Annotated in this window: 92 protein-coding genes and 2 pseudogenes (1 of these 94 only partly in view); 43 read left to right on the top strand and 51 right to left on the bottom strand. The window is 74.2% G+C overall.

The annotated features are described in order from the left end of the window. The coding region (locus tag ACH4PY_RS29500; RefSeq protein ID WP_398189545.1) for a transglycosylase SLT domain-containing protein at positions 1-441 on the top strand (441 nt) is incomplete at its 5' end. 78 nt (positions 442-519) lie between these two features. Here ACH4PY_RS29500 and ACH4PY_RS29505 read toward each other — a convergent pair. The 3 genes from ACH4PY_RS29505 to ACH4PY_RS29515 all read right to left on the bottom strand — a co-directional run bounded on the left by ACH4PY_RS29505 (position 520) and on the right by ACH4PY_RS29515 (position 7,168). Then, entirely contained in the window at positions 520-4,353 is a 3,834-nt protein-coding gene (locus tag ACH4PY_RS29505; protein ID WP_398189547.1) for a S8 family serine peptidase, read from the bottom strand. Between the two features lie 190 nt (positions 4,354-4,543). Continuing rightward, on the bottom strand, positions 4,544-5,563 hold the full coding sequence (locus tag ACH4PY_RS29510; RefSeq protein WP_398189550.1) for a hypothetical protein: 1,020 nt from the start codon (positions 5,561-5,563) through the stop codon (positions 4,544-4,546). Positions 5,564-5,656: 93 nt separating this feature from the next. Then, on the bottom strand, positions 5,657-7,168 hold the full coding sequence (locus ACH4PY_RS29515) for a cryptochrome/photolyase family protein (RefSeq protein WP_398189552.1): 1,512 nt from the start codon (positions 7,166-7,168) through the stop codon (positions 5,657-5,659). A gap of 266 nt (positions 7,169-7,434) precedes the next feature. Here ACH4PY_RS29515 and ACH4PY_RS29520 point away from each other — a divergent pair, with 266 nt between their 5' ends. After that, positions 7,435-9,474, top strand: coding sequence for a lamin tail domain-containing protein (locus tag ACH4PY_RS29520; RefSeq protein ID WP_398189555.1), 2,040 nt, complete (start codon positions 7,435-7,437; stop codon positions 9,472-9,474). Between the two features lie 103 nt (positions 9,475-9,577). Further along, the gene (locus ACH4PY_RS29525; RefSeq protein ID WP_398189557.1) at positions 9,578-10,231 is read left to right on the top strand and encodes a GntR family transcriptional regulator; all 654 of its coding nucleotides are present in this window, start codon (positions 9,578-9,580) and stop codon (positions 10,229-10,231) included. Between the two features lie 328 nt (positions 10,232-10,559). On the opposite strand, the gene ACH4PY_RS29530 is transcribed toward ACH4PY_RS29525, so the two are convergent. Further along, entirely contained in the window at positions 10,560-11,495 is a 936-nt protein-coding gene (locus ACH4PY_RS29530; RefSeq protein ID WP_398189559.1) for a carbamate kinase, read from the bottom strand. A gap of 125 nt (positions 11,496-11,620) precedes the next feature. On the opposite strand from ACH4PY_RS29530, the gene ACH4PY_RS29535 reads away from it, so the two are divergent. The 5 genes from ACH4PY_RS29535 (at position 11,621) to asnB (ending at position 18,964) form a co-directional block, all read left to right on the top strand. After that, positions 11,621-12,541, top strand: coding sequence for a DUF2877 domain-containing protein (locus ACH4PY_RS29535; protein WP_398189561.1), 921 nt, complete (start codon positions 11,621-11,623; stop codon positions 12,539-12,541). Beyond that, positions 12,538-14,088 (top strand): acyl-CoA synthetase FdrA, encoded by a 1,551-nt coding sequence (gene fdrA / locus ACH4PY_RS29540; protein ID WP_398189564.1) that lies wholly within the window; start codon positions 12,538-12,540, stop codon positions 14,086-14,088. The genes ACH4PY_RS29535 and fdrA overlap by 4 nt, the downstream gene beginning before the upstream one ends. Next, positions 14,085-15,587 (top strand): DUF1116 domain-containing protein, encoded by a 1,503-nt coding sequence (locus ACH4PY_RS29545; RefSeq protein WP_398189567.1) that lies wholly within the window; start codon positions 14,085-14,087, stop codon positions 15,585-15,587. The genes fdrA and ACH4PY_RS29545 overlap by 4 nt, the downstream gene beginning before the upstream one ends. A 32-nt stretch (positions 15,588-15,619) precedes the next feature. Further along, positions 15,620-17,008 (top strand): cytosine permease, encoded by a 1,389-nt coding sequence (locus ACH4PY_RS29550; RefSeq protein WP_398189569.1) that lies wholly within the window; start codon positions 15,620-15,622, stop codon positions 17,006-17,008. A gap of 126 nt (positions 17,009-17,134) precedes the next feature. Beyond that, positions 17,135-18,964, top strand: coding sequence for an asparagine synthase (glutamine-hydrolyzing) (gene asnB, locus ACH4PY_RS29555; RefSeq protein WP_398189572.1), 1,830 nt, complete (start codon positions 17,135-17,137; stop codon positions 18,962-18,964). A 9-nt stretch (positions 18,965-18,973) separates the two neighbouring features. Here the strand turns inward: asnB and ACH4PY_RS29560 are convergent, their stop codons facing one another. After that, entirely contained in the window at positions 18,974-20,023 is a 1,050-nt protein-coding gene (locus tag ACH4PY_RS29560) for an aldo/keto reductase (RefSeq protein ID WP_398189575.1), read from the bottom strand. Positions 20,024-20,137: 114 nt separating this feature from the next. Between ACH4PY_RS29560 and ACH4PY_RS29565 the strand changes: the two genes are divergently transcribed. After that, the gene (locus ACH4PY_RS29565; RefSeq protein WP_398189578.1) at positions 20,138-20,689 is read left to right on the top strand and encodes a TetR/AcrR family transcriptional regulator; all 552 of its coding nucleotides are present in this window, start codon (positions 20,138-20,140) and stop codon (positions 20,687-20,689) included. A gap of 29 nt (positions 20,690-20,718) precedes the next feature. Here ACH4PY_RS29565 and ACH4PY_RS29570 read toward each other — a convergent pair whose 3' ends face one another. Then, entirely contained in the window at positions 20,719-21,636 is a 918-nt protein-coding gene (locus tag ACH4PY_RS29570) for an NADP-dependent oxidoreductase (protein WP_398189966.1), read from the bottom strand. Positions 21,637-21,777: 141 nt separating this feature from the next. Here ACH4PY_RS29570 and ACH4PY_RS29575 point away from each other — a divergent pair, with 141 nt between their 5' ends. Then, positions 21,778-22,320: a hypothetical protein gene (locus ACH4PY_RS29575; protein ID WP_398189580.1), complete on the top strand. Its 543-nt coding sequence runs from the start codon at positions 21,778-21,780 to the stop codon at positions 22,318-22,320. A 96-nt stretch (positions 22,321-22,416) separates the two neighbouring features. Here ACH4PY_RS29575 and ACH4PY_RS29580 read toward each other — a convergent pair whose 3' ends face one another. From ACH4PY_RS29580 to ACH4PY_RS29590, 3 genes are all read right to left on the bottom strand, one after another. Further along, entirely contained in the window at positions 22,417-23,994 is a 1,578-nt protein-coding gene (locus ACH4PY_RS29580; protein WP_398189583.1) for a hypothetical protein, read from the bottom strand. 166 nt (positions 23,995-24,160) lie between these two features. Further along, positions 24,161-24,631, bottom strand: coding sequence for a hypothetical protein (locus tag ACH4PY_RS29585; RefSeq protein WP_398189586.1), 471 nt, complete (start codon positions 24,629-24,631; stop codon positions 24,161-24,163). 95 nt (positions 24,632-24,726) lie between these two features. Continuing rightward, entirely contained in the window at positions 24,727-25,650 is a 924-nt protein-coding gene (locus ACH4PY_RS29590) for an NmrA/HSCARG family protein (protein ID WP_398189588.1), read from the bottom strand. Positions 25,651-25,751: 101 nt separating this feature from the next. On the opposite strand from ACH4PY_RS29590, the gene ACH4PY_RS29595 reads away from it, so the two are divergent. After that, the gene (locus ACH4PY_RS29595; protein WP_398189591.1) at positions 25,752-26,312 is read left to right on the top strand and encodes a TetR/AcrR family transcriptional regulator; all 561 of its coding nucleotides are present in this window, start codon (positions 25,752-25,754) and stop codon (positions 26,310-26,312) included. Here the strand turns inward: ACH4PY_RS29595 and ACH4PY_RS29600 are convergent. Next, entirely contained in the window at positions 26,296-26,970 is a 675-nt protein-coding gene (locus tag ACH4PY_RS29600; protein ID WP_398189594.1) for a flavin reductase family protein, read from the bottom strand. The genes ACH4PY_RS29595 and ACH4PY_RS29600 overlap by 17 nt on opposite strands. Before the next feature lie 57 nt (positions 26,971-27,027). Here ACH4PY_RS29600 and ACH4PY_RS29605 point away from each other — a divergent pair, with 57 nt between their 5' ends. Beyond that, positions 27,028-27,783 carry an ArsR/SmtB family transcription factor gene (locus ACH4PY_RS29605; protein WP_398189597.1) on the top strand — a complete coding sequence of 252 codons (756 nt, stop codon included), beginning with the start codon at positions 27,028-27,030 and terminating at the stop codon, positions 27,781-27,783. A gap of 198 nt (positions 27,784-27,981) precedes the next feature. Continuing rightward, positions 27,982-29,634 (top strand): ricin-type beta-trefoil lectin domain protein, encoded by a 1,653-nt coding sequence (locus ACH4PY_RS29610; protein ID WP_398189599.1) that lies wholly within the window; start codon positions 27,982-27,984, stop codon positions 29,632-29,634. A 62-nt stretch (positions 29,635-29,696) separates the two neighbouring features. Here ACH4PY_RS29610 and ACH4PY_RS29615 read toward each other — a convergent pair whose 3' ends face one another. The 7 genes from ACH4PY_RS29615 to ACH4PY_RS29645 all read right to left on the bottom strand — a co-directional run bounded on the left by ACH4PY_RS29615 (position 29,697) and on the right by ACH4PY_RS29645 (position 37,916). Next, positions 29,697-31,523 (bottom strand): ABC transporter permease/substrate binding protein, encoded by a 1,827-nt coding sequence (locus ACH4PY_RS29615; protein WP_398189602.1) that lies wholly within the window; start codon positions 31,521-31,523, stop codon positions 29,697-29,699. Next, positions 31,516-32,814, bottom strand: coding sequence for a glycine betaine/L-proline ABC transporter ATP-binding protein (locus ACH4PY_RS29620; protein WP_398189604.1), 1,299 nt, complete (start codon positions 32,812-32,814; stop codon positions 31,516-31,518). Before ACH4PY_RS29620 ends, ACH4PY_RS29615 begins: the two co-directional genes overlap by 8 nt. A gap of 197 nt (positions 32,815-33,011) precedes the next feature. After that, the gene (locus ACH4PY_RS29625; RefSeq protein ID WP_398189607.1) at positions 33,012-33,767 is read right to left on the bottom strand and encodes a hypothetical protein; all 756 of its coding nucleotides are present in this window, start codon (positions 33,765-33,767) and stop codon (positions 33,012-33,014) included. Between the two features lie 5 nt (positions 33,768-33,772). Then, positions 33,773-34,225 (bottom strand): SigE family RNA polymerase sigma factor, encoded by a 453-nt coding sequence (locus ACH4PY_RS29630; RefSeq protein WP_398189970.1) that lies wholly within the window; start codon positions 34,223-34,225, stop codon positions 33,773-33,775. A gap of 127 nt (positions 34,226-34,352) precedes the next feature. After that, positions 34,353-34,928, bottom strand: coding sequence for a hypothetical protein (locus tag ACH4PY_RS29635; RefSeq protein WP_398189609.1), 576 nt, complete (start codon positions 34,926-34,928; stop codon positions 34,353-34,355). 122 nt (positions 34,929-35,050) lie between these two features. Continuing rightward, entirely contained in the window at positions 35,051-35,893 is an 843-nt protein-coding gene (gene secD / locus ACH4PY_RS29640) for a preprotein translocase subunit SecD (protein WP_398189612.1), read from the bottom strand. 76 nt (positions 35,894-35,969) lie between these two features. Continuing rightward, positions 35,970-37,916 (bottom strand): hypothetical protein, encoded by a 1,947-nt coding sequence (locus ACH4PY_RS29645; RefSeq protein WP_398189615.1) that lies wholly within the window; start codon positions 37,914-37,916, stop codon positions 35,970-35,972. A 304-nt stretch (positions 37,917-38,220) separates the two neighbouring features. Here ACH4PY_RS29645 and ACH4PY_RS29650 point away from each other — a divergent pair, with 304 nt between their 5' ends. Further along, complete coding sequence (locus ACH4PY_RS29650; protein ID WP_398189617.1) at positions 38,221-38,760, top strand: hypothetical protein; 540 nt, start codon at positions 38,221-38,223, stop codon at positions 38,758-38,760. A 10-nt stretch (positions 38,761-38,770) separates the two neighbouring features. Here the strand turns inward: ACH4PY_RS29650 and ACH4PY_RS29655 are convergent, their stop codons facing one another. Beyond that, positions 38,771-39,694 carry a glycoside hydrolase family 5 protein gene (locus ACH4PY_RS29655; RefSeq protein WP_398189620.1) on the bottom strand — a complete coding sequence of 308 codons (924 nt, stop codon included), beginning with the start codon at positions 39,692-39,694 and terminating at the stop codon, positions 38,771-38,773. A 40-nt stretch (positions 39,695-39,734) separates the two neighbouring features. After that, entirely contained in the window at positions 39,735-41,444 is a 1,710-nt protein-coding gene (locus ACH4PY_RS29660) for an MFS transporter (RefSeq protein WP_398189623.1), read from the bottom strand. On the opposite strand from ACH4PY_RS29660, the gene ACH4PY_RS29665 reads away from it, so the two are divergent. Both ACH4PY_RS29665 and ACH4PY_RS29670 read left to right on the top strand, forming a co-directional pair. Beyond that, a complete protein-coding gene (locus ACH4PY_RS29665) occupies positions 41,443-41,634 on the top strand; it encodes an ArsR/SmtB family transcription factor (RefSeq protein ID WP_398189626.1) in 192 nt (63 codons plus the stop codon). The two genes, ACH4PY_RS29660 and ACH4PY_RS29665, sit on opposite strands and share 2 nt — an antisense overlap. A gap of 232 nt (positions 41,635-41,866) precedes the next feature. Next, positions 41,867-42,106, top strand: a complete 240-nt coding sequence (locus tag ACH4PY_RS29670; RefSeq protein WP_398189629.1) for a hypothetical protein — start codon at positions 41,867-41,869, stop codon at positions 42,104-42,106. A gap of 36 nt (positions 42,107-42,142) precedes the next feature. On the opposite strand, the gene ACH4PY_RS29675 is transcribed toward ACH4PY_RS29670, so the two are convergent. Further along, positions 42,143-42,793 (bottom strand): TetR/AcrR family transcriptional regulator, encoded by a 651-nt coding sequence (locus ACH4PY_RS29675; RefSeq protein ID WP_398189631.1) that lies wholly within the window; start codon positions 42,791-42,793, stop codon positions 42,143-42,145. A 159-nt stretch (positions 42,794-42,952) separates the two neighbouring features. On the opposite strand from ACH4PY_RS29675, the gene ACH4PY_RS29680 reads away from it, so the two are divergent. The 4 genes from ACH4PY_RS29680 (at position 42,953) to ACH4PY_RS29695 (ending at position 48,214) form a co-directional block, all read left to right on the top strand. Then, positions 42,953-44,518, top strand: coding sequence for a bifunctional 3-(3-hydroxy-phenyl)propionate/3-hydroxycinnamic acid hydroxylase (locus ACH4PY_RS29680; RefSeq protein WP_398189633.1), 1,566 nt, complete (start codon positions 42,953-42,955; stop codon positions 44,516-44,518). 80 nt (positions 44,519-44,598) lie between these two features. Continuing rightward, a complete protein-coding gene (locus ACH4PY_RS29685; RefSeq protein WP_398189636.1) occupies positions 44,599-45,540 on the top strand; it encodes a VOC family protein in 942 nt (313 codons plus the stop codon). Then, positions 45,540-46,382, top strand: a complete 843-nt coding sequence (locus ACH4PY_RS29690) for an alpha/beta fold hydrolase (RefSeq protein ID WP_398189639.1) — start codon at positions 45,540-45,542, stop codon at positions 46,380-46,382. Before ACH4PY_RS29685 ends, ACH4PY_RS29690 begins: the two co-directional genes overlap by 1 nt. Before the next feature lie 68 nt (positions 46,383-46,450). Next, positions 46,451-48,214, top strand: coding sequence for an FAD-dependent oxidoreductase (locus ACH4PY_RS29695; protein ID WP_398189641.1), 1,764 nt, complete (start codon positions 46,451-46,453; stop codon positions 48,212-48,214). A gap of 66 nt (positions 48,215-48,280) precedes the next feature. Here ACH4PY_RS29695 and dmpG read toward each other — a convergent pair whose 3' ends face one another. Genes dmpG through ACH4PY_RS29710 form a run of 3 tightly spaced genes read right to left on the bottom strand, consistent with a single transcriptional unit; the run spans position 48,281 to position 51,044 of the window. Next, on the bottom strand, positions 48,281-49,288 hold the full coding sequence (gene dmpG / locus ACH4PY_RS29700; RefSeq protein WP_398189645.1) for a 4-hydroxy-2-oxovalerate aldolase: 1,008 nt from the start codon (positions 49,286-49,288) through the stop codon (positions 48,281-48,283). Beyond that, a complete protein-coding gene (locus tag ACH4PY_RS29705; protein ID WP_398189648.1) occupies positions 49,285-50,238 on the bottom strand; it encodes an acetaldehyde dehydrogenase (acetylating) in 954 nt (317 codons plus the stop codon). Before ACH4PY_RS29705 ends, dmpG begins: the two co-directional genes overlap by 4 nt. After that, positions 50,235-51,044: a 2-keto-4-pentenoate hydratase gene (locus ACH4PY_RS29710; protein WP_398189650.1), complete on the bottom strand. Its 810-nt coding sequence runs from the start codon at positions 51,042-51,044 to the stop codon at positions 50,235-50,237. The genes ACH4PY_RS29705 and ACH4PY_RS29710 overlap by 4 nt, the downstream gene beginning before the upstream one ends. Positions 51,045-51,113: 69 nt before the next feature. On the opposite strand from ACH4PY_RS29710, the gene ACH4PY_RS29715 reads away from it, so the two are divergent. Then, positions 51,114-51,884: an IclR family transcriptional regulator gene (locus tag ACH4PY_RS29715; RefSeq protein ID WP_398189653.1), complete on the top strand. Its 771-nt coding sequence runs from the start codon at positions 51,114-51,116 to the stop codon at positions 51,882-51,884. Positions 51,885-51,932: 48 nt separating this feature from the next. Here the strand turns inward: ACH4PY_RS29715 and ACH4PY_RS29720 are convergent, their stop codons facing one another. Further along, positions 51,933-53,795: an arabinofuranosidase catalytic domain-containing protein gene (locus tag ACH4PY_RS29720; RefSeq protein ID WP_398189656.1), complete on the bottom strand. Its 1,863-nt coding sequence runs from the start codon at positions 53,793-53,795 to the stop codon at positions 51,933-51,935. 279 nt (positions 53,796-54,074) lie between these two features. On the opposite strand from ACH4PY_RS29720, the gene ACH4PY_RS29725 reads away from it, so the two are divergent. Further along, entirely contained in the window at positions 54,075-54,986 is a 912-nt protein-coding gene (locus ACH4PY_RS29725; RefSeq protein ID WP_398189659.1) for an EamA family transporter, read from the top strand. A 55-nt stretch (positions 54,987-55,041) separates the two neighbouring features. Here the strand turns inward: ACH4PY_RS29725 and ACH4PY_RS29730 are convergent, their stop codons facing one another. Then, positions 55,042-56,982: a discoidin domain-containing protein gene (locus ACH4PY_RS29730; RefSeq protein ID WP_398189662.1), complete on the bottom strand. Its 1,941-nt coding sequence runs from the start codon at positions 56,980-56,982 to the stop codon at positions 55,042-55,044. A 250-nt stretch (positions 56,983-57,232) separates the two neighbouring features. Beyond that, the gene (locus tag ACH4PY_RS29735; RefSeq protein WP_398189664.1) at positions 57,233-58,195 is read right to left on the bottom strand and encodes a slipin family protein; all 963 of its coding nucleotides are present in this window, start codon (positions 58,193-58,195) and stop codon (positions 57,233-57,235) included. A gap of 179 nt (positions 58,196-58,374) precedes the next feature. On the opposite strand from ACH4PY_RS29735, the gene ACH4PY_RS29740 reads away from it, so the two are divergent. From ACH4PY_RS29740 to ACH4PY_RS29780, 9 genes are all read left to right on the top strand, one after another. Further along, positions 58,375-58,995, top strand: a complete 621-nt coding sequence (locus ACH4PY_RS29740) for an L-threonylcarbamoyladenylate synthase (protein WP_398189667.1) — start codon at positions 58,375-58,377, stop codon at positions 58,993-58,995. A gap of 499 nt (positions 58,996-59,494) precedes the next feature. Continuing rightward, positions 59,495-60,157 (top strand): nitroreductase family protein, encoded by a 663-nt coding sequence (locus ACH4PY_RS29745; protein ID WP_398189671.1) that lies wholly within the window; start codon positions 59,495-59,497, stop codon positions 60,155-60,157. 74 nt (positions 60,158-60,231) lie between these two features. Further along, the gene (locus ACH4PY_RS29750; protein WP_398189673.1) at positions 60,232-61,821 is read left to right on the top strand and encodes a metallophosphoesterase family protein; all 1,590 of its coding nucleotides are present in this window, start codon (positions 60,232-60,234) and stop codon (positions 61,819-61,821) included. Then, on the top strand, positions 61,815-62,363 hold the full coding sequence (locus ACH4PY_RS29755) for an AAA family ATPase (protein WP_398189676.1): 549 nt from the start codon (positions 61,815-61,817) through the stop codon (positions 62,361-62,363). The genes ACH4PY_RS29750 and ACH4PY_RS29755 overlap by 7 nt, the downstream gene beginning before the upstream one ends. A 231-nt stretch (positions 62,364-62,594) precedes the next feature. Further along, on the top strand, positions 62,595-63,089 hold the full coding sequence (locus ACH4PY_RS29760; protein WP_398189678.1) for a MarR family winged helix-turn-helix transcriptional regulator: 495 nt from the start codon (positions 62,595-62,597) through the stop codon (positions 63,087-63,089). A 94-nt stretch (positions 63,090-63,183) separates the two neighbouring features. Next, positions 63,184-63,564 carry a methyltransferase domain-containing protein gene (locus ACH4PY_RS29765; RefSeq protein ID WP_398189681.1) on the top strand — a complete coding sequence of 127 codons (381 nt, stop codon included), beginning with the start codon at positions 63,184-63,186 and terminating at the stop codon, positions 63,562-63,564. A 272-nt stretch (positions 63,565-63,836) separates the two neighbouring features. Then, positions 63,837-64,085 (top strand): hypothetical protein, encoded by a 249-nt coding sequence (locus ACH4PY_RS29770; protein WP_398189684.1) that lies wholly within the window; start codon positions 63,837-63,839, stop codon positions 64,083-64,085. 847 nt (positions 64,086-64,932) lie between these two features. Then, positions 64,933-66,669: a fatty acyl-AMP ligase gene (locus ACH4PY_RS29775; protein ID WP_398189687.1), complete on the top strand. Its 1,737-nt coding sequence runs from the start codon at positions 64,933-64,935 to the stop codon at positions 66,667-66,669. A gap of 3 nt (positions 66,670-66,672) precedes the next feature. Then, complete coding sequence (locus ACH4PY_RS29780) at positions 66,673-68,547, top strand: acyl-CoA dehydrogenase family protein (protein ID WP_398189690.1); 1,875 nt, start codon at positions 66,673-66,675, stop codon at positions 68,545-68,547. A 92-nt stretch (positions 68,548-68,639) separates the two neighbouring features. Here the strand turns inward: ACH4PY_RS29780 and ACH4PY_RS29785 are convergent. Together ACH4PY_RS29785 and ACH4PY_RS29790 are read right to left on the bottom strand one after the other, a co-directional pair. Then, positions 68,640-69,446, bottom strand: a pseudogene (locus ACH4PY_RS29785) (MDR family NADP-dependent oxidoreductase); the annotation flags it as partial. 86 nt (positions 69,447-69,532) lie between these two features. After that, complete coding sequence (locus ACH4PY_RS29790) at positions 69,533-70,555, bottom strand: LacI family DNA-binding transcriptional regulator (protein ID WP_398189694.1); 1,023 nt, start codon at positions 70,553-70,555, stop codon at positions 69,533-69,535. Positions 70,556-70,902: 347 nt separating this feature from the next. Between ACH4PY_RS29790 and ACH4PY_RS29795 the strand changes: the two genes are divergently transcribed. The 6 genes from ACH4PY_RS29795 to ACH4PY_RS29820 all read left to right on the top strand — a co-directional run bounded on the left by ACH4PY_RS29795 (position 70,903) and on the right by ACH4PY_RS29820 (position 79,761). Continuing rightward, positions 70,903-72,906: a glycoside hydrolase family 127 protein gene (locus ACH4PY_RS29795; protein WP_398189697.1), complete on the top strand. Its 2,004-nt coding sequence runs from the start codon at positions 70,903-70,905 to the stop codon at positions 72,904-72,906. A 122-nt stretch (positions 72,907-73,028) separates the two neighbouring features. Next, positions 73,029-74,276, top strand: a complete 1,248-nt coding sequence (locus ACH4PY_RS29800) for an extracellular solute-binding protein (protein ID WP_398189699.1) — start codon at positions 73,029-73,031, stop codon at positions 74,274-74,276. 30 nt (positions 74,277-74,306) lie between these two features. Then, entirely contained in the window at positions 74,307-75,290 is a 984-nt protein-coding gene (locus ACH4PY_RS29805; protein ID WP_398189702.1) for a carbohydrate ABC transporter permease, read from the top strand. 59 nt (positions 75,291-75,349) lie between these two features. After that, positions 75,350-76,111, top strand: a complete 762-nt coding sequence (locus ACH4PY_RS29810) for a carbohydrate ABC transporter permease (protein ID WP_398189973.1) — start codon at positions 75,350-75,352, stop codon at positions 76,109-76,111. 281 nt (positions 76,112-76,392) lie between these two features. Then, the gene (locus tag ACH4PY_RS29815) at positions 76,393-77,865 is read left to right on the top strand and encodes an RICIN domain-containing protein (RefSeq protein ID WP_398189705.1); all 1,473 of its coding nucleotides are present in this window, start codon (positions 76,393-76,395) and stop codon (positions 77,863-77,865) included. A gap of 114 nt (positions 77,866-77,979) precedes the next feature. Next, the gene (locus ACH4PY_RS29820; RefSeq protein WP_398189708.1) at positions 77,980-79,761 is read left to right on the top strand and encodes a hypothetical protein; all 1,782 of its coding nucleotides are present in this window, start codon (positions 77,980-77,982) and stop codon (positions 79,759-79,761) included. Positions 79,762-79,841: 80 nt separating this feature from the next. Here ACH4PY_RS29820 and ACH4PY_RS29825 read toward each other — a convergent pair whose 3' ends face one another. From ACH4PY_RS29825 to ACH4PY_RS29865, 9 genes are all read right to left on the bottom strand, one after another. Beyond that, positions 79,842-81,611, bottom strand: a complete 1,770-nt coding sequence (locus tag ACH4PY_RS29825; RefSeq protein WP_398189710.1) for a beta-galactosidase — start codon at positions 81,609-81,611, stop codon at positions 79,842-79,844. Positions 81,612-81,718: 107 nt separating this feature from the next. Beyond that, positions 81,719-82,714, bottom strand: a complete 996-nt coding sequence (locus ACH4PY_RS29830) for a LacI family DNA-binding transcriptional regulator (RefSeq protein WP_398189976.1) — start codon at positions 82,712-82,714, stop codon at positions 81,719-81,721. 237 nt (positions 82,715-82,951) lie between these two features. Then, positions 82,952-84,304, bottom strand: coding sequence for an ABC transporter substrate-binding protein (locus tag ACH4PY_RS29835; protein WP_398189712.1), 1,353 nt, complete (start codon positions 84,302-84,304; stop codon positions 82,952-82,954). Between the two features lie 103 nt (positions 84,305-84,407). Continuing rightward, on the bottom strand, positions 84,408-85,343 hold the full coding sequence (locus ACH4PY_RS29840; RefSeq protein ID WP_398189715.1) for a carbohydrate ABC transporter permease: 936 nt from the start codon (positions 85,341-85,343) through the stop codon (positions 84,408-84,410). Beyond that, positions 85,340-86,299 carry a carbohydrate ABC transporter permease gene (locus ACH4PY_RS29845; RefSeq protein WP_398189718.1) on the bottom strand — a complete coding sequence of 320 codons (960 nt, stop codon included), beginning with the start codon at positions 86,297-86,299 and terminating at the stop codon, positions 85,340-85,342. Before ACH4PY_RS29845 ends, ACH4PY_RS29840 begins: the two co-directional genes overlap by 4 nt. Before the next feature lie 445 nt (positions 86,300-86,744). Continuing rightward, on the bottom strand, positions 86,745-87,662 hold the full coding sequence (locus tag ACH4PY_RS29850; RefSeq protein WP_398189720.1) for an aminoglycoside phosphotransferase family protein: 918 nt from the start codon (positions 87,660-87,662) through the stop codon (positions 86,745-86,747). 127 nt (positions 87,663-87,789) lie between these two features. After that, the gene (locus tag ACH4PY_RS29855; RefSeq protein WP_398189723.1) at positions 87,790-89,427 is read right to left on the bottom strand and encodes a DEAD/DEAH box helicase; all 1,638 of its coding nucleotides are present in this window, start codon (positions 89,425-89,427) and stop codon (positions 87,790-87,792) included. A gap of 88 nt (positions 89,428-89,515) precedes the next feature. Beyond that, a complete protein-coding gene (locus tag ACH4PY_RS29860; protein WP_031512004.1) occupies positions 89,516-89,719 on the bottom strand; it encodes a cold-shock protein in 204 nt (67 codons plus the stop codon). Between the two features lie 177 nt (positions 89,720-89,896). Then, entirely contained in the window at positions 89,897-90,391 is a 495-nt protein-coding gene (locus ACH4PY_RS29865; RefSeq protein WP_398189727.1) for a MarR family winged helix-turn-helix transcriptional regulator, read from the bottom strand. Between the two features lie 116 nt (positions 90,392-90,507). Between ACH4PY_RS29865 and ACH4PY_RS29870 the strand changes: the two genes are divergently transcribed. Beyond that, complete coding sequence (locus ACH4PY_RS29870; RefSeq protein ID WP_398189730.1) at positions 90,508-91,872, top strand: MFS transporter; 1,365 nt, start codon at positions 90,508-90,510, stop codon at positions 91,870-91,872. Between the two features lie 23 nt (positions 91,873-91,895). Here the strand turns inward: ACH4PY_RS29870 and ACH4PY_RS29875 are convergent, their stop codons facing one another. Further along, positions 91,896-92,315 (bottom strand): MarR family winged helix-turn-helix transcriptional regulator, encoded by a 420-nt coding sequence (locus ACH4PY_RS29875; protein ID WP_398189733.1) that lies wholly within the window; start codon positions 92,313-92,315, stop codon positions 91,896-91,898. Positions 92,316-92,376: 61 nt separating this feature from the next. Between ACH4PY_RS29875 and ACH4PY_RS29880 the strand changes: the two genes are divergently transcribed. Next, a complete protein-coding gene (locus tag ACH4PY_RS29880) occupies positions 92,377-93,171 on the top strand; it encodes an alpha/beta fold hydrolase (RefSeq protein WP_398189736.1) in 795 nt (264 codons plus the stop codon). 20 nt (positions 93,172-93,191) lie between these two features. Here the strand turns inward: ACH4PY_RS29880 and ACH4PY_RS29885 are convergent, their stop codons facing one another. The 4 genes from ACH4PY_RS29885 to ACH4PY_RS29900 form a co-directional block, all read right to left on the bottom strand. Then, entirely contained in the window at positions 93,192-94,334 is a 1,143-nt protein-coding gene (locus ACH4PY_RS29885) for a patatin-like phospholipase family protein (protein WP_398189739.1), read from the bottom strand. Continuing rightward, a complete protein-coding gene (locus ACH4PY_RS29890) occupies positions 94,334-95,572 on the bottom strand; it encodes a hypothetical protein (RefSeq protein WP_398189742.1) in 1,239 nt (412 codons plus the stop codon). The genes ACH4PY_RS29885 and ACH4PY_RS29890 overlap by 1 nt, the downstream gene beginning before the upstream one ends. After that, the gene (locus tag ACH4PY_RS29895; RefSeq protein ID WP_398189745.1) at positions 95,569-96,492 is read right to left on the bottom strand and encodes a hypothetical protein; all 924 of its coding nucleotides are present in this window, start codon (positions 96,490-96,492) and stop codon (positions 95,569-95,571) included. Before ACH4PY_RS29895 ends, ACH4PY_RS29890 begins: the two co-directional genes overlap by 4 nt. A gap of 117 nt (positions 96,493-96,609) precedes the next feature. Further along, a complete protein-coding gene (locus tag ACH4PY_RS29900) occupies positions 96,610-98,439 on the bottom strand; it encodes an Hsp70 family protein (RefSeq protein ID WP_398189748.1) in 1,830 nt (609 codons plus the stop codon). A gap of 145 nt (positions 98,440-98,584) precedes the next feature. Here ACH4PY_RS29900 and ACH4PY_RS29905 point away from each other — a divergent pair, with 145 nt between their 5' ends. Then, positions 98,585-99,907: a hypothetical protein gene (locus ACH4PY_RS29905; protein ID WP_398189751.1), complete on the top strand. Its 1,323-nt coding sequence runs from the start codon at positions 98,585-98,587 to the stop codon at positions 99,905-99,907. 18 nt (positions 99,908-99,925) lie between these two features. On the opposite strand, the gene ACH4PY_RS29910 is transcribed toward ACH4PY_RS29905, so the two are convergent. The 3 genes and pseudogenes from ACH4PY_RS29910 to ACH4PY_RS29920 form a co-directional block, all read right to left on the bottom strand. Continuing rightward, positions 99,926-100,303 (bottom strand): HIT family protein, encoded by a 378-nt coding sequence (locus tag ACH4PY_RS29910; RefSeq protein ID WP_398189754.1) that lies wholly within the window; start codon positions 100,301-100,303, stop codon positions 99,926-99,928. Between the two features lie 190 nt (positions 100,304-100,493). After that, a pseudogene (locus ACH4PY_RS29915) lies at positions 100,494-100,592 on the bottom strand (DNA starvation/stationary phase protection protein); the annotation flags it as partial. Between the two features lie 153 nt (positions 100,593-100,745). Beyond that, on the bottom strand, positions 100,746-101,723 hold the full coding sequence (locus ACH4PY_RS29920) for an alpha/beta hydrolase (RefSeq protein WP_398189756.1): 978 nt from the start codon (positions 101,721-101,723) through the stop codon (positions 100,746-100,748). A 306-nt stretch (positions 101,724-102,029) separates the two neighbouring features. Between ACH4PY_RS29920 and ACH4PY_RS29925 the strand changes: the two genes are divergently transcribed. Next, the gene (locus ACH4PY_RS29925; protein ID WP_398189759.1) at positions 102,030-104,789 is read left to right on the top strand and encodes an AAA family ATPase; all 2,760 of its coding nucleotides are present in this window, start codon (positions 102,030-102,032) and stop codon (positions 104,787-104,789) included. 155 nt (positions 104,790-104,944) lie between these two features. Here ACH4PY_RS29925 and ACH4PY_RS29930 read toward each other — a convergent pair whose 3' ends face one another. After that, entirely contained in the window at positions 104,945-106,237 is a 1,293-nt protein-coding gene (locus tag ACH4PY_RS29930; RefSeq protein ID WP_398189761.1) for a helix-turn-helix domain-containing protein, read from the bottom strand. A gap of 207 nt (positions 106,238-106,444) precedes the next feature. On the opposite strand from ACH4PY_RS29930, the gene ACH4PY_RS29935 reads away from it, so the two are divergent. Further along, complete coding sequence (locus ACH4PY_RS29935; RefSeq protein WP_398189764.1) at positions 106,445-106,822, top strand: hypothetical protein; 378 nt, start codon at positions 106,445-106,447, stop codon at positions 106,820-106,822. Positions 106,823-106,847: 25 nt separating this feature from the next. Here the strand turns inward: ACH4PY_RS29935 and ACH4PY_RS29940 are convergent, their stop codons facing one another. Beyond that, on the bottom strand, positions 106,848-109,382 hold the full coding sequence (locus ACH4PY_RS29940; protein WP_398189767.1) for a BTAD domain-containing putative transcriptional regulator: 2,535 nt from the start codon (positions 109,380-109,382) through the stop codon (positions 106,848-106,850). Between the two features lie 112 nt (positions 109,383-109,494). Between ACH4PY_RS29940 and ACH4PY_RS29945 the strand changes: the two genes are divergently transcribed. Beyond that, on the top strand, positions 109,495-110,382 hold the full coding sequence (locus ACH4PY_RS29945) for an alpha/beta fold hydrolase (protein ID WP_398189770.1): 888 nt from the start codon (positions 109,495-109,497) through the stop codon (positions 110,380-110,382). On the opposite strand, the gene ACH4PY_RS29950 is transcribed toward ACH4PY_RS29945, so the two are convergent. The 4 genes from ACH4PY_RS29950 to ACH4PY_RS29965 form a co-directional block, all read right to left on the bottom strand. Then, positions 110,348-112,021, bottom strand: a complete 1,674-nt coding sequence (locus ACH4PY_RS29950; RefSeq protein WP_398189772.1) for a hypothetical protein — start codon at positions 112,019-112,021, stop codon at positions 110,348-110,350. The two genes, ACH4PY_RS29945 and ACH4PY_RS29950, sit on opposite strands and share 35 nt — an antisense overlap. Next, positions 112,018-112,899: an ABC transporter ATP-binding protein gene (locus tag ACH4PY_RS29955; protein WP_398189774.1), complete on the bottom strand. Its 882-nt coding sequence runs from the start codon at positions 112,897-112,899 to the stop codon at positions 112,018-112,020. The genes ACH4PY_RS29950 and ACH4PY_RS29955 overlap by 4 nt, the downstream gene beginning before the upstream one ends. Then, positions 112,899-113,291 (bottom strand): hypothetical protein, encoded by a 393-nt coding sequence (locus ACH4PY_RS29960; RefSeq protein ID WP_398189776.1) that lies wholly within the window; start codon positions 113,289-113,291, stop codon positions 112,899-112,901. The genes ACH4PY_RS29955 and ACH4PY_RS29960 overlap by 1 nt, the downstream gene beginning before the upstream one ends. A 134-nt stretch (positions 113,292-113,425) precedes the next feature. After that, positions 113,426-113,577: the 3' portion of a sensor histidine kinase gene (locus tag ACH4PY_RS29965; RefSeq protein ID WP_398189779.1), read on the bottom strand. Its footprint extends 1,069 nt past the window's final position; only the last 152 of its 1,221 coding nucleotides appear in the window; the start codon falls outside the window, past its right edge — the gene reads right to left on this strand; its stop codon occupies positions 113,426-113,428.

The following is a 113,577-nucleotide window of genomic DNA, read 5'->3' on the forward strand; positions in this document are numbered from 1 at the left end:
GAGGCGAACGAGCGTGCGAAGGTCAAGGCCGCCGCGGACCGCTCGGCGCACCGCGCCGCCGTGGCGAAGAAGAGCGCCACCGCGTCCAAGCCCGCTGCCAAGCCGGTCGCGAAGCACTACACGAACAACCTGGACGGCTGGATCCGCCAGTCGCTCGACATCATGCACAAGAAGGGGATCCCCGGCACGTACGAGGGAATCCACCGCAACATCATCCGCGAGTCCAGCGGTGACCCGAAGGCGATCAACCTGTGGGACATCAACGCCCGCAACGGCATTCCCTCGAAGGGTCTGCTCCAGGTGATCGACCCGACGTTCAACCGTTTCCACGTGGCCGGTACGTCGCACAACATCTACGACCCGGTCGCCAACATCACCGCCGCCTGCAATTACGCGGCCGACCGTTACGGCACGATGGACAACGTGGACTCCGCGTACTGATCCGGCGCCGGAGAAAAGCGATACGGAGGGCGGCGGGGCCGATACGGCCCCGCCGCCCTCCGGCGTGTCCGGATACGCCTACTTCAGCGCGTACGCCCCGAGCACGGTCTGGCTGACGGTGTTGCCCGCGTCGTCCTTCGCGGTGGCGCGCAGCGAGACCCGTGCGGCCGAGCGCGGAGCCTTGACCGTGGTGCTCCAGGTGGCGCCGTGCCCGCGCTCGAGGTGGAGGGCGGTCCAGGTGGCGCCGTCGTCGTAGGAGACCTGGAGGGTGGCCCCGGTGACCGTTCCGGCGCCGGTGACGCCGGGCAGGTGGGAGGCGGTCAGCGTGAGCGGCGCGGTCCGTTGCGCCCGGCCCGCCAGGTCGGTGTTGACGCCGTAGTCGAGCTGCAGCAGCGGCAGGTCGGCGTAGCCGTTGCCCGAGGTGAAGCCCCATTCGGTGCGGGTGCTCGGCGAGCTGGGCAGGACGCCGTCCTGGCTGGTCTCGGCGACCAGCCGGTAGGGCAGCGGATCGCTGCTGGGCGCGTCGACGGCGAGCTGCTGGTAGACGGTGGACCCGAGGTCCTTGCCGCCCTGGTAGAGGGTGACGGTCTCGTGCAGGTTGTCCTCCTCGCCCCACAGGTTGAGGTCGAAGCCGTTGTGGCCGGAGCCGGAGTCGCCCCAGCCGGGGACGTTGAGGACGAAGAAGTCGCCCTGCCGGTTCGGCAGCGACTGGCTGTCGTTCATCCGGGGGTGGTAGACGGGCAGGAACCAGTCGCTCCGCGTGGTGGAGCCCTTCGCCGGGTGGGTGATCAGCGAGCGCTCCTGGACCACCGGGTTGTCCGACTCCTCGTACCAGCCGAAGCGGTCGCCACCCGGGGTGACCCAGTCGGTACGGGACGTGCCCAGCGTCTGGACGCTCTGCAGGCCGACCCCGAACCGGTCGAAGTCCTGCATGTCGTAGCGGCCGTTGTCACCGGGGTCGGCGGCGCTGCCCGCGAAGCGCGAGTCGATCCGCGCCAGGTCGCGCTCCCTGGGCGCGTAGGTCAGGTCGGCGGCCGGTATCGCCCCGTCGTGCCGCTCGACCAGGTCGTAGACGTACGGCGAGGTCGGCGTCGAGGTCACGTCCAGCGTCAGCTTGCCGCGTGCGGCGGCGGCGAGCGCGGCGCCCTGCGTGCTCGGCAGGGACGCCACCTCGACCGGTGAGCGCGAGGTGTAGTCGTCCGCGCCGTACCAGGCCGAGAGCCTGCCGGGGGTGTCGCCCACGACCAGCAGCAGCCGGGCGCCCGCGGCGACGGCGGCCGCGGCCTGCGCGGTGTCGGCGGCGGCCTGCGCGGCCGGGTCGGCCTGCCGGTCGTAGCGGACGACCACGGCCTTGCCCCGGGCGTCCAGGCCCGCGTAGTCGGCGGTGCGGCCGAGGCCTGCGGAGATGACGGGGAGCTTGCTGCGGCCGGCCGGCAGCAGTGTGGAGCCCGCCTGCACCAGCAGGCCCGACAGGTCCGCGGCCGCCCCGTGCGGGCCCTTGGCGGCGGCGGTCAGCAGCGGCGCGCCCTTGCGCCAGCGGGTGTCGAAGGCGAAGCTGCCGCTGCTCACCTCGGCCGTGGACTGCGCCCACACGCTGGTGTACGAGACGGGCAGCAGGTAGTTCTCGTTGAGGGTGAAGTCCCCGGCGACCCGGTTCCACTCCACCCGCGTCAGCTGGTCCTCCGACCGCTGCGGGGTGACCGCCGAGACGCGGTGCGCCTTGCGGGCGTCCAGCGCGGCGGTGCGGTCGCCGTCCAGCTGGAGCTGGGGGACGGACAGCACGCCGAGGCCGAGGTCGTCAGGGCCCGCCGCGCCCGGCAGGTCGGCGTACATCAGCACCGAGTACTCGCCCTTGGGCAGCCGCATCACCAGCTTGCCGCTGTCCGGGACCTCCACCTGGTAAGGCGTCGTCTCGCCGGTACGGTAGACCACCGCGTAGCCCGCGACGGGCGCGCCGGACCGGTCGGCCGTGGTGATCGTCAGGTTGTAGCGCTCCTCCTCGCGGTCGATGCCGATGAGGGTGTGCGCCACCACCGAGCCGTCCGCCGCCGAGGCCTCCAGCTGCCCGTCGCTCACCCCGTACGGCGCTTTCGCCGGGTCGGCGGTCACCTCGACCGAGGCGCTGCCGCCCGCGGGGACGGTGACCGTGGACGCGGAGAGGGCGAAGGCGGCCGACGCGTCCGCGCCGTCGGGGCCGGTGGCGGCGGCCTTCAGGGCGAGGGTGACGTCGGTGGTGCCGGAGTTGGTGTACGTGACCGTCCTGGTCGCCGGGGCGTCCGCGGTGTGCGGCCACGGGTAGAAGCCCGCCCAGGCGGTCGCCGTGGCGCGCACGTCGCCGAGCGCCGCCGCCTGCACGTCGAGCCGTCCGCCGCCGCCCTGCGTGACGGGGATGTCCGGGGTCTCGTGCGCGGTGCTGACCAGGGCGTCCTTGATCTGCTGCCCGCTCCAGCCGGGGTGCTCCTGCGCGACCAGCGCCGCGGCGCCCGCGACGTGCGGGGTCGCCATGGACGTCCCGCTCATCGTGATGTACGGGCCGGAGCCCTCGGCCGAGTACTGCGAGCGGGCGGCGAGGACGTCCACGCCGGGCGCGGTGATCTCGGGCTTGAGACCGCCGTCCCCGGAGCGCGGGCCCCAGCTGGAGAAGTACGCGAGCTGGTCGGCGGAGTCGACCGCGCCGACGGTGAGCGCGGAGGTGGCGGCGCCGGGCGAACCGATGCCGCCCGCCCCGGTGTTGCCCGCGGCGATGACGAACAGCGCGCCGGTGGAGTCGCTGAGGTCGTTCACGGCCTGGCTCATCGGGTCGGTGCCGTCGCTGACCTCGGTGGAGCCCAGGCTCATGCTGATGACCTTGGCGTGCTGGGTCTGCGCCGCCCACTGCATGCCCGCGATGATCCAGGACTCGTCGCCGAAACCGTCGTCGCCCAGCACCTTGCCGACCAGCAGCCGGGAGCCGGGCGCGACGCCCTTCTCCTTGCCGTCCGAGGCGGCGCCGGTGCCCGCGATCGTGGAGGCGGTGTGGGTGCCGTGGCCGAGGCGGTCGGTGGTGTCCTGGCCGGGGACGAAGCTCTCCGAGGCGGCCACCTGGCCCGCCAGGTCCGGGTGCCCGGCGTCGATGCCGCTGTCGAGGACGGCGACGTCCACGCCCTTGCCGTCGGCGCCCGCCTGCCACACGGCGGGGGCGCCGATCTGCGCGGTGCTGTCCGCGAGCGTCGCCCTGACCTTGCCGTCCAGCCAGATGTGGCTGATGTTCGCGCCGAAGACGGCCGCGCCGTCCGCGGACCGGGCCTTCGCGCCCGCCGCGCCGCCGTCCGTGCCCTGCCGCTGCGCGGCCCTGGCCTGTGCGCGGGTCAGTGCCGCGGCCGGGGTGACGGCCTGCCAGAAGGCGGCCGCGTCCGACCGGTTCTGGTTCACCGCCCTGCCGTGCACGGCGGGCAGGTCGAGCCGGGCGGACAGGCCGCGCGGCACGGCGGGGGCGGTGCGCGCCGAGGTGCCGCCGTACTGCACGATCAGCGGCAGCGACGAGGCGTGGGCGTCGTCGTAGCCGTCGGCGATCAGGGCGGTGACGTCGAACAGCCGCTGGTCCAGGACGCCCGCGGCGACGTAGGGGAGGACTTCCGACGGATAGACGTACAGGTCCTTGCCGACGGTCCTGGTCTGCACACCGCCGGTCAGGTTCGCCGGGCGGGTGACGGTGGCCGCCGCACGCCCGTCGGCGAGCGTGGTCACGGTCACCCGGTCGCCGGTCACCAGGGTGACGGTGCTCGCGGTGGCGGCGGGGGCGGCGGCCCGGGGGCCGGGCTGCGGGACGGTCCGGGACGGTGTGGCCTGCGCGATCGACGGGGTCGCCGCCACCGCCGCCAGGACGGCGCCGACGGCGGTCAGCAGCCGCCCGCGCCTGGTCGGGGATCTCACGTGGTGCCCTCCATACGGTGCGTGGAACGCGGAACGCGGAACGCAGCACATTCTTCGGGCGCGGATGAGCAGGCAGAACACTTCGGCGTGACGGTTCGCCGCCATGACGGAAGCCTGCCGTCGCTGACGGTGCGTCAGGTCGCCGGATGCGCGACGGTAAGGGCGGATACGCCTGAGCCCCGCGCGCGGCTCAGCGGCGCAGCCAGCCGCGGGCGACGGCCTCGGCGCCGAGCTGGAAGCGCGAGCCGACCGAGGCCAGGTCCATCAGGGCGCGGATCTTGCGCTCGACCGTCCGCAGGGACAGGTCGAGCTGGGCGGCGATGGTCCGGTCGGTGACGTCGAGGGCGAGCAGCGCGAGGATCTGCCGGTCCAGGTCGCCGGGCTGGGCCCCCGCGGGCTCGGGGCCGGCGGGCGCGCCGGGCACCGGAAGCGGCCGGGCACGCTGCCAGTACTCCTCGAAGAGCAGCACCAGCGCGGCCACCAGGCCCGTACCGTGCACGACCACCGTGTCCGCGTGTCCGGGCTCCTCGCCGAGCGACAGCGGCACCATGGCGTTGGCGCGGTCGGAGATGATCAGCCGCATCGGGATGTCCGGCGTCACCCGCATCTTCATGCCGAGGCCGGTGACCTCGCGCACGTCGTCCCACATGCCGGGGACCTCCAGATGGCTGCGGGTGATCATCGCGCGGAAGTCCACCCCGCGCAGCAGCGCGTCGCGCTCCATCGGGTGGACGCTGTCGCGCTCCACCGCGACGACCGACTCCGCGAGGAAGATCAGCACCTCGCGCCGGGCGCCGCCGATGAGCTGCCCGAGCCGGTGGCGTATCGGGACCGGCCCCGACACCACCTCCACCACCCCGCCCGCCGCGCGCGAGGAGGCGCTGCGGAACTGCTCCCCGAGCGCCGCGACGGCCGCGCCCGCCTCGTCGAGCGAGGTGCGGCGGCGGACCAGCAGCGGGGCGAGCGCGACCGAGGGCGACGCGGCCCGGTAGGTGCGGGCACCGGCCTCGCGCGGCCCGGCGTCGCCGAAGGGCGGCGGCTCCTCGCCGACGACGAGCCCGCCCGCCGCCATCTCGTCGAGCCGGGCGACCGCCTCCGCCACGCCGATCCCCGCCCGTTCGGCCACCTCGGCGGCCGAACTGCCCGGCCGGGCGATGAGCAGCACGTACAACCGCTCCTGCTCCGGCGGGATCCCGAGCGGAGCCAGCATCGGCACCCCCCTGAGCTCGAACAATCCGTGCGGGGAGTCTTCATGTCCCGTACAACCGCTGTCAACACCCGCCGCCCGCCCGCCGGGTGGGGGTCACGGCGGCGTGTCGCCGCGCCGCCGCTCCTCGCGCAGCAGCGCGTCGAGGTCGGTGAGGCGGTCCAGGCCGGAGACGGCGCGCGCGGTGCGCGGGTTCGCGCCGAGCCGGTCACGATGGCGGTGCAGGAAGGACCAGTAGCCGCGCGTGAACGGGCACGCCCGCTCGCCGCTGCGCTCCCCGGGGCGGTAGGCGCAGGAGCCGCACAGGTCGCTCATCCTGTCGATGTAGGCGCCGCCGGAGGTGTACGGCTTGGTCGTCATGCGCCCGCCGTCCGCGTACTGCGACATGCCGACGACGTTGGGCAGCATCACCCAGTCGTAGCCGTCGACGAAGTTGCGGTGGAACCAGTCCGTCAGCTCCGCGGGATCCCAGCCCTGCTGGAGGGCGTGGCTGCCCAGCACCATCAGGCGCGGGATGTGGTGCGTCCAGCCGGTGTCGCGGACCTGCGCCAGCACGGTGGACAGGCACCGCGCGGTGACCGCGTCCGCGTCCAGTGCGGTGAACCACTCCGGCAGCCGCCCGTGGTGCCCGAGCGCGTTGCGCCCCCGGTAGTCCTCGCCGAAGTGCCAGTACAGCTGCCAGACGTACTCGCGCCACCCGGCGACCTGCCGTACGAAGCCCTCCACGCTGCTGAGCGGCGCCCGGCCCGCCCGCCACGCCTCCTCCGCCCGTTCCACGCATTCGGCCGGGTCGAGCAGCCCGAGGTTGAGCGAGGACGACAGCAGGCTGTGGCTCATGACCGGGTCCCCGGCGAGCATCGCGTCCTCGTGCGGGCCGAACCCGGCGAGCCGGGTGTCGACGAAGCGGCGCAGCGCCGCCAGGGCCTCGCGGCGCGTGGCGGGGAACATCCGCGGCCCGTCGCGCCCGGCGAAGCTCACGTCACCGGCCCGCTCCCACGCGTCCAGGTCGCGCCGGACCTCGTCGTCGACCGCGTCCTCGCGCGGGCGGTAGGGCGCGGGCGCGCCGAGCGAGGCGGCACCGGGGGGCGGCGGCTCGCGGTTGTCCCGGTCGAGGTTCCACACCCCGCCGGCCGGCTCGGCGCCGTCCATCAGCAGGCCGTGCGTGCGCCTGACCCAGCGGTAGAAGTCCTCCTGCCGCAGCCGGTGCCCCTCGCGCCCGTCCGCCCAGGACGCGAAGGCGTCGTGCGGGACGAGGAAGCCCCGGGCGGGCAGCACCCGGACCTGCTCCAGGCGCCCGACCAGCGCCAGCGCGGCGCGTGAGGTGGGGTGGTGCACCGTGACGGGCCCGCTGGGCACCGCCGCGCGCAGCCCCTCCCGGTAGGTGTCGGCCTTGACGTAGCGGACGCGGTCGCCGAGTTCGGCCGCCCGGTGCCGCATGGCCGACAGCAGCAGATGGGCCTTCGCCCGGTGGAAGCGGCGGCGGCGGAAGACCGAGCGGGCCTCGATCATCACGACGGGGCCGTCGCGGCCCGGACCCCCGCGGTGCGCGTCCGGGCGCAGGAAGCCGGGGCCGAGCTGGTCGCCGAACAGCCAGTGCGGATCAGCCATCTCCACCTCTCCGGTCGTGCGCGCCGCCCGGCGGTACGCAGGTTCCGTCCGCCGGTCCGCGCGCGGTTCGGTACGCGTGCCGTCCCCGGCATGATCGGCGACGCGGGGCCCGCGCGCCCGCAGGCTCACTCCGACGGGCGAGGCGCCATGTCGTCAGGCGGCCCCGGACGGAAGCCGGAAGCGGCGTCCGGCGTTCCGGTCGGCAGCAGGCGGCGTTCAGGCGGCGTACACGCGGTCTCCACGTTCCGTCTCCAGAGTTCGGCCTCGTGCCTACAACTCACTCGCGTGCCGGCGCCGCCTCCCTGTGCGCCGCGGCTCTGACGTTTTCCGGTCTCGCCGTCGCCGGGGTGCTCGCCGCGCAGCCCGCGGCGGCCGCCGACCCGGCCGGCTACCAGAACATCCGGATCAACGAGGTCACCTCCTCGGGCAACGACACCGTGGAGCTGTACAACACCGGCTCGACCGCGGTGAGCATCAGCGGCTGGAAGATGTCGGACGACAGCTTCTCCGCGCAGTCCTTCAGCCCGTCCTCCGGCACGGTCCCGGCGGGCGGCTTCGTCACCTTCAACTCCCCCAAGGGGCTGGGGGACTCCGACAAGCTGGTGATCTACACCTCCGGCGGTACGGTCGTCGACCGGGTCGACTGGGCCACGGACAAGGCCAAGCCCGCGATGGCGCGGTGCGGCGGCGACGGGACCGGGGCATGGGTCACGACCGCCGCCGCGGCCACCTTCGGCTCCGCGAACGCCCTCGGCTGCCCGTCCTCCCTACCGGCCGCGAGCCGGGTACGGGTCAACGAGGTCACCTCCGACGGCTCGGACACCGTGGAGCTGTACAACGGCGGCACGAGCGCGGTCGGCATCAGCGCGTGGAAGTACACCGACGGCGACACCGGCCACTCCGCGGCGACGATCTCGTCCTCCTCGCCGAGCGCGACCAGCATCCCCGCGGGCGGCTACGTCACCTTCGACTCCACCATCGGCCTCGGCGACAACGACTCGCTCTTCCTTCTCGACGGCAGCGGCGACACCGTCGACTCGGTGAGCTGGGCGACCGACGGCGCCACGCCCTCGGACGAGCGCTGCGCCGACGGCACCGGCTGGTTCCGGACCGCCGCGACCGCGACCCTCGGCAGCGCCAACTCCTGCTCGGGCGGCGGCGGCACCACGAGCGGCGGCGCCACCGGCGGTACGACGACCGGCGGGAGCACCACGGGCGGGACCACCGGCGGGACCGGCGGCGGTCAGCCCGGCCAACTGCTCGGCGGCGGCGGTTCGCTCACCAGCGGTTGCACCCCCGAGGCGCCCAGCGGCTCGCACTCCGCCCCCTCCGGCACCCTGGCCTGGCCCGGCGGGGCCGACGTCACGATCGCCGACCGCGTCTGCGCCTTCACCACGTCCACCGGGCCCGAGGGCCGTGACGTGAGCGGCCTGGCCTTCGACCCGGCGAACCCGTCGGTGCTGTGGGCCGTCAAGAACAAGAACTGGCTGTTCAAGCTGGTCAAGAGCGGCAGCACCTGGGTCCCGGACTCCTCGTGGAGCGCGACCGGCAAGCAGATCCGCTTCTCCGGCGGCTCCGGCGAGCCCGACTCCGAGGGCGTGACGGTCGGCGGCAACGGCCACCTCTACGTGACCTCCGAGCGCGACAACACCAAGAACACCCTCCCGAAGGACACGGTCCTGGAGTACGACCCGGCCGCGACCGGCTCGACCCTCTCCCCGCTGCACCAGTGGGACATGACCTCGCAGTTCCCGCAGCTCGACACCGGCGACAAGGACGACGCCAACCTGGGCTTCGAGGGCGTCGGCTACGTGCCCGACAGCTGGCTGACCGCGGGCGGCTGGACCGACCCGCGCACCGGCGCCGCCTACGACCCGGCGGACTACCCGCTGCACGGCGCGGGCCTGTACTTCGCGGGCCTGGAGTGGGACGGCTCGCTGCACGTGTACGGCCTCAACTCCGACGGCACGTTCACGACCTTCGGCACGATCGCGACGGGCAAGACGTCCGTCATGGACGTGGAGTTCGACGCGGCGACCCAGCGCGTCGTCGCCACCTGCGACAACACCTGCGGTGAGACCCACACCTTCATGAAGGTCTCCGGAGGCGCGATCGTCCCCGACGTGACCTACACCAACCCCGCCGTCATGCCCGCGGACAACCTGGAGGGCTTCGCCCTCGCGCCCGGCTCGACCTGCGTCGGCGGCTCGCGCGAGGCGGTCTGGTCCGACGACGGCATCTACGGCTTCGGCTCCAAGACGTCCTCCAGCGGGCACGCCCTCTACAGCGGCACCTTCCCCTGCTGAACGTCTGCCGACCCGCCCCCGGGCACGACGCCCCCGGCCGCACCGCGCGGCCGGGGGCGCCGCCGTGCCGGGGCCCGGCGGGGGCCGGTGCGAAAATGAGCGCATGACAGGCGCTGAGGAATTCACACCCGAGTCGGAGCGGGTCATGCGCGTCCTGCGCGACCAGATCACCGACGGCACCCGGGCGCCCGGCAGCCGGCTGGTCGAGCGGGAGATCGCCGCCGAGCTGGGGGTGAGCCGGCTGCCCGTGCGGGACGCGCTGCGCGGGCTGGTCGGCGAGGGGCTGGTGACCCCGCGGCCGCGGACCTGGGCGGTGGTGCGGGAATTCAGCCCCACCGACGTCTCGGACCTCAACGAGGTGCGGTCCGCGCTGGAGACGCTCGGCTTCCGGCTGGCCGCGCAGCGCCGTACCCGGGCCGGGCTGGCGAAGCTGCGCGCCCGGCTGGACGAGGAACTGTCGGCCGCCGCCCGGGGCGACGGGGCCGCGGCCCGGCGGGCGGCCGCCGCCTTCCACGAGACGGTCACCGAGCTGGCCGACAACGCGCTGCTGAACGAGCTGGACCTGACGCTGCGCAGCAGGCTGCGCTGGCTGCTCGGGCAGCACGACGACTTCACCGCCGTCGCCGAGGAGCACGAGGCCCTCTACCGGGCGATCGAGGCGCGCGACGTCCCCGGCGTCGAGGAGCTGGCCGCCCGCCACCTGGAGGCCAGCGGCAGCCGCGCCGCCGCCCGGCGCGCGGTGACCGCCGCGGAGTAGCCGCCGCGGGCCGCGCCGGGCGCCTCCCTGCGCCGCCCCCCCGGCCGCCGCGGTCCGGCCCCCGGAGCCCGGCGCCTTCTCGCGCCCCGGCGCTCCGCGGATCACACGGGCCCCGGCGTTCCCGGCTGCCGTGAAGGGCCCGGTCACGGACCCTGGCTGCCCCGGGTGTTCCCGCTCGCGGCGGAAGAGCCCAGCGCGGGCCCCGGGCGCCCGCGCCCCCGGCGTCCTCGCCCGCCGTGGAGGGACCGGTGACGGGTCCCGGGTGCCCTCCGGGCGTCCCCGCTCGCCGCGGAGGAGCCGGGCGCGGGCTCCGGAAACCCGCGGCGCGTCACGCGCTCGTGAAGACGATGCCCTCCGGCAGGTCCGGGCGGATCTCGGTGCCGACCTTGCGTGCCAGCAGGTCGTCCAGCCGCTCCAGGGGGCCGATGAGCGCGCGGCCGCCCGCCTTGGCGACGCGTACCGCCGCGTCCACCTTGGGCTGCATCGAGCCCTCGGCGAAGGCGAGCTGGGACAGGCCCTCGGGGGAGGCGGTGAGGATGTCGCGCTGCTCGGGGGTGCCCCAGTTCTCGCTGACGAAGTCGCCGTCGGTGAGCATGATCAGCATGTCCGCGCCCAGGTCGGCGGCGAGCGCCGCGCTGGCGAGGTCCTTGTCGACCACGGCCTGCATGCCGACCTGGCGGCCGCGCGAGTCGGTGCGCACCGGCACCCCGCCGCCGCCGACGCACACCACGAGGGTGCCGCCGTCCAGCAGCCGGCTCACCAGCGGCGCCTGCATGATGCGCAGCGGGTTCGGGGACGGGACGACGCGGCGGAAGGCGCCGCCGTCGCGGGCGATCGTCCACCGGTACTCGGCGGCGGCCTCGGCGGCGTCCTGCGCCGAGTACTGCGGGCCGATCAGCTTGGTGGGGCGCTCGAACGCGGGGTCCGCCTCGTCCACCTCCGTCGTGGTGACGATCGCGGCGACCTCGCGCTCCCCGGCCAGCGCGTTGGACAGCTCCTGCTGGATGACGTAGCCGATCATGCCCTGCGTCTCGGCGCCGAGGATGTCCAGCGGGTAGGCGGCCACGTCCTGGTAGGCGAGGTTCTGCAGTGCCAGCAGGCCGACCTGGGGCCCGTTGCCGTGCGTGATGACCACCTCGTGCTCGCGGGCGAGCCCGGCGAGCGCCTGGCAGGCCCCGCGCACGTTGGCGCGCAGGTGCCCGGCCGTCATCGGCTCCCCGCGCCTGGCCAGTGCATTGCCTCCGAGGGCGACGACGATGCGCATGTGGTTGTCCCTGCCTTACGTGTGTTCGCTTGTCGAACAAGAATGGTATACCAATATGGAGGAGTTGCCGGGAGTCCGCGCGGGTGCGCGGGCGTGCCCGGCCGGAACGGCGGAAGGAGGGCGCGATGGCAGGCCATGAGGCGGCGGCCGCGGTGCGGGTGGAGTCCGGCGACGCGGAGCTGCTGCGGCAGCTGGGTGCCGGGAGCGGCACCGGCCGCGTCCACTCCGTCTTCGCTCGCGTCGTCAACGTGCTGACCCCGCAGGACGCGCTCATCGCGCTGGCCGCGCGCGGCTCGGGCGACGCCCCGCGGACGCTCACCGCCGATGTCGGCGGCTGGGCGGGGCGCGGTCTCGCCGCCGGGCAGCCGGTCGCGTTCGCGCCCGGCTGCCTCACCCTCGCGGTGCCGGGGCGCCCCTTGTGCCTCACCGTCGAGGGGGCGAGGCATTGGTATACCATCCGGCCGACGCTGGCCGGTCTTCCGGCGGGTGCGCGCGCCGCGGCGGCCGCCCGGATCGACCGCCTCAACCACACGTACGGCCCCCGTGGCGGCATGCTCGGCGCGGCCCCGGGCGCGGGCCCGATGGACGACGCCGTCGTCCGGGCCCTGCACGCCGGGCGGGCGGAGCTGACCGCGGGCATCCGCGCCCGCGACAGCGCGGCGACCCGCCGCGGGGTGCTCGCCCTGCTGGGCCTCGGCCCCGGGCTGACCCCGGCCGGGGACGACTTCCTGACCGGGCTGGTGCTCGTCGCCGCCCTGCCGGGCAGCGCCCTGGCCGGTTTCGTCCCCGTGCTGCGCGAGGTGCTGGACGCGCACCCGGGCCGTACCACCGACGTCGCCCTCGCGACCCTGCGCGAGGCCGCCCGCGGCCGGGCCCGCGCCGAACTCCTGGACCTGCTGCGGCTGCTGGAAGGTGCGGCGGGCCCGCTCGACCTGCACGCTCCGGTCCGCGCGGTGCTGGCCGTCGGCCACACCTCGGGCAGCGACACCCTGTCCGGCCTGGCGGCCGGGCTCCACCTGGAAGAAGAACTGCGAGGTCCGCTGTGAGCACCACAGCAGTCGTACGGAAGAACACCTACTTCGACTCCGTGTCCCTGATGTCCGTCTCCACCAAGGCCAACGGCCTGGACGGCGTCGAGCAGGCGTTCACCGCCATGGGCACCGAGATGAACAAGCAGGTCCTGGACAACCTGGGCCTGCTGACCGACGAACTGCGGGACGCGGGCAACGGCGACCTGATGATCGTCCTGGTCACCGCGCCGGAGGCCGACACCGACGCCCTGCTCGCGCAGGTCGGCGAGCTGCTCCAGCGCAAGGCCCCCGCCGCCGCGGCCCCCGGGGCGGTCGCCCACCGCACCCTGCCGGCCGCCGCCGCGGCGACCCCGGGCGCCAATCTCGCGGTCATCGCCGTCAACGGCGCCTACGCCGCGCGCGAGGCGCGGAAGGCCCTGCTGAGCGGCCTGCACGTGATGCTCTTCAGCGACAACGTGTCCGTCGCGGACGAGGTCGCCCTCAAGCAGCTCGCGCACGAGCGCGGCCTGTTCATGATGGGCCCGGACTGCGGCACCGCCGTCATCGGCAACGTCGCGCTGTGCTTCGGCAACACGGTGCGCCCCGGCCGTGTCGGCCTCGTCGCCGCCTCCGGCACCGGCTCGCAGGAGGTCAGCGTCCGCGTGCACGCCCTCGGCGGCGGCATCTCGCAGCTCATCGGCACCGGCGGCCGCGACCTCAGCGAGGAGGTCGGCGGCATCATGATGACCGACGGCATCCGCGCGCTCGCCGCCGACCCCGGCACCGACGTGATCGTGCTGGTCTCCAAGCCCCCGGCCCCCTCGGTCGAGAAGAAGGTGCTCGCCGAGGTCGCCGCCGCGGGCAAGCCCGTCGTCGTCTACTTCATCGGCGGTTCGCAGGAGGCGGTCGCCGCGGCCGGCGGGCACTTCGCCGCCGACAGCCACGACGCCGCCCGCCAGGCGGTGCGGCTGACCGGCATCGAGCCCGCGGCCACCGAGGAGCTGGACGTCACGGCCGCCGCGGACGCGGTCGCCGCCCGGCTCACCGCGGGGCAGACCTACGTCCGCGGCCTGTTCTGCGGCGGCACCCTGTGCGACGAGACGATGTACGCGGTGCGGGACGCGGGCTTCGACGTCTGGAGCAACATCCAGAAGGACCCGGCCCGCCGGCTGGCCGCCACCGCGCCCAGCACCGGCCACACCTTCCTCGACTTCGGGGACGACGACTTCACCAACGGCCGCCCGCACCCCATGATCGACCCCTCGGTGCGCCTGGAGCGCCTGGTCGCGGAGGCCGCCGACCCCGAGGTCGCCGTCGTCGTCATGGACTTCGTGCTCGGCTTCGGCGCGCACGAGGACCCGGTCGGCAGCACGCTGCCCGCCATCGCGCAGGCCCAGGCCGTCGCCCGCGCGGCCGGCCGCCACCTGGAGATCGTCGGCTACGTCCTCGGCACCGACCTGGACACCCCGTCGGTCGCCGCCCAGACCGAGGCCCTGCGGGCCGCCGGCGTCACCGTCACCACCAGCAGCACCGAGACGGGCCGGTTCGCCCGTGAGATCGCACGGAAGGCCCAGCAGGCATGACCGACACCACCGCAGCCGCCCCGCAGACCACCCCCGCCGCCGCGCTGTTCGCGGGCCCGCCCGTCGTCGTCAACGTCGGCCTGGCCATGTTCGAGCAGGACATCGCGGCCCAGGGCGCGCAGGTCACGACGGTCGACTGGACCCCGCCCGGCGGCGGCAGCCCCGAGGCCGCCCGCGCCCTCGACGTCCTCGACGAGCCGCAGACGGCCGCGCGCATCGCGGCGGCCAACGAGGAGGCGGTCGCGCGGATCACCGCCGCCCGTCCGATGCTCGTCGGCTTCGGCCGCGCCCTGGACGTCGTCCCGGGCATGACGCCCACCACGATCCTGCACTCCGGCCCGCCCATCACCTGGGAGAAGATGGCCGGTGCGATGAAGGGCGCGGTCACCGGCGCGCTCGTCTTCGAGGGCCTGGCCGAGGACCTGGACGCCGCCGCGGAACTGGCCGCGTCCGGCGCGATCACCTTCGCGCCGTGCCACGAGCACGACTGCGTCGGCTCGATGGCCGGTGTCACGTCGGCGTCGATGTACATGCACGTCGTGCGCAACGAGACGCACGGCAACACCGCGTACACCAACCTGTCCGAGCAGATGGCGAAGATCCTGCGGATGGGCGCCAACGACCGCAGCGTCATCGACCGGCTGGTGTGGATGCGGGACGTCCTGGGGCCGATGCTCAAGGAGGCCGTCGAGATCGGCGGGCCGATCGACCTGCGCCTGATGCTCTCGCAGGCCGTCCACATGGGCGACGAGTGCCACAACCGCAACAACGCGGGCACCCTGCTGCTCGCCCAGGCGCTCAGCTCCGCGCTGATCCGGACGTCCTTCGGCACCGAGCAGAAGAAGGAGGTCTTCGACTTCATCGCCAGCTCGGACTACTTCTCCGGGCCGACGTGGATGGCGATGGCCAAGGCCGCCCTCGACGCCGCGCACGGCATCCCCGACTCCACGATCGTCACCACCATGGCGCGCAACGGCGTCGAGTTCGGCATCCGCGTCAGCGGGCTGCCGGGCCGCTGGTTCACCGGCCCGGCGCAGCGGGTCGTCGGCCCGATGTTCGCCGGCTACAAGCCGGAGGACTCCGGCCTGGACATCGGCGACAGCGCGATCACCGAGACGTACGGCTTCGGCGGCTTCGCGATGTCGGCCGCGCCCGCGATCGTCGCGCTGGTCGGCGGCACGGTGCAGGAGGCCATGGGCTACACGCGGGACATGGGCGAGATCACCACCGCGCAGAACCCCAACGTCACCATCCCGGCCCTGGACTTCCAGGGGCTGCCCACCGGCATCGACGTCCGCAAGGTCCTCGACACGGGCATCCTCCCGGTCATCAACACGGCCATCGCCCACAAGGAGGCCGGTATCGGCATGATCGGCGCGGGCATCACGCACCCGCCGGCCGAGGCCTTCACCGCGGCGGCCACCGCACTGGCCGGCCTCTTCTCCGGCCCGGCCGCGGCCGCAGATTCCGCAGCATCCCCCGCCGACGCCCTCTCCTGACGTAACGAGAGCCCGACCGGAAGCCACATGCCATGAACACGCACGACGCCGCGGCGGACCCGGCCCTGTCCGGATCCCCGGAGCCGGACGCCGAGTTCGAGCACAGCCCCGTCCCCGCGGACAGCCGCAAGTCGCTCTGGACGGTCTCGGCCGTCTGGTTCGGCTTCCCGATGATCCTCACCAACGCGGTGCCCGGCGGCGTGGTCGTCGCCATGCTGGGCTTCTGGCGCGGACTGGCCGCGATCGCCGCGGCCAACCTCGTCATGCTGCTGTACGTGGGGATCCTCAGCCACCGCGCCGGCTCCACCGGCGAGAGCTTCTCCCTCCAGGCGACCCGCACCTTCGGCCGGGCCGGCTACGTGATCGCCTCGGCGTTCCTGGCCACCGTGGTGGTGGGGTGGTTCGCCTTCAACACCGGCGCCACCGGCGCCACGCTGCACCAGGCCTTCGGCTGGCACGAGCGGCTCGTCGCCGTCCTGGCCGGGCTCGGCTTCATCGCGCTGACCTACCTCGGCATCAGGGCGCTGTCCTGGCTGGGCGCGGTCGCCGCCCCGCTGTTCCTGCTGGCCGGCGGTATCGCCCTGGTGATCGTCGCCCGCAACCAGGGCCTGGGCGACGTGCTGTCGTACGACGGGGTGGGCGGCGACGCGAGCCTGACCTTCGGCGCCGCGGTGTCGATGATGATGGCGACCTTCGCCGACTCCGGGACGATGACGGCGGACTTCACCCGCTGGTCGCGCAACGGGCGGCAGGCGGTCCTCGCGACCGTCAGCGCCTTCCCGGTGGCCAGCGTGGTCGCCCAGGTGACGGGCGGCCTGGTGGTCGCGGCGGGCGCGGTCGCCGCCCCCGCCACCGGGGGCGGGGACTTCCTGCCGATCCTCACCGGCGAGCACACCGGGATCCTCAACGTGCTCGCGGCCGTCTTCGTCTTCGTCAACCTCGGTTCGGTGTGCAGCCACTGCCTCTACAACGGCGCCCTGGGCTGGTCGCACCTGACCGGCCGCAGGATGCGCACCACGACGGTCGTCCTCGGGGTGATCGGCACCCTGGCCGCGCTCGCCGGGGTGTGGAACCACTTCCTGGACTGGCTGGTCATCCTCAGCGTGTTCGTGCCGCCGCTGGGCGGTGTGCTCATCGCCGACCAGTTCCTGGCCCGCGGCGGCCGCGGCGCCATGGACAGCAGGCCGACCGCGGCCGTGCGCCCCACGGCCTTCGGCGCGTGGGCGGTCGGCGCGGGCGCGGCGGCGATCGCCCACTGGTGGGCCCCGCAGCTGTCCGACGCGGTGACCGGCCTGGTCGTCGCGGTGGTCGCCTACGCCGTGCTGGAGCGGGTGCTGCCGCAGCCGGGGGGCGTATACGGTCCGCAGCTCCAGGGGAAGGGCCCTGGCGGGAATGTCCTGGACACGCCGCTCTCGAAATAACATGTACATAACAAGATTTTACGTGTGAGAAACCAGACACCCGCGGGAACGCCGCGCACCGTGTCCATCCCGTCACATACGGGTGCATGGTAAATGCACCCAATCCCCTGACGCGGAGGCACGCACATGTGCGGAATCACCGGCTGGGTCGGCTACCGGCGCGACCTGACCGCCCACGGACACGTCCTGGAGGCGATGACCGAGACGATGGCCTGCCGGGGCCCGGACGCGCGCGGCGCGTGGACGGCCCGGCACGCCGCCCTCGGGCACCGCAGGCTCGCGGTCATCGACCTGCCGGGCGGCGCGCAGCCCATGCACGTCGACACCGACGACGGCCAGGTCGCGATGGTCTACTCCGGCGAGGCCTACAACTACACCGAGCTGCGGGCCGAGCTGCGCTCGCGCGGCCACCGCTTCACCACCGAGTCGGACACCGAGGTCGTCCTGCACGGCTACCTGGAATGGGGCGAGGCGGTCGCCGAGCGCCTCAACGGCATGTACGCGCTGGCCGTCTGGGACGCCCGCACCGACCGCCTCGTCATGATCCGCGACCGGATGGGCATCAAGCCCTTCTACTTCGCCGAGACCGACGACGGTGTCGTCTTCGGCTCCGAGCCCAAGGCGATCCTCGCCAACCCGCTGTGCCGCCCGGTCGTCGACCTGGACGGCTTACGCGAGCTGTTCACCTTCGCCAAGACCCCCGGCCTGGCGGTGTGGAAGGACATCCGCGAGCTGCGTCCCGGCCACCTCGCGGTCGTGGACGCGGGCGGTGTGCGCGAGCGCGCCTACTGGCGGCTGGAGGCCACCGAGCACACCGACGACCGCGAGGCCACCGTGCGCCGGGTGCGCGAACTGCTGGAGGACGTCGTCGCCCGCCAGCTCGTCGCGGACGTCCCGCGCTGCATGCTGCTGTCCGGCGGACTCGACTCGTCCGCGATGACCGCGCTGGCCGCGCGCGACCTCGCCGCGGGCGGCGAGACCGTACGCAGCTTCGCCGTCGACTTCCCCGACCAGGAGCGGCACTTCCGGCCGGTCGACATCAGCCCCACCCAGGACACCCCGTACGTGCACGCCGTCGCCGAGCACGTACGGTGCGACCACCAGGACGTGGTGCTCGCCGGCGCCGACCTCGCCGCGCCGGAGGTCCGCCGGGCCGCGGTGGGCGCGCGCGACCTGCCGGTCGGCATCGGCGACCGCGACAACTCGCTCTACCTGCTCTTCCGCGCGATACGCGAGCGGTCGACGGTCGCGCTGTCCGGCGAGTCGGCGGACGAGGTCTTCGGCGGCTACCCGTGGTTCCACGACGAGCGGCGCGACGTCGAGACCTTCCCGTGGCTCGTGGGCGGCGGCGTCTTCGACTCCGCCGAAGTCCTCGAACCCGGCCTGCGTACGGCCCTCGACCTGCCCGGCTACCTCGCCGACCAGTACCGCACCGCCGTCGCCGGGACGCCCCGGCTGGACGGCGAGGAGGGCCTGGAACGGCGGATGCGCGAGGTCTGCCACCTCCATCTGACCCGCATGGTCCAGTCGCTGCTGGACCGCAAGGACCGGATGAGCATGGCCGTCGGCCTGGAGGTGCGGGTGCCCTTCTGCGACCACCGGCTCGTGGAGTACGTCTTCAACACGCCCTGGTCGCTCAAGACCTTCGACGGCCGGGAGAAGAGCCTGCTGCGCGCCGCGACCCGCGACCTGCTGCCCGCCTCGGTCGCCGACCGCAAGAAGAGCGGCTACCCCGGCACCTTCGACCCGGCGTACGTGACGGCCGTCCAGGAGCAGGCCCTCGACCTGCTCGCCTCCGACCACCCCGGGCTCGCGCTGTGCGACCGCGGAGCCGTCCGGTCCGCCGCGCTCGCCGCGCCCGCGGAGATCACCCAGCAGGAGCGCTCCGCCCTGGAGCGCACGCTCGACCTCGCCGCCTGGTTCGACCTGCGCCACCCGGTCGTCGAGGCGGCGTGACCCGGCAGGTCAGGTGTTCGCGTAGCCGGGGATGCGGGCCTTGATCCGCTCCATCTCGGCGGTGTCCGAGACGCCCTGGACGTCGTACCGCGGGGTGTACGGGGCCTCCAGGCGGCGGGCCTCCTCGTCGGTGAGGACGAGGTCGAGGGAGGCCACGGCCTCGTCGATCTGACCGGTCGTCCGCGCGCCGACCAGCGGCGCGGCCACCACGGGATTGCGGCGCAGCCACGCCAGGGCGACCTGCGCGCGGCTGACGCCGCGGTCCCTCGCCACGGCGCCGACCTCGTCGGTGATCCGGCGGTCGCTGTCGGCGTCCGCCGCGTAGAGCAGGTCGGCGAAGCCGCCGTCGGTGGCGGCCCGCTCGCCCGCGTTCGCCCGGTCGAAGGGACGGGCGAGGCGGCCGCGGGCGAGCGGGCTCCAGACGGTGGTCGCCACGCCCTCGTCGGCGCACAGCGGGAGCATCTCGCGCTCCTCCTCGCGGGCCAGCAGGTTGTAGTGGTCCTGCATGGTGACGAAGCGGGCCCAGCCGTGCCGCTCCTGGAGGTGCAGGGCCTTGGCGAACTGCCAGGCGTGCATCGAGGAGGCGCCGAGGTAGCGCGCCTTGCCGGCCCGCACCACGTCGTCGAGGGCCTCCAGGGTCTCCTCGAGCGGGGTGTCGGTGTCGAGGCGGTGGACCATGTAGACGTCGACGTGGTCGGTGCCGAGGCGGCGCAGGCTCGCGTCGATCTCGGCCATGACCGCCTTGCGGGACAGGCCGCCGCCGTTGGGACGGCCCGGACGCATGGTGTGGCGGACCTTGGTGGTGACGACGACGTCGTCGCGGTCGGCGTAGTCCTTCAGGGCGCGGCCGAGGATCTCCTCGCTGGATCCGTAGGAGTACATGTTGGCGGTGTCGAAGAAGTTGATCCCGGCCTCCAGCGCGTGCCGGATCAGCGGGCGGGCGGCGGCCTCGTCCAGGGACCAGACCGGGTGGCCGCGGCCGGGCTCGCCGTACGTCATGGCGCCGATCGCGATTGGGGACACGTCCAGGCCGGTGCGGCCCAGTTTGAGGTAACGCATGGCGGAGCTCCTATGATGGAAGAGAACGGAGACATCTCCGGTTCGCTTCCGACGTTAACGGAGAACTCTCCGTTCAGCAATCGCGGCGAACCGCCGACCCGACGGGAGGGGACCGTGGCCGACACGCCGCCGCGGCGCTCCGACGCGCTCAAGAACCGGGAGGCGATCCTCCAGGTCGCCCACGACGCGCTCGCCGAGGCCCCCGACGCCTCGCTCAACTCCATCGCCAAACGGGCGGGCGTCGGCCCCGGCACCCTCTACCGGCACTTCCCGACCCGCGAGGCGCTGATCCTGGAGGTCTACCGGCACGACGTCGCCCGGCTGGCCGCGTCCGTGCCGGAGCTGCTGGCCGCCGTGGACCCGCTGGACGCGCTGCGCCGCTGGTTCACCGACCTCACCGGCTACGTCCGCATCAAGCACGGGCTGGGGGAGGCGCTGCACTCCGCCGCGGCGCAGGAGGTGGTCAGCGCCACCTGGCCGCCCGTCAGCGCCGCCGTCGCCGAGCTGCTACACGCGTGCGAGCGGGCCGGCGAGATCCGCGCCGGTATCGATCCGGTCGACGTCGTCATGCTGCTGAGCTGCCTGTGGCGCACCCCGGACACGCCCGAGGGCGCCGTCCAGGTCCGGCGCCTGCTGGACCTGGCGATCCGCGGCTTCCGCCCCTGACACGCCGAAGCCCCCGGGGCCCCGGGCGCTCAGACCTCCACGACGATCTTCCCGGCGGTGTGCCCCTCCTGGCTGCGGGCGAACGCCGCCGCGAGGTCGCCCAGCGCGAAGGTCTCCGCGACGTCCACCGTGAGGCCGCCCGCGTCGGCGAGCCGCCCCAGCGCGGCGAGGTCCGCCGCGACCGGCCGCACCCACATCCACTGGCCGCCCGCGCCGAGCACGGCCGGGTCGGCGATCGACGCGTGCCGCCCGTCCGCGGCCAGCACCGCGAGCGTGCTGTCGAGCACCCCGCCGACGAAGTCCGCGACCACGTCGACCCCGTCCGGGGCCAGCGCGCGGACCCGCTCGGCGAGCCCGTCCCCGTACGCGACCGGCTCGCAGCCCAGCGCGCGCAGCCGCTCGTGGTTGCGGGGGGAGGCCGTGCCGATGACGCGGGCGCCGAGCGAGCGGGCGATCTGCACCGCGAGCGAGCCGACACCGCCGCCCGCGTTGTGCACCAGCACGGTGTCGCCCTCGCCGGTGCGCAGCCGCGTCAGCACCTGGTAGGCGGTGAGCCCGGCCAGCGGCAGCCCGGCGGCCTGCGCCCAGTCCAGCGCGGCGGGCTTGGGCGCGAGGGTGCGCACGGGCGCGCTGACGTACTCGGCGAAGGTGCCGCCGTGCACGTAGTCCTTGCGGGCGTACCCCATCACCTCGTCGCCGACGGCGAACTCGGGCACGTCGATGCCGACCTCCGCGACGGTGCCGGAGACGTCCCAGCCGGGGATCGCCGGGAACACCACGTCCATCATGCTGTCCAGCCCGCCCGCCATGACCTTCCAGTCCACCGGGTTGACCCCCGCGCAGCGCACCTTGACCAGCACCTCGCCAGGGGCGACCTTCGGCAGCGGCACCCGCTCCTCGCGCAGCACCTCCGTGCCGCCGTACTCCCCGTAGACGATCGCCCGCATGGTCCCGTCGGCCATCTTCCGACCTCTCCGCACGCCGTTGCCCCCGACATCCCTCATCCCACCACGGGCGCCGCCGCCGATCCGGAAGGCGGTGCGGCGCGTCTCGGTGTCCGACTCCGCCCCCGGTGACATCGTGGCGGCATGACGCTTCCGTCCGGCGGCGGCGCCGTCCCGGAGGGCGCGCGGCCCGGCACGCCCGCGCCCCTGGGGGTGCCGCTCCAGCGGCTGCTGTTCGGCGGCGTGTACGGGACCGTGCTCGCCAGCGCACTCGCCTCCGCCCTTGACGAGGGCGAGGGCAGGCCCAACGCGGGCTACGACGCGCTGTGGATCCTGGTCGCGGCGCTGGCCGCCGCCGCGGCCCACGGCTACGCACACGCCGTCGCCCACTGGGCGCCCGGCGGAAGGCGCGCCACCGCGCAGAGCGTCCGCTCGGTGCTGGCCGAGTGGCCCCTGGTCGCCGCGGTCCTCCCGACGGTGGCCGCGCTGCTGGGTGCCGCCGCCGGATGGTGGGGCGAGGGGAGCGCCGTCGACGTGATCCTCACCGTCAACACCGTCGCGCTCTTCGGCTGGGGGCTGCTGGCGGCCCGGGCGGCGGGCCAGGGCTGGGGACCGGCCTGCCGCGTCGGCCTGGTGGACGTCCTGCTCGGCCTGTTCATCGTGAGCGCGAACGCCCTGACGCACTGAGTCCGCGGCCGGGGGCGGGGCCGTCCGCAGGGCGCGCCCGCTGCCGCCCAGGACACCGGCCGCCCGGACGGCGGCCGGGGGCCGCCCGCGTCGCGGTCAGGCCGAGGACAGCTGCTCGGCGATCTCCTTGACCCAGGCGGCGGTCCTCGCCGGGTCGTTGAGGGAGTCCGACCACTCCTCGGGGGTCAGGCGCTGGTTGGCCGGGCCCGCCTTGAGGGCGACGAGCAGCGCCCTGGCCGACTCCCGCATCTCGGCGGAGGTGTCGCCGCTGCCCCTGACGTCCGGCCCCGCGGCCAGCGCGTAGATCTTGCGGGCCATCGCCTGGCGTTCGCCGTTCTCCACCTTCTTCCAGAACTTCAGGGCCTCCTTCAGCGCGTCCCCGCGGGAGGCGGGCTCCGCGGCGGCCGCGCCGTCGTCGGCCCAGCGGCCGGGATGGCGGGCACCGTCGTAGCGCTTCGTGCCCGCGCGGCCCGCCTTGTAGGCGGTGACGCCGAGGATGAGCCCGGCCGCGCCCGCCGCCAGGCCCCACCCGACGGGGTTGCCGGCCAGCGCGGCCCCGCCCGCGGTCGCGGCGATCGCCGTCACGATGCCGCCCGCGGCCTTGGTGGACTCGCCGACCGCGGTGAGCGCCTGCTTGCCCATCTTGTTGCGCTGCTTGCCGAGCGCGTAGGTGAGGACGGTGTCCATCGTGTTCACGTCCTCGGCGCGCCGGACGTCCCGGGCCGCGTCCCGGGCGCCGCCCATCGCCTCCCAGGCCGCGTCGATCGCGTCGGACACCCGGTCCAGCCGGTCGTCGCCGTCGTGGTCCCACTGGCTGTCCAGCGCGACATACGCCTCGGCCGCGGCCCACTCCGCGTCGTCGCGCGCCTGCCGGAGCTGGTCCAGTGCTCCGTCAGCGGTACGGCCGGGCTTCTCGATGCCTTTCAGGGCGCGGTACTTGCGGGCCGTCAGGCCGAAGCGGCGGGCGGCCCGCGCCCCCTTCACGGCGCCGACGACGCTGGAGCCGATACCGCTCACCTCCGCCGCCTGCGCGGCGTGCAGCGCCTTCTCGGCCTTCGTCAGCTCCTTGGCGACGCCGAGGGCGTTGTTCCCCGCGCTCGCCGCGCCGACGACCGCCTCGGTCGCCTTGGACGTGAACTTCTTGTTCGCCCCGTGGAAGGCCGCCCCCGCCTTGTGTTTGGCGGCGTCCTTGCGCGCCTTGGCCGCCTCCATGCCGCCGAGCGCCGCGCCCACGGCCTCCGCGACGAGGCTCTCCGACCCGGCGGCGCCGCCCGAGGCCGCGGCGGAGTGCTTCAGGCCGTCGTCGACGGTGGCGGCGGCGTGCTGCGCGAAACCGGCGTTGGCGGGCACCTGGACGTTCTTGACGAAGGTGTCGATCACCTCGAAGTTCTTCTTGAGCCGGTCCAGGATCGCCGCGATCCGGTCCCGGTACCCCGGTGACGGCGCCGCCGCGCCCGCGCCCTGCGGCGCCTTCCCCTTGCCCTTCCCGCCGTCCGCGCCTCTGGCGCGCTGCACCATCGCGGCCGCGGCCCGGTTGCCCGCCCCGGCCTGCACGCCGAGCAGCCCGTGCTCGGGCGCCCCGGCGGACGGCCGCCGCTCCTGCCGCCCACGGCCCGCCGTCGTGACGGCCGCCCCGGACTGCCGTTCCGGCGTGCGGTGGACCGGGGTGCTCATGGACGTGCCTCTCCGCAGCGGGACCGGGCGTGTGGACAGTAGCCGCGCAAGGCGAACGGCCGCGGACGTGCGGGCAAAGCTTTGACCGCACGTCACCACAGGTGTCCTGAGGGCCCGGTCGTCCTGCCGCTGCGCGCCGGGAAGGCCGCTCCGGCCGGACTTTTCCTCAGGCCGCGGCCGCGCCCCGGCGGGCGCGCCGTTCCCCCTCCACCGCCGCGGCGCACGCGCAGCCGACGCCCGCCACCGCGAACCCTGCGGCGACCGGGGTGATCCAGCCGGGGACCGCGTCCGCGGAGTAGTCGTCCCCGTCCGTGGTGTCGCAGACGAACCGCAGCGGCACGTACTCCACGCGGTAGCCGGTCACGTTCGCCGCCCGCTCCGGATGCCCCGCCACCCGGCAGGGCCGTAGGGGCGAGCTGTCGGCCCCGTTGTCCTGCGCGTCCAGGATCGTGAGGGTGAGGGCGAGCAGGCCCACGGTGTAGACCGCCGCCGCCACGGCCCCCGCGAGCGCCGCCAGGGAGCGCAGCCGCGCCTGCCGGTCCGCCTGCCGCAGGCGGTGGCGGCCGAGGCCGTAACCGGCCAGGGCGAGGGCGGTGATCGGACAGCCGGGCAGCAGGAGGAACAGCGCGTACGCCATCGGGCGAGTCCAGCAGGACGGGAGCGCGGCGGCTGTGACGGAGGCCACACTTCCTGCCACAGGACTGTCACCGTTCGCCCCGGCTGCCCCGCGGGTCAATACACCTGGTGGGACACGGGCGCCGGCTGCCCGTTCGCCCACTCGGCGAAGGTGGTGGGCGTGATGCCCAGCTCGCGGGCGAACTCGGGCCGGGCGGGCTGGAGGACCGCGTTGTTCCACTCGTGTCCGGCTCCCCACGCCGGCATGCCCGCGTCGAGGGCCTCCTCCAGGCTCATGGACGGCGCGGTCATCGGCACGCCCCAGGCGGCGGACAGGGTCTGCGCGATCTGCTCCATCGTGAGCAGGTCACCGGCGAGTTCCAGCTCCACCCGGTGGAAGCGGTCGGGGTCCTGGAGGGCGTGTGCCGCGGCCGCGCCGATGTCCCGTACGGCCACCAGGGCCAGTTCGGTGTCCGGCCGGAGGACCGTCAGCAGTCCGCCGCGGGGCCCCCGGGGGGCCAGCAGGGGCAGGTTCTCCATGAAGAAGGCGGGCTTGATCACCGTCCAGCGGGCGAAACCCGCGCTGCGCACCGCCTCCAGGATCGCCTGCTTGGTGCGGAAGTAGTCGGCTATCGCCGCCCAGCGGCCCTCGGCCCAGCCGGGGGCCCGGGTGTGCGCACCGACCCCGCTGGTCGAGGACTGCACGAACTGCCGTACTCCCGCCGCCTTCGCCGCCTCGACCAGGTGGGCCGCCTGGGCGAGTTCGCCCGCGAAATCCACGTGGTGGCCGGTCATCGGCGGCATCTGCACCGAGAACACCGCGCGGACCCCCGCGACCGCCGGGCCGAGGGAGGCCCGGTCGGACAGATCCGCCCGCACCAGTTCGGCGCCCAGCGCTTCGATCGCCAGGGCGCGCTCCGACCGCGGATCGCGCACGAGCGCGCGGACGGGCACCCCGGCGGCCAGGAGTGCGCGGGCCGTGGCCCCGCCCTGCTGTCCGGTGGCCCCGGTGACCAGGACCGTTTCCCTGCTGATGGGCATGGCTGCTGCTCCCCGTGGACCGCGGGACAAAAACGGCGGGGCCCGCCGTTTCTCTTGCCGCTACGATATGGCGGGGCCCGCCGTTTAGCAACGAGGAGATCATGACCGGTCAGCGTTCGGACGCCCGGCGCAACTACCAGCGCATCCTGGCCGTCGCCGAGGCCGAGGTGGCCGCGCACGGCGCCGAGGCCTCCCAGGAGCACATCGCCCGCACCGCGGGCGTCGGTTCGGCCACCGTGCGCCGTCACTTCCCCACCCGCCGGGCCCTCCTCGAAGCCGTCTTCCAGGGCCGCATCGAGGGCCTGTGCGAGCGTGCCCGCGAGCTGGCCGCGACCGAGGACGCCCGCACCGCCCTCCTGGAATGGCTCCACGCCCTCGTCGCCTACGCCGTCTCGGCCCGCGGGTTCGCCGACACCCTCAGCTACGAGCCCCCCACCGAGGAGCCCTCCGCGCACTCCTGCGGCGGCAGGCTCGCCGCGGCCGGAACCCCCCTGCTGCAACGGGCCGTGCGCGACAAGGCGGTCGCGCCGCACGTCACCTGCCACGACCTGCTGACCCTCGCCACCGGCATCGCCCTGGCCACCGAGCACCACGAGGACCCGGGGACCCAGGCCGACCGGCTCTTCCGCCTCGCGGTGGAGGGGCTCAGCCCCGGACGGTGAACGGGCCCCCGGTGACGTCGGGGGCGGCCGGCGGGGGTGTCTGCGTGCGGTAGGAGTGGCCGAGTTCGGGGCCCAGGCCGAAGTAGTGGCGGAAGCTGTAGATCAGGGGGCGCCAGGCGGTCGGGGAGATGTGGTCGGTGCCGGGGACGACGACGGCGGGGTCGGCGTGGACGCTGCGGACGGCGGCCTCGACGACGACGAAGCCGCCCGTGGCACCGGGCCGTACGGCCGCGGCCCGGGCCTCCAGGCGGAGGGGGCACCCGGCGACGCCGGGCGGGCGGACGTGGCGCGAGGGCTCGGGGACGAGGCCCGCCGCGGCGAACTTGTCGGGTTCAAAGCGGCAGCCCTCGGGCTTGGACGGTGGCACGGGGAAGCGGCCGGTCAGGGGTGCCAGCCGTTCCACGGCCCGCCACTGCGCTGCGGACGGCAGGCTGATCACCAGGTCGGGGCGGCGGGCGAGGTTGTGCGCGGTCTGGCCGTCGCGTCCCAGACCGAGGACGACCGTGCGGCCGAGGGCCCAGGCGGAGGAGATGGGCGCGAGGTTGAAGGAGCCGTCCTCGTTCTCCGTCGACAGCAGCACCACCGGCGTGCCGAAGTAGAGGATGGCGGGCTCGATCTCGACGGAGGCGGCCGGGGCGTCCGGCGGTGCGGTGTCCATGGCGGGGGAGCGTAGGAGCCGGTCGGTTCGGCGGCGGCCGAAGCGTCGCCGGGGACAATGGGGCGTATGGACGAACGGCGCGAGCGCGGGACCGGCCCCGACCTGGCATCCGTGGCGGCCCTGCTGGCCGACGGCACCCGGGCGGGCTTCTGCGTGGCGCTGCTCGACGGCCGGGCCTGGACGGCGACGGAGCTGGCCCGGCACATGGGGGTGGCCCGGTCGACCGCGACCGAGCACCTGCACGCGCTGGTCCGCGGGAATCTGCTGGCCGAGGAGCGGCAGGGCCGCCACCGCTACGTACGGCTGGCGGGTCCGCAGGTCGCCGAGCTGATCGAGAGCCTCGCGGCGCTCGCCCCCGCGCGGAGCGCGGCTCCCCGCACGCTGTCGGCGGACGGCCGCCGCCGGGCCCTGGCGCACGCCCGTACCTGCTACGACCACCTCGCCGGGGCCCTCGGGGTCGCCGTCACCGACGCGATGATCGAGCGGCGGCTGCTGGACCTGGATCACGGGCTCGGGCTCACCGCGGCGGGAGCGGCCTGGCTCGCGGATCTCGGCGTCGCCGTCCCGGCCGGGACGCGGCGGCCGTCGGTGCGGCCGTGCCTGGACTGGACGGAGCGCCGCCCGCACCTGGCCGGGGCCGTCGGCGGCGCCCTGTGCCGGCACGCGCTCGACACGGGCTGGATCGCCCGGGTCGGCACCACGCGCGCGGTCACCGTCACGTCCCTCGGGCGACGGGAGCTGCGTCGGCATCTCGGCCTGGACGACAGTCTCTTCAGCGAAACGGGTCGCGCGTCTTGCCGGACGTCCCGCTGATCTCCAAGCTGTGTACATGACACACCGTGCGGCGGCACCCCGTGCGGCGGTCCGACGTACCCCCGCGCACCCCGCGCGGTGACCCTGCGGACATCACGCCTTCTCCCTGGAGTTGGACCTATGCGCTGGACATTCGTACGAGGACGACGCGGTGCGTGGAAGAGAGCGCTCTCATTCCTGCCCGTCGTCATCGCCACGGTGGCGGCCACCGCCATCGCGTCACCGGCCGCCGAGGCGGCGCCCGCGCCGCCGTCGGGCTTCTCGCTCACCTGGAGCGACGACTTCAACGGCGCCGCCGGCACCGGCATCGACCAGGGCCTGTGGAAGTACGACACCGGGCCCGGCAGCAGCTTCGGCACCGGCGAGATCGAGACCATGACCAGCAGCACGTCCAACGTCTACTACGACGGTCAGGGCCATCTGGTGCTGCAGGCCCAGCACTCCGGCTCCGACCCGCGCAGCGGCTGGACGTCCGGACGGGTGGAGACCCAGGCCGCGACCTTCGGCGCCCCGGCGGGCGGCGTCGTGCGCATCGAGTCCGTCCTCCAGCAGCCGAACGTCAGCACCGCCAACGGCGCCGGGTACTGGCCCGCGTTCTGGATGCTCGGCGCGCCGCTGCGCTCCGGGGTGACCTGGCCGAAGTCCGGCGAGGTCGACATCATGGAGGACATCAACGGCCGCAGCTCCGACTTCAGCACCCTGCACTGCGGGGTCAACCCGGGCGGGCCGTGCAACGAGTCGACCGGCATCGGCTCGGGCGAGCGGGCCTGCTCCGGCTGCCAGACCGGCTTCCACGACTACGCGGCGGAGATCGACCGCTCGGTGTCGCCCGAGCAGATCCGCTTCTACCTCGACGGCAACAACTTCTTCACCGTCAGCGCCAACCAGGTGGACGCGACGACCTGGGCCGACGCGGTCGACCACCCCTTCTTCATCATCTACGACCTGGCGATCGGCGGCGGCTTCCCCGACGCCTTCGGCGGCGGCCCCAACGCGGCCACGGTCTCCGGCGGCAAACTGGTCGTCGACTCGGTGGCCGTCTACAACAAGGGCCCCGGCTCCGGGGGCGGGGGCGGCGGCGGTTCGGTGAGCGGCCAGACGATCACCGGACCGGGCGGCAAGTGCGTGGACGTGGCCGGTGACGACACCGGCGGCGACGGTACCGCCGTGCAGCTGTGGGACTGCCAGTCCGGGGCGAAGGACCAGCACTGGACGTGGAACGGCCAGACCCTCCAGACCCTCGGCAAGTGCCTGGACATCGCGGGCGGCAACAGCGCCGCGGGCACCAAGCTGCAACTGGCCACGTGCAACACCAGCGGCTACCAGAACTGGGTGCGGCAGACCGACGGGACGCTCCGCAACCCCACCAGCGGCCGCTGCATCGACTCCCCGTCGGGCGCGACCGCCAACGGCACCCGCCTCCAGATCTGGGACTGCAACGGCTCGGGCGCCCAGCAGTTCGCCATCGGCACCCCGGTCTACGGCCCCGGTGGCAAGTGCGTGGACGTCGCCGGTGACGACATCGGCGGCGACGGCACCGCCGTGCAGCTGTGGGACTGCCAGCAGGCCACCTCCCTGGACCAGAAGTGGACCTGGAGCGGCCAGACCCTGCGCACCCTCGGCAGGTGCCTGGACATCGCGGGCGGCGCCAACGCCAACGGCACCCCGCTGCAACTGGCCACCTGCAACGGCGGCGGCTACCAGAACTGGGTCGTGAACGGGGACGGTTCGCTGTCCAACCCGACGACCGGCCGCTGCGTCGACTCGCCCTCGGGCGCGACCGCCAACGGCACCCGCCTGCAGATCTGGGACTGCAACGGCTCCGGCGCCCAGAAGTTCGCCCTGGCCTGAGAACGGCCCGGCGCCGGCCGCGCGATCCGCGGCCGGCACCGGGACACCCGGGCGGCGGCGGCTCAGCCGGCGGAGACCGGCGCCATCTTCTCCTCGACGCCCGGGTTCTGCTGCAGCCAGGCGCGCACGCCTCGCATCGTGTTGCCCTGCCCGGCCTGCTGGATGTCGGCCTCCAGCGAGCCCAGCTGGGCGTCGGTGAGGTGGAAGTCCCGCATCCACGCGGACACCTGGGGGAGCTTCGCCGCGCTCGCCTTGTTGGCGAGGGTGTGGATCGCGTCGCCCTTGCCCCACAGACCCTTCGGGTCGGACAGCTTCGTCAGCTGGTACGTGCTGTACGCCCAGTGCGGCGACCACAGCACGACGGCGACCGGCTTGTGCGCCGCGTAGTCGCGCTTCAGCTCCGCGAGCATCGCCGCGGTCGAGCTGTTGACGAGCTTGTACTCCTTGTCCAGGCCGTAGCCCGGCAGCACCTTCGACGCCAGCAGCTTCGTCTCGCCCGCGCCGGGCTCGATGCCGATGATCCGGCCGCCGAACTCCTTGCCCCGGCCCTTGAGGTCGGCCATCGACGTGACGCCCTTGACGTAGGAGGGGACGGCGATCTCCAGCGACGTCTCGTCGTACCAGGCGCCGAGGTCCGTGTAGTCCTTCCCGTACTGCTGCAGGTAGGACGCGTGGGTCGTGGGCAGCCAGGCGTCGGTGACGTAGTCCAGCACGCCCCGGGACAGGCCGGTGAACGCGGCGCCCGGGTCGTACGTCCTGACGTCGGCCTGGTACCCGCGGTCGTCGAGCACCGCGTCCCACAGGTTGGCCGTGGCCACCGACTCGTCCCAGTTGAAGGCGCCGATGTGCACGGCCCGGCCCTTGCCCACGGCGGCGGTCGCCGGGGACCCCGAGCCGGAACCGGAGCCGGAGCCGGAGCCGGAACCGGAGAAGACGCCGGTGCCGGCCGCCACCAGGGCGAGGACGACGACACAGGACAGGCCCACCGCCGGACGCGGCCGGTAGCGCAGCACCGCCGCGCCGTGCAGCCCCGCGCGCAGCCGGGCCAGCGCCCGGCGGCCGAGCGGGGAGACCTGGTCGCCGAGGGCGCCGGTCACCCGGTCGAGGTAGATGGCCAGCACGACGACGGCGACGCCGCCCTCGAAGCCGAGACCGATGTCCACCTGGCTGATCGCGCCGAACACGGTGGAGCCCAGGCCCTCGGCGCCCACCATGCCGCCGATGACGACCATGGACAGCGCGAGCATGATCACCTGGTTGACGCCGGCCATGATGGTGGGCAGCGCCAGCGGCAGCTGCACCCGCAGCAGTGTCCGCCCCGGCGGGGTGCCGAACGCTTCGGCGGCCTCGACCAGCTCGGGATCGACCTGGCGGATGCCCAGCTCGGTCATGCGCACGCCGACCGGCATGGCGAAGACGATGGTGGCGATCACGGCGGGCACGGTGCCCAGGCTGAAGAAGATGATCGCCGGGATCAGGTAGACGAAGGCCGGGAGCGTCTGCATGACGTCCAGCACCGGGCGCACCACCGCGCCCGCCGCCCGGCTGCGGGCCGCCCACACCCCGAGCGGCACGGCCAGCAGGAGCGCGATCACCGCGGAGACGAGCACCAGCGACAGCGACTGCATAGCCTCGTCCCACAGTGCGAGCGAGTCCACCAGCGCGAAACCGGCGAAGGACAGCACGCCCGCGGTCACCCCGCGCAGCCAGAAGGCGAGGGCCGCGAGAACGGCCGCCATCAGCAGCGGCGACGGCCCGCCGAGCACCCACTCGACGGCGTCGTAGAGGTGGTTCACGACGGCGGAGACGGCGTCGAAGAGCCAGGCGAGGTGGCGGGTCAGCCAGTCGACGACGTCCTCCGCCCAGTTGCCGAGACGGATCCTAGGCACGGGCCGCCTCCTTCCCGAACGGTACGGCCCCCGGCACGGCGGCTCCCGGGCCGTCCCCGGCGGCAACGGCGTCCCCGGCGTCCCTGTCGGCGACGTCGGCAGCGGCGGCGCACTCGGGTTGGTCGCCGAGCGCGGCGAGCAGCGTGCCGCGCGGGATCACACCGGTCAGCCGCCCCTGCTCGTCGACCACCGCGAGCGGCACCTCGGAGCGGGCGGCGGGCGACAGCAGCTCGGCCAGCGGGGTGTCGGCCTGCGCCACGGCGCAGTCGGTGTGCATCACGTCGCGCACCCGGCCGTGGTCCGCGCCGAGCCCTTCGGCGGCGTCCTCCTCGGTGACATGGCCGACCAGCCGCTGGTCGGGCGCCACGACGAAGGCGGCGGCCGCGTGGTCGTCGCGCAGCGCGCGGATCGCGGCCCGCGCGTCGTCGCCGGGCTCCACGGTCACGGCCGGCTCCTCCATGATCGAGGCGGCGGTGAGCACCCGGGAGCGGTCGACGTCCTGGACGAAGCTCGCCACGTAGTCGTCGGCGGGCCCGACGAGGATGTCCTCGGCGGTGCCGACCTGCACGATCTCGCCGTCGCGCATCACGGCGACACGGTCGCCGAGCCGCATGGCCTCGTTGAGGTCGTGGGTGATGAAGACGATGGTCTTGTGCAGCCGGCGCTGGAGTTCCAGCAGCTGGTCCTGCATGTCGCGGCGGATCAGCGGGTCCAGCGCGGAGAAGGACTCGTCCATCAGCAGCAGGTCGGCGTCGGTGGCCAGTGCGCGGGCCAGGCCGACGCGCTGCTGCATGCCGCCGGACAGCTCGTCCGGCCAGGACTTCTCCCAGCCCGCCAGGCCCACCAGCTCCAGCGCCTCGGCGGCCCGTGCCTCGCGCTCCTCGCGGGGCAGGCCCTGGACCTCCAGGCCGTAGGCGGCGTTCTCCAGCACGCTGCGGTGCGGGAAGAGCGCGAAGTGCTGGAAGACCATGCTGATCCGGCGGGCGCGCAGGGCCCGCAGCGCCTTGCCGGGCAGGGCCGCGAGGTCCTGGCCGTCGAAGAGCACCCGGCCGGAGGTGGGCGCGCTCAGCCCGTTGAGGGTCCGCAGCAGGGTCGACTTGCCCGAGCCGGACAGGCCCATCACCACGAAGATCTCGCCCGCCGCCACCTCGAACGAGGCGTCGATCACGGCCGCCGTGGTGCCGTCGGCGCGCAAACGGGCCCGGTCGGCGCCCTGCCGCAAGCGGCGGACGCCTTCACCGGGTCTGCGTCCGAAGACCTTGTACACGTTCTCGACTGCAAGTTTCGGCACGGCTGCCTTCCTGCCCGGCCACCCCCGGTGTCCGGCGGGCGACCGCGCCGTTTCAGGGACGGAGTGGTCGCGGCGCGCGTACCCGAGTCCGTGTATCAGGCAAACATTTTGCCCGCCTCCCTGTGGGGCGGCTCACATCCCGTCCCCGCATGGGGATGAACCGGCAGGTCCGGCGGCCGGGTCGCCCCGGCCGCCGATCACAGCTCCGCCATCGACGCGATCACCCGGCCCGCGGCGTCCCACACCGTGACCCCGGAGGCGCCGGGCGGATCCTGCGCCGCCACCGACGACGGGACGTCGAGGTAGCCGCCCGCCCACCCCGGGTGCACCGCGAGCGTCACGACGGTCGCGGGCCGGACCCGGCCGCCGAAGGTGACACCCATCCGCGCGGGCACGTGCGTCCCCCGGTAGACCAGCAGATAGCGCGTGCCGCCGGTATAGCCGTACGACTGGACGTTCACCGACTCCGGCGGCTGGTTCCCGTCCGCGTTGGACTCGTCCCGGCAGTCCCAGCCGGCGCCGTCGTTCCAGTCGACACAGCGCTCGCCCGCGGTGACGCGCATCCGGGTCCCGCCGCCGAGGCCGAAGGCCTTGCCCGGCGCGACCACCCGCACCGCGGGCCAGACGACCGAGGGGGACGCGGACGTGGCGGGATGCGTGCGGGACGCGGGGGCGGCCGGCACCGGTCCCGGCGGCCCGTCCGGGCCGCCCGCCGTTCCCGCCAGCACCGCGGCGACGGCCACGGCGGCGGCGGCGCCCAGCGCCGGCACGTACACCGCGGCCCGCCGGACGCGCCGCCGCCGCGCGGCCCGCCCCAGCACCCGCCCGGCGGGCCAGGGGCCCGGCGCGATCGTGCCCGCGGCGTCGGACAGGGCGCGGCGCAGCCGCTCCTCCAGCCCGCGCGCCTCCTCGGCGGCCGGGTCGCCGGCGCCCTCCTGCTGCTCGCTGCTCACTCCCCTCACCTCTCCCCGCTCTCCGTCGCGGCCAGCGCCGGATGGTCCCGTAACTTGCGCAAGGCCCGGCTCGCCTGGCTCTTGACGTTGCCGACCGAGCAGCCGAGCGCGTCGGCGACCTGCTGCTCGCTCAGGTCCTCCCAGTAGCGCAGCACCACCACGGCGCGCATCCGCGGCGGGAGTGCGGCGAGGGCGGTGACCAGCGACGCCCGGGTCTCGACCCGCCCGGTGCTCTCCGGCCTGCTGCGCTCCGGCAGCCGGGAGGTGAGCAGGTGGACGACGCGGCGGCGGCGGAACCTGCTGAGGTTGTTGTTCGCCAGCGCGCGGTGGACGTACGCGTCGGGTTCGTCGAGCCGGCTGATCCGCGACCAGCCGGGGTAGAGCTTGGCGAGGGTGGTCTGGACCAGGTCCTCCGCCTCGTGGTGGTCGCCGGTCAGCAGATACGCGGTCCGCACCAGCCGCGACCAGCGCGCCGCCGCCCAGGACTCGAAGTCCGGGGCCGGCTCCGTGGCGGCGGCGCCGCCCCGGGACGTACCGGGTCCCGGGGCGGCGCCGTCACGTGCGGTGAGGTCGAGCAAGGGGCTGTCAGAAGTGCGCAAGGACCGTGCCCGAGGCGTCGTACACGGTGACCTCGGTGTCACCGGGGAAGCCGCTGACGGGGGCGCCCCAGACGTAGCCGGTCGCGTATCCCGGGTGGCCGCCGAGCGTGACCACCTGGACCTGGTACGTGACCCCGTCGGCCGTCACCGTCATGCGGGCCGCCCGGCCGTCGCCGATGTAGAGCGGGGAGTACAGGGTGCCCGAGGCGTCACCGGAGCTCTGCAGGCTCACCGAGCCCGCGGGCTGGTTGCCGTCGGTCACGCTCTTGCAGGTGGACCAGTCCTCGGGCGGCGTGCCGACGCAGCGCTCGGTGCGGGTGAGCTTCAGGTACTGCCCGTGCCCGGCGTTCACCAGCTGCCCCGGACGCACGACGAGCACGCCGTGCGCCTTGGCGGCAGCGGCCTTCGCCGGGGCGGCCTTGACGGGCGCGGCCTCCGCCGGGGCCTTCGCGTGGGACGTGACGGCGGCGGGAGCCGGGGCGGCGGACGCGTGGGCGGTGGTGACGGCGACGGTGGCCGCCGTGGCGACGGCCGCGGCCGACGCGAGGTGACGCAGTTTCATCAAGATCCTCCGTGACGGTGTTCGGGGTCGGACGGAGGAGCACCCCCGCGGCTCCTCCGTCCTCCTTCACTCCCGTACCGCCCGTGGGGTTGCACGCCGCCCGCGACTTCCGGGCACCGGCCCTACCGCCCGGTGCCGTTCGCCACGAGCTGCACGGGCAGGGCCCCGCTGGAGATCGCCGCCGCGAGGTTCTCCGCGGCCTCCCGGGTGAAGCTGCCGCTGATCTGGGCCTGGCCGCCGGTGATGGCGGAGTTGACGGCGGGGGCGGAGAGCACCTCGCCGTCCACCACGACGGCGAACTGGTTGGCCGGCTGGAGGTTCTGCGCCAGCTTCGCGGTGACCTGGGCGAACTCGGTGGAACCGGACGGGGTGAAGGCGAGGTTGATGATCCATCCGCTGCCGTTGGACGTGTCGAGCGCCGCGGTGGCGCTCTCGACGTCCGTACCGGGCAGGGCGGTCGGCCCCAGCAGGTACTTCTCCTTCATCCGGCTGTCGCAGGCCACGGCCGGTCCGTCGGGCAGCGAGGTGATCGCCCGTGTCGTGCCGTCGCAGGCCAGGGCGGAGTAGGCCTGCCCCAGGCCCTGCTGCGCGGCGGTCGCCGGATCGAGGACGGGGCGGAACTCCAGCAGGGCCGTCGCCGTCATCTGCGCCACCCGGTCGCTGTCGGCGCGGGGTGCCACGATGGTGACGACGGTACCGGCGGCCGTCACGTCCGTGTTCTTCAGGCCGAGGGACTTCGCGCGCTCACGCAGCCGGTCGGCGGTCGTCCGCATGTCCTCGGCGGTCGGGGCGCCGGAGTCGGCGCGGCTCGCGGTGTACGTCGTGGTCGTGCGCGCCTGCGGGGCGCCGGACGGCGGCGCCGGCATCGGGCTGCCGCCGGAGTCCGAGCAGCCGGAGACGGCGGGCCCGAGGACGAGCACGACGGCGGCGAGCGCGGCGGCGTACGCCTTGCGGTGAGGGAGCATGATCCCAGTGTGGCGTGTCGCCTCCCGCCGGGTGCCGGTCTTCGGCAAGCCCGGCGGGGGAGCGGCTGACGGGCGGTCAGCGCGGGCAGTGCCCGTGGTACGGGGGCGCGCAGGGGTCCGGCGGGACGGGCAGCGGGTGCCCGTCGAGCTGGACGAGGGCGAGCAGGGTGACGGCGCCGGTCCAGGCGAGCGGGACCACGGACGCGGGGTTGCCCGCCGTGTCGACCTGCTCGGGCAGCTCGCCGAGCGTGTTGCGGTGGTCCAGCAGCCAGTCCACCACCTGGCGGGCCTGGCCGGACCTGCCGGTGCCGGACCACGCGAGGGCGAAGAAGGCGGTCTCGGGACCCCAGCTGGTCGCCCAGGGGTGCGCGGGGTCGTCGCCGGGCACGACACCGCCGTTCGGGCGCAGCAGCGCCCGGTAGGTGTCGTCGATCGCGCCGGCCAGTCCGTCCGGCGGGCGGTTGAAGGGCGGCGCCATGAACGTCACCGCCGAGTCCCGGCCGTGCAGCCCGTCGGCGGTGCGCGGGTAGCCCCGTGGCGCGAAGTCCCGCGCGATCCCCGCGGCCAGCCGGTCCGCCGCGCCGGTCCAGGCCCGGGTGTCGGAGGGGTGCCCGGTGACGCGGGCGAGGCCGGCGGCGGCCCGCAGGCCGGACAGCAACGCGGCGGCGGTGCCGATGTTCGGCGTGTCGGTGCCGATCTCCCAGTAGTCCGGTGAGGCGGGCGGCAGCCCCTGGCCGTCCAGCGAGCCGGTGACGTAGTCCTCGGACTTCCGCACCATCGGGTAGAGCGCGCGCAGCATCCCGTCGCGGTGCGCCCGGGGCGCGGCCTCGTACCACTCCCAGACCGCCCACGGCACCCAGCCGTTGGCGTCGAGCTGCCAGTGCCGGGAGTCGGGCGGGCCGGAGCCGTCGAGCCGGGTGCGCGCGTCCCAGGTGCCGTCGGGGAGCTGGGTGCGCGCGTTGTAGGCGAGTATCCGGTAGGCCTCGTCCGGGTGGCCGGTGGCGGCGAACGCGGCGGCGGCGAAGCTGCTGTCGCGCGGCCACGAGTACGTCCAGGCGCCGTACCACGCGGCGGCGACCGCCCCGTCCGGCTGCGTGAGCAGACGCAGTGTCAACAGGGCGCGGGCCGCCGCGTCGCGCTCCGCCGGGGTGCGGCCGGGCACGGTGCCGGAGGCGAGCCAGGCCCGCGAGGCGGCGATCTGCGCCGCGGCGCCGCGGTCGCCGGCCGGTACGGTCACGGGCCGCGCCGCCCCGTCCGGCAGGTAGCGCCAGTCGCCGTCGGGCAGCCGCAGGACGTTGCTGCCGGACACGTAGGAGGCGCCGTAGGCCTCGAAGGGGGTCAGCGAGACCGTCGTCGTCCCGTTGCCGAGCAGCCCGGCGGTGGTCGCGGCGAGGATCCCGGCCGGGACCGGCCGGTAGCAGGTGTTGGCCGCGGCGCAGGCGTCCGCGCCGGTGAGGCCGATGCCGAAGGCGGCGTGGGTGGTCGCCAGGGTGCCGGAGTCGTACGCGTGCCAGCCGCCCCAGTAGGCGGGGTCGTAGTTCCAGGACGGCAGCGCGCCGGACAGCGTGGACCTGGTGCCGTTCCACACCACGTCGCCGGACGTGCCGCTCGCCTGCACGACGAGGTAGTAGTCCTGCCCGGCGGCCGGCGTGGCGTCGACGGGGAAGTCGACCCAGCCCTCGCCGGAGCCGCCGAGGTCCGCGAGGTCCACCCGGCTGTCCGCGACCGCGGTGGCCGGGTCGGTGACGTCGGTGCGGATCTGCGCGTCCAGCGTGCCGACCGGCGAACTACTCACCAGGAACGCGCTGACGCCGCCGACGTGCGTCGCGGCCGTGCTGAACTGCTGCGCCGCGGCATGGTCGGGGCCGTTGACCAGGAACAGCCCGGTCGTCGCCGTGAGCTGGCGGTCCCAGACCGCCGCCGCGCGGGCCGGGCCCGTACCGGCCGCGCCCGCGCCGACGGCGAGCGCGAGCACGCCCGCGACGGCCACGAGCCGGTGTCTGCCGTGCGTCGTCCCCAGCATGGAGATCATCTCCCTCGGAAGTCGGACGGACGTTCGCCGGTCCTTCCCGCCGCCGGGCCGCGGCGTACGGTCCCGAACGACCGTCAGACGGTCGCCGGACGGGCCGGGATGAGCAGCGCCGATCAGGAAAGTGCACGCGCGTTTCACGGTAGTGAAGGACGGGCTGGGAGGCGAGATGCCTCGCGGGGCCGAAGAGATCCGAGGGGCCCGGGGGGCGCCGCGCAGGCGCGGTGCGCGGGACCGGTCACAGCGCCGGGCGGCGAAAGCGGAGACCGGCGGGGGCCGGGGCCGTTACGCTGCCGCCGTGCCCGCATCCACCGCGCCCGCGCCCGCGCTGCTGCCCGACCCCAAGGGGCCGGGGATCACCGCCGTCGCCGTTGTCTTCGGCGCGCTCCTGGCCGCGGCCGGGTGCGCCGGCGCCGTGGTGTGCGTGGTCCTCGCCGTGACGGGGGCGGGCGGGACGCACGGCGGCCTGGTGTGGGGTGCCTGGGCGCTCGCGGCGCTCGGGGTGCTCGTCCTCCTCGTCGGCTACTCCACCGTCGCCAACGCCCGGGAGGAGCGGCGGCTGACGCTCCGGCTCGCCGCCGCCGGACTGGAGGCGACCGCGCTGGTGCTCGCCGTCGCCTCGGCCCCGCCCACCCACGACGACCACCCGCAGGTGCGGCTCCGGCTGCGGGTCGGCGGCGCGGGCGTCGAGCCGTTCGAGGTCGAGGTGGAGGTCTTCAGCTACCGCTTCGGCGACGCCGCCCAGGGCACCGTGCTGCCCGCCCGCGTCGATCCGGTGAGCCTCGTCTTCACGCTCGGCCGCCCCACCCCGCCGCCCGCACCCGCACCCGGCGGCTGAGAGCCGCGCCTCACCCGGCGGGGCCGCCGAGGAGGGCCCGCCGCAGGGGCTCGCGCCAGGCGCCGCGCACGGGGTCGAAGGCCCCGAAGTCGGTGCCGAACTCCCAGTAGGCCCAGCTCATGCCGAGCCGCTCGGCCTCGGCGCGGACGAAGGCCGTCCACCGCTCCCGGGAGGCCATGGGCGCCGCCGAGAAGGCGCCGAACTCGCCGACCAGCAGCGGAAGTCCGTGCTCGCGCCCCCATGCCGCGGCCCGGGCCAGGTCGGAGCGTACGGCGTCCTCGTCCGCGGCCGAGCCCCAGGTGCGGCCGAGCCAGCGGTCGGCGCCGCGCACCCATCCGGCGCCCTGGTGGGTGAAGCCGAAGGGGGCGTAGTAGTGGACGCAGGCCAGCAGGTGGTCGTCGTCGGGGAGGACGAGCGCGGGCAGCGCGCGCAGGTCGTTGTGCTCGCCGGGGCCGACGATCACGGTGCGCCCGGGGTCACGGGCGCGGACGGCGGCGAGCACCTGCGCCAGCACGGTGTTCCAGCGCTCCGGGGTGAGCCGGTCGCCGGGTTCGTTGAGCAGCTCGAGGACCAGTTCGTCGGGGTGCCCGGCGTAGCGGGCCGCGATCTGCCGCCACAGGGCGAGGAGCCGGGGCAGGTGGGCGTCGGGGTCGGCGTTCATCTCGCGGTAGTGGTGGACGTTCACGACGGCGTTCAGACCGCGGTCGAGCGCGGCGCGCACACCCGCGTCCACCCGCGCGAAGAAGGCCGGGTCGATCGCATACGGCGGGGCGCTCCCCGCGTGCGCCGACCACCGGACGGGCAGCCGGACGGTGTCGAAGCCCGCCCGCGCGATCTCGTCGAAGTACCGCTCGTCCAGCGGCAGTTCGGGACCGCCGGGCAACGCGTCCAGCGCGTTGCCGACATTGATCCCGCGTCCGAGCCCCCGCCGCATCCGCGCCTCCCGGGGGCACCCTACCCGTGCGGGAGGGGCGTCAGAAGGGGTCGGTGGCTCGCCAGGCCACCGGCAGGGCGACGTCCACCCCGTCGGCGTCGCCCCGGCGGAGCAGGAAGTCCATGCTGACGGCGAGGTCGTCCGCGACCCGGGGGAGCGGCACCGGCGGGCGGTCCAGCGGCCGGGTGAAGTCGTCCCAGTGCACGGGCACGACGCGGCGCGCGCCGGTGGCGGCCACGACCTCGTCCCAGTAGGCCGCCCGGAACCGTGCACTTTGCCGCCCGAGCCCCCCGACTCCCAGGTAGACGGTTTCGGCCCGCACCCCGGCCAGCGCGCCCGCACGGTAGTTGGCGCTTGCATGGACGAGCAGGGGCCGCCCGCGGTGGCGTACGTGGACGGTGTACGACGTGCCGGTCGCCCAGGCGCGCGGCCGCGCCGGAGGCACCAGCGGACGGTCGACGGTGCCCGGGAAGCGGTCGCCCGGGCTGTGCGGGGAGGCCAGCAGCGTCACCGTGAAGGCGCCGAACTCCAGTGGCTCGCCCTCCTCCGGCACCACGAGCCGGTCCTCCGGGAGCCCGCCGCCGCGGCCGACGTTGGCGGTCGAGGCGGAGCCGACCAGCCGGGCGCCGGTGAGGCGGCAGACCAGGGGGGCGTCGAGCGCGTGATCGTAGTGCGTGTGGGCGCAGACCACGGCGGCGAGCCGGGTGACCCCGAGCCGCGCCAGGCAGTCCCGCACCACGCGCTCGTCCGGTGCGATCCGGGTGAGGCAGCGCAGCAGGCCGGGGCGGGAGAAGAAGCCGTCGGTCATCAGCGCCGTCCGGCCGTCGTCCAGCAGCAGCGTGGAGACCTCCAGCCACGTCACCCGCAGCCCGCCGCCCCGCGCGGCAGCGGGGGGCTGGAGCCGGTCGCGGTAGGGACCGAGCGCGGGACGGCTGAGGGGCCAGGGCATGCGCGGAGCATAGGGCCGCGCCCGCCGGGACCGCGCGGCGCGGGCACCCCCTCGGGCGTGTCCGCGAAGTCCCGCCTGGCGGATGGCGCTTGACGCGCACGCTCGCTGCGTTACACCGTCCGCCCCGCCCTCCGGGCGGAACGCGCTGGTCGGCGCGGTCGTTGCGGGCCAGGGCGACGAGGAGGAGCAGGCACAGCGCGGCGACCGCGAGGGCGAAGCACTGGACGGCGGCGTGGGGGCCGACCGCGGTGGCACGGTGCGGGTGAGGGCGAGCAGCACGAGTCCCGCGGCCAGCAGCACCAGGCCGGTGACCGCGGACCGGCGCGCCGGACGGGCGTAGCCGGCGAGTTGTGCGGCGGCGGGGACCAGCAGCGCGATCTCCACCGCGAAGGGCAGGACCCGTGGCGCGGGGGCGTACTGCGCGAGCAGCCCGCCGACGACGGGCCCGAGGCCGAGGCCGCCCACGGACGCCACGGTGGAGACGAGGGCGGCCCGGCGCCGGTCGCCCGCGGGTTCGAGGTCGGTCGGCGCGGCGGTCAGCGGGCCCGAGGCCGCGCCTTGCAGGACGCCGGCGGCGAACAGCCACCCGGTGCCGGAGGCGAGGGCGAACAGCAGCGACCCGAGCGCGGCGGCGCCCCTCGCGGGCAGCGGCACCCGGCGGTGGCCGACCGCGTCCGCCGCGGGGCCCGCCGGCAGCAGGGCGGGGATCAGCGCGGCGACGTACGCGGCGAAGATCAGCGTGACGACCAGCGGCGAGAAGCCGAACCTGGCCGCGTAGCCGCGGTGGAGCGGGGTCGGCATGTTCGTGCCGGTCAGCAGGTCCACCCGGAGCGGTCACTTCAAGGTCCTGCGCGAGGCCGGGGTGATCAGCCGGCGTGACGAGGGCACCCGCCGCATGAACCGGCTCCGCCGCGAGGACCTCGACGCCCGCCTCCCCGGGCTGCTCGACCTCGCCGTCCGGCAGGGCCGCGAGGCGTCGTCCGGTTCCTGAGCCGCCCGCCCGTGCCGCCGGGTGTCCCGGCCGGTGTCGGCGGCGTGCGGTGCGGGCGCGGGAGCCTCACTCACCCCACCCTCACCAATTGGTCTGGACCTATTGAATTCTCCCCTCCGCACCGGCCAAGCTTCGTGCTGCGCGCGCACGAGTGTCCACGCACTACGCACCACCTCCACCTGCCGGTTCAGCCGCAGGCGCATCCGCCTGCCTGGAAGGAGTTGAGAGCGACATGCGCACCAAGATCCTCGCCCGCGCGGCCGCCGTCGCCGCCACCGCGGTACTGGGGCTCGGCCTCGCGACCACGGCGGCGCAGGCCTCGCCGCCGCCCGGAAGCGGGTTCATGTTCCTCGGGTACTTCCCGACGAACGAGAGCTGCGTCGCCCAGGCGCAGGCGTACGCGCCCGTGCACGGGCCGGTCTACATCTGCGAGTACGGCACCAACGGCCTGTACCTGCTCTGGATGCACTGAGCCGGAGCGGCGCCCCGGGCCGTCCGGCCCGGGGCGTCACCCCCGCAGGCGCGCCGCCGCCGCGTCGCCGAGGGCGACCATCGCGTCGGTGAGATGGGACATCTGGCGGGCGATGGTGCGCTCGGGGTCGGTCTGGGAATTGACGAAGGCCCCGTCGAAGCCCGCTATGGCGAAGTGGTCCAGCTCCTCGGCGACCGCTCCGGCGATCTGCGGGCCCTCGTCGGCGAAGGCCGAGGAGATCATGACGCGCATGTAGGCGCGGCCCTCCTCGCGTACCTGCCGGTTGATCTCGGCGACCTCCGCCTCGGCGGCCTCGTCGCTCATCATCAGCAGCATGTGGAGCCGCAGGAAGTCCGGCTTGGCCGTGAAGACGGCGGCCGTGCGGTCCAGGTACCAGGCCATCCGCTCGCGGTGGGTGCCGCCCGTGGGCGGATCGGCGTGCGCGGCGCGCATCGCGTCGAAGAAGTCCCGGGCGCCGCGCGCCATGACCGCCGAGAGCAGCCCGCCCTTGGAGCGGAAGTGGTGGTAGATCGCGCTCTTCGGCAGCCCGGTCTCGGTCGTGATCGACGAGATCGTGGTGCCCGCGTAGCCGCGTACCGCCATGACGCGCGCGGCCGCGTCGAGGATCTCCCCGCGTGAGCGCTGCCCGCGCCGGTTGCCGTTCGGCGCCTTCGATCCTCGCTCCATTCCGTTGATCATACGGGCCCCCACCTGCGGCCGTGTCCGGAGGCGTGCCCGAAAAAGGTTGCCCCAGGCCTCTTGACGAGAAGCCGCTCTCGTATGACCGTGTTCACTATTGGACGGAACGGTCGGTCCAATAGTGATAGAGCGATCACTGGAGCTCGCATGACGCACACCCCCCACGCGGGATACGACACGGACGTGGCGATCATCGGCTACGGCCCGACGGGCCTGGTCGGAGCGCTGACGCTGGCCCGCCGGGGGGTCCGCGCCACCGCCTTCGAGCGTGACCAGGACATCCACGCCCGGGCCCGTGCCGTGACCGTGAACGACTGGACGATGCGGATCTTCCAGGACCTCGGCATCGACGAGCGGATCGAGAAGGTCGTCGAGCCGCAGCGGGCCCTGCGCTGGGCGACCTACGACGGCCAGGAGGTCATGCGCGTCGAGCACCCGCCCTCCACCCTCGGCACCCGCAACACCAAGCCGCGCTTCTACAACATCTACCAGCCGGCCATGGAGGCCGAGCTGCGCCGCTGCGGCGAGGAACTGGACGGCCTGGAGGTCCGCTACGGCGCCGAGGTGGTCGCCGTCGAGCAGGACGCGGACGGCGTGACCGTCACCGCGCGCGACCGCGCGACCGGCGCCGGGACCCGCACCCGCGCCCGCTGGGCGATAGCGGCCGACGGCGGCTCCAGCCCCACCCGCAAGATGCTCGGCATACCGATGCTCGGCGACACCGTCGACACGCTGTGGGTCGTCATCGACTGCCGCGTCAAACGCTGGTGGCCGGACCGGGACTTCCTCACCTTCTGGACCGACAGCGAACGCCCGGTCGTCGACATCGCGCTCTCGGCCGGGAACCACCGCTGGGAGATCCCGCTCAAGCCCGGTGAGACCGAGGCCGACTTCCCGACGGCCGCCGAGGTGTGGCCGCTGCTGGAGGCCCTCGGGGTGACCGGGGACGATGTCGAGATCCACCAGCACGCGTTCTACCGCCACCATGTGCGCGCCGCCGAGACCTGGCGCCGCGGCCGGGTCTTCCTGGCCGGCGACGCCTGCCACCTGATGCCCCCGTGGGCCGGCGCCGGCATGCAGACCGGCATGCGCGACGCCCACAACCTGGGCTGGAAGCTCGCGGGCGTGCTGCGCGGCCAGCTGCCCGAGGAGTGGCTCGGCACCTACGAGGCCGAGCGCCGCCCCAGCGCCGACTTCTACACGGGCCTGGCCGTCGGCCTCGGCCGCGTCATCAAGCAGGAGGCGTCGCCGGAGGAGGTCGCGGCGATGAACGCGGTCCCGGAGAACACCGTGACCCCGTGGGAGCCGCCGCTGACCGCCCCGCCGGTGCTCACCGGCGGCTGGCTGCGCGGCGAGCAGGGCGACGCCAGCGTGATCGGCCGCATGGTGCCGCAGCCGGTGTGCGGCGACGTCACCGGCGTCATGGCCCGCCTCGACGACCTGCTGCCCCGCGGCTTCGTGCTGCTCGGCGCGGACACCGACCCGGCAGCGCTGCTCACCGGGCAGGAGCGGGCGGACTGGGACGCCCTCGGTGCCTCCTACGTCGCCGTGCGCCCGCGCACCGCGTACACGCGAGGCCCCGGCGACCTGGTCGACCTCGACGACGTGCTGCTGCCGTGGCTCGCCCGCTACGGCGTCCGGGCCGTGGCCGTGCGCCCGGACCGCTTCGTCGCCGCCGCCGACCCGGGCGGCCTGGCCGTCCCCGCTCTCTGAACCCTCCGCCCCTACGCCCCCACTGACCTGGGCGGCGCCGCGCGTCCGCGCGCCCGCCCGCGGATCGAAAGGACACCGTCATGACCGGAGTGAAAGAGCTCGCGTACGTCGTGTACGAGGTCGGCGACCTCGCCGACTGGGAGCACTTCGGCACCACCCTGCTCGGCATGCAGCTGGGCGAGAGGACCGAGCGCGGCTTCACGCTGCGCACCGACGAGAAGGCGCACCGCTGGATCGTTACCGAGGGCCCGGCCGACGACCTCGCGGTCAGCGGCTACGAGGTCGCCTCCGACGAGGACCTCGACGCGCTCGTGACCCGGCTCGCCGAGGCCGGCGTCGAGATCGCCGAGGGCGGCGCCGAGCTGGCCGCGGCCCGCCGCGTGGACCGCGTCGTGCGGCTCGCCGACCCGATGGGCAACCGCATCGAGCTGGTCACCGGCCTCGCCGACGCCGCCACCCCGTTCCACTCCGACGTCCTGCTCGGGGACTTCGTCACCGGCAGCGGCGGCGCCGGCCACCAGGTACTGCTGTCCAAGGGCGTCGCACGCGCCGACTACATGGCCTTCTACGAGGGCCTGCTCGGCTTCCGGATCAGCGACATCATCCGTGAGGAACTCGCCCCCGGCATCGTCGCGGACCTGATCTTCCTGCACTGCAACCCGCGCCACCACAGCGTCGCGTTCGGCGACATGCCGCACCCCAAGCGGACCCACCACTTCATGGTCGAGGTCACCGACATCCGCGACGTCGGCATGGCCTACGACCGGTGCATGGACGCGAAGCAGCCGTTCGAGATGACGCTCGGCATGCACCCCAACGACCACATGTTCAGCTTCTACGTCCGCACCCCGTCCGGCTTCTCCGTCGAATACGGCTGGGGCGGGCTGCTCATCGACGACGACACCTGGCAGGTCCGGACCCTCGACCGGCTGCACAGCTGGGGCCACCGCCCGCCGGAGGCCGTGCACGCCCTGCTCGGCCAGGCACCCTTCACCAACCAGATCCCCGGAGGAGCCCACTGATGGCCCTGCAGCAGAGCGACATCTCCCGTTACGTCCAGACCCGGGACTGGCGGATCCACTACAACGAGGCCGGCGAGGGCCACCCGGTGGTGCTGCTGCACGGCGGCGGCCCCGGCGCGACCGGCTGGAGCAACTACTCCCCGAACATCGAGGCACTCTCGCGGCACTTCCGCGTCATCGCGCCCGACATGCCGGGCTGGGGCGACTCCGACGAGGTGGACTTCGGCACCCTCGACCACGTCGAGGCGGCCTGCCAGCTGCTCGACGCGCTGGGCATCGAGAAGGCGGCCTTCGTCGGCAACTCGATGGGCGGCCACACCTCGCTGCGGCTCGCCGCCGAGCGCCCCGAGCGGGTCTCGCACCTGATCACCATGGGCCCGCCGATCCAGATGAGGCCCTTCCTCTTCGGCGCGGGCGGCGGCCCGACCGAGGGCCTGAAGATCATGTACGAGACGTACACGAACGCCACCCCCGAGGGCATGCGGCGGCTCGTCGAGATCATGGTCTACGACAAGGCCCGCTTCGCCACCCCCGAACTGTGCGAGCTGCGCTCCAAGGCCGCGCTCCGGCGCCCCGAGCACCTGGCCAACATCGCGGCGGCGGCCCCCCGGGCGCCGATCCCGATCTGGCTCGACCTGGCCAAGGCCGCGGGCATCACCGCGCCCTCGCTGCTCATCCACGGCCGCGACGACCGGGTGGTCTCCTTCGAGTCCACGCTCTTCCTCGCCGCGAACATCCCCGACTCCCGCGCGCACCTCATCAACCGCTGCGGCCACTGGGCCCAGCTGGAGCACGCCGACGAGTTCAACCGCCTGGTGACGGACTTCGTCACGCACCACTGATGCTCCCGCGCCGCCGGGTGCGCCCACGCGCCCGGCGGCGCGGTCCCACGGTTCCTTCAGGAGTACCCATGAGCAATCCCCGTACCGTCGAGACCGACGTCCTCGTCTCGGGCGCCGGTCCGGCGGGCGCCGCCGCCGGCGCCCTTCTGGGGGCGTACGGAATCCGCGCGATCGTGCTGAACAAGCACGGCTCGGTGGCGAACACGCCGCGAGCCCACATCACCAACCAGCGCACCATGGAGGTGCTGCGCGACCTCGGCGTCGAGGACGACGCCAAGCGCGCCTCGATGCCCCAGCACCTCATGGGCGAGCACGTGTGGGCGACCAGCCTGACCGGCACCGAGCTCGGGCGGCTGCGGACCTGGTACACGCACCCGACCTTCAAGGCCGAGCACGACCTCGCCAGCCCGACCGCGGTGTGCGACCTGCCGCAGGACCGGATGGAGCCGATCCTGCTGGGTGCCGCGACCCGCCGCGGCACCACCCTGCGGACCGGCACCGAGCTGCTGTCCTTCACCCAGGACGACGACGGTGTCACCAGCACCGTGCTCGACCGGGTGACCGGCGAGGAGTACCTGATCCGGTCGAAGTACCTGATCGGCGCCGACGGCGGCAACTCGCGGATCATGTCGCAGCTCGGCATCCCGCTGGAGGGCGAGATGGGCCTCGGCGGCTCCATCAACATCGTCTTCGAGGCCGACCTGACGCACCTGGTCGCGCACCGGCCCGGCGACATGTACTGGTTCGTCCAGCCCGGTGTCGGCCACGACGGCAACGGCGTCGGGGTGCTGCGCGCCGTCCGCCCCTGGACGACGTGGATGGCGGTCTGGGGCTACGACGTCGAGCAGGGCGCCCCCGAGCTGACCGACGACTTCGGCCGGGCGATCGTGCACCAGCTCATCGGCGACGACACCGTCCCGGTGCGGATCGAGTCGATCTCCACCTGGGCGGTCAACCACGTCCACGCCACCGACAACACCGCCGGGCGGGTCTTCTGCGCGGGCGACGCCGTCCACCGGCACTCGCCGATGAACGGCCTGGGCTCCAACACCTCCATCCAGGACGCCTTCAACCTGTGCTGGAAGCTCGCCCTGGTGCTGCGCGGGCAGGCCGGCTCCGGGCTGCTGGAGACCTACCGCGACGAACGGCTGCCGGTCGCCCGGCAGATCGTCGAGCGGGCCACCGCCAGCAACGGGCTGATCCCGCCGCTGTTCATGGCGCTGCGGGTGCCGCCCGCCGCGGGCCCCGAGGCGCTCGGCGCGGCGCTGGAGACGCTGCGGGCCCCGACCGCCGAGGGCGCGCAGGTGCGCGCCGCCTTCGACACGGCGGTGCGCGACACCCTGCTGTGCTTCAACTCGCACGGCGTGGAGACCAACCAGAACTACCGCTCCGCGGCCCTGGTGACGGACGGGGAACCCGCTCCGGCGGCGCCGCGGGACGAGGAGATCCACTACTTCGCGACCACCTACCCCGGCCGGCACCTGCCGCACGCGTGGCTGCTCGACGGGCAGCGCAAGGTGCCCGTGATCGACCTGTGCGGCCACGGCCGCTTCACCCTCCTGACCGGGGTGCGCGGCGCGGACTGGCGGGAGGCCGCGGCCAGGGCCGAGGCGGAGACGGGCGTCGCCGTCGACGTCGTCGCCGTCGGACGCGGCTGCGCCTACGAGGACCGCTACGGCGACTGGGCCGACGTGTGCGGCATCGGCGAGGACGGCGCGGTGCTGGTCCGCCCCGACCACATCGTCGGCTGGCGCAGCACGGGGCGCGGCGACGACCCGTCCGGCGCGCTGCTCGGCGTCATGCGGTCGATCCTCCAGACCCCGGCCGGCTGACCGGCCGGTGACGGGAACGGCCCCCTCGGAGATCTCCGAGGGGGCCGTTCCCGTGCGCGGGTCCGCTCAGCCGGCGGCCAGCGTGAGGGCGATGTCGATGATCATGTCCTCCTGGCCGCCCACGAGCCGGCGCCGCCCGCACTCCATGAGGATGTCGCGGACGTCCACGCCGTAGGTCGCCGAGGCGTTCTCGGCATGCCGCAGGAAGGACGAGTAGACACCGGCGTAACCGAGCGTCAGGGTGTCCCGGTCGACCCGGACGGGCCGGTCCTGGAGCGGGCGGACGAGGTCGTCGGCGGCGTCCTGGAGCTTGAACAGGTCGCAGCCGTGGGTGAATCCCGACAGATCCGCGACCGCGACGAACGCCTCGATGGGGCAGTTGCCCGCCCCGGCGCCGTGCCCGGCGAGCGAGGCGTCGACCCGGGTGACGCCGTTCTCGACGGCGACCACGGAATTGGCCACCGACAGCGACAGGTTCTCGTGCGCGTGGATGCCGATCTCCGTCTGCGGGCCGAGCACGTCGCGGTAGGCGCGCACCCGCGCGGCCACGTCGTTCATCGTCAGCCGGCCGCCGGAGTCGGTGACGTACACGCAGTGCGCGCCGTAGGACTCCATGAGCCTCGCCTGCGCGGCCAGCTCCTGCGGCGGGGCCATGTGGGAGAGCATCAGGAAGCCGGAGACGTCCATGCCCAGCTCACGGGCCGCCGCGATGTGCTGGGCGGAGACGTCGGCCTCGGTGCAGTGCGTGGCCACCCGGACCGAGCGCACCCCGAGGTCGTAGGCGCGCTTCAGCTCGTGCACGGTGCCGACGCCCGGCAGCAGCAGGGTGGTCAGCCGGGCCCTGCGGAGCACCGAGGCGGCCGCCTCGATCCACTCCCAGTCGGTGTGCGAGCCGGGGCCGTAGTTGACCGAGCCGCCCGCGAGGCCGTCGCCGTGCGCGACCTCGATCGCGTCCACGCCCGCGTCGTCCAGCGCCGCGACGATGCGGGCCACGTCGTCCGGGGTGGTCCGGTGGCGTACGGCGTGCATGCCGTCGCGCAGGGTGACGTCCTGGATGAAGATCGGAGTGCTCACGGCTGCACCTTCCCGGCGGCGAGGCGCTCGGCCACCCGCAGGGCGGCAGAGGTCATGATGTCGAGGTTCCCCGCGTAGGCCGGGAGGTAGTGGGCGGCGCCCTCGACCTCCAGGAACACCGACACCTGGTGGGTGGGGCGGGACACGCCGCCGGGGAGCAGCGTGTGCACGGGCTGGTCCGCGGCGATCGCGGTGATCTGGACCTGCTGCTTGAGGCGGTAGCCGGGGACGTACCCGGCGACCTCGGCGACCATCGCGCCGACGCTCTCCCGGATCCGCTCGTGCAGCTGCGCGGTCGGGGCCTCGACGAGCGCGAAGACGGTGTCGCGCATGATGAGCGGCGGCTCCGCCGGGTTGAGGATGATGATCGCCTTGCCGCGGCGGGCGCCGCCGACCTCGACGATCGCGGCCGAGGTGGTCTCGGTGAACTCGTCGATGTTGGCGCGGGTGCCCGGTCCCGCGGACCGACTGGCGATCGAGGCGACGATCTCCGCGTAGTGCACCGGGGCGACCCGGGAGATCGCGGCGACCACGGGTATGGTCGCCTGCCCGCCGCACGTGACCATGTTGACGTCCCCGGCGTCCAGGTGCGCGTCCAGATTCACCGCCGGGACGACGTACGGGCCGATCGCGGCCGGGGTCAGGTCGATCAGCCGCTTGCCCAGCGGCCGCAGCCGGGCGGCGTTGGCCACGTGCGCCTTCGCCGAGGTGGCGTCGAAGACGATCCCGATCTCGTCGAAACCGGGCAGGGCGACCAGGCCCTCCACGCCCTCCGCGGTGGTCGCCACGCCGAACCGGCGGGCCCGCGCGAGACCGTCGGACGCGGGGTCGATACCGACCATCGCGCCCATCTCCAGATGCTGCGAGGTGCGCATCACCTTGATCATCAGGTCCGTGCCGATGTTGCCGGAACCGATGATCGCGACCTTCGTGCGCGGCGCGGCCGTCATCGCTGCTCCTCTGCGAGGGTGAAGGAGGCCGTGCCGAGCGGCGCGACCGTGGCCCGTACCGTGCTCCCGGGCGCGACCGGCACCATCGGGCCGAGCGCGCCGGACAGGATCACCTGGCCCGCCCGCAGCGGGTCGCCGAGCGCGCGCGCCTGCCGGGCCAGCCACCGCACGGCCCGCAGCGGGTCGCCCAGGCAGGCCGTGCCGGTGCCGGCGGAGACCTGCTCGCCGTCCACCTCCAGCGTCATCACCGCGTCCCGCGGCTCGAAGTCGGCGAGGTCCAGGCGGTCCGGGCCCAGCACGAAGGCGCCGCCCGAGGCGTTGTCGGCGACCGTGTCGGCGAAGCTGATGTCCCAGCCCGCGATCCGGCTGCCGCAGATCTCGATGGCGGCCACGGCGTGATCGACCGCGGCGCGGACCTGATCCACGGACAGCTCGCCGTCGGCGAGGTCCGCGCCCAGCACGAAGGCGATCTCCGCCTCCGCGCGCGGCTGGAGCACCGCGGCGGCCGGGACGGCGGCGCCGTCCTCGTACCTCATGGTGTCGAAGAGCACGCCGAAGTCGGGCTGGTCCACGCCGAGCTGGGCCTGCACCGCCGGCGAGGTGAGGCCGATCTTGCGGCCCACCACGTGCTCGCCCGCGGCCAGCCGGGCCCGGGTGAGAAACTGCTGGACGGCGTAGGCGGCCGTCACGTCGTCGCGGCCGATCAGGTCCCGCACGGGCGGGCACGGCGTGCCGCCGGCCTGAGCGCGAAGGAGCCGGTCGGCCGCCTCGGCCACGGCATCCGTGGCCACAGGGTTGTCGGTCATGCCGCTCAGGCTCGCATCGCCGCAGGTCCGCGGCCACGACGGCGTTCCGCTCAGCGGTACGCTGTTCGTGTGGAACCGGAGCTGAACACGGTGCTCGGCAAGGCCGTGGCCATCCTGCGGTCGTTCACGGGCGACGACCGGGTCCTCGGCCTGGCCGAGCTGGTGCGCCGCACCGGGCTTCCCAAGGCCACCGTGCACCGCCTCGCCGCCGAGCTGGTCGAGCACCGGCTGCTGGACCGCGACCGCTACGGCTACCGGCTCTCCGGCGGGCTGTTCGAGCTGGGCCTGCGCGCCTCCGCCGAGCGGACCCTGCTGGAGGTGGCCATGCCCTTCCTCCAGGACCTCTACGAGCGCACCCACGAGACCGTCCACCTGGGCGTGCGCGATGGCGCCGAGGTCGTCTACATCGCCAAGATCGGCGGCCACCGGCAGGCCGCCAGCCCCTCCCGCACCGGTGGGCGCATGCCGCTGCACTGCACCGCGATCGGCAAGGTGCTGCTCGCCCACGCCGGGCCCGACCTGCGCCGGGAGGTGCTGGCCGGGCCCCTGGAGCGGCGCACCCCGCACACCGTCGTGGCCCCGGGCGCGCTGGAGCGCCAGCTCAAGGGCGTCCTGGAGGCGGGCGTCGGCTACGAGCACGAGGAGTCGGCGGCCGGGCTGCTGTGCGTGGCCGCCCCGGTGCCGGACGCGGAGGGCCGTACCTCGCTCGCGATCAGCGTGTCGGGGCCGGTCGGCAGATTCCGCCCGGAGAGCCACGCCGACGCCGTGCGGGCCGCCGCCACCGGCCTCGGCAACCAGCTCGCCCGCCGCCGCGTCCCCCCGCACACCGCCACGCTGTGACCCGGGTGGTGGTGCGGGGGAGGAGGCCCCCGCACCACCCCCGGCGGGTCAGTTCAGGCCGAACCGCTGTGCCTCGGTCCCGTTGCACTGGTGGATCCGCAGCGGTGTGCCGTTGGCGGTGGAGCCGTCCTTGGCGTCCAGGCACAGCCCGGACTGCGGGTTGAGCAGCGAGCCGTCGGTCTGCAGCCGCCAGACCTGGCCGCCGTTGCCGTCGCAGTCCCACAGCTCGACCGGGGTGTCCGCAGCCGTCGAGTCGCCCGTGACGTCCAGGCAGCGGCCGAGCGTCGTCAGCGAGCCGTCGGCGCGGTGGTACCAGTGCTGGTCGACGGCGTACGACTGGCAGTCGTAGAGCTGCGCCGCGGCGCCGTCCCCGCCGTTGTCGTCGCCGTAGACGTCCAGGCACTTGCCCGCGGGGCCCGCGACCGCGCCGCCGCCGTTGACCGCGAACTTCTGCGCCGCGGTGCCGTTGCAGTCGTGGATGCGCAGCCGGCTGCCGTTGGCGGTGGAGCCGCTCGGCGTGTCGAGGCAGCGGCCGGACTGCGGGTTGTACAGCGAGCCGTCCACCTGCTGTGTCCACTTCTGGCCGCCGACGCCGTTGCAGTCCCACAGTTCGACCTGGGTGTCCTGGGCGGTGCCGTTGCCGTTGACGTCCAGGCACCGGCCGAGGGTGCGCAGCGAGCCGTCCGACTCGTGCGTCCAGCGCTGGTCGACGGCCCCGCTCTGGCAGTCCCACATCTGGACGGCGGCCCCGTCGCCGCCGACGTCGTTGCCGGTGACGTCCACGCACTTGCCGCCGGGCGCGCCGACCGTGGCCGGGGCGGTGCCCGCGGTGTCACCCGCGTAGCCGGCCGCGACGACGTTCGCCTGCACGGCGTTCTCGGCCGCGTCGGAGGGGTAGCCCGCGGTCATGGCGCCCTCGAAGAAGGAGCCCCCGGCCCGGTTGCTGTTGTCCCCGCCGGTGCCCAGGACGATCGAGCCCTCCTTCTTCATGGGCGCGTAGCCGGGCGGCAGGGCGCCGTTCCACCACGTGGTCAGGCCGCCGGAGCGGGAGTCGCCGCCCTTGAGGGCGAAGGTGTCCTTGCCGTTGTTCTTCAGCACCGCGGTGACGAACGGCGTGGCGTTGCCGCCGTTGCGGCTGTGCGCGTTGGTGTCGGCCTGGAAGATGCCGTTCTCCAGGTCGGCCTGCACCCACGGGCCGTTGCCGGTGCAGGGGTCGCAGGCGCGGGCGGGGGAGATGTTGAGGGCGTCCATGTGCCCGGCGCCGGTGTCCTCCTCCTTGGCCTCGACGTTGCCGAAGTCGAAGCAGCAGTCGTGGATGGTGTGGGTGCCGCTGGTGACCATGTACATGCCCTCGGGCTGGTCCTTCGTCGCGACACCCGAGCCGACCGCGTGCCGGTAGCCGACGCCCGGCTGCACGTACACCCCGTAGACCGAGTGCCCGGCGAGCGTGACGTGCAGCGCGCTGGCGAGCGCCCCCGCGTTGGCGGCGCCCGCGGTGCCCGCGCCCGCGATCGTCAGGTCGTTGTGCTGCGGCGACTGGTCGTAGATCCGGCTGATGCGGCAGGCGGTGCCGGTGCAGAAGGCGTTCTGCGCGCCCGCGTCCGCCCAGCCGCCCGTGGCGACCGGGCCGATGTCGCGGGTGGCGCCGTCGGTGACCCGGGTGACCTGGTAGAGGCTGCCGCCGTAGCCGGAGTAGAGGGCGCGCACCGTGCTGAAGGCGCCGACGCACGGGGTGCCGGTGTCGCCGTAGATGTCGCAGGGGAGGGATCCGGCCGCGTGTGCGGGTCCCGTGGCGCCGAGGAGGAGGCCCGCGGCGAGGACGAGCGTGCCGCCGAGCGCGAGGAGGGCGCTGCGGCAGCGGCGCAGGGCGAGGCGCAGCCGGCCGTGGCTGCGCGGAGGGTGTGCGGTCATCGTCGACCCTTTCTCCGTCGAGTGTCCGTCGAGGTGATGCGGGGTCGTGCGGGTTGCGCGGATCGTGCGGGTGCCTGCCGCGCGGCGGCCGGGCGCTGTGGTGCCGTGGCCGCCGCACGCAGCCGTGCGGTCCTACGACGGAGAAGCATGCCCCACCCAGCGATGTGACGAACGGTCACCCCCGGTGCGGAAGAGGCGGATGCGCCCACGTCCGCGCGGCGGCGGTCCGGGACGCGGAAAGGGGGTGCCCGCGGGCGCCGGATCGCGCAGAATCCCCGGATGGCTGTCATGAACGTCGACGGGGCCGGCGGCGCCCCGCTCCCGCGCTCCTCGCCGACCGCGCTCGCCGGACGCGCCTTCGGCGCCGTGCCCCCGCCCGCCCTGGTGCTGGTCGGCATCGTGAGCGTCCAGGTCGGATCCGCCCTGGCCAAGCACCTCTTCGACGAGGTCGGCAGCTTCGGCACGGTCGCGCTGCGGCTGCTCTTCGCCGCCGCGGTGCTGATGGCGGTCTGGCGGCCGCCGCTGCGTATGGGCCGCCGCGCGTGGACGGTGGTGCTCGGCTACGGCGTCGTGCTGGGCGTGATGAACCTCTGCTTCTACCTGGCGCTCGCCCGGCTCCCGCTGGGCATCGCGGTGACCACCGAGTTCCTCGGCCCGCTCGCCGTGGCCCTGGGCGGATCGCGGCGGTGGCTGGACGCCTTCTGGGCGCTGCTCGCGGGCGGCGGTGTGCTGCTGCTGATGGAGGGCCGCGGCGACATCGACCTCGTCGGCCTGCTGTTCGCCCTGGCGGCCGGGGCCTGCTGGGGCCTCTACATCCTGCTCGGCGCGGCGCTCGGCCGGCACACCACGGAGGGCAACGGGCTGGCCCTGGCCATGGCGGTGGCCGCGCTGGTCGCCGTGCCCTTCGGTGTGGCGGACAGCGGGACGGCCCTGGTCTCGCCGTGGGTGATGCTCGCCGGGCTCGGCGTGGCGCTGCTGTCGTCGGTGGTCCCGTACTCGCTGGAACTGGAGGCGCTGCGCCGGATCCCGCCGCATGTCTTCGGCATCCTGATGAGCCTGGAACCGGCGACCGCGGCGCTCGTCGGCCTCGTCGTGCTCGGCGAGTCCCTGCACTGGTCGCAGTGGGTCGCGGTGCTGTGCGTGATGGCCGCGTCGGCGGGCGCCACGCGCGGCGCCCGGCCGGAGGCGTGAGCCCCCGCCGCCCCGGGCCCGCACCGCAGCGGGCATGGGGCGGCGGGCGGTTCGGTCAGCGGTAGAGGCGGACGTCCGCCAGGCTCCACCAGTTGGCGGCCGCACCGGTCTGGGTGACGCGCAGGTAGCGGGCGGTGGTGGTGCGGGGCAGCCGGACGGTGGTCAGCTGGCCCGTGCCGGAGCCCTGTGCGGCGGTACGCCAGTGGGCGCCGTCGTCGCTGACCGAGAGCTGCCAGCCGCGGGCGAAGTCGCCCGGGTTGTCGCCCGTGTCGAGCGCGACGGTGCCGAAGGCGGTGCGGCGGCCGAGGTCGAGCTGCACGTACTGGCCGGGGGCCTGCGCGGCGCCGCTGGACCAGCGGGTGCTGCCGTCGTCGTCCAGTACGGCCGCGGCCGCGCCGTCACCCGCGGGGGCGGCGGCGGTGGCGCCGGACAGGTCGAGCTGGTGCAGCGTGGTGTGCAGGCGGCCGGACGCGGGCCAGGTGAAGGTCGCGAGCGCCCCGCCGGGCAGCGTGTAGTCGAAGGACCGGTCGCCGACGGCCACGGTGAACGAGCGCGGCGCGTCGTTCTCGTTGTGGACGACGAGCGCGGTCGAGCCGTCGGGGTTGGTGAACGCCACATCGGTGAGCTGGCCGTTCCAGCCCGTCGTGCCGTAACTGGTGCTGGCGATGCGGAACGCGCCGGGCTTCACGAACTTCGACAGGTGCCCGATGGTGCTGTACTCGGCGTTGGCGCTCACCGTGCCGTCCGGCTGCACGGTGAGCAGCGCGGTGCAGGTGTCGCAGCCGCCGTTGTGCGGGCCGCCGTCGGCGTCCAGGGCGAGGTTCCAGTCGGCCACCGACTTCGCCCAGTTGCGGGTGGTGCCGACAGTGATGGTGCGGGCGTGCCAGGTCAGGGTGCCGCGGAAGATCTCCGCCGGGGTGTCGGTCGCCCCGTGCGAGCCGGAGCACTCGGTGAACCAGATGCCCTTGTCCGGGTGGGCGTCGTGCAGGGCGCTCTGCGCGCTCGGGTCACCGGAGTAGCAGTGATAGGCGGTGCCGGCCACCCACGTGGCGGCGGGGCCGTCGAGGATCTCGTACGGGTAGTCCGTCTGCGGGTCCTCGCCGAGCTTCTCCGCGGTGGCGATGTCGCCGGGGTGCGTCGTCCAGTTGTGGTCGTAGGCCAGGATCTTCGTGCGCAGCCCGGCGGCCCGCAGCATCGGGCCGAGCGCCTCGATGACCTTCGCCTCCTGCTCGACCGGCAGGTCGGTGCCGGGGTACGCGCTGGGCGTGCGGTTCTGCGGCTCGTTCTGCACCGTCAGGTAGTCGACGGGGACCCCGGCCGCCCGGTAGGCCTGCACGAACTTCACCAGGTAGCGGGCGTACGCCTGGTAGACGGCCGGGTCGTCCTTGAGGTGGCCGCCGACCAGGGAGTCCGAGTCCTTCATCCACGCGGGCGGACTCCACGGCGTGGCCAGCACGGTGAGCTGCGGGTTCAGCTGCTCGGCCTGCCGCAGCAGGGGCAGGATCTGCTTCTGGTCGTGCGCGATGCTGAAGTGGCGCAGCGCGAAGTCGGTCTGCCCGGCCGGCATGTCGTCGTACGTGTAGTGCTCGGCCTCGGCGGTGAAGTCGGAGGAGCCGACCGGCTGGCGCAGGAAGCTCACACCGATGCCGGACGCCGGGTCGAACAGCCGCTTCATCGCGGCGTCCCGCGCCGGGCGGGGGAGCGCGCCGAGCACCGCGGCGGAGGAGTCGGTGAGGGCCCCGCCGAAGCCGTCCATCTGCTGGAAGCGCCGCGTGGGGTCGACGGTGATCGTGGTCAGGTCCGACGCCCCCTGGTGGAAGGCGACGGGCGCCTGCCGCTGGAGCTGCGCGGAGTCGTCGGCGGTCGTGAGCCACACCTGGGCCTGCGGCTCGTCCGGCCCGTGGGCCGGGTGCGCAGCCGCGGTGGCGGTGGACGGCAGGCAGGCCAGACACAGCGCGGCGGCCATGAGGGCCGAGGCGCCGAAGGCGCGTTTCATGGACGTCTCCTTGCTGACGGGACCCGGCCGCCGGTCTCTGACCTCGTCCGGGTGAAACAGAATGAAACACAATGTGCGGGCGGTGCGGCGTGCATCAGCAAAGACGGCACGCCTCTCGGGTGTCAAGAGGCGTGCTGCAAGGGGTTGTTGCATGACGTGATGAAACAAGCTGATGTAACAGGAACGGGCAACGGGGAGCGGCGCGCGGCCCGCTCCGGACGGCCCCGCGCGGCTCCCTGTGCGGCGGCCGCTACACCTCGCCGGGCGGTTGGGCGGACCGTTCGGCGGACTTCGGCGACGCGGCCCCGGGCAGCTCCGCCCGCTCCCCGGCCGCCGTCAGCTCACCCGCCTCCTCGGCGGGCTCCACCGGCTCGACCCGCTCGGCCTGCTCCACCGGCTGCATGGGCTCGACCGGCTCGGTGGGGGAGGCGGACGGGGCGGGCCGCGGGGCCGCGCCGGACGACGCGCGGTCGAAGAAGCGCAACAGCTCGACGGGGAAGGGCAGCACGAGCGTCGAGTTCTTCTCCGCCGCGACCTCGACGACGGTCTGCAGCATGCGCAGTTGCAGCGCGGCGGGGTTGGCGTCCATCGTGCGGGCCGCCTCCGACAGCTTCTGCGACGCCTGCAGCTCACCGTCCGCGGTGATGATCCTGGCCCGCCGCTCCCGGTCGGCCTCCGCCTGCCGGGCCATCGACCGCTTCATCGACTCCGGCAGCGCCACGTCCTTGATCTCCACCCGGTCGATGTGCACGCCCCAGCCGGTCGCCGGGGTGGCCAGCATCAGCTCCAGGCCCTCGTGCAGCCGCTCCCGGCCGGACAGCAGGTCGTCCAGCTCGCTCTTGCCGATGATCGACCGCAGCGAGGTCTGGGCCACCTGGAGCATCGCGAACTGGTAGTTCTGCACGTCGACCGTCGCCCGGATCGGGTCGACGACGCGGAAGTACAGCACCGCGTCCACCCGCACCGAGACGTTGTCGCGGGTGATGCCCTCCTGCGAGGGCACCGGCATGGTGACGACCTGCATGTTGACCTTGGTCATCCGGTCGACGAAGGGCAGCACCAGCCGCGGGCCGGGCTGCTTCGGCAACGGGCTGACCCGGCCGAAGCGGTAGATCACCCCGCGCTCGTACTGCTTGACGACCCGCATGCTGCTCGGCAGCACGATCAGGCCGACCACGGCCAGGACGATCAGCAGTACAACGACGATCTCCATGTCCCACTCCCCAGTCCGGTGCGTGAGGGTACGGCCTGCCGACCGGCCGCCGCCCGCACAACGGCCCTTCCTTGGCGAGGGTTTGACGCTCGGTCGGCGCCCGCCGGTTCCGGCGGGCACCCCCGACCGCGGCGGCCCGGCGCACACGGTCACCGGGCGGGCCGCCCTAGGCTGGGCCGATGGCACGCTACTTCGATGTACATCCCCAGAATCCGCAGCCGCGCATCATCAGCGGCGTGGTCGAGAGCATCCGGGCCGGGGCGCTGGTCGCCTACCCCACGGACTCCTGCTACGCGCTGGGGTGCCGGCTGGGCAACCGCGAGGGCGTCGACCGCATCCGCACGATCCGGCACCTCGACGACCGGCACCACTTCACCCTGGTCTGCCGGGACTTCGCGCAGCTCGGCCAGTTCGTGCAGATCGACAACGACGTCTTCCGGGCGGTGAAGGCGTCCACGCCGGGCAGCTACACCTTCATCCTCCCGGCGACGAAGGAGGTGCCGCGGCAGTTGCAGCACCCCAAGAAGAAGACCGTCGGCGTCCGCATCCCCGACCACGTCGTGACGCAGGCGCTGCTATCGGAGCTGGACACGCCGCTGGTCTCCAGCACCCTGCTGCTGCCCGACGAGGAGGAGCCGCTGACGCAGGGCTGGGAGATCAAGGAGCGGCTCGACCACGTCGTCGACGCCGTCGTCGACTCCGGCGACTGCGGCACCGAGCCCACCACCGTCGTCGACTTCTCCGGCGGCGGGGCCGAGATCCTGCGCCGCGGCGCGGGCGACACCACGCGGTTCGAGTAGCGCGCGGTCCGAGTCGCGGGCCGGCCCCGGGGCGGTGACCCCGGGGCCACCGCCCCGGGGCCACCGCGATGAGTTCGCGGGTCCACGGGTCCGCCGGATCGGCGAAGACCCGCTCCACCGGGCCGCTCTCCAGGCCCCGGCCGTCGCGCCTCACCATCACCTCGTCGGCGATCTCCCGCAGCGACGCCGGCAGGTCGAGCACCTGGGCCTGCAGCGACACGTCGAGCGCGGCGACCGGCTCGTCGCACACCGGCACCCGGGGGCGGGTGGCGAGCGCGCGGGCGATCGCCCCCGCTGCCGCCGGCCGCCGGACAGCTCCCACGGCCTGCGCCGCAGGTGCTCGCCACCGCCTCGGCCTGACCCGGCCGCGCCTCCCGCCACCTCCCGGCACCCTCCCGCACCTGTGCGGAGCCCGGCCGTGCCCGGGTGTCCGGGTGGCGCTCCCGTGCCCACCTGCTGATTTGTCTGCACGCTGATCGTCTGCCCTAAGATGATTTCCGTGACCTTGGATCTGACGCCCGACCAACTCCTGTCGACCACCCGCGCGGTGCGCCGGCGCCTCGACTTCGACCGCCCCGTCCCGCGCGAGCTGATCGAGGAGTGCGTGGACCTGGCCGTGCAGGCCCCGACCGGCCGCAACCGGCAGCGCTGGCACTTCGTCGTGGTCACGGAGGACAGCCAGCGGCACGCCGTGGCTGACCTCTTCCTGCGCGCCCTCTCCGTGGCCCAGGGGCAGCGGCTGACCGCGCGCGACACCTGGCGGATGGGTTACCACCCCGGTTCCACCGAGCGGGTCTTCGACGGCCTGCGCCACCTGGCCGCGAACATCCACCGGGTGCCGGTGTTCGTCATCCCCGCCGTGGAGGGGCGCACCGACCGCGCGAACGTCGCCGAGCAGGCCGGGACCTGGGGCTCGATCCTGCCCGCCGTGTGGAACTTCATGCTCGCCGCCCGCGCCCGCGGCCTCGGTACGACCTGGACCACCGCCCAGGCGCCGCTGGAGCGGGAACTGGCCGAAGTGCTCGGCGTCCCCTACGACGAGGTCATGCTGGCCGCGTTCATCCCGCTGGCCTACACCATCGGCACCGACTTCAAACCGGCACCGCGCATCCCGCGCGAGCACGTCCTGCACTGGGACCAGTGGAAGCAGCGCCGCCCGTAGCACCGTACGCGGGTCCGGCGGACAGCTGCGCCGAGTCCGCCTGCCGTACCCCGTACGGGAGTTAGAGTCGGGCCATGCCGCCTTCCACCCCGCCGGACGAGCCGTCCGCCGCGCCGCAGTCCTCCCGGGGGTCGCTCGCGGGCGCCGGCTGGGAGGCCCAGGAACCGGGCACGTACACCGAGCTGATGCCGCCGCGGGTGTCGAACCTGTCGTGGCTGAACCCGGCGACGCTGTGGAAGGCGCGCAACGGCCCGCTCGCCTCGCTGCTGGGCGACCCCACCGGGGCGCGGCGGCAGCAGTGGGTGCGCGGGCAGGTCGAACGCGGCGCCACCGGCCCGGATCTGCTGATCGAGCGGGACGACCCCGACACCTTCTCCTTCCTGCTGCTCGGCGACACCGGCGAGGGCGACGCCCCGCAGTACGCCGTCGTCCCCGGCCTGCTGAAGGCCGGGGCGGGCACCCGCTACGCGGTGCTGTGCAGCGACGTCCTCTACCCGGTGGGCAGCGCCGACGAGTACGGCACCAAGTTCTTCCGGCCCTACCGCGACTACGACGCGCCGATCTACCCGATACCCGGCAACCACGACTGGTACGACGGCCTGGGCGGCTACATGCGGGTCTTCTGCGACGCCCCCGAGCCACCGTCCCCGCCCCGCCCGCGATTCGGGTCGGCGGCCTGGTGGCGGTCGTTGCTGTGGCGCCCGCCTGCGGCGATCGACGCGGAACGGCTGGCGGCGGCGCGCGCGATGCGCGACCGGCCCGCGCAGGCCGCCCGGTGCCCCGGGCCGTACTGGGCGATGGACTCCGGGCCGCTGCGGATCATCGGGATAGACACCGGGCTGCTCGGCGGCATCGACCGGGAGCAGGGCGAGTGGCTCGCCCGGGTCGCACGCGGACCCCGGCCGAAGATCCTGGTCACCGGTTCGCCCCTGTACGTCGACGGCGAGCACCACCCGTGCCCCATCGAGGGCGGCGGCACGGTCGACGCCATCGTGCGCGACCCGCGCAACCGCTTCGTCGCGGCCATCGGCGGCGACATCCACAACTACCAGCACTACCCGGTCGACGTGGACGGGCGGCGCATCGAGTACGTCGTCTCGGGCGGCGGCGGGGCCTTCATGCACGCGACCCACACCATCCCGCCGGTCACCGTCGGCGGGGTGACGGAGGACCGTTTCCGCTGCTACCCGCTGCGCGCCGACTCGCTCGCCTTCTACAGCCGCCTTTACGGCAGCAGGCTGCGGCTGCGGCGGCTGTTCGACCTGACGCCGGACCAGGCCGCCGCCGTGATCGCCGCCCGGCTGGGCATCACCCCCACCCGCGCGGCCGCGGACGCCGCGGTGACCCGGCGCACCCGCTTCGTGGCCGCCGTGCTCGGTGTGGCCTCCCGCCCCGGCCGCAGACGCCGGGTGCGGCTGCCGGTGCGGCGGATGCTGACCCGGGTGCTGTCACCGGGGTCGGCCACCTACAGCCCCCCGTTCTTCAAGAACTTCCTGCGGCTGGACGTGACCCCCACCGAGGTCCGCGTCCGCTGCTTCGCCGCGACGGGCCTGCGCTCGCACGAACTCGAACCGCCCGTCGAGGACGACTTCACCATCCCCCTGACGGGCCTTCCCGTCCCGCACCAGGACGCGGCCGGACCCGACCGGGACCACGCGTGCTGATCTGGGTGGACGGAGCCTTCGGCAGCGGCAAGACCACGCTGGTGGCCGCACTGCGCGGGCACCTGCCGGACGCGCTGGTGTTCGACCCGGAGCAGGTCGGCGCCCTGCTGACCGGAATCGTCGACTGCCCGACGGGCAACTTCCAGGACATCCCGCTGTGGCGGCGCCAGGTGACCGGCCTCGCGGTGGGGCTGCACGAGGAGTACGGGCGGACCCTCCTCGTCCCGATGACCCTGACGGCGTCCGCGTACACCGACGAGATCTTCGGCGGCCTGCGGGACGCCGGCGTCCCCTACCGGCACTTCCGCCTCCAGGTGCCCGTCGAGGTGCTGCTGGAGCGGATCGACGAGCGGCACCGCGGTGCGGACGGCGACCCCGCGCGTATCGAGGCCGGCCGCCGCTGGTGCCGCGAGCAGACCGCGCGCTACGCCGCCGCCCCGCCAGGGCTGCCCGCAGGGGCCGTTGTCCTGGACGGCCTGCGCCTGCCCGCCGAACTCGCGGGGCAGGTGCTGGCCGTGGTGGGCGCCGCGGCGGGGCGGTGACCACCGCTACCCGGCCGGGGCGGTCCCGACCGCCACGACGTTGCCCTCGCTGACGGAGGCCTCGTCCGAGCGCAGGTGGGTGGGCCGGGTCCGCCGGGTCCAGCAGCGGGGCCCACACGGCCGGGGCACGCACGGCGGGCCGCGGAGGCGGTAAGGTGCAAGAAATATGGAAGAAAACATTCTTGGCACCCCATATCCTGTCAGCAGGAAGAGCCGCCCGAGGGAATCCAGATGAGCAATCCGCCGAAAATCCGCCGCGCCTCGCCGAGCAGGGTCGTGGGTGACGACCGGCGCGAGCAGTATTTCGCCAAACTCGCCCTCGACCGCCCCGACGTCGGCCTGTGCCGGGCCACGACGCTGGTGGCCAAGTCCATCGACGCCGAGCTGACCGGCTACGAGATCTCGGCGGCCCAGCACCTGGTGCTGAAGATGCTGAACGACGTCGGCCCGTGCTCCCAGCAGGAGCTGAGCGAGCAACTGCGCATCGACCGCAGTGTGATGGTCGGCTGCATCGACGGGCTGGAGGACTCCGGTTTCGTGCGCCGCGAGCGGCACCCCAAGGACCGCCGGGCCAACGTCATCGTTCCCACGCCCGAGGGCTTCGCCGCGCTGGCGGACGTCGAGGACGGCGTGCCCGGCTTCCTCGACCGCGCCTTCCAGGCCCTGACCCCCGCCGAGCGCCGGACGCTGGCCCGGCTGATGGTCAAGATCCTCGACGTGGCGTGAGCTGCCGGACCCATGCGTCCGGCGGCCCGGCCGCGTCACACCGGCGCCGGTGCTCGCAGCGCCCGCAGCATCCCGTCCGGACCGGCCGGTAGGGGTGCTCGAAGGGGATGCCGTTGGTGCGCGTCACGAACGGCGGCCCCGACCACCCCGCGCCGACCACCACCCGGCCCGGGAAGCGGGCCTCCAGGTCCTCGCGGCGCAGGGGCATCAGGCGATGGGTCCCCTCGATCCGGGTGTGCGTGACGCCGGAGTCCCGCACACCTTCAGATGGCGCGACAGCGCGGACGCCCCCGCGCGGACGTCCGACTTCGTCCACATCCGCTACGTCGTGATCCACCTGCCGGACCCGGAGAAGGCTGTCGCCCGGCTCGCGAGCCGGCTCGGGCCGAGAGGTGTGCTGCTGCTGGAGGAGCCGTCGTTCCGGCGGCGGCGCACCGACCTCCCATCTGCTGCCGAACGGTTGGAAGCAAGATGATTGCACTGTTACGTTTATGACCCACTCATTGACGTGCAGACGATGTCTGCCGCAACAAAACAGTGAGGACGATGACGGAGCGTCAATCACAGGCATCGGCTCCGGGGTGCAGAGCTACCACCACGCCTTCGCCGCCGTCGGCATCTTCTCGCTGGCCGGTGTCGTCGCCTCCGCAGTGGGCCTGGGTGCGCCCGAGGACCCGGCGGCCGCCAAGGACGCGGCGGCGCCGCCGCTGGCCGAGCCTCCGGCGCCGGCCTGGAGGGCGAGCACGCGTGAGCGGCAAGGTCGCCCCGGAGGCCGGCACCGCGGTGGTGGAGTGGCTCGCGTCCGACGACCCGGTGCTGTCCCGGGGCGGGATCGCCGAGCTGGGACGCACCGTGGACGGCTGGCTGCTGCCCCGCCGGATCCCCCCGGCACGGCTCGCCACCACCTTCTCCCAGGGCTTCGCGAGTTGCGCGGCCATGCCCGCCGGTGTCCGGTTCGGGTCCGCACCGACGTCGCGGAGGTGGCGCTGCGGCTGAACATGACCGCCGACAGCGCGCCGCTGGACGTCCGGGAAAGCGGCCACTGGATTCACCGGAAACCCCCGGAGGCCGTCACCAGCGAACTGGAGACGTGGCTGAGCGGGCTTCCCCCGGCGGCGCGGTGAAAGCGGCGCGCGAGCCGAGGTGAATCCCTCCGTCCCGATCGGCCATATTCCGCTGCCGGGTCCGGCGGGTGGGTCGATCCGGCGGACGGAGGACCATCTCGGCGGCCATTGCTCCGCTTTTTCTGACAATGCACTTGGTGTCGGCTTGGCGCCGCCGCCCGCCGCCGGAGGCGTGAATTCTGCACGGTCGCCCGTGAAATCCGCCCGATCCGCCGCAAATCGCCTTCCCGGCAAACGAGGTGAGGCCGCGTCGGCGCGGCGATAACGGAAGAAAGCGGTCCGGACCCGGCGAGTCGCTCAGACGGGGCGCAAGGCCGTGAAAAGAACACCCATAAGCCCGGTTCGAACAGGCGGCCCGCAATGGCAGCCGCGTGTGTCATGGGCGTCTGATACTGTCGAAAACGTCAATCGGCAAAGGGCTGTCAAGAAAGTCGCGGCCCGTACCGGGGGCAATGGGGCAGGAATTGGAACCCGATCGTGGTGCTTCCCGGGGATTCACGGGTCGGGTGGAATGAATTCACCATCAATGCGAATGACGCCGCCGTGGTCGGCTGCGTCCGAAAACAGTTGGTCCGGCATCGGGAACGAGCCGTCCCGGCAGGGGACGGGGGCTCCCGCGCGCCGCACCGCGGGCCGGCCATCCGGCCCGGGCGGGCGCGTCGTGGGCGAGTGGAGATCGGGGGACGGTCTTGCGAGGGCAGGAAAATTTCACTGAGCTTGTGCTGCGCCACGCCGCCGAGCGGCCGGACCAGGAGGCGTACGTCTTCCTGCCCGGCAACTCGCCCGACGCGGCCGCACAGCGCCTGACGTACGCTCAACTGGACACCGAAGCCCGGCGGATCGCCTCCTGGCTGCAGCGCAAGGGCGCGGCCGGCGGGCAGGTGCTGCTGCTCTACCCCTCGGGCCTGGAATTCGTGAAGGCCTTCGTCGGCTGCCTCTACGCGGGGTCCGTCGCGGTGCCCGCGCCGCTGCCCGGCGAGAACAACCAGTCCGCGCGCCTCACCGGCATCCTGCGGGACGCCGAGGTACGCGCGGTGCTCACCGGCTCCGCGGACGAACCGGGTATCAGCGCATGGCTGCGCGCCTCGGGCGCCACCGGGATCGAGGTCCTGGCGACCGACGACCCCACCCGGGGCGCGGCGGGGGAGTGGACGCGGCCGCGGCTGGCGGGCGAGTCGCTGGCCTTCCTCCAGTACACCTCCGGCTCCACCAGCGAGCCCAAGGGCGTCATGGTCTCGCACGCCAACCTGCTGGCCAACGAGCTGGCCATCGCGCGCGTGCTCGGCACCGGCGAGGGCGTCAGGATGGGCTGCTGGCTGCCCGCCTACCACGACATGGGGCTGATCGGGCACATCCTGCACTCGCTCTACGCGGGTGGCTCGACGGTGCTGATGGCCCCGGTCACCTTCCTCATGCGGCCGGTGCGCTGGCTGCAGATGATCGGGGAGTACGGCGTCGCCGTCAGCGGCAGCCCCAACTTCGGCTACGACCTGTGCCTGCGCCGGATCACCGACGAACAGCTCGCCACCCTGGACCTCAGCACCTGGCGGCATGCCTGCAACGGCGCCGAGCCGATCCGCGCCGAGACGGTCCGCGCCTTCACCGAGCGCTTCGCCCCCGCGGGTTTTCGCCCCGAGAGCTTCTTCCCCTGCTACGGCATGGCCGAGACGACGCTGCTGGTCTCCGGCACTCCGGCCGACCGCAGCCCCGTCCACCGCACCGTGGACGCGGCCGCGCTGGAACAGGGCCGGCTCGCCGAGGCCGGACCGGAGGCGGGCACCCGGACGCTGGTGAGCAGCGGAGTGGTGGACCCCGCCGACTTCAGCGTGCGCATCGTCGACCCGGACGCGCACACCGAACAGCCCGACGGGCAGGTCGGCGAGATCTGGGTCAAGGGCGCCAGCGTCTCCTCGGGCTACTGGAAGCGGCCCGACGTCAACACCCGCGTCTTCGACGCCGGGATCGTCTCCGCGGCGGGCACCGACACCGGCTGGCTGCGCACCGGCGACTTCGGCGTGCTGGAGGCCGGGCAGCTGTACGTGACGGGCCGTCTCAAGGAGATGATCCTGATCAACGGCCGCAACATCTACCCGCACGACGTGGAGCGCGCGGTGCAGGCCCTGCACCCGGCCTTCCGCGGCGGCGCCGGCGCGGCCTTCTCGGTGGACGACGGCGAGGAGCACCTCGTCCTGGTGCAGGAGTTCCGCCGGGCCGCGGCGCAGGACCCGGCGGCGCTGTGCGCCGAGATCCGCGCCCACGTCCGCAGCGAGTTCCAGGCCAGCTGCAGCGTCGTCCTGGTCCGCCCGGCGGCGGTGCACAAGACCACCAGCGGCAAGATCCAGCGCACGCTGATGCGGGCGCTGCTGCTGGAGGGCCGGCTGGAGCCCGTCCACCAGGACCTGGACCGCCAGGTCTCCCGTCTCGTGTCCGCCCCGCAGCCCGCCCCGGTGGGCTGAGCCGTGGACCGTACCCCTGCCCCGTACGCCCCGCACCGGCTGGCCGAGCAGCTGGAGTGGGATCTCGGCGACCCGGACGAGCCGGCCTCGGCGTTCGGCCACGCCCGCAGCCTGGCGCTGGACGAGCGCGAGGCCTTCCCCGAAGGTGCCTGCGACCGGCTGGACGAGCTGGGCCTGCACGACTTCTACGTGCCCGCCGCCCACGGCGGGCGGCTCGCGGACTACGAGCAGCTGATGCAGCTGATGCGCACGGTCGCGCGCCGTGACCTGACCGTCGCCGTCGCCCACGGCAAGACGTACCTGGGCGCGGTCTGTGTCTGGGTGGGTGGCTCGGCGGAGCAGTGCCGGGAGCTGGCCGGGGCCGTCGCGTCCCGGATCCGGGTCTCCCTCGCCCTGACCGAACGCGCCCACGGCAGCGACCTGCTGGCCGGTGACGTCGTCGCGGAGCCCCCCGCGGACACCGGCCCGGACACCGGCCCGGACACCGGCCCCGACGCCTCCGCGGGTTTCCTGCTCAGCGGCGAGAAGTGGCTGATCAACAACGCCACCCGGGGCAGCCTGCTGTCGGTGCTCTCCCGCACCGACCCGGCGGGCGGCCCGCGCGGCTACTCGGTGCTGCTGGTCGACAAACGCTCCCTGCCCGCCGGCACGTACCGGCACCTGGACAAGGTGCGCACGCACGGGATCCGCGGCGCGGACATCTCCGGGATCGCCTTCGACCGCGCCCCGGTCCCCGCCGGGGCCGTGGTCGGCGAGGTGGGCGGCGGCCTGGAGACCGTGCTCAAGGCGCTCCAGCTGACCCGCACCATGTGCGCGGCGCTCTCGCTGGGCGCAGCCGACCACGCGCTCGCCCTCGGCCTGGACTTCGCCGCCGGGCGCAGCCTGTACGGCAGGCCGCTCGCCGGACTGCCGCAGGCTCGCCGGACGCTGGCCGAGACCACCGCCGACGTGCTCGCGGACGAGGCGCTGGCACTGGTGGCCGCCCGCGCGGTGCAGACCCTCCCGGCGGAGCTGTCCGTCGTCGCCGCGGTCACCAAGTACCTCGTGCCGACCCGCACCGAGGCCGTCGTCACCGCGCTGACCGGACTGCTCGGTGCCCGCGCCTTCCTCAAGGACGTCCACGCGGGCGGCCGCTTCCAGAAGATCGACCGGGACCACCGCATCGTCGGCCTCTTCGACGGCAACACCCTGGTCAACCTCAACTCGCTGATCAGCCAGTTCCGGCTGCTGGCCCGCGCCCACGAGCGCGCCGCCGGCGACGTGCCCGGAGCCGTCGCGGCCTTCCGGCTCACCGCGCCGCTGCCGCCCGCCGACCTCGGCCGGCTCTCGCTCATCGCCCGGCAGGGCAGCGGTGTGCTGGCCGCGCTGCCCGGCTGCGTGGCCCGGCTGCGCGACCTGGCCGCCGACGACCCGGCGCTCGCGCCCGCCCTGCACGCCGCCGAGCGGCTGGTGGTGGCCGTGGACGCGGTGCACGCGCAGGTGGCGGCGCTGAAGGACGCGCAGACCGAGGTGCCGCCCGCCGCCTTCGACGCCGCCCGGCGGTTCGCGCTGTGCTTCGCCGGTGCGGCCTGCGTCGGCCTGTGGACGTACAGCCACGCCGAGGCCGAGGCCGGTGCGACCGCGCCGCTGTGGCGCGACGCCCTGTGGCTGCGGGCCGCGCTCGCCCGGCTGCTGGCCGCGCTGGACGTCCCGGACGCGGCCGACCCGGAGGCGCTGGACGGCGTCCTCGACGCGGCCACCGCCCTGCACACCGGCGGGCGGCTGGTCTCGCTGCTGCCCCTGTCGCTGCGCCCGGCCGCCGCGGCGGCGGAGGACGGGACGGTCCGGCCGGCCCTTGCCGTCCCCGTATCCGGACCGGCCTCGGGGAGGGCGTCATGACGGCGGATCAGGCGGAGCGGACGGCGCCGGACCCGGCGCCGCGCCAGCCCCAGGAGGCGGGCACAGCCGCCCGGGTCGCCGAGCTGGCCGCCGCCTTCGGCGATCCCGGCGACGTGGTCCAGCTCGGCCGGGGCGCTGCCCCCCGCGCGGTCCGGCGACAACTGCCCGGCCAGCGCGCCCACCAGGGCGATCCGGGCGCCGCGGTTCGCCGCGAGGACGGCGGCCGTCAGCTGCCCGCCGCCCACGGTGTCCACGACGACGTCGATCCCGTCCGGCGCAGCGGCGCCGAGCAGCTCGCCGAACGGCCCCGCCCCGCGCAGCACGACCGCGTCGTAGCCCAGCTCCCGCCGCAGCCGCTCCGCCTTGTCCGGCGAGCCGGTGCTCCCCACCACCCGCCCGGCCCCCAGCAGCCGGGCGATCTGCCCCGCGAGGGTCCCCACCGCCCCCGCGGCCCCGGTCACCAGCACCGTGTCGCCCTCGCGCACCGGGGCCAGCCGGGTCAGTGCCCCGTACGCCGCCGAACCTTGCGCGAGATACGCCACCGGAGACGGCAGCTCCCCGTCCAGCACCCGGCACTCCGCGGCCGTCGGCACCGCGTACTCCCGCCACCCCTGAAGGTGCATCACCAGCCGCCCCTTCTCCAGCGGCCCCCCGACCACCTCCCCGACGGCCGGCCCGAACAGCGCGTCGCCCGGGTGCAGCGGCGGCAGCGGCACGTCGCGCGTCTCGCCCCCGATGAGCGTGCGCAGCCCTGGAAAGACCAGGAAGTGTGTGTTGCGGACCAGCACCTGCCCCGCCCCGGCGCGCGGTACGGGCTCCTCCACCAGTGCGAAGTCCCCTTCGGCGGGCAGCCCTTCGGGACGGCGGTCCAGCCGGACAAATCGATGCGTCGCGTTCATGCCCGGACGCTAAGCCCTGCCCCGCGGGTCAGGGTCAAGTCCGCCTCGGCGGGGCCGCGGCTCCGGCCGTCCCGCCGCCGTGGCCGTCAGGTCGACTCGCGGATGATGAGCTTGCACGGCACCGTCTGCGACCCCTGCGACGGCCGGCCGTCGATGGCGTCGAGCAGGCGCAGGGCCGCGATGCGGCCGATCTCCGTGAGGTTCATGTCGATCGTGGTCAGCGGCGGGCGGGCGGCCAGAGCCATCGTGTCCCAGTTGTCGTAGCCGATCACGGCGATGTCCTCGGGGACGGGGTGGCCGGACTCGCGGAGGGTGTCGGTGACACCGCGGGCGATCTGGTCGTTGCCGCAGAAGAACGCGTCCGTGTCGGGGGCGGTGCGCAGGACGGCGTGGGCGGCGCGGCGGCCCCACGCCTCGCTCCAGTCGCCGAAGTGGACGCGGCCGCCGGACAGTTCGAGGCCGGCCTCGGCGAGCTGGGTCCCGGTCAGGTGGGCGCGGCGGCTGGCCGCGGCGTGGTGGGCGGGGCCGGTGACGTGGGCGATGCGGCGGCGGCCCGAGGCGATCAGGTGGTCGACGGCGAGACGGGCGCCGCCCTCGTCGTCGGAGGTGACGGACATGTCGGCCGGGTCGGTGGAGGGGGCCAGCGCGTAGACGGTGGGGACGCCGTGCAGGCCCTGGAGGGGGTCACGGGGGTCGGTGCGGCGGCCGGTGACGATGATGCCGTCGACCCGGCGGGCCAGCAGCGTCTGGACGTAGTGCCGTTCGCGGATGGCGTCGCCCCGGGTGTCGCACAGCAGCACCGAGATCTTGCCGGCGCCGAGCGCGTCCTCGGCGCCGAGCAGCACGGGGGTGCTGAAGCGGCCGATGCCGTCGGTCGTGACCAGCCCAACCGTCCACGTCCGCCCCGCCAGCAGGATCCGCGCCGCCTCGTTGGGCTGGAAGTCCAGCCGCCGGGCGGCGTCCAGCACCCGCTCCCGGGTCTCCGGCCGCATCCGGCCGTTGCCGCTCAGCGCCTTCGAGGCGGTGCCGACGCTGACCCCGGCCAGCGCGGCGACGTCGGTGAGCGTCACGCGTCCGGCGGCGGCGGGACGACGGTCGGTCTCAGTCACAGGCAATCCTTTGCTCGTTTCCACGGCAGCGCTCATCCTGCCAGCCCCGGGCGCATGTCCCAAGTCGGGGGAGCGGGTACGCCCGTGGGTGGCGCCCTGGCACGGCACGGCTGCTGCGGGCACTGCGCGGGCACCTCACGCCTCGTCATGAGCCACCGGACCGCCGGGAGGCAGGTTCTTTTTCCTATTGTTCACAGGCTTGACGCGTCCAGCACGTCGCCCTAGGTTACGGGCCAAGAAAACCTTTGCGCACAGTGGGAAACGCCGTCGCGGGGGGCCGGTGACCCGGCCGTACGCCCCGCCCGACGCGTCGTTTCCGCGGCCGCACCTACGACCCGGGGAGATCCATGTCCCGCACCCGCCGGATACCCGTCCCGCGCGGACCCGTACGTCCCGGCGCCGAGGCGCGCCCTGCCCTGTCGCCCGCCACCGGCGCCGCGATCCTGGGCGGCTTCTGGCACACCCGGCGCACGGTGAACGCCACGGTCAGCGTCCCACAGGGGCCGGGGCTGCTGGAGTCGGCGGGCAACCTGCACGACCTGCGGCTGGTCGCCGGGGCCGCCGAGGGCGCCTTCGAGGGCGACTACCCCTTCATGGACTCCGACGTCTACAAGTGGCTGGAGGCCGCCGCCTGGCAGCTCGGCCAGCAGGATCCGCCGGGTGCCCCGGACACGGCGGTGGCAGCGGACGCCGCGGCCCTGCAGAAGGAGGTCGACCGTATCGTCGCCCTGGTCGCGGCGGCCCAGCAGCCCGATGGTTACCTGAACACCTGGGTCCAGGCGGGCAAGGGCGGTGCCCGCTACGCCGACCTGCGCTGGGGTCACGAGCTCTACTGCGCCGGCCACCTCATCCAGGCCGCCGTCGCCCACCACCGCGGCACCGGCGGCACCGAACTGCTCGACGTGGCCGTCCGCTTCGCCGACCAGATCGACGCCACCTTCGGCCCGGGCAAGCCGGTGGACGGCTTCGACGGCCACCCCGAGGTGGAGACCGCGCTCGTCGAGCTCTACCGCGAGACCGGCGAGCGCCGCTACCTCGACCTCGCGGGCTACTTCGTCGACCGCCACGGCCACGGAGTGCTCGGCGGCGAGGCGTACTGCCAGGACCGGGTGCCGCTGCGCGCGCAGGAGAACGTCGAGGGCCACGCCGTACGCCAGCTCTACCTGCTCGCCGCCGCCGCCGACCTTGCCGTGGAGACCGGGGACGCGGAACTGCGCGCGGCGTGCGAGCGGCTCTGGTCGGCGATGGTCGCGACCAAGACGCACATCACCGGCGGCCTGGGCGCCCACCACCACCACGAGGAGTTCGGCGACCCGTACGAACTGCCCACCGAGCGCGCCTACTGCGAGACCTGCGCGGCCGTCGCCTCCGTGCACTACAGCTGGCGGATGGCGCTGCTCACAGGGGACGCCCGCTACGGCGACCTCATCGAGCGCACCCTCTTCAACGGCTTCCTCGCCGGGGTGTCGCTGGACGGCGACCGCTGGCTGTACGTCAACCCGCTGCAGGTGCGCGACGGCCACACCGACACCGGCGGCGACCAGTCCGCCCGCCGCACCCGCTGGTTCCGCTGCGCCTGCTGCCCGCCCAACGTCATGCGGCTGCTGGCCAGCCTGGAGCACTACGTCGCCACCGGCAGTTCCACCGGCCTCCAGCTCCACCAGTACGCCACGGGCCGCTACGCCGTGGACGCCGCAGGAGCCGCCCTGAGTGTGAGCGTTAACACCCGCTATCCCGACGACGGCACCATCGCGGTCACCGTGGAGGAGGCCGGTGGTGACGCAAACACGGCCGCCGCCCGGCCCTGGACGCTCTCGCTGCGCATCCCCCAGTGGTGCCGCCGCTTCGCGGTGACCGTGGCCGGACAGCCGCTGGCGGAACCCGCGGCCGAGGACGGCTGGCTGCACCTGGAAAGAAAGTGGACGCCGGGTGACGAGGTCGTGCTGGAACTCCGGCTGGACGTACGGCGGACGGCTGCCGACCCGCGGGCGGACGCGGTGCGTGGTTGCGTTGCCATCGAGCGCGGCCCGCTGGTCTACTGCCTCGAACAGGCCGACCAGGACGGCGGCGGCCTGGACGACCTGGTGCTCGACCTCTCCCGCCCGCTGACCGCGGTCGAACGCCCCGACCTGCTCGGTGGTGTCGTCACCGTCCGGGCGACCGGGCGCCGCCCCGCGGCCCCCACCGCCGCCGGACCCGCGTGGTGGCCCTACCGGGAGGCGGACACCGCCACCGCTACGGACCCCGGCGAGATGGTTGCGCTCACCGCCGTCCCGTACCACGCGTGGGCCAACCGCCGCGACGGCAGCATGCGCGTCTGGATCCCCACGGCGCCCCCCACGGCCGGCTGACCGGCGCCCCCTCGCATCCCTCTTCCTCCCTCCCCCTTCCTCTCACCCCGAGCGCATCCCCACCTCCCGGCGGTGGCCCGCAGCCGCCGCCGGCCCTCAGGAAAGTCAAGGACGACACGACCATGAGACACTCGCGCACCGCCCTCGTCGCCGCGGCCGCGGCATCGTTCGCGCTGATCGGCGTCAGCGCCTGCGGGGGCTCCGGCTCCGGCGGCTCCTCCTCCGCGGCCTCGGGCACCTACACCTTCTGGGACCCCTACCCGCAGTTCGGTCCCTCCGACGCCTGGGCCAAGCTCGTCGCCTCCTGCGGCAAGCAGGCCGGAGTGAGCGTGAAGCGGACCGCGCTCGACACCACGGACCTGAACAACAAGGCGCTGCTGGCGGGCCAGAAGGGCGATCTGCCGGACGTGATGATGGTCGACAACCCCATCGTCTCCACCCTCACCGAGGCCGGGATCCTCAACAAGACCACCGACGTCGGCCTGGACACCGCCGCCCTGCAGAAGAACATCCTGGGCGCGGGCGTCATCGACGGCTCCGCGTACGGCGTCCCCATCGGGGCCAACACGCTCGCGCTGTACTACAACGCCGACATCCTGAAGAAGGCGGGCGTCGACCCCGCCTCGATCACGGACTGGGCCTCGCTCACCGCCGCCCTGGAGAAGGTCAAGGCCGCGGGCTCCAAGGGCATCAGCTTTGGGGCCATCGGCACGGAGGAGGGCAGCTTCCAGTTCCTGCCCTGGTACTGGGGATCGGGCGCGGACCTGAAGACCCTCGACAGCCCCGAGGCCGTGAAGGCGCTGACGCTGTGGAAGGACTGGGTCGACAAGGGCCTGGCCCCCAAGGACGTCCTCACCAACACCCAGACCACCGCGTGGCAGGAGTTCGCCACCGGCCAGTACGCCTTCGGCGAGAACGGCACCTGGCAGCTCGCCAACGCCAAGAAGGCCGGGTTCGGTTACGGGATCATCAGTATCCCCGGTGTCAACGGCGGTTCGGCGCCGGTGCCGACGGGCGGCGAGTTCGTCACCGTGCCCGTCCAGAAGGACGACAGCCGCTACGCGGTGGACAAGAAGATCGTCGAGTGCCTGACCAGCAACGCCAACTACCTCAGCACCGACACGACGCTGTCCTACGTCGCTCCGGTCGCCGCGGTCCAGGACCAGCAGGTGGCCGCCGATCCCGGGCTCAAGCCGTGGGTGTCGGCGCTGGCGGCCGCCCGCGGGCGGACGAGCGACGGGCTCGGCACGAAGTACCCCGTCATCTCCGAGCAGCTGTGGGCGGCGGTGCAGAGCGCGCTGTCCGGCTCCAAGTCCCCGCAGGACGCCCTCTCCGCGGCCCAGCAGGCCGTCAAGAACCACCAGAGCTGAGACACGACGGCAGACCGAGGAGTCACGCGCATGGTCACCACCCGCGCCGGGAGCCTGGAGCGCCGACCGGCCGTTGCCGGGACGGAGCCGGCCGGCGTCCGGCCCGACCGACAGCCCGCCCGGCCCCGCAGGCGCGGGGCGAACCCCTCCCAGCTGGTGGCCTGGGCGTTCGTCGCCCCGGTCGTCGCCTACCTGGGGGCCTTCTACGCCTATCCGCTCTACCGCAACGTCGACCTGTCGGTCCGGCATTACACGGTCCGCTCCTTCGTACAGGGCGGCGCGCCCTACTCCGGGCTCGACAACTTCCGGCAGGTCGTCCAGGACCCGGCCTTCGTGGGCACACTGCGCAACACGATGGTCTTCACCCTGGTGTCCATCCTCTTCCAGTACGCCCTGGGGCTGGCGCTCGCGGTGTTCTTCAACCGGCGCTTCCGGCTCGCGCCCACGCTGCGGGCGCTGTTCCTCGTCCCGTGGCTGCTGCCGCTGATCGTGTCGGCGTCCACCTGGTCGTGGATGTTCAACAGCGAGTCCGGGGTGGTGAACTACGCTCTGCACTTCGTGGGTGTCGACCCGGTGGCCTGGCTCGCCTCGCCGCACTGGGCGCTGACCTCCGTGATCATCGCAAACATCTGGATCGGCATCCCCTTCAACCTGGTCATCCTCTACAGCGGCCTGCAGAACATCCCGGCCGAGCTGTACGAGGCGGCGAGCCTGGACGGGGCGAGCGGCTGGCAGCAGTTCCGGCGGATCACCTTCCCGCTGCTGCGGCCGGTCTCGGCGATCACCCTGCTGCTGGGGCTGGTCTACACGCTCAAGGTCTTCGACCTGATCTGGATCATGACGAAGGGCGGTCCCGGCGACTCCTCGTCGACGCTGGCGACCTGGTCCTACCGCTTCGGATTCGGCTCGCTGCTCCCGGAGTTCGGGCCCGGCGCCGCGGTCGGCAACATCCTGATCCTGATCGCCCTGTTCTTCGGGCTGTTCTACATCCGCGTCCAGAGGAGACTGGCGTGACCTCCCGCGCCCGGCGTTCCCGCCGGTACACCGTCATCGGCGTCGTGCTGACCGCGATCATGCTCTTCCCGGTCTACTGGATGATCAACGTCTCGCTCACCCCGCAGCAGGACATGCGCAAGGACCCGCCCGACCTGCTGCCGCTGCACGCCACCTTCAGCGGCTACCGGGCCGTGGTCCGGGACCAGCTGCCCAACCTGGGCACCAGCCTGCTGATCGGCCTCGGCACCGTCGCCCTGACCCTCGCGCTCGCCGCCCCGGCCGGCTACGCGCTGGCCAAGCTGCGCCCGCGCGGGGCCGGGGCGGTCGGTCTGCTCCTGCTGGTCGCCCAGATGATTCCGGGCATCGTCATGGCGATGGGCTTCTACGGGATCTTCCTCAACCTCGGCGTCATGGACACCTGGTGGGGCTTGGTGATCGCGGACTCCACCATCGCGGTGCCCTTCGGTGTCATGATCTTCGCGGCCTTCATGTCCGGCATCCCGGACGAGCTGATCGCGGCGGCACGGATCGACGGGGCGAACGTCTGGCGCACCTTCACCTCCGTCGTGCTGCCCGTCAGCCGCAACGCGGTCGTCACCGTCTCGCTGTTCAGCTTCCTGTGGGCGTGGTCGGACTTCGTCTTCGCCAACACCCTCGACGGGGGCGGCAGCATGCGGCCCATCACGCTCGGCATCTACAAGTACATCGGCAACAACAACCAGGAGTGGAACGCCATCATGGCCACCGCCGTCGTCGCCTCCGTTCCCGCCGCGGTGCTGCTGGTGCTGGCGCAGCGCTACGTCGCCGCCGGGGTGACCGCGGGAGCCGTGAAGGACTGAGGGGCCGGCGGTCCGCCGCGCGAGACGCCTGCGGGCGGCGGGCCGCCGGTTGCGGGAAGCCTTGACGGTCCCGGAAGGGGCGGGGACACTCGCCGCGACCAGATGTTTACGCAAACCTACGTGGTTCCTCCCGCTTCGACCCCCTGAGAGGTGACGCGATGTCCGCCCCACCGGCTCTGCGCACACCGTCCACACCGCCCGACCGTCCCCGTTCCCTGCGGCTGTTCGCGTTCCCATCCCCATCCCCATCCCCGTCTCCGTCCCCGTTCCTGGCCGGCTCCGTGTCCCGCGCCCGGCGGGCCCTGCGCCGACTGGGGCTGCTGGTCGTCATGGCCCTGGTCGCGGCCACGGGCGGCGCCGTCGCCGGTGCGGGCCCCGCCGCCGCGGCCGCCGCGGCGACGTTCACCCCCGGCGCCGCCTGGCAGGACACCGCGGGCAACGCCCTTCAGCTGCACGGCCTGGGCATCGTCAAGGCAGGCTCGACCTGGTACGGATTCGGCGAGAACAAGGCGGGGGAGTCGTCCTCGAACGCGGCCTTCCAGTCCGTCGCCTGCTACAGCTCGGCCGACCTCGCCCACTGGACCCGGCAGAACGACGCCCTGACCCGGCAGAGCAGCGGCGACCTCGGACCGAACCGCGTCGTCGAGCGCCCCAAGGTGCTGTACAACGCAACCACGGCCACCTATGTGATGTACCTGCACATCGACAGCAGCTCCTACGGCGAGGCCAAGGTCGGCGTCGCCACCAGCAGCACCCCCTGCGGGCCGTACAGCTACCGCGGCAGCTTCCAGCCGCTGGGCCAGCAGAGCCGCGACATCGGCCTGTTCCAGGACACCGACGGCTCGGCCTACCTGCTGACCGAGGACCGCGCCAACGGGCTGCGGATCGACCGGCTGTCGGCCGACTACCTTTCCGTCACCTCGTCCGTCCACGTCTTCGGCGACTACGAGGCCCCCGCGATGGTCAAGGCGGACGGCCGCTACTACCTCTTCGGCTCCAGCCTCACCGGCTGGTCCACCAACGACAACGTCTACGCCACCGCGACCTCGCTGACCGGTACCTGGTCGGCCTTCCGCCCCGTCGCGCCGGTCGGGACGCACACCTACAACTCCCAGACCGCCAACGTGATCCCGGTCGCTGGCACCGGCGGCACGGCGTACGTCTTCGCCGCCGACCGCTGGACCACCGCCGACCTCGGCTCCTCGCCCGAGGTGTGGCTGCCGCTGACCCTGGGCGGTGGCACGGCGGCGGTCTCCTGGCAGAACTCCTGGACCCTCGACACCGCGGCCGGCACCTGGACCGGCACGAGCAACCCCGCCGACGCCACCTACCGAATCACCGCCGCCAACAGTGGCAAGCAGCTCGACGTCAAGGACGCCGCGACCGCGGACGGCTCCGCCGTCGAGCAGTGGAGCGCCAACTCCGGCACCAACCAGCAGTGGACCCTGCACCGCGTCGGCGGCAGCACCTACACCGTGACCGGCGTGGGCAGCGGCAAGCCGCTCGACGTCCCCGGCGCCTCCACCGCGGCCGGCACCCGGCTGGACATCCGCGGCGCCGACGGGGCGGCCGACCAGCGCTGGATCCTCCAGGCCACCGGCGGCTACACATCCGGGTCCAACTCCTCCTACGTCCTGGTCAACCTCGGCAGCGGCCTGGTCGCCGACGTGGTCAGCGGCTCCACGGCCGACGGCGCCCTCGTCGAGCAGTGGGGCGCCAACGGCGGCAGCAACCAGACCTGGTCGCTCGGCTGATCCGACCGGGAGCCCGGGTCCCCGGCACAGGCCGGGGACCCGGGCCGCCACCCCACCCGATCACCCCCCACCGACCACCCCCACCACCATCCCCTCGCCCCACCGGGAGACGCCATGTCCTTCCCCGCCCCTGCCCTGCCGACCCGCGGCGCGCCCCCGCGCACACTCCGGACCGGGCACCTCGCCCGGCGCGCGGTGCCGCGCGCCGCGCTCGCGGGGGTGCTCGCCGCCCTGACGCTCGGCGTCGCGTCCCCCGCGCACGCCGCGGGCAACACCCTGACGGTCAACGTCGGCACCACCGTCCGGCCGGTCACGCACGTCGCGGCAGGCGGCCTCTACGGCGTGGACACCGCCGGCACCCCGCCGCTCGACCGGCTCTACCCGCTGCACGTCAACACCTTCACCCAGCCCCCGCCGGGCACTCAGCAGCTCGGCAACGGCGCGACCCACCCCTGCTGCGACGCGCTGCAGGTCAGCGGCAAGGTCACCGACTCCGGCGGTCAGCAGTACATCCGTCTGCCCGACATCTTCAAGACCTTCCCCTACAACTGGGTGAGCTGGGCGGACTGGGAGTCCAAGGTCAAGACGATGGTGCAATCGCGTGTGAGCGCTAACACGACGACCGGCATCGCGGGCTACGAGATCTGGAACGAGCCCGACGCCAACTGGACCACCAGCACCGGCGGCAACGCCGGCAGCTACCTGGACGCCTGGACGCGCACTTACCACGACATCCGCGCGATCGACACCGTCACCCCCATCGTGGGTCCGGGCGAATCCGCCTACAACCACGACTGGATGTACAGCTTCATGCTCAACGCCAAGAACACCGGCACCCTGCCCGCGGTCGCGGTCTGGCACGAGCTGGGGGACTTCAGCTACCAGAACGTCCAGGCGCACGTGGACGACTTCCGGGCCGTCGAGACCTCGCTCGGCCTGCCGCACATCCCCGTCTCCATCAACGAGTACGCCTCGCCGGGCCAGGTCGACCAGCCCAGCATCGGCGTCCACTACATGGCCGCCTTCGAACGCGCGGGCATCCACGACGCGGAGCGCGCCTACTGGTACGAGGCGGGCACCCTCGACGGCCTGCTCTACAACAACGCGCCGACCGCGTCCTACTGGGCCTACAAGTGGTACGGCGACCAGTCGGGGAACGTCGTCCAGACCGTGCCGCAGTCCTGGCTGGACGGCGTGGCCTCCTACGACGCGAGCCGCAAGCAGGTCAACGTCGTCTTCGGCGGTGACAGTGGCGCCAACACCGTACGCCTCACCGGGATGGGCGCGTTCGGCTCGCAGGTCAAGGCGGTGCTGTCCCGCACGGAGAACACCGGACGGCACACCAACGAGGCCGCGCCGGTCACCGTGTCGACCACCACCTACACCGTGGCCTCGGATGGCAGCGTCACCATCCCCGTCGCCGGGATGGACGCCGTCGACGCCTACCAACTGCTCGTCACGCCGTCCTCCGGCGCGCCGAGCTGGCAGCAGACCTACGAGGCCGAGAACGCCACCGTCGTGGGCGCCAACCGCCTCAGCTCCTCGGCCGCCTCCAACGGTGGTTACGTCGGACAGATCGACAACGCCACCGACATGCGCAACGACAGCTTCGTCGACTTCCTCGTCAACGTACCGTCGGCCCGGACGTACACGATGAGCATCACGTACGCCAACGCCACCGGAGCTGACGCCACCCAGGGACTGGCCTACGACGGCGGCGCCTGGTCCACCGTCACCTACCCGCCCACCGGCTCGGGCTGGGGTCACCCGACAGGCACGGCCACGGTCGGCGTCAGCCTCAAGGCGGGATACAACATGATCCGGCTCGCCAAGGGCTCACCCAACTTCGCCGGGGGCACCGGCTACGCCGAGCTGGACAGCATCACGCTCTCCTGAGCACGAGGCAGGTGCCGTCGCCGTCCGACCCGCAGCCGCCGAGGAGGCGGCCCGGGACGGACGGCGACGCGCGGCGCCGGTCACTCCTGCGTCGGTCCGAGGTCCGGGGTGTCGCGCAGGTCCACCGCCGCGCGGGCGGTCGCGTGCAGCTCCAGGACGACGATCTCGTTGCGCCCCCTGCGCAGCACCGGCCCCGGCACGTACAGCCGGCGCTGCGGACCGCGCGACCAGTAGCGGCCCAGCGCGAAACCGTTCACCCAGGCGCAGCCCTTGGTCCAGCCGGTGAGGTCGAGGTACGTGTCGGCGGGCTCGGCCACGTCGAACTCACCGCGGTGGAAGACCGGCCCGGCGACCGGCAGCGGCCCGGCGGCGGCGAAGTCCAGGCCCGACAGGTCGTCCAGCGGCAGCGCGGTGGACGTCCAGCCGGTCAGCGGCTCGCCGTTCGCGGTCACGGGCCCGGTCAGGCCCTTGCGGTCGTGCAGCCCCGGCCCGTAGTTGACCCGGCCCTGGTTCTCCACCAGCAGGGCCAGCTCCGCGCCCGCGGCCGGGACGGTGAGGGTCAGCGCCTGCTCGTGGCTCTCGCGCTCCAGGACTCCCGCGGGCTGCGTGTTCACGAAAACCTGGGCCCGGTCGCGCACGCCCGGAGCGTGCAGCAGGACCGGACCGGCGGCCGTCAGCCGGGTCCGGTAGAGCACGAACCCGAGACCGTTTCCGGCGCCGTGCCGAGCGGCAAGCTCCTCCATGGTCAGCGGGCGTTCACCGGGGACCGGGAGGCCGAGGGCGGATGTTCGCGCAAGCAGCGGGGCGCGCGAGGTGAGCGCGATGCCGAGCTGGTTCAGCTTCTTCGACGGCGGGGGAAGCGGTCCGCCGGGGACGGGGGCGTGGCGGGCGATCACCTCGCGGAAGGCGGCGAACTTCGGCGTCGGGTCGCCCGCCTCGTCCAGCGGCGCGTCGTAGTCGTAGGACGTGACGGTCGGCCGGTAGGTGCCCTTGTCGTTGGCGCCGTTGGTGAAGCCGAAGTTGGTGCCGCCGTGGAACATGTAGAGGCTGACGCTCGCCCCCGCCGTGAGCAGCCGGTCGAGGTCGGCGGCGGCCGCCGCGGCCGGGCGCTCGGCGTGGACGCCGCCCCAGCGGTCGAACCAGCCGTTCCAGAACTCCGTGCACATCAGCGGGCCTTCGGGCCGGTGCGCGCGCAGCGCGGCGAGGTTCTCCGCGACCCGGCTGCCGAAGTTCGCGGTCGCCAGCACACCCGGCACCGAGCCGCGCGTGAGGTCGGCGGGCTGGTCGCACGTGAACAGCGGGACGTCCACCGCGTGCCGCCGCAACAGCTCCACCAGAGTGCGCAGATACAGCTGGTCGTCGCCGTAGGCGCCGAACTCGTTCTCCACCTGCACCGCGACGACCGGCCCGCCCCGGGTGGCCAGGTGCGGCGCCGCACGCGGCAGCAGCTCGGCGAAGAAGCGCCCGACGGCGTCGAGGTAGCGCGGATCGGTGCTGCGCAGCCGGATGTCCGGTTCGGCCAGTAGCCAGCACGGCAGCCCGCCGCCCTCCCACTCGCCGCAGATGTACGGTCCCGGGCGCAGCAGCACGTACAGGCCCTCCTCGCGGGCCAGCCGCAGGAACCGTTCCAGATCGAGCCCGTCTCCCCAGGTGAAGATGCCGGGGCGGGGCTCGTGCAGATTCCACGGCACGTACGTGTCGACGGTGTTGAGCCCGAGCAGCCGGGCCTTGCGCAGCCGGTCGCGCCACTGGGCGGGGTGCACGCGGAAGTAGTGCAGTGCGCCGGAGAGGATGCGGAACGGCTCGCCGTCCAGCCGGAATTCGTCCCTGTCGATCTGCAGTACGGGCATGGGTCGCGGTCCTCCGCGGGGGAGTGGGTGGTTGACGATGGTGGTTGCGCAAACATCACACGCGCGCACGGACCCGTCCCGAACGTGCGGGCACGGATCCGGCAGGGTCAGTCGCTGTATGCGGGCGGCGGCGCGGAACTGGCGCGGACGACCAGCCGGGTGGGCACCAGGTCCGTACCGCGCTCCGCCGCGCCGTTGCGGATCTGCCGCAGCACGGTCGCCACACAGCGGCGACCGACCTCGGCGAAGTCCTGGCGGACGGTCGTCAGCGGCGGCGTGTAGGAGGCGGCCTCCGGGATGTCGTCGAAGCCGACGACGCTTATGTCCTCCGGCACCCGGCGGCCCGCCTCGTGCAGGGCGCGCAACACGCCCAGCGCCATCTGGTCGTTGGCGACGAAAACGGCGGTGCAGCCGGAGTGCCTCAGCAGCTGTCGCCCGGCGCGGTATCCGGACTCCGCCGACCAGTCGCCGCGCAGCAGTACGGGCCCGAGCCGGCCCCACCCGGCCAGCGCGTCCGCCCAGCCCGCGATGCGGCGCTCCGCGGCGAACGACTCCTCGGGGCCGGCCACGTGCCACACCGTGCGGTGCCCGAGGCCGAGCAGGTGCCGCACGGCCGCCGCCGCGCCGCCCGCCTGGTCGGTGTCGACCACGCTGTAGCGTTCGCCGGCGTTGGAGTCGACCACGACCACCTGGGCGCTGGGCGGAAGCGACACCGTGGCGGTGTCCAGGAGGTGCACCTCCATGACGATCACGATGCCGTCGACCGCCAGCTCGCCGAGCCGGGTGAAGGCTCCGCGCACCTCGTCCTGCGTCGGCACGGTCACCGGCAGCAGCGTGGTGGCGTAACCCTCCTCCGCCGCCGAGGTCGCGATCGCCTCCAGCGTGCGCATGTTGCCGGTCGTCGACATGTTGAAGAGGATGACGCCGAGGGTGCGGAAGTCGCCGCGCTTGAGGGCGCGGGCCGCGCTGTTCGGCCGGTAGCCCAGCTCCTTCATCGCCGCCAGCACCTGCTGCCGGGTCGCCTCCACGACTCCCGGGAAGCCGTTGGAGACCCGGGAGACGGTCTGCGCCGACACCCCGGCGAGCTTGGCGACGTCCGCCATCGACGCGCCGCGCCGCCGGCGGCCGGCCTCGGCGGCGGGCGGGGCGCTCGGGGCGGGCGGGATGGAGGCCGGCGGCACCGGACCGGTCGTCGTGCTGTCGCTCACCGTCGTACCCCTTGCTGGCGCCCCGCCGTGTCCGGCGGCGCGGTGGTCGTCCTCCGCGCGGGCCGCGCCCGGCCCGCGCGGGCGGGCGGGGAACGGCCCTTGAGTGATTGCGCAATCATAGGCGCGGGCAGGTCAGCCCATGCTGAAGCCCTGCTGCGTGCCGTAGGAGATCGATTTTTCCTGCCACGCCTTGAGGCCGTCCTTCAGCGTCGTCGAGGACACGTACGCCTTGCCGACGGTGTCGTTGAAGACGGAGTTCGCGTAAACCTGGTACGGCAGGTACGACCAGCCGGGCAGGACGTTCTTCGCGGACTCGGCGAAGATCTTGTTGGCCTGCTGGCCGCCGAAGTAGGGGAACTGCTCGTTCTGGAAGGCCGGTGAGTCCAGGTCCGCCGTGGTCGCCGGGAAGGCGCCGCCCTTGACGCGGGTCTGCACCCCGGCGCCCTGGTTCGCGTACTGCAGGAAGGCGTAGGCCAGCGCCTTGTGGTCGCCGCCCTGCATGACCGCGAGCGAGCTGCCGCCGTTCTCGGCGCTCGCGTGCCCGCCGGCCTGCCACTGCGGCAGCGGCGCCACCCGCCAGTCGCCCGCCGCGTCCTTGACGCCCGAGCTGAAGTTGGCCGGCATCCAGGCGCCGGTGGCGAGCGTGGCGATGGTCCCGTCGCCCAGGCCCTTGTACCACTGGTCGCTCCACGGCGTCACCGGCGAGACCAGGTGTTCGGAGACCAGTTGCTGCCATTGCCCGGTGAAGGTGGCGGTGCCGGAGTCACTGCCGAAGTCGACCGACACCTTGGTGCCGTCGACCTTGTACGGCTTGCCGCCCGCCTGCCAGATGAGGCTGGTGGTCATACCGGCGTCGCCGGTGTCGCTGGTGATGTACGCCTTGGGGTCGGCCTGGTGCAGCTTGCGGGCGTCGTCGACGTACTGGGCCCACGTCGTGGGCACGGGGAGCTTGTAGGTGTCGAAGACCTTCTTGTTGTAGAAGAGCGCCATGGGGCCGGAGTCCATCGGCAGCCCGAAGACCCCGCCGTCGATGTTCACCGAATTCCACGGGCCGGGGGAGTAGCTCTTCTCCAGCCCCTTGGCGCCGAAGGCGCTCAGGTCCGCGACCGACTTGCCGAGCGCGAACTGGCCGAGCGCGTAGTACTCGATCTGTGCGACGTCCGGGACGCCCTTGCCCGCCTGGACGGCGTTCTGCAGCGCGGTGTACTGGTCGTTGCCGGTGCCCGCGTTGACCAGCTTGATGTGCACCTTGGGGTACTTCGCCCGGAAGTCGGCGACCACCTGCTTGAGCGTCGGCTCCCACGCCCACACGGTGAGGGACCCGCCCTTGGCCAGTGCCGACGTGACCGCGTCCGCGCCGGACGCCCCGCCGCTGCCGGACGACGAGTCGGAGCCGCCGGACGACCCGCAGGCGGTGAGTCCCGTCGCCGAGGCGGCGAGGACGGCCACGGCGGTGACCCAGCGGCGAAGCGCTCTGTTTCTCATCTCGTTTCACTCCGTTGTGCGTAGGTCCCGTTCGGACGGGACGGCAAGGGGCGGGAGGGTGGGGGAGGGACGTCCGGGGAAGGGGCCGCGTCGGGGGCGGGGCTCACTCCTTGACGCTCCCGGCGGCCAGACCGGACTGCCAGTAGCGCTGGAGCAGCAGGAAGGCCGCCACGAGCGGCACGACGGTCAGCAGCGATCCGGTGACGACCAGGTTGAACACCGGCTGGCCGCCCGCCGTCAGGGCCTGCTGGTTCCACGAGTTCAGACCGACGGTCAGCGGGTACCAGTCCGGGTTCTTGATCATGATCAGCGGCAGGAAGTAGTTGTTCCAGGTCGCGACCATGGTGAAGAGCAGTACGGTGACGATGCCGGGGGCCAGCAGCGGCAGGCTGATGCGGAAGAAGGTGCGCAGCTCCCCGGAGCCGTCCACCCGGGCCGCCTCCAGCAGCTCGTCCGGGATCGCCTCGGCGGCGAACACCCACATCAGGTAGAGCCCGAAGGGCGAGACCAGCGACGGGACGACGACGGCCCACGGGGTGTCGGTCAGGCCCATCTTGCTGAACATCAGGAACGTCGGCACCGCGAGCGCGGCGCCGGGCACGGCGACGGCGCCGATGACCACGGCGAACACCGCCCGCCTGCCCGCGAAGTCGAACTTCGCGAGGCCGTAGCCGCCCAGCACCGCCAGGAAGGTCGCGCCGCCCGCCCCGAGCACCACGTACAGCAGCGTGTTGAGCAGCCAGCGCAGGAAGATGTGGTCGTCGTAGGTGACGGTCTGCCGGATGTTGTCCCACAGGGCGAAGTGGCCGCCGAACCACAGTCCGAAGGTGCTGAGCAGCTTGGGCTGGGTCTTGCACGCGTTGACGACGAGCCAGGCCAGCGGGACGAGCGAGTACAGCACGACGATCGACGTCAGCGCGGTCAGCAGCACGCTGCGGCGGGGCCGTCCCGGGGTGTGGCGTCGGGACGCGCGCCGTGCGCCCCGTTCAGCGGCGGTGCCGGTGCCGGTGCGGATGCGGGTGTCGGTGTCGGCGGTCATCGGGTCGGCTCCTTGCGCATGCCGCGCAGCTGGACGGCGTAGGCGACGATCATCGTGACGACTCCCATGACGATGGCGACCGTCGCCGCGTAGTTCTGCTGCCGGCCGGAGAAGGCCAGCGAGAAGGTGTAGAGGTTCGGGGTGAAGTAGGTGGTGATGGCGTTCGGCGCCAGGCCCTTGAGGATGCTGGGCTCGTTGAACAGCTGGAAGCTGCCGATCACCGAGAAGACGGTGGCGATGACGAGGGCGCCGCGGATCGCCGGGAGCTTGATCGCGGTGATGATCCGCCACTGCCCGGCGCCGTCGATCTCCGCCGCCTCGTAGAGCGAGCCGGGGACGACACGCAGCGCGGCGTAGAAGATGAGCATGTTGTAGCCGACGAACTCCCAGGTCACGATGTTGCCGATGCCGGCCAGCACCCACCCGGGCGCGAGCGGGTCGGGCAGCGAGGTGTGCAGGTGTTCGTTGATGCTCGCGACGAGACCGAACTGCTTGCCGTACATGAAGCCCCACATGAGGGTGGCGACGACGGCGGGCACCGCGTAGGGCAGGAAGACCGAGATCCGGAAGAAGGCCCGCCCGTACAGCCGGCCGCTGTCCAGCGCCAGGGCCATCAGCAGGGCGATGCCGAGCATGACCGGCACCTGGATCAGCAGGAAGAGCCCGACGCGGGACACGCCCGACCAGAACTCGTGGTCGGTGAAGGCCTGCCGGTAGTTGTCGAGGCCGACGAAGTGGTTGCCGCCGATCAACTGGTCCCGGTAGAGGCTCAGATAGACCGAATAGCCGATCGGCGCGAGGAACACCAGGGCGAAGGCCGCCAGGAACGGGGCGACGAAGCCCCAGCCCGCCAGGCCGCGCCGCCCGGCGGTCCGCCTGCCGCCGTGTCCCGCGCCGCCGCGTCCCCGGCCGGAGGCGGGACGGCCCGCCGCCGGGGGCGGCGAGATGACAGCCATGACTCACATCCATTCGTTCGGCACCCCTGCCTCTCGCCTCTCGCCCCTCGCAGGTGCCAGGCGCCGGGCGCCAGAGGTGAGGGCGGGGGAGGGCAGGGCGGAGCAGGGATGGTTGCGCAACCATCACCCGGCAACGGGCTCTGTTTACGTAAACATCTCCTCGGTGACGGCGATGTTCGCACCGCCCCTCAGGGACCGTCAAGGTGCGTGCGCGGTCGGCGATCGGAGCGTTCCCCGGGCGCCTGCCCGGCCGCGGTGCTCCTGCGGCGCGCGCATGGTTGCGCGAACACCCGCCCGTGGCCCCACCTCTGACGCACTGGCACGGCTTGACCGGATACGTCCCCCGGGGCGTGGTGGCGTTACCAGCGCCGCGGGCGTGCTCTCTTGGCGAGTTCTTGGGGCAAGGGGTGCCCCGGCCGCCACCGCAGGCCGGGGCACCGCCCGTTCACCGGCCGGCGGTGGCGGCCAGCCGGTGCAGCGCGGCGCGCGCGGGCGGTCCCCAGCTGGACTTGCCGCCGGGACGCCCGTGGTCCCCGGCGTCGCCGATGTGCAGGCACATCAGGGCGCGCAGCACCGCGTGGCCGCGGGCGCGGCGCACCGTCGCCGGGTCGGGGGAGGGGCGGTAGGCGTCGAGGAAGCGGTCGGCGGCGCCGTCCGGGAGCAGGATCCAGGCGGCGGCGAGGTCGAGGGCTGGATCTCCCGCCAGGAGGTCGCCGAAGTCGATGACGCCGCAGAAGGTGCCGTCGGCGGTCAGGACGTTGGCCGGGTGCAAGTCGCCGTGCAGCCACATCGGCGGGCCCGCCCACTCGGGGGCCGCCGCGGCGTCCTCCCAGACCGCCCGGAGCGCGTCCGGGGCGTCCACCAGGCCGAGTTCGGCCGCCGAGGAGAGCGCGTCGTCGAGGTGCCCGGCGGTGGCGGACAGCGGTCCGCCGCGGCCGCGCCCGGTGGGGGCACCCGCGGGGGCCGGGCGGTGCAGCGCGGTGAGGAAGGCGGCCAGCGCGTCGGCGGACTCCGCGGGCCGCGTCGCGGGGGCGCGGTCGGCCGGCTCGCCGGGCACCCAGGTGGTGACGATCCAGGTCCGCGGGAAGCGCGCGGAGGGCTCGCCCAGGTACTGCGGGACGGGCACCGGCAGCGGAAGCCCCGGGGCCAGGCCGGGCAGCCACGCGTGCTCGTTGCGCAGCAGCTCGTCGGCGGACCGCGTCGCCCAGGGCAGCCGTACGGCCAGGTCGTCGCCCAGCCGCCAGATCTGGTTGTCCCAGCCGCGCGCGCCCAGCGCGAGGGGGCGGTCGGCGAGTGCGGGGCACTGCTCGCGCAGCAGCTCCCGGATCAGGTCCTCGGTGATGTCCGTCTCGGTGGCCGTCATGCCGGGCAAGGCTAGTGCGGTGACCGGAGGTTCGCCGGTCCGCGGCCCCCCGCTGCCCCGTCACCCGCCGCGCCTCACGAGCCGCCCGGGCGGGGTGCTCGTAGGGCGCGGCGGACCGCAGACGTGCTCAGGCCGCGGGGTTGCGGCGTCCTCCGCGGCGGCGGGAGCTGCGGCCCGGGGTGCCCGCGCCGCCCGTGCCCTGGGTGGCCGCGCGGCCCGCGGAAGCGGCGGTGGCGGCCGGTTTGCGGGCGGATGCCGAGGCGCCGGAGGCGGAGCCGGACGCCGCGGACCGGCGGCGTCCGGGCTGGGCGCCGGTCTTCGTTCCGGGCTGCGCCCCGGACCGGGCGCCGGGCTGGCCGCCGGACCTGCCCCCTGCCTGGCCGCCGGACCTGCCGCCCGCCTGGCCGCCCGACCGTGTCGCGGGCTTGCGCGGCGGGCGGGTCCTGGTGGGGGCGGGGGGCTGCGGGACCTCGATCGTCACCGGCGTGCCGGACGGTACGCGGGCGCCGGTGATCTCGGCCAGTTCGGCGTCGCTCGACGTGAGGCGGGCGATCCGGGGGCGGATGCCGGCGTGCGAGAACAGCCGGGTGACGTCGCGCTTCTGCTCGGGCAGCACCAGCGTGACCACGCTGCCGGAACCGCCCGCGCGGGCGGTGCGGCCGCCGCGGTGCAGGTAGTCCTTGTGGTCGGTGGGCGGATCGACGTTCACCACGAGGTCGAGGTCGTCGATGTGTATGCCGCGGGCGGCGACGTTCGTCGCGACGAGCGCGGTGACCTGCCCGTTGCGGAACTGCTCCAGCGTCCGGTTGCGCTGCGGCTGGGAGCGGCCGCCGTGCAGCGCGGCCGCCCGGACGCCGACGGCGAGCAGCCGCTTGGTGAGCCGGTCGGCGGAGCGCTTGGTGTCGAGGAAGAGCAGGACCCGACCGTCGCGGGCCGCGATGTGCGCGGTGACGGTCTTCTTGTCGGTCTCGTCCTGGAGGTGGAGCACGTGATGCTCCATCGTGGTCACCGCACCGGCGGAGGGGTCCACCGAGTGCACCACGGGGTCGGTCAGGAACCGCTGCACCAGGCGGTCGATGTTGTGGTCCAGGGTGGCCGAGAAGAGCATCCGCTGGCCGTCGGGGCGCACCTGCCGGATCAGCTTGGTGATCTGCGGCAGGAAGCCCATGTCCGTCATCTGGTCGGCCTCGTCCAGCACCGTGATGCGCACGTCGCCGAGCACGCAGTCCCCGCGGTCGACGAGGTCGTTGAGCCGGCCGGGGCTCGCCACGACGACCTCGACACCGCGCCGCAGCGTCGCGGCCTGCTTGGTGATCGACAGCCCGCCGACCACGGTCGCCAGCCGCAGGTTCACCGCCGTCGCGTACGGCGTCAGCGCGTCCGTCACCTGCTGCGCGAGTTCGCGGGTGGGGACGAGTACCAGGGCCAGCGGCGCCTTGGGCTGCGCGCGCAGCCCGGCGGTCCGGGCCAGCAGGGCGAGCCCGAAGGCCAGCGTCTTGCCGGAGCCGGTGCGGCCGCGGCCCAGCAGGTCGCGGCCCGCGAGCGAGTTGGGCAGCGTCGCGGCCTGGATGGGGAAGGGTGTGCTCAGGCCCTGCGCGGTGAGGGTCGTGAGCAGGGCCGCGGGCATGTCCAGGTCGGCGAACTCCTCGACTGCCGGAAGTGCGGGGGTCGTGCTCTCCGGCACCCGGAATTCCCTGGGCGACGCGGGCGCCGACGACGCGGGCGCGGCGGCGCGGCCGTTCGGCTTCTGGGACCTGCGGGACATGCGGCTGTCTGCCTTCCTGGATACAACACAAACCGGGATCCGCACCGTGACGGTGCGGATCCCGGCGAGCTACTCCGCGTTCCTGCGATCAGGCGGGAACGATGTTCTCCGCCTGCGGGCCCTTCTGGCCCTGCGTGACGTCGAAGCTGACCCGCTGGCCCTCGTGGAGCTCACGGAAGCCCTGGCTCGCGATGTTCGAGTAGTGGGCGAAGACGTCCGGGCCGCCGCCGTCCTGCTCGATGAATCCGAAACCCTTTTCGGAGTTGAACCACTTCACGGTTCCCTGTGCCATGACTTTCTCCTTCAGTAGGCAGAGGCCCCATCCGGAGATGCCGGAAAAAACTAATGCGCCTGCAGGAAACATTTCCGTCAGGCGCACATAGGTTCATGGGTACCACAACTGCAACGCATTCATCGTAGCACGACCGGGCGCCCCGCGTCGGGCGGCCCCGTGGCCGCCGCGCCGGGCTCATCCGGAGCCGTCGGCCAGCTTCGCGGCGACCCGGTCGTGGAAGCTCCGGCGCCCCAGTGCCCGCTCGATGTCGGCGACGGCGCGGGACAGCGGGTAGGGGATCTCGGCCTCCAGTTCGGCGAGGGCCGCCTCGGTGGCCCGCCACTCGGCCGCCAGCTGCCCGACCACCCGGCGGGCCTTGTCGGTGAGCGCGACCTTCCTGGTCCGCGCGTCGTCGCCGACGACCGTCGTGACCCACCCGGCCTTCCGCATCGCGGCGACCTTCTGGCTGAGCGCGGAGTGCGTGCGCCGGACGGACTCGGCCAGCTCCGCGATGGTCATGGGCCCGCGCGCGTGCAGCCGGAGCAGCTCCATCACGTAGGCGGGCTTGAGCCCCTCGATCCGCTGGTCGGCGTAGATCCGCGCGATGTCGGCGTCGATCGTGGCCTGGAGCACGCTCAGCGGCCGCCAGAGGCTCTGCTCCGTGGGGTCGCCCGGGTCGCTGTCGGCCATGCGCGCATCCTAGCCGCCGGGCGCGCCCGGCCCTTTTCCGGCGGTTCCGCCGCCGACCGGTCGTGCGGATCGCGGCGGTCTTGCCGCCGTCCGGGCGCGCGGATAACGTGCCGGTCGTGGCGGATCCGACGGATTGCGGCGGCGCGTCCCCGTCCGGGACACCTGCGGCGGATTCCACGGGCGCGGCCGGGACGGCGGATACGGAATTACGCCGGGCGGTACGCGGGAAACTGCTGGTCGATATCGGGCCGCTGCGGGATTCGCCTGACTTCCGGCGGCTGTGGTGCGGCCAGACCGTTTCGACGACGGGGAATATGGTCACCGGCGTCGTGGTGCCCCTCCAGGTGTACGCGCTGACGCGCTCACCGGCGGCGGTCGGGCTGGTGAGCCTGGTGGAGGCGGTGCCGACGATCGCGCTGGGCCTGTTCGGCGGGGCCCTGGCGGACTCCTTCGACCGCCGCAGGCTGCTCGCCCTGACCTCGGGGCTGTCGGCGCTGGTCTCGGCCGTGTTCGCGCTCCAGGCGGCGCTGGGCGTGCGGCAACTGTGGCTGCTCCTGCTGCTCGCGGGTGTCCAGGCGAGCCTGTTCGCGCTCAGCACGCCCGTTTCGCGCACGTTCATGCCGCTGCTGCTGCCGCCGGAGCGGTACACCGAGGGCGCGGCCCTGCAGCAGATGTCCTTCCAGGCGAGCGTGGTCGCCGGTCCGCTGCTCGCCGGGGTGCTGATCGCCTCGGCGGGCGCGGCGACGGCCTATGCGCTGGACGCGGTGAGCTTCGTCCTCGTGGTCCGTTCGGCGCTGCGGCTGCCGCCGATGCCCGCCCGGCGGAAGGCGGACGCCCCGGGGCTGGCGTCGGTGACCGAGGGTCTGCGGTTCGTGCGCGACCACGCCGCCCTGCGGTCGGTCCTGCTGCTGGACGTCAACAACACGGTGTTCGGGATGCCGTTCGCCCTCTTCCCCGCCTTCGCGCAGGGGCAGTTGCACGGCGGCCCGCGGACCGCCGGTCTGCTCTACGCGGCGCCCGCGGCGGGCGGGGTGCTCGCGGCCGCGGCGTCGGGGGCCCTGCCGGGCGTGCGCCGGCAGGGGCGGGCGCTGCTCGCGGCCGGCTGCTGCTGGGGGCTGGCGGTCGCCGGGTTCGGGCTCGCGCGGTCGGTGTGGCTGGCGGTGCCGCTGCTGGCCGTCGCGGGCGCGGCGGACATGGTCGGGGGTGTCTTCCGGTCGGCGATCCTCCAGACCCGCACCCCGGACGCCCTGCGCGGCCGGGTGAACGCGGTCGGCTTCGTGACCGGCGAGGCCGGACCGCGGCTGGGCAACGCCGAGGCGGGCGCGGTGGGCTCCCTCGTCTCACCTGCGTTCAGCGCCGTCAGCGGGGGAGCCGCCTGCCTCGCGGGCCTCGTCCTCGCCGCGGCCAGGACTCCCGCGCTGCTGCGGTACGAGCCCGGCCCGCACCCCGTGCCGCCCGCCCCGGCGGCGGGCGCCGTCTGATCCGGCGCGGGTGTCCGCACGGATCAGGCGTCGGGCTCCGCGGTGAGGCGCTGCAGCAGGGTCAGCAGGGTGGCGCGGTCGGCGGCGGGGAGCGGGGCGAAGCAGGCGGTGAGGACCTCGTCGGCGACGGTGTGCCCGGCGGCCAGGACCTCCTGGCCCGCGGGGGTGAGGTGATGGGCGATGCGGCGGCCGCGGCCGGGGCGGCGTTCGACGAGGTCCTGGGCGGTCAGCCGGGTGGCGAGGGTGCCGAAGGCCTGCTCGGTCTGGAAGGTCGCCGCCGCGAGCTCGCGGGCCGAGGCGCCGGGAGAGCGGCTGATCGCGCGCAGGGCGTCCCACTGGGCGAGGGTCGTGCCGACGGCCGCGAGGGCGGCGTCGAGAGACCGGTGCTGGCGGTACTGGGCCTGCTTGACCGCCCTGCCGAGTTCTTGCAGCTCACCATGCATGGAGCAAGCCTAGAGCATGACTAAGCTGGCTTATATAAAGATGTTTAGTTACAGTGCGGTCATGCGAACCACGACCCGAACCCTGTACCCCGACCTGCCCCTGACCGTCTCCGAGGCCGGCAGCGGCAGGCCCGTGCTGGTCCTGCACGGGGGCGGCGGCCCCGCGACGACCGCCGGGCTCGCCGAGCACCTCTCGCGCGGCGCGCACGTCCTCATGCCCGTCCACCCCGGATGGGACGGCACCCCGCGGCCCGAGCGGCTCACCGGCGTGGACGACCTCGCCGTCGCCCACCTGCGCCACCTGAGCGACCGCGGGCTGAGCGACGTGCTCGTCGTCGGCTCCTCGCTCGGCGGGTGGGTGGCCGCCGAGATGGCCCTGCGCGACACCGCGGGCCGCATCAGCGGCCTCGTCCTCGTCGATGCCGTGGGCGTGGCCGTCGACGGCGAGCCGATCACCGATGTCTTCGCCCTCGACGCCCGCGGCCTCGCCGAGCACTCCTGGCACGACGCCGACCGCCACTACGCCGACCCGGCCACCCTGCCCGCCGCCGAGCGCGCCCGGCGGCAGGCCAACGCGGCCACCATGCGCGTCCTCGCGGGCGACCCCTATATGCACGACCCCGGCCTGGCGGCCCGCCTCGGCGGCGTCCGCGTCCCCACCGCGGTGCTGTGGGGCGAGAGCGACCGCGTCGTCACCCCGGCCTACGGCAAGGCCTACGCCGCCGCCTTCCCCGACGCGCGGTTCGAGGTGATTCCCGCGGCGGGCCACCTCCCGCACATCGAGCGTCCCGAGGCCACCTTCGCGCTGGTCGACGCCCACCTGCGGCGCACCGCCACACCGCCCGCCGCCGGGTGAGCGGCGGCCCCGCGCCCGGCTCAGCCGCCGCTTCCCCCGTCCAGGCCGGAGGCCGGACGCGGCAGCGGGGTGATCAGGCGCTGGACGCGCTCGGCCATCAGGCGTTCGGAGTGGCGGACGGCGGCGGTGGCGCCCAGCAGGGCGTCCAGCCGGGTCATCAGGGCGTCGGCGTCCTGGTAGCCCTGGTCGTGCAGGGTGCGGTAGCGGGCGGGGGAGAAGTCGAGCGGGCCGCTCACCCCGCCGAGCGGGCCGCGGGGGACCAGCGGGCGGGCGGGGCGGATCTGGAGGAGGGTGAGGCCCTTGTGCTCGTCGGCGCGGACGGTTTCGCCCGGCGCGAGGTGCACGACGATCACGACGTCGCAGTGGTCGATGTCGGCCAGGGCGCGGATCGGGGTGTTGTCGCCGCCGAGGAAGCCGTCGCGGTAGTAGCCGCTGCCCGCGCTGCGCGGCGGGAAGAGCAGCGGCAGGGCGGCGCTGCCCAGCACCGTGTCCACCACCTCCTGGTCGGAGAGCGTGTTGAGCTCCACCATGCGTGAGCGCAGGCCCTGGTAGCGGCGCAGTACCTGGGCGGCGGCCTGCGCGGCGCGCAGCCGGAAGAAGATCAGCGGGATCGGCGCCTCCACCGGATAGACCGCGACCCGGCACGGGATGCCGGTGCGCAGCGCGCGGGTGTCCACCGACGTGCGGACCAGGTGTTCGAGGTCACCGCGCCGCGCCAGCATGCGCAGCAGCCGCGCGGCCAGGTTGCCGAACTGGACGGTGAACTCCTCGTCCGTGCCGTCCGCCGGTCCGAACGGCCCCGCGCCGAAGCGCCCGGTGAACCACTCCCAGGCCGCGCCGAGCCGGTCGGCGCCCGCGGCCAGGCCGGGGGAGGAGGCCAGCACCGCCGCGTTGAGGGCGCCGATGCTCGTCCCCGCCACCGCGGTCAGCTGCACCCCGGCCTCCGCGAGCCGGCGCACCGCCCCGACCTGGTACGCGCCCTTGGCCGCGCCGCCCGCCAGCACCAGCCCCACCCGGTGCTCCGGTGGCGGCGCGAGCGGCAGCGGCTGCGGGCCCTCGCGCCGGGCGGCGACGGGCGGGACCGGGCGCGCGGCGAGCGCCTCGGCCCGCGCGACGAGCGAGGGGACCTCGTCCGGGCCCTTCGCGGGTGTGGCACCGCCCATCACGCGCTCCCTTCCGCGGCCGGAGCAGCGACCGGAGCAGCGACCGGAGCCGCGACGGGCGCCGTTTCCGGAGCCGCGAGGGACGCCGGGACGGGCACCGCCGCCGCGTCCGGCGCCGGAGCCGCCGCCGGGAGAGCGCCGCGTCCGCCCGGCGCGAGCCCGCGGCCGATCCGCCCGCGGGCCGCGCGCGCCGCGTCGGCCTGCTCCTCCACCGCCCAGCGCACGAACTCCTGGGCGGTCATCGCCCCGGGCCTGGTCAGGCACTCCGCGAAGGTGTCCTGGCGGGCCTGGTGGATGAGGTGCTTCTCCTGCTCCTCCGGCCGCAGCACCGCGAGTTCCAGGGTGCGGGCGGTCACCAGGGCGAGCGGGCCGTGCGGCGGTCGCAGCCCCACGGGCAGCCCGGCGCCGAGCAGTTCTGCGACCATCAGCCGCTCGTCGGCGCCCGGCAGCCCGGCGAGCACGTGCGAGAGCAGGGCCGCCAGCGGCAGCCGCTCGCGCCACCCCAGGTCGTCCCGCAGCTGCCGGTACCCGCTGTCGGCGAGCAGTTCGTCGGTCAGCCGCTCGCGCCACTCCCGGTCGCCGGTGGCCGCCTCGTGCTCGCCCGGCTTGCCCGCGGCGAGCTGCCGGGCGAGCAGCAGCGCCTGGACCGGCCAGGGCAGCGTGCGGTAAGCGCCGTAGGTGCGCCACTTGCGCATCAGCGCGTCCACCGTGTCCCGGGAGTTCTGCCACAGCTCGGCGTGGACCTGCCGCCGCTCCAGTTCCAGCAGGGCGGCGGCATGGGCGTCCAGGAGTGCCGCGTGGGTGTCGAGGCGCAGCTCGACGGAGTCCAGCCGACGGGTGGTGATGTCCATGAACGAGGCCACCACCGAGGCCAGTTCGGAGACCTCGCCGAGGCTCTGCCGGGCGAGCCGGCCGCTGTCCTCGGTCTCCCGGGCCAGCTCGTCCAGCCGACTCGACACCAGCGCGACGTTGAGGTTGGTGAAGGACAGGTGCTCGCCCAGGTCCCGGACCAGGTCCACGGTGAGGCGCTGGGCGCGGGCCAGCGCCTGCGCCCCCTGCACCTCGCGCTTGCGGTCCGCGCCCGTGCCCTTGGACCACAGGCGCCGGAAGAAGCCCTCCGCGGCCCGGTGGTCGGCCAGGTGGCCGGCGGTCTCGGTGCTGTTGACGATCTCCACGAGGGCGCGGTCGGCGACGAGCGGGATCCGCTCGGCGAGCACCCGCAGGTCCAGGACGCTCATGCCGGGTCCTCCCCGGTGCCGCCGGGCGCCGCCGAGGCCCGCCCCGCAGTCGGAGCGGCGCGTTCGGTGAGCACGGTCGGCTTGGTCATCCGCTGGTCGCCCAGCCGGTAGGCGGGCAGCACCACATAGGCGGCGGGCCGCCCGTAGCCGCACTCCGGCGAGTAGAGGATCGCGGTCGCGGACGTGACGACCGGCTCCGGGCGCGAGAAGTCGAAGACGGGGCGGAACTTCAGCTGGCTGGCCTCGCGGTGCAGCCCGGCGGCCCGGGAGGCCAGGTCGGCCAGTTCGGCCCGCGCCCGTGCGCCGTCCGTGCCCGCGGGCACCAGCAGGCTCTCCAGCGCGGCCCGGTCGACGTCCTCCCGCGCGGTCAGCAGTTCCGCTGCCGCGCGCTGCACCGCCGCCTCGTCGCGGACCCGGGCCCAGTGCGCGGCCTCCGACTGGTCCGCGGGGTCCCAGCCGCGGTCCGCGGCGTGTGCGGCGGCGTTCTCCACCAGCCGGACCAGCCCCCGGTCGCTCAGCAGCTTCTGCCAGTTCGCGCCCAGCTCGCGGTGCGGGGCCTGCTGGTCGTTCTGCAGCCGGGTCACGGCCCCCTGCATGAGCCTCAGCTGCTCGTGCTGCCCGGCGCGTACACGGTCCGCGGCGTCCAGCCGCCCGGTGAGGCGTGCCGTGGTCTTCTCCAGCGCGGCGACCGACGTACGGAGCGCCCGCAGCTGCTCCTCGGCACGATGGGGCCCGCCGGTCAGCAGCCAGCGGAACATGAACAGCAGTCTGCGCAGCACCTCGTCCACTTCCTTGTCCGTGAGGTCCCTGAGTTCCGCCGGGTCGAACAGACCCAGCAGTTCCGTCAGATGGCGTCCCGCAGGCGTGCCCCCGTGGCGCGCCTGCCGGGCTCCCGGCCCGTTCCCGCCGTGGTCGTGCATGTCGTGGGCCTCCTTCCGTGCGTGCTGTCCCGGCGCCGGGCGGTCCGCGCGCCGGGGTCGTGGGCTTGGGGGATGTCCGGCGCCGGTACGGCCCGGCGGCGCGCGCGCCCGTACGGCTCAGCGCATCCGGGCGAAGGCGATGACGCCCTTGGTCACCGCGCCGGTCCGGTCGTCGCGCATCTCGACCCTGATCTGGGTGTCGCCGAAGTACAGGCGGAGGGTGAAGTGGTCGGTGTTGCCCTTGCGCCGGTGGTGGCGCGGGACGGGCACGGTGATGGTCCCGACCGGCTCGCAGCCGGTCTCGTCGGTGTAGCGGGGGCCGGTGTCCCTGGTCCGGTAGAAGGCGAGCGCCAGTTCCGTGGACCTGCGGTTGACCGGGCCGAGGTCGGACACCTCCACGTGTTCGCCGGTCTCGACCGTCTGCCCCCGGACGACGGCGACCTCGAAACGGCGGGCGCACAGCGTCCTGCTGCCGATCGTGACGCGCCGGGCGGGGCCGTCCCGCTCCTCCCACGGCTGGTACAGCGACACCCCGTAGGTGAAACGCGCCTGGTGCGAGGCGATCATGCCCGGGTCGTAGGCGTAGTGCACGGCGCCCTCCAGCACGGCGCGGTCGTGGTGGACGGGGCGCAGGACGCGGATGCGGTGGCCGAACCGCCGGTGGATGTGCTCGCGCAGATAGCCGCTGCCGGAGAAGCCGCCGACCAGCAGCAGGTACTCCTGCGGTGCGCCGCCCGCGTCGGCGACCCTGGGCGGGGTCCGGCCCATGGCCGTGAGCTGCTCGTCGATCTGCGCCAGGATCGGGTCGATCAGCCCCTGGTAGACCCGCTGCACCTCGGCCGCGGTGAACTCCAGCCGGTAGCGGCGCCCGGACGCCGCCGCGAGCCGGTTGCGGTGGTCCTCGTCCAGCAGCTCCCACACCGCGCCGGGCACCTCCACCCACAGGTAGCCGGACTCCGCGAGGCGCAGCTCGCCGGTCTCCTCGTCGGACTCCGTCACCAGGTCGTCGGCCTTGTGGCTCTCCCACTGGTCGAGCATCCGCTGGAGTTCGTCGGGATGGCTGGTCGCCAGCCGCGCGACCAGGTCCGCGCCGAGCCGGTCGGCCAGCAGCCCGGTGCGGAAGGCGTGGTCGAGGAACTCGGAGCCGAGCCGCCCGCCGCACACGGCGCCGATCTCGGCCAGCAGGATCGTCCCGTCCTTGAGGGACTCGTAGGCGGTGATGTCGACGGTCCCGCCGCCGCAGTCGACGACCATGAAGCGCGTGCCGGCCTTCGTGAGGGGCACCCGGTCGGTCTGCCCGGTCCCGTCGATGACCAGCCCCAGGGAGAGGAAGGCGGTGACGGCGGCGGCCTCCGGCTCGTAGGTCAGCAGCAGCCGTTCCTCGTCGTCAGGGAAGCCCGCGGCGACGGCCGCCTCCCGCATCAGCTGCTTGTCGTCCTCGTCCCAGACGGCGGGGACGGTCAGGCACCAGCGCACCTCGCCGGGGAGGAACCCGGAGGCTGCGAGGGTCTCCTCGGCGGAGGCCCGCACCTTGGCCAGGCACCCGGTCACCAGGCTGCGCACCGCCGCTGTGCCGCGGATGTCGGCGGTGCCCTGTGCGCGGGCGACGCCCATCTCGCCGGTGTCGGCGCGCAGCGCCATCTTGTAGCCGGTGGCGTACCCCCAGCCGTCCGTCGTCCCGGTCTCCAGCAGCTGCAGCCACCGGGCCCGCGCGGCATAACCCCACTCCACCACCGCGCCGTCCGCGCCGGTGAGTACCGCGGAGAGGTTCTTCGCCTGGGTGATCTCGTACTTTCCCATCGGCTTGTACGACGACCGGATGATGGTGCGCTCGGCCGCGACGTCGTTGAGCGGTTCGATCACCGACCAGGCGAATCCCGTGCCGTGGGTGCCGAAGTCGACGGCGGCGGCGACCCTGACGGTGCCGGTCGCGGGTGTGGTGTTCATGGCGTGCTCCCCTGTGCGCGGGCGCGCGGCGGCGCGGGCCGCCGGCGCTCCTGGTGTGCGCGGTGAAGCCAGTCTGTGCCGGTTCACGCCGTCTTCCCGGTGTTGCGGTGTTGCCTGACGCGCGGGCGCGCTACGCTCGCCGACCGTGCCCAGGCTGACCTGTTTCGCACCGGCCACCGACGGCGGCCAGGATCTGCTGGACCGTCACATAGCCCCGCTCGCCGCACGGTTGTGTGCCGAACTGCGCGTCGTACGGCCGCCCGCCGACCGGCGCGAGGGGACGCGCGCGGAGTTCGGCCGCACCGACGTCACGATCTGGGACGCCTCCCTGGAGGACGAGCGCGGCGTCTACGACGCGATGACCATGTGGACGAAGCTGCGCCGCAAGAACGTGATCGTCAGCCGCACCCCGCTGCCGCGCAACGTGCTCACGTGGCACCAGTTCGCGCCCGTGCACGGCAGCACCTTCGACAACGACGCGATCGGCGCGTGGCTCGCCCGCCACCTCGCCGAACGGTTCGGCGACCGGTCCGCGCAGCCCCGGCCGGACGGCCCGCCGCCCGCGGGGCACTACTGGATGTACGACCGGCCCGCCGCGCACTTCCTGAGCTTCCGCGGCACCCACCAGCGCGAGGCCGAGGAGTGGCGCGAGGCCTTCGAACGGGACCGCGGCACGACCGTGCGGATGGTCCCGCCGTGCGAGTTCTCCTACCCCACCGAGGTCGTCACGCGGGCCCAGATGTGGGAGGGCGTCGCCCGGCTCCAGCGCGAGATCGAGGCCACCTCGCGCATCCTGGTCTACCTCACCGGCGACTACGCCGACTCCTTCTGGTGCGTGGGCGAGCTGATGTGCGCCGCGTACATGCTGCTGCACACCGGCGGGCACCGGCTCGGCCGGCTCCCCAGGATCGAGGACGCGCAGGTCGTGCTGCCCGGCGTGCCCGGCACGACACCCCTGACGTCCGCGGCGGCCCGCGGGCTGCTCCGGCTGCCGGACCACGAGCAGGTACAGCGGCTCACCGTGCTGCTGACCAACTGCGACCCGGTCTCCTCCGCGCCCGAGAGCCGCATCCCGCCGACCGGCCCGGCCCGCCCGCTCTCCCGGCTGCTGCGGCGCTGGGGCTTCTACGACCCGGAGGTGGTGCAGGAGCACTTCTGGTCCTGGGTGCGGGTGCCCTGCCCGCGCTGCGCCCCGCGCGGCCGGGCGCCCGGCGAGCTGGACTGGGACGCGTTCCTGCGCGCCCCCGAGCAGTCCGGGGGCGGGGTCGACGCCTTCGGCTACTTCGACGCCCCGCAGGACGGCCTGGCCACGGGCCGCGTCCGCTGCCCCGGCTGCGGCCGCGACTGCCGGCTCGTCAACCGCCGGGGCGTGCGCACGCTGTGGATGCCGCTGCTCACCACGGAGGCGGACCGGGACCGCCCGGTGGTGGTCCGCATCCCGGTGTGGGAGGTGGTGGCGGACCGGTGAGCGCCGCGCCCCACCGGCTCAGCGCGGCGCCGGAACCCAGGGGAGGGCCAGGCGGTCGCCGTCACGGCGCGGGACGACGTGCAGGTGGAGGTGGAAGACCGTCTGCGTGGCCTCGGCGCCGCAGCTCGTGATGATGTTGCACGCCGGGAAGCGCCCCGCCAGCCGTGCCGCGTGCCGCATCGCCGCGGCGGCCACCTCCGGGTCGGCCGCCGCGTCCCGCACATGGCGGCGCGGTACGACCAGGACGTGCCCCTCCGTCACCGGACCCCGCGGCGTCAGCGCCACCGCGTCCGGCCACCGCTCCACCACGGCGGGATGGCCGGGCGTGTCCAGCAGCTCGCAGAACGGGCACCCGCCCGTCGTGCCCCCGGCCCCGTCACGCGCTCCCTGGGTCATCGCCGCCCTCACCGCAGTCGCCGTCCCTGCGGCCATTGTCACCGACACCGCCGCAGGGCACGCCGCCCGCGAGGCGCGGTGCCCCGCGGCACCCGAGACCGACGGCCGCAGCCCGAGCAGCCCCGTTGGCCCGAGGCCGGCCAGGCCGGCCTCCCGGACGCTTCACCGGATCGCGCCGTGGCGGCCGCCGTCAGGTGCGGACGAGCGGGACGGCCACCAGGTGCTCGGCGAGGGTCCAGACCTGGCGTTCGCCGGTGCGGATCACCTGGGAGACCAGCAGGTCCTGGGTGTGGACGACGGTTCCGAACTCCTGGATCCGGTGGCTCTTTCGGGGCGGCCGGGGCTGGTCGGCCATGTGGCTCCCTCGTCTCGGGGACGGCTGTGGGTGGTGCGGACCGCATGCGTGGTCCCCCGTCCGCCGGGCGGGGGACCACGCGGGCTGTCAGGCGGCGTGCAGCGCGGAGCGCAGGGTCTGCACGGCGAGGGAGATGGCGGCCTCGGCCGACCGGGTCGACCGCAGGGTGTCGAGCATGACGAAGTCGTGGACGATGCCCTGGAACCTGACCGCGGTCACCGGCACGCCCGCCTCGCGCAGTTTGGCGGCGTAGGCCTCGCCCTCGTCCCGCAGCACATCCGCCTCTCCGGTGATCAGAAGCGCCGGAGGCAGGCCGGTGAGCTGTTCGACGGTGGCCCGCAGCGGCGACGCGGTGATCTGGGCCCGCTCGCTCTCGTCGGTCGTGTACTGGTCCCAGAACCAGAACATGCCGTCGCGACGCAGGAAGTAACCGGTTGCGAACTCGTGGTAGGAAGGCGTGTCGAACGACGCGTCGGTCACCGGGTAGAAGAGCACCTGCTGCGCGAGCGCGACCCCGCCGCGTTCCTTGGCCATCAAGGTGAGCGCAGCGGTCATGTTCCCGCCGACCGAGTCGCCGGCCACGGCCATCCGGGATCCGTCGAGATCCTTCGCGGCGCCGTCCGTGACGACCCAGCGGGCGACGGTCCAGTTCTGCTCGATGGCGACCGGGTAGCGCACCTCGGGCGAGCGGGAGTACTCGGGGAAGACCACGGCGGCTCCGGCTCCGACGGCCAGCTCGCGCACCAGCCGGTCGTGTGTGTGCGCGTCGCCGAACACCCAGCCGGCGCCGTGGATGTAGAGGATCACGGGCAGCACACCGACCGCACCTTCCGGGCGGACGATACGCACCGGCACGCTGCCGGTCGGGCCGCCGTCGACGGTGATCCACTCCTCGTCCACAGCCGGCTTGTCGGTCGGGCCGGACTGCACGTCGTCCACCGCACTGCGGCCGTCTTCCGGCGACATCTGGAACAGGTACGGCGGATTCGCGGTCGCCTCGACGAAGGCTTGTGCCTCCGGCTCCAGTACGGGACCGGTGGTGGCGGAGGTGGTGATGTCGGACATGGTTCGTTCCTTCGATATGTGATCTGACAGCTGTCGGCAGGACGTGGCCGGTCCGCGACGAGGCGCGGTCGGCGAGGGCGGTGTCGAGCACGGTGTCCGGGACCCGCCCGGCCCGGTGGGCCGTCTCGATCCGCGTGCGTCCACCTCGGACTCGCACCGTCTGTCTCCTCAGCCCCCGACTCCTGCACGACGATCATCGGGAAGGCGGCCGCAAAGGGCATCCGTCGAATGACCAGTCGTCCGTGGTCACGCCGCTGGCCTGGCAGAATGGCCGTACCGAAGCTGAGAAGAACGAAGAGGAACCACGTGCTCCCCCCTGCCGAATCCGCCGCTCCCCGCGAGATCGTCGGAAGGGACGGCGAGCTTGCCCGTCTGTCCCGGCTGACGGAGGGCGTGGACGGCGAGGGCACCAAGGTCCTCGTCCTGACCGGCGCGCCCGGCGCGGGGAAGAGCACGCTGGTCGACTGGGCGGTGTCACGGGCCGAAAGCCGTGGGTTCCGGACGCTGAGCGCGCGCGGCAGCCAGGGCGAGTCCGAGCTGGGCCTGGCGGGGGCGCACCAGCTGCTGCGCCCGCTGCTGTCCGGCGTGGACGCCCTGCCCCGGCGGCAGCGCGGCGCGCTGCGGGCCGCCTTCGGTCTTGGGGCCGCGTCCGAGGACACGGCTCCCGACCCACTCGCTTTCGGCCTCGGGGTCCTTACGCTGCTGTCCGACGCCGCCGCACGGCAGCCGTTGCTCCTGGTGGTGGACGACGCCCAGTGGCTTGACGTGGACACCCTCGACCTGCTCGGCTTCCTCGCCCGCCGCCTCGGCGGCGAGCCCCTGGTCCTGCTGCTCGCCGCGCGTGAGGAGTCGGTTCCCGCACGCTTCGAGCAGGAATTCCCGCACCTGCACGCGGGCCCGCTCGAACGCGGCGTGGCCGCCCGCCTGCTCGACATGCAGCCCGCACCGCCGCAGGGACGGGTCCGTGCCCAGATCCTGGAGAACGCCGCCGGCAACCCGCTGGCGCTGATCGAGCTGAGCCGCGCTCATGCCGAGGGCCGGGCCGGCGACGGGGCGGCGGTGACGCTGCCGCTCACCCGCCGCCTGGAACGCCTCTTCGCTGCGGACCTGCCCGGCCTTTCGGCCGACACCCGGCGGATGCTGCTGCTCGTGGCGGCCTCCGGTGCCACCCGGCTCTCCGACGTCCTGCGCGCCGCCGCCGGCCTCGACGGGTTGACGGCACTGCTGCCGGCAGAAAGGACCGGCCTGGTGCGGATAGCCGACGGGCAGGTGGTGCCCCGCCACCCCCTCGTGCTCTCCGCCGTCTACGGGGCGGCCGGCTTCGCGGAGCGCCGGGCCGCGCACCTGGCCCTGGCCGACGCCCTGGCCGGCGAGCCCGACCGGAGGGCCTGGCACCTGTCTGCCGCGGCGGTGGAGCCGGACGGAGAAGTGGCCGACGCGCTCGCCGCAACCGCCGAGCGATCCCGCGGCCGCGGCGGCCACGCCGCCGCGGCCGCGGCCCTGGAGCGAGCAGCGGCGCTGAGCCCCGATCCGCAGGAACGCGCGCGACGGTTGCTGGCCGCGGCGAGGTCCGCGATGTACGCCGGGCACCCGCAGTGGGTCAGCGAACTCACCGCCCGCGTCGCCGACGTCGCCGAGGACGCCCGGGTACGGGCCGAGGCGTCGCTGTGGCGTGGCTGGGCACTCGGTGTGACGCTCGCACACGACGAGGCCGTCGCGGTCATCCTTCCGGTGGCCCAGGCCATGGCCGCGTCCGCGCCCGCTCTCGCCATGAGCGCACTGAGCACCGCGGCGACCTCAGCCTACAACTCGGGCGACATCGTCCATCGGGACCGTTTCGACCGTGTCAGAGCCCTCGCCGACGAGGACCGGAGCCCTGTGGAAGCGGCGTGGAGCCACGCCGCGCTCCACCCGCTCACCGAGTACGGTCAGGCCCTGCCACGGTTGCGGCGCGCGCAGGAGGCGCTGGCCGGTCTCACCACTGAGTCCATCGGCGAACTCTCCGCCGTCGGTGCCACGGCGTGGGTGCTCGACGAGACGGAACTGTCGGTACAGCTGTTGAGTGAGGCGATGGACCGGCTGCGCGGCAAGGGATCCGCCGGCACCAACGCGACGGTCGCGCAGGCCCTGGCTCTCGCCCACTTCGACTCCGGAGCCTGGACCGCCGCGCAGACCGCGGCCGAAGAGGCGCTGTGGATGGCGAAGGAAGCCGGCGCCGCTCACGCCGCCGCCGGATCGATGCTGCTGCAGGCCACCGTCCTCGCGCTCCGCGGCCACCACGAGGCCGGCGCCGTGCTCGCCCGCCAGGCCGTCCACGAGGTGGACCTGCGCAAGTCCCGCCGACTGCACATACGCCACCGGTACGCACTGGCGCTCGCCGCCACCGTGTCCGGCGACCACGACCGTGCCTACGGGCAGCTGCGGGGCATGTTCACCGCGGACCGTCGACCGCTCCCGGTCCATTACCACTCCTCCGTCCACCATCTGGGGGACCTGGCCGCAGCAGCGGTCCGCGCGGGCCGCACCGACGACGCCCGCTCGGTCCTGGACTCCGCAGGGCAGTTCCTCGGGTCCGAGCTGTCCCCCCGCGTCCACGCCGTCCTGCACCGGGCCACCGCGCTGCTCAGCACCCCCGACGACGCCGAGCAGCACTTCGACGTCGCGGTAAGCGATCCGGCCGCGGCCCGCTGGCCCTTCGAGCTTGCCCTCAGCCGCCTGGACCTCGGCGAATGGCTGCGCCGCAGGCGCCGCGTGGCCGAAGCCCGGCCGCAGCTGAGAGCGGCACTGGACACCTTCTTGAGCCTCGGCGCACTGCCGTGGGCCGAACGTGCCACGGCGGAGCTGCGCGCCGCAGGTGAGGCCGCCGCCCCTCCGAGCGTGATCCCCCCGGCGGACCTCACACCCCAGGAGCTCCAGATCGCGGAACTGGCGGCACAGGGCCAGACCAACCGCGACATCGCCGCCCAGCTCTACCTCTCTCCCCGCACCGTCGGCTACCACCTCCACAAGATCTTCCCCAAGCTCCACATCACGTCCCGGGCGCAACTGCGCGACGCTCTCTCCTGAACCCTGGCGGATCCGCCTCCCCGGCAGGCGCCACGGCATCGGGCACCGACGAGCCGCTCACCACGGCCCGGATGCACAGCCTCGCCCTCGCCCGGGTAGGACGGCGTGCCGTAGGGCAGCCCCGTGCCCGAGGTGGTTCGGAGGTCATCCACGGGTCAACCCCGGCCGCCGTCCCGGCCGGGCAGGGCGCGGATCGCGCGGACCAGGTCGGTGGCCGGGCGGTGTTGCGGGGCGCGCTCCAACGCCACGGCGAGCAGGCGCAGTTCGCCGCGCGCCGTCGCGGAGTGCGTGGCGGACGCGGCCCGCATCGCGCGGCGGCCCAGCTCCACCGCCTCCTGCACCTCGCCGCCCTCCGCCAGCGCCCGTGCGGCCCTCGCTCCGAAGAGAGCGCGGATCCGGCGGCCCTCCACGCGGTGGGCCGGGCCCAGCGCGGTGTGCAGCAGCTCGGCGGCAAGGCGCGGGCGGCCGAGGTCCGTCCAGCACCAGCCCGTCACGAGCTGCCCGGGGTCGCCGATCGCGGCGGACCCGATGAGCAGTGCGTCGGGCCGCTCGTCCGGCTGCGCGGACCACAGCTCGCGGGCCTGCTCCAGCGCCCGCATGGCGGCGACGACCTCGCCGCGCATGGCGTGGCCCTGGGCGGCGCGCTGGGCGGCGAAGGCGCGGACCCGTACGCCGTACTCGCGGGAGTGCCGCACCCGTTCGCACAGCTCGACCACGGTGGCCGCGCTGCCCGCGTACATCGCCAGCTCCGCCTGCCGGACCCTGCTGTAGGCGCGCAGGTCGTGGAACCGGCCCAGGGACGCGAGGCGGCCGGCCTCCGCGGTCCAGCGGGCCGCCTCCGCGGGGCGGCCGCTCTCCTGGGCCATCCAGCCGGCGAACTCCGCGGTGTGCGCGGCCAGGCGCAGCAGCGTGCGGTCGGGGGTCCGCCCGGCGAGGGCGATCTCCCGCAGCGAGCGGGCCTGTTCGGCGACGCCGGGCAGGACGACGTGCGCGGGCACCTGCCGTCCCAGCACCCGCAGGTGCCAGACCGCCGCGCCGAACGCGGCGGCGACGGCGGCGGAGTCGCGCGGGTCCGGCACCCAGGGGACGGGTCCCGCCGGGCCGTCCGCCGACCCGTCCGGAGGGTCGCCCGGCGCGTCCTGCGTGTGCCGCGCGCCGTCGCCGGTCAGCAGCGCGAGCAGCCGCCCGCGGGCGTCCACCGCGCGGTCCAGCAGCCGGGCGACACCGTGGCCGGGCTGCCGCTGGCCGTGCTCGATCCGGCTGAGGTGCGCGGGGCTGCACTGCGCCTCGCGGGCGAGCGTGCGCAGGGACATGCCGGCCGCTTCACGCAGCCGGTGCAGTTCCCTCCCGAACTCCGTCCCCGGCGCCGCCCCTTGCGCCGGATCCTGCTCCGTTTCCTGTTCCGCCTCGTGCTCTGTGCGGCCGTGGCCGGCCGTGCGCTGCACCACCTGCCCGCTTCCCCCCGGGTCGGTACCGCGACGGTGTGAGATATCGTCAGATTACCCTCTTCATGACCACCCTCGGGGGCACTTCGGACGATCGGATTCCGCCACCGGAGGTGCGTTCCGCCGGGCCGTGCCCATGGCGCCGCCGCCGTGGTATTACCGACGGGTAGCCGGTCGTCCGGGCCGGCCCCGCCCATCCAGGAGGCCGCGGTGTCCGTCCGCTCCGCCCGTCTGCTCGCCGGCCTGCTCGCCGGGGCCGGGGTCACGCATCTCGCCGTGCCGAAGCCGTACGACGCGATCGTCCCGCGGTCGCTGCCAGGGCGCCCGCGGGACTGGACGAACGCGAGCGCCGCCGCCGAACTCGCCCTCGCCGCCGCCCTGCTGGCCCCGGCGACCCGGCGCCCCGCGGCGCTGCTCACCGCGGGCCTGTTCGTCGCCGTCTTCCCGGCCAACGTGAAGATGGCCTACGACTGGCGGCGCCGCCACCCCGCCCTCAGAGCGGTGGCCTACGCCCGGCTGCCCGTCCAGCTCCCGCTGGTGCTCTGGGCGTTGAAGGTCGCCCGGGACGAGGCGGCGGGGGTGGGCTGAGCGCGCGTCCGCGCCCTGCGCGGGGTCAGGCCGCGGCCTCCGCCTCCGCCAGATACCCCGCCACCGGACCCAGGGTGAGCATGCCGCTCGCGGCCCCGGCGTCCTCCGTCCGGGCGTCGCGCAGGGCCCGTGCGGCGCGGGCCGCCGTGCCGGGTTCGCCGAGGCGTACCGCGGCGCGGGCGGTCAGGCACCACAGTGCCTCCTGCACGTGGTCGCGCGGCGGTTCGGGCAGCGCGGTGAGCGCGGTACGCGCCTGGTCCGCGCGGTCCTGCGCGAGCAGCACCAGCGGCCGCGCCCACGGCAGGTACGGGCCCCAGTCCAGACGCGGGTCGGTGGGCGCCGGGCGGTCGTGCAGCAGCCGCAGGCCCAGCAGGGCGAGCGCGAACAGGCCGCGGTGCAGCCCCGGCATCCCCGCGGTCCGCAGAGCGGCCTCGGCCTCGCGGTAGCGGGACGCCGCCTCGGCGGCGGACGGCCCGCCCCTCCCGGCGCTGCGCGCGGCCGCGGCGCGGGCCCGGAACCAGCCCGTGAGGACGGGCACGAGCGGCGCCTCCGTGACGGCGGCGAGCCGTTCGGCGGCCTCGGCGTGCCCGGCGGCGGCGTCCAGGTCGCCGAGCGCCGAGGCGGACTGCAGCCGGACGAGCCGCCCGAGCACCGCGAAGCCCGGCAGGTCGTGGCCGCCCGCCAGGGCGAGGATCTCCGCGCCGATCCCGTCCCGCGGCCCGGCGAGGCCGGGGCGGGTGAAGGACTGCAGGAAGGTCCCGTTGAGCGCGAAGGCCAGCAGGGCGGGGTCGTCCGCCTCCCGGGCCAGGGCCTCGGCCCGCCGCGCCGCCCGCCCGGCCCGCCCCCGCTCCGCGGCGGAGAGGCCCGCGCTGCGGCTCTCGACCGCGACCGTGGCGAGCAGGCGGGCGCGCACGGGCGCGGGGGCAGCGGAGCCGAGCGCGGCGAGCGTGCGCTCGGCGGCCGCGACCACCGCGCGCGACTGGGCCGGGTCGTCGGCGCGGCTCCACAGCGCGGGCACGTCGTAGGCGCCGATGACCCGCGCGGTCAGCCCGGGGTCCCCGGTACGCTCCGCCGCGCGGATCGCGGCGAGCCGGTCGCGCCGCGAGGCCACCAGCGCCTCGCCGCCCGCGAACGCGAGCGTACGGGCGAGGTCCACGGTGGTGCGCGGCCCGAGCCGTACCCCCGGGGCCGCCCACCCGGCGGGCGCGTCCGCACCGAGGATCTCCGCCTCCACCCGCCGCAGCGCCGGGCCGGGGTCGAGCCCGAGCCGGTCGGCGAGCATCTCCCGGGCCCGCCGCAGGGTGGCCAGCGCGTCGGCCTGCCGCCCCGCACGGTGCAGCGCTCGGGCGAGCAGCCCCCACGCGGGCTCCCGCCACGGATGCGCGGCGACATGCGCCCCCAGCTCGGCGACGAGCGCGGCCACACCCGATCCGGCGCCGTACGCCTCGCCCTCGGCGCTGGGGCTGCCCTGCGGCCCTGCCATGTCCGGGGCGTCGCGCAGGCCTTCGCGCGGGTCGGCGGCGTCGGCGTCCTCGGACCCGGTCCCGGCGGTGCGACAGGCCCGGTCCGGTGCGCCAGTTCCGGTCCCGCTCCGGGCGCCCTGCGCTCCGTCCGCGTGCCCGGTCGTGGTGTTCGTGCCGTCGGCGGCCCCCGTTCGGGCCCGGTCCGGGTCGGCCTGGTGCGGGCGTCGGTTGGGTGCGGCGGGCGGCTCATTCCGTTCGCTGGCTGTGGTGTTCGTGCCGTCGGCGGCCCCGGTCCCGTGCGGGGCGATGTGACGGGCTCGGTCCGGGTCGGCCTGGTGCGGGTGTCGGTTGGGTGCGGCGGGCGTCTCATCCCGGTCCCCGGTGTCCGTGCCGTCGGCGGCCCCGGTCCCGTGCCCGGCGGGGTCACGGCCCACGTCCTCCGTGCCCCGCGGCGGGTGTCGCTGCGCCGCGGTCGTCGCGGCCTCCCGCGAGGCGGGTGCGCCGTCGGGGCCGGGGACGTCCCGCGTCTCGGTACTGCTCGCAGGCCAGGTGCTCGGTTCCGCTCCGGGGCCCGGTGGTGTGTCGAGGAGGATGCGGGCGCGCAGTTCCACGGCCTCCAGGCGGAGTTCCTCCAGGCGGGTGCGTTCGCGGTCGGCCCAGGGGGAGGCGGGGACGTCGGCGTAGGCGGGGCCGCGCCAGGTGGCGAGGGCGGTGGTGAGGGCGGCTGCCGCGTCCGGGGCGGCGGGGTCGCGGCGGGCGGCGGTCAGGGCGTCCTCGAAGCGCTGGGCGTCGACGTCGGCGCGGGGGAGGCGCAGCGCGTAGCCGGGGCCTTCCGTGACGAGCAGGCGCGGGGGGTGGCGGGGCGGGCGGTCGGGTTCGAGGGCTCGGCGCAGTGCGGCGACGAACGTGCGCAGGGCGCCGACCGCGCGGGCGGGCGGGTCCGGCCAGAGGTCGCCGACGAGGGTGTCCGTGCCGACCATCCGCCCCTCGGCGGCGACGAGCCGGGCGAGCACCTCCCGGTGGCGGGGCCCGCCCAGCGCGACAGGGCTGCCGTCGTCGTTGCGGGCCCGAACGGTGCCGAGGACGTCGATGCGCATACCCCCATCCTCCGTGCCCGCGGCCCGCCGCGCCGCACCGTGCTGATCGGCTGCTGATCGCCGTCGCCCAAGCTCGGCCGGGTCGGCTCCTCCCAGCGAAGGACGGTTCCCCATGGCACCCGGCACCCCCGGTATCCCCGGCTTCGAGCATGTGCGCCTGCCCGGCGCGGACGGTGTGCGGATCGCCGCCGCGGTCGGCGGCAGCGGCAGCCCCGTCGTGCTGCTGCACGGCTTCCCGCAGACCCACCTGATGTGGCGGCACGTCGCCCCGCGGCTCGCCGCCGACCACACGGTCATCTGCCCCGACCTGCGGGGCTACGGCGACAGCGGCAAGCCGGCCGCGACCGGCCCCGGCACGTACGCCAAGCGCGCGATGGCCGCCGACGTCGTGGCCCTCGCGGCGGCGCTCGGCCACGAGCGCTTCGCGCTCGCCGGTCACGACCGGGGCGCCCTGGTCGCCTTCCGGGCCGGGCTCGACCACCCCGAGACCGTCACCCACCTGGGCATCCTCGACATCGTGCCGACCCTGGACATGTGGGACGTCCTGCACGGGGTGTCCGCGGCGGTCGGCTACCACCTCTACCTCATGGCGCAGCCGCCGGGCCTGCCGGAGACGATGATCGCGGCGAGCGCGGACGCCTTCTTCGGTTCCTTCCTCGACGCCTGGGCCGCCGACCCGGCCGCGATGCCGCCCGAGGTGCGCGCCGTCTACCTGCGGGCGAGTGCCGCGGCCGTGCCGTCGATCGTCGCGGACTACCGGGCCTCGGCCGGTGCCGACGTCGAGCACGACCAGGCCGACCTGGACGCCGGGTCGCAGCTGGCGATGCCCGTGACGGTGATCCAGCAGGACTGGGGCGCGCAGCTCGGCTACGACGCCGCCGCCGTGTGGCGGGCGTGGGCGCCCGACCTGGACCACCGGCTGACCCGGGCCGGGCACTTCATGGCCGAGGAGGCGCCCGACGAGGTCACCGTGGCGCTCCGGGACCTGCTGGCCCGCTGAGCCGCGCCGCGGCCGGTGCGCGCAGCAGCGGGACCAGCACACTGGCGAGCAGCAGCACGGACAGGGCGGCCACGGCGGCCGGGGGGAGCGTGGCACTGGTGCCGGGGGCCCGGGTGGTGCCCATGAAGTCGAGGGCGCCCAGGCCGTTCGCGGCGCCGTACCAGAGCGGTACGTAGAGTGCCTGGAACAGCCGGTGGCTGCGGCTGCGGGTGCCCAGCGCCAGCGCGAACGACGGGACGAACGCGGTGGCCGCCAGCCAACAGGCCACGCCGGGGGAGTCGCCGTCGCGCAGCAGGACCGCCGCCGGGCCGAGCCCGGTCGCCGCGGTGAGGGTCACCCCGGCCGCCCACTCGGCCAGCACCCGGCGGTGCGGGCGGGGGGCCGCGCCGAGCAGCGCGTCGACCCGGTGCTCGGCGGCCTGGGAGCCGAGCCGCGACCACAGCAGGACGGGCCAGATCCAGGCCGCGGGGAGTACGAAGCGGGTCGCGCCGCTGCCGGTCGCCGCGAAGGCGGTCAGGGTCAGCACCGCGGCGGTGCTCCACCACCACCAGCGGGCGCCCTGCACCAGGATCCGCAGCTCGGCGGCGTACAGGCGGGGGAAGAGCAGGCCGCCGGTCCTGGCGGGGGTGAGCGGGCCCTGGACGGGGACCGTCGGGCGTGGGGCCGCGGGCTGCTCCCGCGACACCGGGCTCACGGGCGCGGCCGCCCCGCGCCGGGTGTGCGTGCGGGCCGGGTCGAAGCGGGCGAACCACAGGCCCGGCAGCAGCGCGCAGAGCACGGCGAGGGCGACGAGCGCGGCGCGGCCGAGCAGGAAGTGCGCGGTGGGCGTGAAGCCGTCCCAGGTGAAGGTGTGCAGCGGCGTGTCGGTGTAGGTGAAGCCGAGGCTGAACTCACCGTGCGCGCCGGGCGCCTGGGCGAGCAGGTCGGCCTCCATGGACCGGGTGGCCTCGTGCACGCCGATGCCGCCGAGCGGCGCGTGCGGGCCCTGCCCGGCGAAGGCGAGCGTGAGCCAGACGAAGAACCAGAGCACGTTGCCGAGCCCGCCGCGCAGCCCCGGCACCGTGTCGGCGAGCAGCGCGGCCGCCGCGACGGCGACGATCACCGGCAGCGCGACCACGGCGAAGGGCAGCAGCAGCGCCACCGGGTCGACCGTCCGCGACTTCCCGCGCAGCAGCTGCATCACCGGCGCGGTCACCGCGAGCACCCCGAGCATCGAGGCGAGCACCAGGACGTTGCCGAGCAGCTTCCCGGCGAAGTAGGCGGTGGTCCGCAGCGGTGTGGCCGCGAGCAGCCGGCCCACGCCGGACGACTCGTCGCGCGCCGGGGCGCCCCGTACGACGTAGAAGCCGCCGAGCGCCAGCCACAGCGTCCCGGCGAGCGCGGTGGCCAGGCCCACGTACGCGCTGTTGTACGTCCCGCGGTGGTCGCTGATCTGCAGGACCACCCAGTGCGCGCCGGGCGCCGGGACGGCCAGCCACCCCAGGGCGACGGCCGCCAGCAGCGTGACGGCGAACGACGGGCGTCGGATCCGGTCGCGCAGGTCGGCGAGGGCGACCCCGGCGACCGCGCCGAACCCGGCCCGCACCCCGCTCCCGGCCCGCGCACCGGCTCCCGCGCCTGCCGGTGCCACGGTGCTCATGAGGCGGCCCGCTCTTCCGGCGCCGCGACGGTCGCCAGGTAGGCGTCCTCCAGGTCCGGTTCCACGGGCACCGCGTCGGGTGCGGGCCGGTGGCCGTCCAGCAGCCGCACCCGTACGCCGCCGGGTGTGCGCACCATGCGGCTGACGGTGCGCCGGGCGCGCAGCTCCGCGAGGTCCTCCGGCCGTACCGACAGCTCCCACACCAGTCCCGCGGTGCGGCGCAGCAGCTCCTCGGGGGTCCCGCGGTAGAGGAGGCGGCCGCGCGCCACCACGGCGATGTCGCGGGCGACGGACTCGACGTCGGAGACGATGTGCGTCGACAGCAGCACGATCCGGTCGGCCGCCAGGTCGCTCAGCAGGTTGCGGAAGCGGACCCGCTCCTCGGGGTCGAGCCCCGCGGTGGGCTCGTCCACGACGAGCACCTGCGGATCGGCGAGCAGCGCCTGGGCGATGCCCACGCGGCGCAGCATGCCGCCCGAATAGCCCTTCAGCGGGCGCCTGCCCGCCTCCTCCAGGTTCACCAGCCGCAGCAGTTCGGCGGTCCGGGCGCGGGCGGTGCGCGCGGACAGGCCCTTGGCGGCGGCGAGGTAGCGCAGGAACTCGGGGGCCGACAGGTTCGGGTAGACCCCGAAGTCCTGGGGGAGGTAACCGAGCGCCGCGCGCAGCGCGTTCGGGCGGGCGACGGCGTCGGCGCCGTGCCACAGCACACGGCCGGTGCCCGGACGGGTGACGGTGGCGGCGATGCGCATCAGGGTGGACTTGCCCGCGCCGTTCGGCCCCAGCAGGCCCAGCATGCCGGGGGCCAGCCGCAGCGTGATCCCGTCGACGGCGCGTTTGCCGCCGCGGTAGGTCTTGGTGACGTCGATCAGCTCCAGCATCAGTGCTTCGCCCCCTTCAGCTTCGTGGGGCGGCCGTCGCGCAGGACGGTCACGTCGCGCGGCACCTCCACCCGGAAGCGGGCGTCGCACAGCGCGAGCCCCTTGCAGCGGGCGTCCAGGTCGAGAACGCCGCCGTGCAGCTTCCACACCAGCGTCTTCTTGCTGCCGGCCTTCGCGTCGAACCAGCGCGTGACCTCGACGTCCTCGCGGTCGGCGGCGACGAGGTCGGTCGGGACGTCGTGCGCCCGGACGTCGAGGGTGTCGCCGCTGAACGCGAACGCCGTGCTGTGCGGGGTGGCGTTCTTCGCGTCCACGGAGCAGGCGGTCAGCGAGCCGAGGACGAGCAGGACGGCGGCCGACGCACTGGCGCCGACCGGGACGAGGGGGCGCACGCGGTCCTCCGGAGGGGTCGGTGATCAGACCCCCCGAGCCTCCGCGAACGGGCACGGTCCGCGCATCTGCCGTTCGGCAGATATCGGGGTGCGGGAAGGCCGCGGGCCCGGCTCCGCGTGGAGGTCGGTCGCCGTCATACGGCCAGCAGCGCCCGTACCCGCCAGCCGTCGCCGTGCGGGCCCCAGGTCAGGGAGCCGCCGAGGGTGGTGACGCGCAAGGAGAGCTCCGCCAGGCCCGTACCGCCGCCGTGGCGCGGGGCCTTGCGGGGCGGCGCGCCACCGCCGT

It is taken from the genome of Streptomyces sp. NPDC021224, from assembly GCF_044332905.1.
GTDB lineage: Bacteria > Actinomycetota > Actinomycetes > Streptomycetales > Streptomycetaceae > Actinacidiphila.

What these genes read in the sequence shown, in the direction of transcription:
- ACH4PY_RS29945 (WP_398189770.1), top strand. Translation starts at nt 109,495, where the DNA reads ATGGCACCCGGCACCCCCGGTATCCCCGGCTTCGAGCATGTGCGCCTG.
- ACH4PY_RS29760 (WP_398189678.1), top strand. Translation starts at nt 62,595, where the DNA reads ATGAGCAATCCGCCGAAAATCCGCCGCGCCTCGCCGAGCAGGGTCGTG.
- ACH4PY_RS29660 (WP_398189623.1), bottom strand. Translation starts at nt 41,444, where the DNA reads ATGCCGACCCCGCTCCACCGCGGCTACGCGGCCAGGTTCGGCTTCTCG.
- ACH4PY_RS29570 (WP_398189966.1), bottom strand. Translation starts at nt 21,636, where the DNA reads ATGCGGGCGATCGTCTACGGGGAGTACGGCGGCACGGAGGTGCTGCGC.
- ACH4PY_RS29875 (WP_398189733.1), bottom strand. Translation starts at nt 92,315, where the DNA reads ATGCATGGTGAGCTGCAAGAACTCGGCAGGGCGGTCAAGCAGGCCCAG.
- ACH4PY_RS29575 (WP_398189580.1), top strand. Translation starts at nt 21,778, where the DNA reads ATGACGCTTCCGTCCGGCGGCGGCGCCGTCCCGGAGGGCGCGCGGCCC.
- ACH4PY_RS29605 (WP_398189597.1), top strand. Translation starts at nt 27,028, where the DNA reads ATGGGGCGTATGGACGAACGGCGCGAGCGCGGGACCGGCCCCGACCTG.
- ACH4PY_RS29645 (WP_398189615.1), bottom strand. Translation starts at nt 37,916, where the DNA reads ATGCTGGGGACGACGCACGGCAGACACCGGCTCGTGGCCGTCGCGGGC.
- ACH4PY_RS29595 (WP_398189591.1), top strand. Translation starts at nt 25,752, where the DNA reads ATGACCGGTCAGCGTTCGGACGCCCGGCGCAACTACCAGCGCATCCTG.
- ACH4PY_RS29750 (WP_398189673.1), top strand. Translation starts at nt 60,232, where the DNA reads ATGCCGCCTTCCACCCCGCCGGACGAGCCGTCCGCCGCGCCGCAGTCC.
- ACH4PY_RS29840 (WP_398189715.1), bottom strand. Translation starts at nt 85,343, where the DNA reads ATGACCGCCGACACCGACACCCGCATCCGCACCGGCACCGGCACCGCC.
- asnB (WP_398189572.1), top strand. Translation starts at nt 17,135, where the DNA reads ATGTGCGGAATCACCGGCTGGGTCGGCTACCGGCGCGACCTGACCGCC.
- ACH4PY_RS29655 (WP_398189620.1), bottom strand. Translation starts at nt 39,694, where the DNA reads ATGCGGCGGGGGCTCGGACGCGGGATCAATGTCGGCAACGCGCTGGAC.
- ACH4PY_RS29510 (WP_398189550.1), bottom strand. Translation starts at nt 5,563, where the DNA reads ATGCTGGCTCCGCTCGGGATCCCGCCGGAGCAGGAGCGGTTGTACGTG.
- ACH4PY_RS29580 (WP_398189583.1), bottom strand. Translation starts at nt 23,994, where the DNA reads ATGAGCACCCCGGTCCACCGCACGCCGGAACGGCAGTCCGGGGCGGCC.
- ACH4PY_RS29545 (WP_398189567.1), top strand. Translation starts at nt 14,085, where the DNA reads ATGACCGACACCACCGCAGCCGCCCCGCAGACCACCCCCGCCGCCGCG.
- ACH4PY_RS29600 (WP_398189594.1), bottom strand. Translation starts at nt 26,970, where the DNA reads ATGGACACCGCACCGCCGGACGCCCCGGCCGCCTCCGTCGAGATCGAG.
- ACH4PY_RS29845 (WP_398189718.1), bottom strand. Translation starts at nt 86,299, where the DNA reads ATGGCTGTCATCTCGCCGCCCCCGGCGGCGGGCCGTCCCGCCTCCGGC.
- ACH4PY_RS29515 (WP_398189552.1), bottom strand. Translation starts at nt 7,168, where the DNA reads ATGGCTGATCCGCACTGGCTGTTCGGCGACCAGCTCGGCCCCGGCTTC.
- ACH4PY_RS29810 (WP_398189973.1), top strand. Translation starts at nt 75,350, where the DNA reads ATGCTCTTCCCGGTCTACTGGATGATCAACGTCTCGCTCACCCCGCAG.
- ACH4PY_RS29735 (WP_398189664.1), bottom strand. Translation starts at nt 58,195, where the DNA reads ATGGAGATCGTCGTTGTACTGCTGATCGTCCTGGCCGTGGTCGGCCTG.
- ACH4PY_RS29855 (WP_398189723.1), bottom strand. Translation starts at nt 89,427, where the DNA reads ATGTCCCGCAGGTCCCAGAAGCCGAACGGCCGCGCCGCCGCGCCCGCG.
- ACH4PY_RS29900 (WP_398189748.1), bottom strand. Translation starts at nt 98,439, where the DNA reads ATGAACACCACACCCGCGACCGGCACCGTCAGGGTCGCCGCCGCCGTC.
- ACH4PY_RS29860 (WP_031512004.1), bottom strand. Translation starts at nt 89,719, where the DNA reads ATGGCACAGGGAACCGTGAAGTGGTTCAACTCCGAAAAGGGTTTCGGA.
- ACH4PY_RS29835 (WP_398189712.1), bottom strand. Translation starts at nt 84,304, where the DNA reads ATGAGAAACAGAGCGCTTCGCCGCTGGGTCACCGCCGTGGCCGTCCTC.
- ACH4PY_RS29590 (WP_398189588.1), bottom strand. Translation starts at nt 25,650, where the DNA reads ATGCCCATCAGCAGGGAAACGGTCCTGGTCACCGGGGCCACCGGACAG.
- ACH4PY_RS29635 (WP_398189609.1), bottom strand. Translation starts at nt 34,928, where the DNA reads ATGAAACTGCGTCACCTCGCGTCGGCCGCGGCCGTCGCCACGGCGGCC.
- secD (WP_398189612.1), bottom strand. Translation starts at nt 35,893, where the DNA reads ATGCTCCCTCACCGCAAGGCGTACGCCGCCGCGCTCGCCGCCGTCGTG.
- ACH4PY_RS29885 (WP_398189739.1), bottom strand. Translation starts at nt 94,334, where the DNA reads ATGGGCGGTGCCACACCCGCGAAGGGCCCGGACGAGGTCCCCTCGCTC.
- ACH4PY_RS29850 (WP_398189720.1), bottom strand. Translation starts at nt 87,662, where the DNA reads ATGACGGCCACCGAGACGGACATCACCGAGGACCTGATCCGGGAGCTG.
- ACH4PY_RS29940 (WP_398189767.1), bottom strand. Translation starts at nt 109,382, where the DNA reads ATGCGCATCGACGTCCTCGGCACCGTTCGGGCCCGCAACGACGACGGC.
- ACH4PY_RS29955 (WP_398189774.1), bottom strand. Translation starts at nt 112,899, where the DNA reads ATGCTGGAGCTGATCGACGTCACCAAGACCTACCGCGGCGGCAAACGC.
- ACH4PY_RS29825 (WP_398189710.1), bottom strand. Translation starts at nt 81,611, where the DNA reads ATGCCCGTACTGCAGATCGACAGGGACGAATTCCGGCTGGACGGCGAG.
- ACH4PY_RS29820 (WP_398189708.1), top strand. Translation starts at nt 77,980, where the DNA reads ATGTCCTTCCCCGCCCCTGCCCTGCCGACCCGCGGCGCGCCCCCGCGC.
- ACH4PY_RS29795 (WP_398189697.1), top strand. Translation starts at nt 70,903, where the DNA reads ATGTCCCGCACCCGCCGGATACCCGTCCCGCGCGGACCCGTACGTCCC.
- ACH4PY_RS29535 (WP_398189561.1), top strand. Translation starts at nt 11,621, where the DNA reads ATGGCAGGCCATGAGGCGGCGGCCGCGGTGCGGGTGGAGTCCGGCGAC.
- ACH4PY_RS29805 (WP_398189702.1), top strand. Translation starts at nt 74,307, where the DNA reads ATGGTCACCACCCGCGCCGGGAGCCTGGAGCGCCGACCGGCCGTTGCC.
- ACH4PY_RS29560 (WP_398189575.1), bottom strand. Translation starts at nt 20,023, where the DNA reads ATGCGTTACCTCAAACTGGGCCGCACCGGCCTGGACGTGTCCCCAATC.
- ACH4PY_RS29725 (WP_398189659.1), top strand. Translation starts at nt 54,075, where the DNA reads ATGGCTGTCATGAACGTCGACGGGGCCGGCGGCGCCCCGCTCCCGCGC.
- ACH4PY_RS29910 (WP_398189754.1), bottom strand. Translation starts at nt 100,303, where the DNA reads ATGACCCAGGGAGCGCGTGACGGGGCCGGGGGCACGACGGGCGGGTGC.
- ACH4PY_RS29920 (WP_398189756.1), bottom strand. Translation starts at nt 101,723, where the DNA reads ATGTCCGACATCACCACCTCCGCCACCACCGGTCCCGTACTGGAGCCG.
- ACH4PY_RS29730 (WP_398189662.1), bottom strand. Translation starts at nt 56,982, where the DNA reads ATGAAACGCGCCTTCGGCGCCTCGGCCCTCATGGCCGCCGCGCTGTGT.
- ACH4PY_RS29690 (WP_398189639.1), top strand. Translation starts at nt 45,540, where the DNA reads ATGGCCCTGCAGCAGAGCGACATCTCCCGTTACGTCCAGACCCGGGAC.
- ACH4PY_RS29865 (WP_398189727.1), bottom strand. Translation starts at nt 90,391, where the DNA reads ATGGCCGACAGCGACCCGGGCGACCCCACGGAGCAGAGCCTCTGGCGG.
- ACH4PY_RS29720 (WP_398189656.1), bottom strand. Translation starts at nt 53,795, where the DNA reads ATGACCGCACACCCTCCGCGCAGCCACGGCCGGCTGCGCCTCGCCCTG.
- ACH4PY_RS29680 (WP_398189633.1), top strand. Translation starts at nt 42,953, where the DNA reads ATGACGCACACCCCCCACGCGGGATACGACACGGACGTGGCGATCATC.
- ACH4PY_RS29670 (WP_398189629.1), top strand. Translation starts at nt 41,867, where the DNA reads ATGCGCACCAAGATCCTCGCCCGCGCGGCCGCCGTCGCCGCCACCGCG.
- ACH4PY_RS29705 (WP_398189648.1), bottom strand. Translation starts at nt 50,238, where the DNA reads ATGACGGCCGCGCCGCGCACGAAGGTCGCGATCATCGGTTCCGGCAAC.
- ACH4PY_RS29895 (WP_398189745.1), bottom strand. Translation starts at nt 96,492, where the DNA reads ATGCACGACCACGGCGGGAACGGGCCGGGAGCCCGGCAGGCGCGCCAC.
- ACH4PY_RS29665 (WP_398189626.1), top strand. Translation starts at nt 41,443, where the DNA reads ATGTTCGTGCCGGTCAGCAGGTCCACCCGGAGCGGTCACTTCAAGGTC.
- ACH4PY_RS29695 (WP_398189641.1), top strand. Translation starts at nt 46,451, where the DNA reads ATGAGCAATCCCCGTACCGTCGAGACCGACGTCCTCGTCTCGGGCGCC.
- ACH4PY_RS29550 (WP_398189569.1), top strand. Translation starts at nt 15,620, where the DNA reads ATGAACACGCACGACGCCGCGGCGGACCCGGCCCTGTCCGGATCCCCG.
- ACH4PY_RS29890 (WP_398189742.1), bottom strand. Translation starts at nt 95,572, where the DNA reads ATGAGCGTCCTGGACCTGCGGGTGCTCGCCGAGCGGATCCCGCTCGTC.
- ACH4PY_RS29800 (WP_398189699.1), top strand. Translation starts at nt 73,029, where the DNA reads ATGAGACACTCGCGCACCGCCCTCGTCGCCGCGGCCGCGGCATCGTTC.
- ACH4PY_RS29950 (WP_398189772.1), bottom strand. Translation starts at nt 112,021, where the DNA reads ATGAGCACCGTGGCACCGGCAGGCGCGGGAGCCGGTGCGCGGGCCGGG.
- ACH4PY_RS29675 (WP_398189631.1), bottom strand. Translation starts at nt 42,793, where the DNA reads ATGGAGCGAGGATCGAAGGCGCCGAACGGCAACCGGCGCGGGCAGCGC.
- ACH4PY_RS29740 (WP_398189667.1), top strand. Translation starts at nt 58,375, where the DNA reads ATGGCACGCTACTTCGATGTACATCCCCAGAATCCGCAGCCGCGCATC.
- ACH4PY_RS29525 (WP_398189557.1), top strand. Translation starts at nt 9,578, where the DNA reads ATGACAGGCGCTGAGGAATTCACACCCGAGTCGGAGCGGGTCATGCGC.
- ACH4PY_RS29585 (WP_398189586.1), bottom strand. Translation starts at nt 24,631, where the DNA reads ATGGCGTACGCGCTGTTCCTCCTGCTGCCCGGCTGTCCGATCACCGCC.
- ACH4PY_RS29685 (WP_398189636.1), top strand. Translation starts at nt 44,599, where the DNA reads ATGACCGGAGTGAAAGAGCTCGCGTACGTCGTGTACGAGGTCGGCGAC.
- ACH4PY_RS29530 (WP_398189559.1), bottom strand. Translation starts at nt 11,495, where the DNA reads ATGCGCATCGTCGTCGCCCTCGGAGGCAATGCACTGGCCAGGCGCGGG.
- ACH4PY_RS29880 (WP_398189736.1), top strand. Translation starts at nt 92,377, where the DNA reads ATGCGAACCACGACCCGAACCCTGTACCCCGACCTGCCCCTGACCGTC.
- ACH4PY_RS29710 (WP_398189650.1), bottom strand. Translation starts at nt 51,044, where the DNA reads ATGACCGACAACCCTGTGGCCACGGATGCCGTGGCCGAGGCGGCCGAC.
- ACH4PY_RS29830 (WP_398189976.1), bottom strand. Translation starts at nt 82,714, where the DNA reads ATGGCGGACGTCGCCAAGCTCGCCGGGGTGTCGGCGCAGACCGTCTCC.